114 protein-coding genes (2 of these 114 only partly in view) are annotated in these 110417 nt (G+C 64.0%); 60 read left to right on the top strand and 54 right to left on the bottom strand.

What is annotated here, in order from left to right; all coding sequences use genetic code 11:
* From AB2B41_RS03365 to AB2B41_RS03345, 5 genes are all read right to left on the bottom strand, one after another.
* Positions 1-343 carry the 5' portion of a TRAP transporter large permease gene (locus AB2B41_RS03365; RefSeq protein ID WP_367876332.1) on the bottom strand. Its footprint begins 1034 nt before the window's first position, so 343 of the gene's 1377 nt are visible here — the first part of the coding sequence; the start codon lies at positions 341-343; its stop codon lies off the left edge, out of view.
* A 4-nt stretch (positions 344-347) separates the two neighbouring features.
* Entirely contained in the window at positions 348-1025 is a 678-nt protein-coding gene (locus AB2B41_RS03360) for a TRAP transporter small permease (protein WP_367876331.1), read from the bottom strand.
* Positions 1026-1109: 84 nt separating this feature from the next.
* Positions 1110-2105 (bottom strand): DctP family TRAP transporter solute-binding subunit, encoded by a 996-nt coding sequence (locus tag AB2B41_RS03355; RefSeq protein WP_367876330.1) that lies wholly within the window; start codon positions 2103-2105, stop codon positions 1110-1112.
* Between the two features lie 240 nt (positions 2106-2345).
* On the bottom strand, positions 2346-3575 hold the full coding sequence (locus AB2B41_RS03350; RefSeq protein ID WP_367876329.1) for a sigma-54-dependent transcriptional regulator: 1230 nt from the start codon (positions 3573-3575) through the stop codon (positions 2346-2348).
* A complete protein-coding gene (locus AB2B41_RS03345) occupies positions 3572-5326 on the bottom strand; it encodes an ATP-binding protein (RefSeq protein WP_367876328.1) in 1755 nt (584 codons plus the stop codon). The genes AB2B41_RS03350 and AB2B41_RS03345 overlap by 4 nt, the downstream gene beginning before the upstream one ends.
* 59 nt (positions 5327-5385) lie before the next feature.
* Here AB2B41_RS03345 and AB2B41_RS03340 point away from each other — a divergent pair, with 59 nt between their 5' ends.
* A complete protein-coding gene (locus tag AB2B41_RS03340; protein ID WP_367876327.1) occupies positions 5386-6570 on the top strand; it encodes a cytochrome P450 in 1185 nt (394 codons plus the stop codon).
* Between the two features lie 241 nt (positions 6571-6811).
* On the opposite strand, the gene AB2B41_RS03335 is transcribed toward AB2B41_RS03340, so the two are convergent.
* Complete coding sequence (locus AB2B41_RS03335) at positions 6812-7273, bottom strand: Lrp/AsnC family transcriptional regulator (protein ID WP_367876326.1); 462 nt, start codon at positions 7271-7273, stop codon at positions 6812-6814.
* 144 nt (positions 7274-7417) lie between these two features.
* Between AB2B41_RS03335 and cysG the strand changes: the two genes are divergently transcribed.
* The 6 genes from cysG (at position 7418) to AB2B41_RS03305 (ending at position 12879) form a co-directional block, all read left to right on the top strand.
* Positions 7418-8812 carry a siroheme synthase CysG gene (cysG, locus tag AB2B41_RS03330; protein WP_367876325.1) on the top strand — a complete coding sequence of 465 codons (1395 nt, stop codon included), beginning with the start codon at positions 7418-7420 and terminating at the stop codon, positions 8810-8812.
* The gene (locus AB2B41_RS03325; protein WP_367876324.1) at positions 8812-9111 is read left to right on the top strand and encodes a DUF2849 domain-containing protein; all 300 of its coding nucleotides are present in this window, start codon (positions 8812-8814) and stop codon (positions 9109-9111) included. Before cysG ends, AB2B41_RS03325 begins: the two co-directional genes overlap by 1 nt.
* Complete coding sequence (locus AB2B41_RS03320; RefSeq protein WP_367876323.1) at positions 9111-10775, top strand: nitrite/sulfite reductase; 1665 nt, start codon at positions 9111-9113, stop codon at positions 10773-10775. Before AB2B41_RS03325 ends, AB2B41_RS03320 begins: the two co-directional genes overlap by 1 nt.
* Positions 10765-11550: a phosphoadenylyl-sulfate reductase gene (locus AB2B41_RS03315; protein WP_367876322.1), complete on the top strand. Its 786-nt coding sequence runs from the start codon at positions 10765-10767 to the stop codon at positions 11548-11550. Before AB2B41_RS03320 ends, AB2B41_RS03315 begins: the two co-directional genes overlap by 11 nt.
* Entirely contained in the window at positions 11547-11960 is a 414-nt protein-coding gene (locus tag AB2B41_RS03310; RefSeq protein WP_367876321.1) for a DUF934 domain-containing protein, read from the top strand. Before AB2B41_RS03315 ends, AB2B41_RS03310 begins: the two co-directional genes overlap by 4 nt.
* A gap of 70 nt (positions 11961-12030) precedes the next feature.
* Positions 12031-12879 carry a ferredoxin--NADP reductase gene (locus AB2B41_RS03305; protein ID WP_367876320.1) on the top strand — a complete coding sequence of 283 codons (849 nt, stop codon included), beginning with the start codon at positions 12031-12033 and terminating at the stop codon, positions 12877-12879.
* Between the two features lie 74 nt (positions 12880-12953).
* Here AB2B41_RS03305 and AB2B41_RS03300 read toward each other — a convergent pair whose 3' ends face one another.
* Positions 12954-13973: a translation initiation factor 3 gene (locus tag AB2B41_RS03300; protein WP_367876319.1), complete on the bottom strand. Its 1020-nt coding sequence runs from the start codon at positions 13971-13973 to the stop codon at positions 12954-12956.
* Positions 13974-14031: 58 nt separating this feature from the next.
* Here AB2B41_RS03300 and infC point away from each other — a divergent pair, with 58 nt between their 5' ends.
* Positions 14032-14724: a translation initiation factor IF-3 gene (gene infC / locus AB2B41_RS03295; RefSeq protein ID WP_474104439.1), complete on the top strand. Its 693-nt coding sequence runs from the start codon at positions 14032-14034 to the stop codon at positions 14722-14724.
* Positions 14725-14844: 120 nt separating this feature from the next.
* Positions 14845-15153 carry a hypothetical protein gene (locus tag AB2B41_RS03290; protein ID WP_367876318.1) on the top strand — a complete coding sequence of 103 codons (309 nt, stop codon included), beginning with the start codon at positions 14845-14847 and terminating at the stop codon, positions 15151-15153.
* A gap of 57 nt (positions 15154-15210) precedes the next feature.
* Here the strand turns inward: AB2B41_RS03290 and AB2B41_RS03285 are convergent, their stop codons facing one another.
* The 6 genes from AB2B41_RS03285 to AB2B41_RS03260 all read right to left on the bottom strand — a co-directional run bounded on the left by AB2B41_RS03285 (position 15211) and on the right by AB2B41_RS03260 (position 23019).
* A complete protein-coding gene (locus AB2B41_RS03285; RefSeq protein WP_367876317.1) occupies positions 15211-16890 on the bottom strand; it encodes an OmpA family protein in 1680 nt (559 codons plus the stop codon).
* A 150-nt stretch (positions 16891-17040) separates the two neighbouring features.
* Positions 17041-17832, bottom strand: coding sequence for an FAD binding domain-containing protein (locus AB2B41_RS03280; protein ID WP_367876316.1), 792 nt, complete (start codon positions 17830-17832; stop codon positions 17041-17043).
* A gap of 124 nt (positions 17833-17956) precedes the next feature.
* A complete protein-coding gene (locus AB2B41_RS03275; RefSeq protein WP_367876315.1) occupies positions 17957-20326 on the bottom strand; it encodes a xanthine dehydrogenase family protein molybdopterin-binding subunit in 2370 nt (789 codons plus the stop codon).
* Positions 20327-20420: 94 nt separating this feature from the next.
* Entirely contained in the window at positions 20421-20906 is a 486-nt protein-coding gene (locus AB2B41_RS03270) for a (2Fe-2S)-binding protein (RefSeq protein ID WP_367876314.1), read from the bottom strand.
* 149 nt (positions 20907-21055) lie between these two features.
* Positions 21056-22054 carry a molybdopterin-binding protein gene (locus AB2B41_RS03265; protein WP_367876313.1) on the bottom strand — a complete coding sequence of 333 codons (999 nt, stop codon included), beginning with the start codon at positions 22052-22054 and terminating at the stop codon, positions 21056-21058.
* The gene (locus tag AB2B41_RS03260) at positions 22051-23019 is read right to left on the bottom strand and encodes an XdhC family protein (RefSeq protein WP_367876312.1); all 969 of its coding nucleotides are present in this window, start codon (positions 23017-23019) and stop codon (positions 22051-22053) included. Before AB2B41_RS03260 ends, AB2B41_RS03265 begins: the two co-directional genes overlap by 4 nt.
* A 347-nt stretch (positions 23020-23366) precedes the next feature.
* On the opposite strand from AB2B41_RS03260, the gene AB2B41_RS03255 reads away from it, so the two are divergent.
* From AB2B41_RS03255 to AB2B41_RS03235, 5 genes are all read left to right on the top strand, one after another.
* Positions 23367-23603 (top strand): BolA family protein, encoded by a 237-nt coding sequence (locus AB2B41_RS03255; protein WP_367876311.1) that lies wholly within the window; start codon positions 23367-23369, stop codon positions 23601-23603.
* A gap of 4 nt (positions 23604-23607) precedes the next feature.
* Positions 23608-23946 carry a hypothetical protein gene (locus AB2B41_RS03250; protein WP_367876310.1) on the top strand — a complete coding sequence of 113 codons (339 nt, stop codon included), beginning with the start codon at positions 23608-23610 and terminating at the stop codon, positions 23944-23946.
* A 1-nt stretch (position 23947) separates the two neighbouring features.
* Positions 23948-24310 carry a Grx4 family monothiol glutaredoxin gene (gene grxD, locus AB2B41_RS03245; protein WP_367876309.1) on the top strand — a complete coding sequence of 121 codons (363 nt, stop codon included), beginning with the start codon at positions 23948-23950 and terminating at the stop codon, positions 24308-24310.
* An 88-nt stretch (positions 24311-24398) separates the two neighbouring features.
* The gene (locus AB2B41_RS03240) at positions 24399-25100 is read left to right on the top strand and encodes a hypothetical protein (protein ID WP_367876308.1); all 702 of its coding nucleotides are present in this window, start codon (positions 24399-24401) and stop codon (positions 25098-25100) included.
* Positions 25101-25177: 77 nt separating this feature from the next.
* Positions 25178-26452: a tetratricopeptide repeat protein gene (locus AB2B41_RS03235; RefSeq protein WP_367876307.1), complete on the top strand. Its 1275-nt coding sequence runs from the start codon at positions 25178-25180 to the stop codon at positions 26450-26452.
* Positions 26453-26460: 8 nt separating this feature from the next.
* Here AB2B41_RS03235 and AB2B41_RS03230 read toward each other — a convergent pair whose 3' ends face one another.
* Positions 26461-26850, bottom strand: a complete 390-nt coding sequence (locus AB2B41_RS03230; RefSeq protein ID WP_367876306.1) for a cell division protein ZapA — start codon at positions 26848-26850, stop codon at positions 26461-26463.
* Positions 26850-27344, bottom strand: a complete 495-nt coding sequence (locus AB2B41_RS03225) for a hypothetical protein (protein WP_367876305.1) — start codon at positions 27342-27344, stop codon at positions 26850-26852. Before AB2B41_RS03225 ends, AB2B41_RS03230 begins: the two co-directional genes overlap by 1 nt.
* A gap of 267 nt (positions 27345-27611) precedes the next feature.
* On the opposite strand from AB2B41_RS03225, the gene tkt reads away from it, so the two are divergent.
* Together tkt and AB2B41_RS03215 are read left to right on the top strand one after the other, a co-directional pair.
* Positions 27612-29627, top strand: coding sequence for a transketolase (tkt, locus tag AB2B41_RS03220; protein WP_367876304.1), 2016 nt, complete (start codon positions 27612-27614; stop codon positions 29625-29627).
* 214 nt (positions 29628-29841) lie between these two features.
* Positions 29842-30066 (top strand): hypothetical protein, encoded by a 225-nt coding sequence (locus tag AB2B41_RS03215; RefSeq protein WP_367876303.1) that lies wholly within the window; start codon positions 29842-29844, stop codon positions 30064-30066.
* Here the strand turns inward: AB2B41_RS03215 and AB2B41_RS03210 are convergent.
* Together AB2B41_RS03210 and AB2B41_RS03205 are read right to left on the bottom strand one after the other, a co-directional pair.
* Positions 30045-31277: a cytochrome P450 gene (locus AB2B41_RS03210; protein WP_367876302.1), complete on the bottom strand. Its 1233-nt coding sequence runs from the start codon at positions 31275-31277 to the stop codon at positions 30045-30047. The genes AB2B41_RS03215 and AB2B41_RS03210 overlap by 22 nt on opposite strands.
* Before the next feature lie 54 nt (positions 31278-31331).
* Positions 31332-32300 carry a DUF808 domain-containing protein gene (locus AB2B41_RS03205; RefSeq protein ID WP_367876301.1) on the bottom strand — a complete coding sequence of 323 codons (969 nt, stop codon included), beginning with the start codon at positions 32298-32300 and terminating at the stop codon, positions 31332-31334.
* Between the two features lie 205 nt (positions 32301-32505).
* On the opposite strand from AB2B41_RS03205, the gene gap reads away from it, so the two are divergent.
* From gap to AB2B41_RS03190, 3 genes are all read left to right on the top strand, one after another.
* Positions 32506-33507, top strand: a complete 1002-nt coding sequence (gene gap, locus AB2B41_RS03200) for a type I glyceraldehyde-3-phosphate dehydrogenase (protein ID WP_367876300.1) — start codon at positions 32506-32508, stop codon at positions 33505-33507.
* Between the two features lie 72 nt (positions 33508-33579).
* Entirely contained in the window at positions 33580-33723 is a 144-nt protein-coding gene (locus AB2B41_RS03195; RefSeq protein WP_367876299.1) for a hypothetical protein, read from the top strand.
* Between the two features lie 114 nt (positions 33724-33837).
* A complete protein-coding gene (locus tag AB2B41_RS03190) occupies positions 33838-34839 on the top strand; it encodes a type I glyceraldehyde-3-phosphate dehydrogenase (RefSeq protein ID WP_367876298.1) in 1002 nt (333 codons plus the stop codon).
* Between the two features lie 2 nt (positions 34840-34841).
* On the opposite strand, the gene coaD is transcribed toward AB2B41_RS03190, so the two are convergent.
* From coaD to AB2B41_RS03175, 3 genes are all read right to left on the bottom strand, one after another.
* Positions 34842-35339 carry a pantetheine-phosphate adenylyltransferase gene (gene coaD / locus AB2B41_RS03185; RefSeq protein WP_367876297.1) on the bottom strand — a complete coding sequence of 166 codons (498 nt, stop codon included), beginning with the start codon at positions 35337-35339 and terminating at the stop codon, positions 34842-34844.
* A 66-nt stretch (positions 35340-35405) separates the two neighbouring features.
* The gene (locus tag AB2B41_RS03180; RefSeq protein ID WP_367876296.1) at positions 35406-35840 is read right to left on the bottom strand and encodes a CBS domain-containing protein; all 435 of its coding nucleotides are present in this window, start codon (positions 35838-35840) and stop codon (positions 35406-35408) included.
* Positions 35841-35900: 60 nt separating this feature from the next.
* Positions 35901-36797, bottom strand: coding sequence for a LysR family transcriptional regulator (locus AB2B41_RS03175; protein WP_367876295.1), 897 nt, complete (start codon positions 36795-36797; stop codon positions 35901-35903).
* A gap of 147 nt (positions 36798-36944) precedes the next feature.
* Between AB2B41_RS03175 and AB2B41_RS03170 the strand changes: the two genes are divergently transcribed.
* On the top strand, positions 36945-38444 hold the full coding sequence (locus AB2B41_RS03170) for a CoA-acylating methylmalonate-semialdehyde dehydrogenase (RefSeq protein WP_367876294.1): 1500 nt from the start codon (positions 36945-36947) through the stop codon (positions 38442-38444).
* 24 nt (positions 38445-38468) lie between these two features.
* On the opposite strand, the gene AB2B41_RS03165 is transcribed toward AB2B41_RS03170, so the two are convergent.
* Positions 38469-38876 carry a hypothetical protein gene (locus AB2B41_RS03165; RefSeq protein ID WP_367876293.1) on the bottom strand — a complete coding sequence of 136 codons (408 nt, stop codon included), beginning with the start codon at positions 38874-38876 and terminating at the stop codon, positions 38469-38471.
* Positions 38877-39037: 161 nt separating this feature from the next.
* Between AB2B41_RS03165 and AB2B41_RS03160 the strand changes: the two genes are divergently transcribed.
* The 4 genes from AB2B41_RS03160 to mmsB all read left to right on the top strand — a co-directional run bounded on the left by AB2B41_RS03160 (position 39038) and on the right by mmsB (position 43289).
* Positions 39038-40144, top strand: a complete 1107-nt coding sequence (locus tag AB2B41_RS03160) for a carboxylate-amine ligase (protein ID WP_367876292.1) — start codon at positions 39038-39040, stop codon at positions 40142-40144.
* Positions 40145-40228: 84 nt separating this feature from the next.
* Entirely contained in the window at positions 40229-41371 is a 1143-nt protein-coding gene (locus tag AB2B41_RS03155) for an acyl-CoA dehydrogenase family protein (RefSeq protein ID WP_367876291.1), read from the top strand.
* A complete protein-coding gene (locus AB2B41_RS03150) occupies positions 41368-42411 on the top strand; it encodes an enoyl-CoA hydratase/isomerase family protein (RefSeq protein ID WP_367876290.1) in 1044 nt (347 codons plus the stop codon). Before AB2B41_RS03155 ends, AB2B41_RS03150 begins: the two co-directional genes overlap by 4 nt.
* Positions 42408-43289: a 3-hydroxyisobutyrate dehydrogenase gene (mmsB, locus tag AB2B41_RS03145; RefSeq protein ID WP_367876289.1), complete on the top strand. Its 882-nt coding sequence runs from the start codon at positions 42408-42410 to the stop codon at positions 43287-43289. Before AB2B41_RS03150 ends, mmsB begins: the two co-directional genes overlap by 4 nt.
* A gap of 3 nt (positions 43290-43292) precedes the next feature.
* On the opposite strand, the gene AB2B41_RS03140 is transcribed toward mmsB, so the two are convergent.
* Positions 43293-43547 carry a hypothetical protein gene (locus AB2B41_RS03140; protein WP_367876288.1) on the bottom strand — a complete coding sequence of 85 codons (255 nt, stop codon included), beginning with the start codon at positions 43545-43547 and terminating at the stop codon, positions 43293-43295.
* 172 nt (positions 43548-43719) lie between these two features.
* Between AB2B41_RS03140 and AB2B41_RS03135 the strand changes: the two genes are divergently transcribed.
* A complete protein-coding gene (locus AB2B41_RS03135) occupies positions 43720-45057 on the top strand; it encodes an MmgE/PrpD family protein (protein ID WP_367876287.1) in 1338 nt (445 codons plus the stop codon).
* A 173-nt stretch (positions 45058-45230) separates the two neighbouring features.
* On the opposite strand, the gene uvrA is transcribed toward AB2B41_RS03135, so the two are convergent.
* Positions 45231-48113 carry an excinuclease ABC subunit UvrA gene (gene uvrA, locus AB2B41_RS03130; protein WP_367876286.1) on the bottom strand — a complete coding sequence of 961 codons (2883 nt, stop codon included), beginning with the start codon at positions 48111-48113 and terminating at the stop codon, positions 45231-45233.
* A gap of 230 nt (positions 48114-48343) precedes the next feature.
* On the opposite strand from uvrA, the gene AB2B41_RS03125 reads away from it, so the two are divergent.
* Positions 48344-50581 (top strand): vWA domain-containing protein, encoded by a 2238-nt coding sequence (locus AB2B41_RS03125; protein ID WP_367876285.1) that lies wholly within the window; start codon positions 48344-48346, stop codon positions 50579-50581.
* Here AB2B41_RS03125 and AB2B41_RS03120 read toward each other — a convergent pair.
* The 8 genes from AB2B41_RS03120 to AB2B41_RS03085 form a co-directional block, all read right to left on the bottom strand.
* Positions 50578-51738: an MFS transporter gene (locus AB2B41_RS03120; RefSeq protein ID WP_367876284.1), complete on the bottom strand. Its 1161-nt coding sequence runs from the start codon at positions 51736-51738 to the stop codon at positions 50578-50580. The two genes, AB2B41_RS03125 and AB2B41_RS03120, sit on opposite strands and share 4 nt — an antisense overlap.
* Positions 51739-52302, bottom strand: coding sequence for a methyltransferase domain-containing protein (locus AB2B41_RS03115; protein WP_367876283.1), 564 nt, complete (start codon positions 52300-52302; stop codon positions 51739-51741).
* Between the two features lie 288 nt (positions 52303-52590).
* Positions 52591-53985 carry a dihydrolipoyl dehydrogenase gene (gene lpdA, locus AB2B41_RS03110; protein ID WP_367876282.1) on the bottom strand — a complete coding sequence of 465 codons (1395 nt, stop codon included), beginning with the start codon at positions 53983-53985 and terminating at the stop codon, positions 52591-52593.
* A 92-nt stretch (positions 53986-54077) separates the two neighbouring features.
* Positions 54078-54278, bottom strand: coding sequence for a hypothetical protein (locus tag AB2B41_RS03105; RefSeq protein WP_367876281.1), 201 nt, complete (start codon positions 54276-54278; stop codon positions 54078-54080).
* A 57-nt stretch (positions 54279-54335) separates the two neighbouring features.
* Positions 54336-54923: a DUF924 family protein gene (locus AB2B41_RS03100; RefSeq protein WP_367876280.1), complete on the bottom strand. Its 588-nt coding sequence runs from the start codon at positions 54921-54923 to the stop codon at positions 54336-54338.
* Between the two features lie 104 nt (positions 54924-55027).
* Positions 55028-56287 (bottom strand): MFS transporter, encoded by a 1260-nt coding sequence (locus tag AB2B41_RS03095; RefSeq protein ID WP_367876279.1) that lies wholly within the window; start codon positions 56285-56287, stop codon positions 55028-55030.
* An 88-nt stretch (positions 56288-56375) separates the two neighbouring features.
* Positions 56376-57434: a tRNA preQ1(34) S-adenosylmethionine ribosyltransferase-isomerase QueA gene (gene queA, locus AB2B41_RS03090; RefSeq protein ID WP_367876278.1), complete on the bottom strand. Its 1059-nt coding sequence runs from the start codon at positions 57432-57434 to the stop codon at positions 56376-56378.
* A gap of 10 nt (positions 57435-57444) precedes the next feature.
* Positions 57445-60837 (bottom strand): YhdP family protein, encoded by a 3393-nt coding sequence (locus AB2B41_RS03085; protein ID WP_367876277.1) that lies wholly within the window; start codon positions 60835-60837, stop codon positions 57445-57447.
* 96 nt (positions 60838-60933) lie between these two features.
* Here AB2B41_RS03085 and AB2B41_RS03080 point away from each other — a divergent pair, with 96 nt between their 5' ends.
* The 9 genes from AB2B41_RS03080 (at position 60934) to AB2B41_RS03040 (ending at position 67657) form a co-directional block, all read left to right on the top strand.
* A complete protein-coding gene (locus AB2B41_RS03080; protein WP_367876276.1) occupies positions 60934-61395 on the top strand; it encodes a peroxiredoxin in 462 nt (153 codons plus the stop codon).
* Complete coding sequence (locus AB2B41_RS03075; RefSeq protein ID WP_367876275.1) at positions 61392-62198, top strand: ferritin-like domain-containing protein; 807 nt, start codon at positions 61392-61394, stop codon at positions 62196-62198. The genes AB2B41_RS03080 and AB2B41_RS03075 overlap by 4 nt, the downstream gene beginning before the upstream one ends.
* 90 nt (positions 62199-62288) lie before the next feature.
* Positions 62289-62669 carry a hypothetical protein gene (locus tag AB2B41_RS03070; protein WP_367876274.1) on the top strand — a complete coding sequence of 127 codons (381 nt, stop codon included), beginning with the start codon at positions 62289-62291 and terminating at the stop codon, positions 62667-62669.
* Positions 62666-63208, top strand: a complete 543-nt coding sequence (locus AB2B41_RS03065; protein ID WP_367876273.1) for a hypothetical protein — start codon at positions 62666-62668, stop codon at positions 63206-63208. The genes AB2B41_RS03070 and AB2B41_RS03065 overlap by 4 nt, the downstream gene beginning before the upstream one ends.
* The gene (gene sigJ, locus AB2B41_RS03060) at positions 63205-64092 is read left to right on the top strand and encodes an RNA polymerase sigma factor SigJ (RefSeq protein ID WP_367876272.1); all 888 of its coding nucleotides are present in this window, start codon (positions 63205-63207) and stop codon (positions 64090-64092) included. The genes AB2B41_RS03065 and sigJ overlap by 4 nt, the downstream gene beginning before the upstream one ends.
* A 252-nt stretch (positions 64093-64344) precedes the next feature.
* Positions 64345-65673, top strand: a complete 1329-nt coding sequence (locus AB2B41_RS03055; protein ID WP_367876271.1) for a DUF5930 domain-containing protein — start codon at positions 64345-64347, stop codon at positions 65671-65673.
* Positions 65663-66178: a bactofilin family protein gene (locus tag AB2B41_RS03050; protein ID WP_367876270.1), complete on the top strand. Its 516-nt coding sequence runs from the start codon at positions 65663-65665 to the stop codon at positions 66176-66178. Before AB2B41_RS03055 ends, AB2B41_RS03050 begins: the two co-directional genes overlap by 11 nt.
* 11 nt (positions 66179-66189) lie before the next feature.
* Positions 66190-66981 carry an MFS transporter gene (locus AB2B41_RS03045; RefSeq protein ID WP_367876269.1) on the top strand — a complete coding sequence of 264 codons (792 nt, stop codon included), beginning with the start codon at positions 66190-66192 and terminating at the stop codon, positions 66979-66981.
* Positions 66982-67000: 19 nt separating this feature from the next.
* Positions 67001-67657, top strand: a complete 657-nt coding sequence (locus AB2B41_RS03040; protein WP_367876268.1) for an MFS transporter — start codon at positions 67001-67003, stop codon at positions 67655-67657.
* Between the two features lie 156 nt (positions 67658-67813).
* On the opposite strand, the gene AB2B41_RS03035 is transcribed toward AB2B41_RS03040, so the two are convergent.
* Both AB2B41_RS03035 and AB2B41_RS03030 read right to left on the bottom strand, forming a co-directional pair.
* Positions 67814-68368: a peptidylprolyl isomerase gene (locus tag AB2B41_RS03035; RefSeq protein ID WP_367876267.1), complete on the bottom strand. Its 555-nt coding sequence runs from the start codon at positions 68366-68368 to the stop codon at positions 67814-67816.
* Positions 68361-68867 carry a peptidylprolyl isomerase gene (locus tag AB2B41_RS03030; protein ID WP_367876266.1) on the bottom strand — a complete coding sequence of 169 codons (507 nt, stop codon included), beginning with the start codon at positions 68865-68867 and terminating at the stop codon, positions 68361-68363. Before AB2B41_RS03030 ends, AB2B41_RS03035 begins: the two co-directional genes overlap by 8 nt.
* 123 nt (positions 68868-68990) lie before the next feature.
* On the opposite strand from AB2B41_RS03030, the gene AB2B41_RS03025 reads away from it, so the two are divergent.
* The 5 genes from AB2B41_RS03025 to AB2B41_RS03005 all read left to right on the top strand — a co-directional run bounded on the left by AB2B41_RS03025 (position 68991) and on the right by AB2B41_RS03005 (position 74510).
* Positions 68991-70193, top strand: coding sequence for a phosphoglycerate kinase (locus tag AB2B41_RS03025; protein ID WP_367876265.1), 1203 nt, complete (start codon positions 68991-68993; stop codon positions 70191-70193).
* Positions 70194-70327: 134 nt separating this feature from the next.
* Positions 70328-70627, top strand: a complete 300-nt coding sequence (locus tag AB2B41_RS03020) for an FtsB family cell division protein (protein WP_367876264.1) — start codon at positions 70328-70330, stop codon at positions 70625-70627.
* A 139-nt stretch (positions 70628-70766) separates the two neighbouring features.
* Entirely contained in the window at positions 70767-71777 is a 1011-nt protein-coding gene (gene pdhA / locus AB2B41_RS03015; protein ID WP_367876263.1) for a pyruvate dehydrogenase (acetyl-transferring) E1 component subunit alpha, read from the top strand.
* Positions 71778-71780: 3 nt separating this feature from the next.
* Positions 71781-73160 (top strand): pyruvate dehydrogenase complex E1 component subunit beta, encoded by a 1380-nt coding sequence (locus AB2B41_RS03010; protein WP_367876262.1) that lies wholly within the window; start codon positions 71781-71783, stop codon positions 73158-73160.
* Positions 73161-73172: 12 nt separating this feature from the next.
* Positions 73173-74510 (top strand): pyruvate dehydrogenase complex dihydrolipoamide acetyltransferase, encoded by a 1338-nt coding sequence (locus tag AB2B41_RS03005; RefSeq protein ID WP_367876261.1) that lies wholly within the window; start codon positions 73173-73175, stop codon positions 74508-74510.
* Positions 74511-74612: 102 nt separating this feature from the next.
* Here AB2B41_RS03005 and cysE read toward each other — a convergent pair whose 3' ends face one another.
* The 6 genes from cysE to fabF form a co-directional block, all read right to left on the bottom strand.
* Positions 74613-75431, bottom strand: a complete 819-nt coding sequence (gene cysE, locus AB2B41_RS03000) for a serine O-acetyltransferase (RefSeq protein ID WP_367876260.1) — start codon at positions 75429-75431, stop codon at positions 74613-74615.
* A 102-nt stretch (positions 75432-75533) separates the two neighbouring features.
* Positions 75534-75827, bottom strand: a complete 294-nt coding sequence (locus AB2B41_RS02995; protein ID WP_367876259.1) for a DUF7742 family protein — start codon at positions 75825-75827, stop codon at positions 75534-75536.
* On the bottom strand, positions 75827-78109 hold the full coding sequence (locus tag AB2B41_RS02990; RefSeq protein WP_420014278.1) for a baseplate megatron protein TIM-barrel domain-containing protein: 2283 nt from the start codon (positions 78107-78109) through the stop codon (positions 75827-75829). The genes AB2B41_RS02995 and AB2B41_RS02990 overlap by 1 nt, the downstream gene beginning before the upstream one ends.
* Positions 78110-78209: 100 nt before the next feature.
* Entirely contained in the window at positions 78210-78551 is a 342-nt protein-coding gene (locus AB2B41_RS02980) for a hypothetical protein (RefSeq protein ID WP_367876258.1), read from the bottom strand.
* A 228-nt stretch (positions 78552-78779) separates the two neighbouring features.
* A complete protein-coding gene (mltG, locus tag AB2B41_RS02975; protein ID WP_367876257.1) occupies positions 78780-79964 on the bottom strand; it encodes an endolytic transglycosylase MltG in 1185 nt (394 codons plus the stop codon).
* Between the two features lie 3 nt (positions 79965-79967).
* Entirely contained in the window at positions 79968-81224 is a 1257-nt protein-coding gene (gene fabF, locus AB2B41_RS02970) for a beta-ketoacyl-ACP synthase II (RefSeq protein ID WP_367876256.1), read from the bottom strand.
* A 148-nt stretch (positions 81225-81372) separates the two neighbouring features.
* Between fabF and AB2B41_RS02965 the strand changes: the two genes are divergently transcribed.
* Entirely contained in the window at positions 81373-81720 is a 348-nt protein-coding gene (locus AB2B41_RS02965) for a DUF421 domain-containing protein (protein WP_367876255.1), read from the top strand.
* On the top strand, positions 81662-81874 hold the full coding sequence (locus tag AB2B41_RS02960; RefSeq protein ID WP_367876254.1) for a YetF domain-containing protein: 213 nt from the start codon (positions 81662-81664) through the stop codon (positions 81872-81874). Before AB2B41_RS02965 ends, AB2B41_RS02960 begins: the two co-directional genes overlap by 59 nt.
* Here AB2B41_RS02960 and AB2B41_RS02955 read toward each other — a convergent pair whose 3' ends face one another.
* The 5 genes from AB2B41_RS02955 to fabD form a co-directional block, all read right to left on the bottom strand.
* A complete protein-coding gene (locus AB2B41_RS02955; protein ID WP_367876253.1) occupies positions 81875-82408 on the bottom strand; it encodes a GNAT family N-acetyltransferase in 534 nt (177 codons plus the stop codon). It abuts the gene before it with no gap.
* A gap of 164 nt (positions 82409-82572) precedes the next feature.
* On the bottom strand, positions 82573-82806 hold the full coding sequence (locus AB2B41_RS02950; RefSeq protein WP_367876252.1) for an acyl carrier protein: 234 nt from the start codon (positions 82804-82806) through the stop codon (positions 82573-82575).
* 200 nt (positions 82807-83006) lie between these two features.
* The gene (gene fabG, locus AB2B41_RS02945) at positions 83007-83744 is read right to left on the bottom strand and encodes a 3-oxoacyl-[acyl-carrier-protein] reductase (protein WP_367876251.1); all 738 of its coding nucleotides are present in this window, start codon (positions 83742-83744) and stop codon (positions 83007-83009) included.
* Positions 83745-83762: 18 nt separating this feature from the next.
* Complete coding sequence (locus tag AB2B41_RS02940; RefSeq protein ID WP_367876250.1) at positions 83763-84338, bottom strand: COG3904 family protein; 576 nt, start codon at positions 84336-84338, stop codon at positions 83763-83765.
* A complete protein-coding gene (gene fabD / locus AB2B41_RS02935; RefSeq protein ID WP_367876249.1) occupies positions 84338-85270 on the bottom strand; it encodes an ACP S-malonyltransferase in 933 nt (310 codons plus the stop codon). Before fabD ends, AB2B41_RS02940 begins: the two co-directional genes overlap by 1 nt.
* A gap of 142 nt (positions 85271-85412) precedes the next feature.
* Here fabD and AB2B41_RS02930 point away from each other — a divergent pair, with 142 nt between their 5' ends.
* A complete protein-coding gene (locus tag AB2B41_RS02930; protein WP_367876248.1) occupies positions 85413-86612 on the top strand; it encodes a cytochrome b/b6 domain-containing protein in 1200 nt (399 codons plus the stop codon).
* 57 nt (positions 86613-86669) lie between these two features.
* Here the strand turns inward: AB2B41_RS02930 and AB2B41_RS02925 are convergent, their stop codons facing one another.
* Together AB2B41_RS02925 and AB2B41_RS02920 are read right to left on the bottom strand one after the other, a co-directional pair.
* On the bottom strand, positions 86670-87251 hold the full coding sequence (locus tag AB2B41_RS02925) for a YceI family protein (protein WP_367876247.1): 582 nt from the start codon (positions 87249-87251) through the stop codon (positions 86670-86672).
* A gap of 177 nt (positions 87252-87428) precedes the next feature.
* Positions 87429-87923: a hypothetical protein gene (locus AB2B41_RS02920; RefSeq protein WP_367876246.1), complete on the bottom strand. Its 495-nt coding sequence runs from the start codon at positions 87921-87923 to the stop codon at positions 87429-87431.
* Positions 87924-88240: 317 nt separating this feature from the next.
* Between AB2B41_RS02920 and AB2B41_RS02915 the strand changes: the two genes are divergently transcribed.
* The 4 genes from AB2B41_RS02915 to rplI all read left to right on the top strand — a co-directional run bounded on the left by AB2B41_RS02915 (position 88241) and on the right by rplI (position 91064).
* Positions 88241-89614, top strand: coding sequence for an MATE family efflux transporter (locus AB2B41_RS02915; protein WP_367876245.1), 1374 nt, complete (start codon positions 88241-88243; stop codon positions 89612-89614).
* Positions 89615-89769: 155 nt separating this feature from the next.
* The gene (rpsF, locus tag AB2B41_RS02910; protein ID WP_367876244.1) at positions 89770-90123 is read left to right on the top strand and encodes a 30S ribosomal protein S6; all 354 of its coding nucleotides are present in this window, start codon (positions 89770-89772) and stop codon (positions 90121-90123) included.
* A 29-nt stretch (positions 90124-90152) separates the two neighbouring features.
* Entirely contained in the window at positions 90153-90380 is a 228-nt protein-coding gene (gene rpsR / locus AB2B41_RS02905) for a 30S ribosomal protein S18 (protein ID WP_367876243.1), read from the top strand.
* Positions 90381-90392: 12 nt separating this feature from the next.
* A complete protein-coding gene (gene rplI / locus AB2B41_RS02900; RefSeq protein WP_367876242.1) occupies positions 90393-91064 on the top strand; it encodes a 50S ribosomal protein L9 in 672 nt (223 codons plus the stop codon).
* A 23-nt stretch (positions 91065-91087) separates the two neighbouring features.
* On the opposite strand, the gene AB2B41_RS02895 is transcribed toward rplI, so the two are convergent.
* Complete coding sequence (locus AB2B41_RS02895; protein WP_367876241.1) at positions 91088-91213, bottom strand: hypothetical protein; 126 nt, start codon at positions 91211-91213, stop codon at positions 91088-91090.
* Between the two features lie 54 nt (positions 91214-91267).
* Between AB2B41_RS02895 and AB2B41_RS02890 the strand changes: the two genes are divergently transcribed.
* The 3 genes from AB2B41_RS02890 (at position 91268) to AB2B41_RS02880 (ending at position 93672) form a co-directional block, all read left to right on the top strand.
* Positions 91268-91699 (top strand): transglycosylase SLT domain-containing protein, encoded by a 432-nt coding sequence (locus AB2B41_RS02890; protein WP_367876240.1) that lies wholly within the window; start codon positions 91268-91270, stop codon positions 91697-91699.
* 293 nt (positions 91700-91992) lie between these two features.
* Positions 91993-92625, top strand: coding sequence for an alternative oxidase (locus AB2B41_RS02885; RefSeq protein ID WP_367876239.1), 633 nt, complete (start codon positions 91993-91995; stop codon positions 92623-92625).
* A 114-nt stretch (positions 92626-92739) separates the two neighbouring features.
* Complete coding sequence (locus AB2B41_RS02880) at positions 92740-93672, top strand: calcium/sodium antiporter (RefSeq protein WP_367876238.1); 933 nt, start codon at positions 92740-92742, stop codon at positions 93670-93672.
* 52 nt (positions 93673-93724) lie between these two features.
* Here AB2B41_RS02880 and tig read toward each other — a convergent pair whose 3' ends face one another.
* Positions 93725-95059 carry a trigger factor gene (gene tig / locus AB2B41_RS02875; protein ID WP_367876237.1) on the bottom strand — a complete coding sequence of 445 codons (1335 nt, stop codon included), beginning with the start codon at positions 95057-95059 and terminating at the stop codon, positions 93725-93727.
* Positions 95060-95215: 156 nt separating this feature from the next.
* The gene (locus tag AB2B41_RS02870; RefSeq protein WP_367876236.1) at positions 95216-95500 is read right to left on the bottom strand and encodes a DUF2312 domain-containing protein; all 285 of its coding nucleotides are present in this window, start codon (positions 95498-95500) and stop codon (positions 95216-95218) included.
* 111 nt (positions 95501-95611) lie between these two features.
* Between AB2B41_RS02870 and AB2B41_RS02865 the strand changes: the two genes are divergently transcribed.
* From AB2B41_RS02865 to AB2B41_RS02855, 3 genes are all read left to right on the top strand, one after another.
* On the top strand, positions 95612-95851 hold the full coding sequence (locus AB2B41_RS02865; protein ID WP_367876235.1) for a hypothetical protein: 240 nt from the start codon (positions 95612-95614) through the stop codon (positions 95849-95851).
* A gap of 80 nt (positions 95852-95931) precedes the next feature.
* Positions 95932-96816 carry an MBL fold metallo-hydrolase gene (locus tag AB2B41_RS02860; protein WP_367876234.1) on the top strand — a complete coding sequence of 295 codons (885 nt, stop codon included), beginning with the start codon at positions 95932-95934 and terminating at the stop codon, positions 96814-96816.
* 49 nt (positions 96817-96865) lie between these two features.
* On the top strand, positions 96866-97288 hold the full coding sequence (locus AB2B41_RS02855) for a protein tyrosine phosphatase family protein (protein WP_367876233.1): 423 nt from the start codon (positions 96866-96868) through the stop codon (positions 97286-97288).
* A gap of 5 nt (positions 97289-97293) precedes the next feature.
* Here AB2B41_RS02855 and AB2B41_RS02850 read toward each other — a convergent pair whose 3' ends face one another.
* From AB2B41_RS02850 to AB2B41_RS02830, 5 genes are all read right to left on the bottom strand, one after another.
* On the bottom strand, positions 97294-98505 hold the full coding sequence (locus AB2B41_RS02850) for a FliM/FliN family flagellar motor switch protein (protein WP_367876540.1): 1212 nt from the start codon (positions 98503-98505) through the stop codon (positions 97294-97296).
* A gap of 81 nt (positions 98506-98586) precedes the next feature.
* On the bottom strand, positions 98587-101310 hold the full coding sequence (locus AB2B41_RS02845; RefSeq protein ID WP_367876232.1) for an ATP-binding protein: 2724 nt from the start codon (positions 101308-101310) through the stop codon (positions 98587-98589).
* Positions 101310-101597 carry a hypothetical protein gene (locus AB2B41_RS02840; RefSeq protein WP_367876231.1) on the bottom strand — a complete coding sequence of 96 codons (288 nt, stop codon included), beginning with the start codon at positions 101595-101597 and terminating at the stop codon, positions 101310-101312. Before AB2B41_RS02840 ends, AB2B41_RS02845 begins: the two co-directional genes overlap by 1 nt.
* Positions 101598-101613: 16 nt before the next feature.
* Complete coding sequence (locus tag AB2B41_RS02835; protein WP_367876230.1) at positions 101614-101979, bottom strand: response regulator transcription factor; 366 nt, start codon at positions 101977-101979, stop codon at positions 101614-101616.
* A gap of 112 nt (positions 101980-102091) precedes the next feature.
* Positions 102092-103387, bottom strand: coding sequence for a short-chain fatty acyl-CoA regulator family protein (locus AB2B41_RS02830; protein WP_367876229.1), 1296 nt, complete (start codon positions 103385-103387; stop codon positions 102092-102094).
* A 225-nt stretch (positions 103388-103612) separates the two neighbouring features.
* Between AB2B41_RS02830 and AB2B41_RS02825 the strand changes: the two genes are divergently transcribed.
* The 7 genes from AB2B41_RS02825 to accC all read left to right on the top strand — a co-directional run.
* The gene (locus tag AB2B41_RS02825) at positions 103613-104983 is read left to right on the top strand and encodes a substrate-binding protein (protein WP_367876228.1); all 1371 of its coding nucleotides are present in this window, start codon (positions 103613-103615) and stop codon (positions 104981-104983) included.
* Between the two features lie 93 nt (positions 104984-105076).
* The gene (locus AB2B41_RS02820) at positions 105077-106108 is read left to right on the top strand and encodes a branched-chain amino acid ABC transporter permease (RefSeq protein WP_367876227.1); all 1032 of its coding nucleotides are present in this window, start codon (positions 105077-105079) and stop codon (positions 106106-106108) included.
* Between the two features lie 3 nt (positions 106109-106111).
* On the top strand, positions 106112-107326 hold the full coding sequence (locus AB2B41_RS02815; protein WP_367876226.1) for a branched-chain amino acid ABC transporter permease: 1215 nt from the start codon (positions 106112-106114) through the stop codon (positions 107324-107326).
* A gap of 12 nt (positions 107327-107338) precedes the next feature.
* Complete coding sequence (locus AB2B41_RS02810; RefSeq protein WP_367876225.1) at positions 107339-108103, top strand: ABC transporter ATP-binding protein; 765 nt, start codon at positions 107339-107341, stop codon at positions 108101-108103.
* Positions 108104-108144: 41 nt separating this feature from the next.
* Positions 108145-108906 (top strand): ABC transporter ATP-binding protein, encoded by a 762-nt coding sequence (locus AB2B41_RS02805; protein WP_367876224.1) that lies wholly within the window; start codon positions 108145-108147, stop codon positions 108904-108906.
* Between the two features lie 256 nt (positions 108907-109162).
* Positions 109163-109669: an acetyl-CoA carboxylase biotin carboxyl carrier protein gene (gene accB / locus AB2B41_RS02800; RefSeq protein WP_367876223.1), complete on the top strand. Its 507-nt coding sequence runs from the start codon at positions 109163-109165 to the stop codon at positions 109667-109669.
* 12 nt (positions 109670-109681) lie between these two features.
* Positions 109682-110417 carry the 5' portion of an acetyl-CoA carboxylase biotin carboxylase subunit gene (accC, locus tag AB2B41_RS02795; protein WP_367876222.1) on the top strand. 617 nt of this gene lie beyond the right edge of the window, so the window shows 736 of its 1353 coding nt (coding positions 1-736); it begins with the start codon at positions 109682-109684; its stop codon lies off the right edge, out of view.

Here is a 110417-nt window from a genome sequence, read left to right as displayed (position 1 = left end):
TTGCGGGCGAGGAGCCGCTGAGCGCGGCGAAGAGCATGCAGGCAAAGACCCCCGCAATCGCCAGACCGCCCGGCAGATGCCCCACCAGCGCGATGGAAAACCGGATGATCCGCCGCGCCACGCCGCCCGTCGACATGAAGGACGAAGCGAGGATGAAGAAGGGAATGGCCAGGAGCGTGTAATGCCCTGCCATCGCCTGGAACAGCGTCTGCGCGATGGAGGCCATCGAGGTATCCGACAGCACCAGCAGGAACATGATGGAGGACATGCCAAGGGCCACCGCGATCGGCACCCCGATCAGCATCAGGCCGATCACCATGGCAAAAAGGACAACGACTTCCATGGTCTCAGTTCCCCGCGTTCATATGTTTGACGTCTTCGATCTGCTCTTCGACCTCGTGGCTGACGATCAGACTGTCCTTCTGGCCCTTCACGACGGCGATAAAGACCTGGATGAAGCGAAACAGAAGCAAGGCCATGCCGAAGGGCAGCATCGCGTAAGGAATGAAGCGCGGCAGTTTCTCGTATTCCTCGCCCTCGTTCATGATGGGCTCGATGAACCGCAGCCACTCGGGCATGGGCATGTCGATGGTCTCGTACCAGGCCTGATCCCGCGTCGGCGTGAAGCCGGTGGGGAACCAGCGCCCCGATGTGACGTCCATCCCGGCAAAGGGCGCCCAGTAGTCCCAGGCGCCTTTCAGCAGCATCATCGCGTAGATCACGCAGATCGCCGCCGCGATCACCGTCAGCACCTTGCGCGCGCCGCCGGAAAAGAGGTTGATCACCGCATCCACCCCGAGATGCGCGGTGACCTTGACCGCGTAGGAGACGCCGAAGAGCACCAGCCAGGCAAAGAGGAAGGTTACCGCCTCCAGCCCCCAGATGATCCCGGTGTTGAAGCCGTAGCGCAGCACCACGTTGATGAAGGTCAGGATCGTCATCAGTCCGAGAATGATGGCAATCGCCGTCTCCTCGAACTCGTGCACGAACCGGCCCAGGGCACCTTTCGGTTCATAAGTCGACATCGGCTCCCCCCGTCTGTCAGTCAGCCTGCGCGAAGGCCCGGCCCCGATCCGGAGCCGGGCCTTCGCCAGTGTCTTGTTCAGCTATCAGAAGCCGGCGTTGATCGCCTGTGCGGCGTCCACGTTCTCCTGGCCCACGTCATCGATGAACTGGTCCCAGACGGGTTTCATCGCATCGACCCAGGCCTGGCGCTGATCCGGTGTCAGTTCCACGATCTTGGAACCTGCGTCCAGCACCGCCTGGCGCGCCTCGGCATCGACCTGGCCCACCGCCGCGTTACGCTCGACCGTCACTTCCTCGAGGATCGTGGCAAGCTGGTCGCGCACGTCGGCATCCAGGCTTTCCCACCAGTCCACGGAAGTCACGACCATGTAGTCGATGATGCCGTGGTTGGTCTCGGTGATGCCGTCCTGCACTTCAAAGAACTTCTGGCCGTAGATGTTGGACCAGGTGTTCTCCTGCCCGTCCACAACCCCGGTCTGCAGCGCGCCGTAGACTTCGGAGAAGGCCATGGGCTGCGGGCTCACGCCGATGGCTTCCATCTGCGCCTTGATCACCTCGGAGGGCTGCACGCGGAACTTCAGCCCGGCGGCATCCGACGGCAGGACCAGCGGCTTGTTCGCAGACATCTGCTTCATACCGTTGTGCCAGAACTGCAGGCCCAGCAGGCCGCGACGCTCCATCGAGGCTTTCATGGCCTGGCCGGTCTCGGAGTTCTGGAAGGCATCGACGGCTTCGATGTTCTTGAACATGAAGGGCAGGTCGAAGATGCGGAACACCTTGGTGAACTGCTCGAACTTCGACAGCGAGGGCGCGGCCATCTGCACGTCGCCCTGCAGCATCGCTTCGAGCACCTTGTCGTCATCGTAGAGCGTGGAGTTCGGGAAGACTTCCATGCAGGCCTTGCCGTTCATCTCCTCGTTCACCCGCTCCATCAGGAGAGAGGCGGCGATGCCCTTGGGGTGTTTGTCGGTGTTGGTCACGTGGCTGAACTTGATGACGATCTCGCCATCGTCGCAGGCCGCAGCAACAGCGCCTGCGGATACGGAAAGTGCCAGTGCGGCAGCAGTCAGAAATTTCATTGAGGTCTCCTCCCAGAGATTTCGAATCAGGTTTTGGCAGGGATACACCTGCGCTGATCTCATAAGACGCGCCCTGGGACCGGCTCACAAGTCCGCTGGATCGGGTGATCCCTGTTCAAACTTTTGGACGATAAATCAGATGCTTGAAAAGCATCCGGTGGATGGTAGCGCTAGCGCGGGAAATACCTTGTGCGAATTTCCGCACAGCCAAAATCCGACCTGTGCGGAAATCCGCACAGGCTATTGGCGGAAATCCTCCGCGCGCAGACCGTAGCGAGCGAGTTTGTCGTAGAATGTCTTGCGCGGCAGCTTGAGCGCCTCTGCGGCGGCGCTGGCCTGACCCTTGGCCCGGCGCAAGGCGGTCTCGAGCAGGGATTGCTCGATCATTGACATCTGTTCGGTAAGCCCCATGGTCGCATCGGGCGTGATCCCCTCGGGAAGGCCCATGACGAAACGCATCGCTGCCGACATCAGCGCCCGCGCATTGCCCGGCCAATCCCGCGCCATCAACCCCGCGATCACTCCGGGCGTCACCTCGGGGGCCTGCAGCCCCGCCTGTTCGGCAGCCTGCGCCACGTAGCGGCGGAACATCACCGGGATGTCCTCGGGCCGTTCGGCAAGCGAGGGAATGCGGACACTGAGCGCCTCGAGGCGGTAATAGAGATCGGCGTTGAAGCGCCCGGCCTGCATTTCAGCCGCTAGGTCGCGGGTATTCCCGGCAATCAGGCAGACGCCGTTGAGCGCGCTGTCCGCCTCGCTCAGCGCCAGCTGCGCCTGAGGCGGCAGGTGAGAAACCTCGTCGATGAAGAGGCTGCCGCTTTCCGCTTCCCTCAAAGCGGCGTTCAGCTCATCCGGGGTGAGTGCCGCCGCGGCGCGCTTGACGAAAGGCGCCTTTGACCGCACGGAGCTGAGGTGGATCACCTCCGCCACCTTTGAAATGCCGGAACCGGGGGCGCCGGTGACCAGCGCATCCCCCTCGGCCTGCGCAACGATGCGCACCTGCGCGCGCAACCGCTCGGCCAGTTCGGACGTCCCGAAAAGCATCCGGGCGGCCGGGTCGCCGGTCTCGACAAGATGGCGCAGGCGGCGGTTTTCCAGAACCAGCGCACGGGTTTTCAGCGCCCGCTCCAGCGTGCTGATCAGTTCGGCGGGGGCGCAGGGTTTCTCCAGAAAACCGAAAGCCCCCTTGCCCATGGCCGAGACCGCCATGGGAATATCGCCCTCGCCCGTCAGCAGGATCACGGGCAGATCGGGGTCCTGCCCCTGGGCGTAGTCCAGCAGGTGAAACCCGTCGCGCCCCGGCATGCGGATGTCCGAGAGGATCACCCCTTCGAAGGCCGGCGTGATCCGGTCCTTGGCGGCAACGAAGGAGCCTGCGGCGATCGGGTGCAGGTCGGCCAGTTCCAGTGTCTGCGCAAGCGCCTCGCGCACCGCCGCATCGTCATCGACCAGAAGGACCTGTCCGCTCATGCCGCCGCCGCCGCGTCAGAGGCAGGGTCAAGCGTGACGGTAAAGACCGCACCGCCGTCCTGCAGGTTGCTGCCCTTGATCTGGCCACCGAAGCTCTGGACAATGCCGTAGCTTATCGACAGGCCCAGACCCATGCCCCCGGTCTCTCCCACCTGTTTTGTCGTGTAGAACGGATCGAAGACCTTGTCGGGCATTTCGATCCCCGGTCCGGTGTCGCGGAACTGCACGGTCACCGCCTCGCCCGAGGTGACCTCGATGGTGAGCGTCTTGTCGGGCTGGCCTTCCATGGCATCGACCGCATTGGTGATGAGATTGACAAAGACCTGTCCCAGCCGCACCTCGCCGCCGCGCACCCAGATCTCGCCCTCTGCGGGGCGATGAATGATCTCGACACCCGCCCCTTCCCGGTGTCCGCGCGTCAGCTCGAGCGCGGATTCAAGCACCGCGTTCACGTCGACCCGGCCCTGAGACAGGTTCTCCTGCCGCGCGAAGGCGCGCAGGTTCTGAATGATGCGCCCCATCCGCCCAGTCATGTCGGAGATACGGCGCAGATTGTCCTGGGCGCGCTCGGGCTTGCCGCGGGACAGGAACTGCACCGCGTTGTCGGCGAAGGACCGGATCGCCATCAGCGGCTGGTTCAGCTCATGGCTGATGCCGGCGGACATCTGCCCCAGCGCGCTGAGCTTGCCCGCCTGCACCAGATCGTCCTGCGCCTGGCGCAGCGCGGCCTGTGCCTCCTCCCGCTCCGCCGCCTCGGCCAGCAGCATCTCGTTCGTCTCGCGCAGCGCCGTCGTGCGCTCGGCCACCCGCGCCTCGAGCTGGCGGTTCGCGGCGGCAAGCGTGCGCCGCCGTTCCGACGCAAGAAAGAGCAGCGATCCGAAAGCAAGGCACAGCGCCGCCACCGCCGCCGCCTGCGCCAGCGCCAGCGCGCGGGTCTGGCCGACGTCGAGCAGCACCTCGCCCGTCATCCCGATCACCGGCAGCGCCTGCGTCAGGTGCAACGCCTCGCCCGGCAGGTAGGGGCCCCAGCCCAGCTGCCAGAGCTCGTGCGGCCCGAACATCCGCGCCGAGAAGGGTGGCGCATCGCCGGTGGGTGGAATCAGGCCCGGGCTCCCTTCGGGACGGGTCCAGAAGAGCAATTCGGAGCGGTTGGAGATATAGACCTCGCCCTGCGCATCGGTGAAGAAAGCGGCCGGGTTGGTGCCGCGCCAGTTGTAGTCGATCCCGTTCAGATCGGTGATGACGACAAGGGCGCCCTGCACCTTGCCGGCAGCGTCAAAGATCGGCGCGGCGTGAAAGAAGGCGCGCTGGGTCAGCGGTTCCGCCGGGCCGTGCCCCCAGCCAAGCGCGCCGCGCAGGGCACGCCGGACGTGGGCGTAGCGGCTTAGATCGACGGGCGGTCTCCCCGATGCGGAGATCACGACGCGGCCCTCCGGGCCGAGCACCAGCACGTCGAGGGCGGCGGATTTGTCCGCCACTTCCAGAAGCAGGTCGGTCGTATCCTCCGACGGTCCCGCGCGCAGGGCACGGTCGATGCCCGGGTGATCGGCCATCAGCACCGCGAGGTCGCGGTAGCGCTGCAGTTGCCCGACCAGCCGGTCGCCCGCGAGGGCAAGGTCCGCCTGCCCGCGCGCGGCAAGCTGGTCGAGCCCCTGCTGATAGGCATAGCGCCAGACCCCGCCTGCCAGCAGCAGAACGACACCGAGAAAGGCGAGCACGAAGAGGGCTCTCTGGCGCAATCCATCCGTCATTGCGCAAGATTGCCCCAGCCCCCTTGCAATGACCAGCCCTGCCCGGTTTCTCTGGGCTTATGAAAGTGTTGCACCAATCGCCGCTGGACCCCGATTTCGTCCAGAACCCCTATGCGTTCTACGACCGCGCCCACGCCGCGGGCCCCGTGGTGTTCTGGGAGGATTACGGCATGGCCGCCGCCTTCGACGCGGCAACAGTGCAGGCACTGCTGCGCGACCGGCGGCTGGGGCGCGCGCGGCCCGCACATCTGGTCGCCCCCGCGCCGGACCACCTGCGCGCCTGGCAGGCGCTCGAGGATGCCTCGCTGCTCGACATGGAGCCGCCACGCCATACGCGGCTGCGCGCGCTGGTTCTGCGGGCCTTCACCTCGCGCCGGATCGCCGGGCTGCGGCCCGAGATCGAAGCGATTGCCGATGACCTCTTGGCCGCGCTGCCCCGCGACGGGGCCTTCGATCTGATCCCGGCCTATTGCACGCAGCTGCCCGTGCGGGTGATCGCACGGCTGCTGGGTGTGCCGGAGGAGATGGCACCGGAGCTGCTGCGCTGGTCCACGGCGATGGTCGCGATGTACCAGGCGGGGCGCAGCCGCGCGACCGAGGACGCGGCGGAGCGCGCCAGCCGCGCATTCACGGAGTTTCTGACCGAATACATCGCCGCGCGCCGCAGCGACCCGCGCGACGACCTCATCACCAAATTGATCGCCGCCGAGGCGGACGGCGACCGGCTCTCGCCAGCAGAGCTGATCGGCACTTGCGTTTTGCTGTTGAACGCGGGCCACGAAGCCACGGTGCACAGCATCGGCAACGCGGTGAAGGCGTTGCTGGAGACAGGCACCCCGCCAGCGGCCCTGGCACCCGGTGCCATCGAGGGCACGGTCGAGGAACTGCTGCGCTTCGATCCGCCGCTGCACGTCTTCACCCGCTATGCCTACGCGGACATCGACCTGGGCGGGACCTGTCTCAGAAAGGATCAACAGGTTGCCCTGGTGCTTGGCGCGGCGGGCCGCGATCCCGCCGTCTGGCATGACCCGGCCCGCTTCGATCCGGCGCGTCCGTCCAAGGCCCACGCGGCCTTTGGCGGGGGACTGCATTTCTGCGTGGGCGCCCCGCTGGCACGGCTGGAACTGCAGATCGCCCTGCCCGCGCTTTTTGCCGCCCTGCCCGACATGCGCCTGTCCGAGCCGCCGCGCTATGCCGACAGCTACCATTTCCACAAGCTCGATCGCCTGATGATCACGCCCTGACACCCGCGATTCGGCGCGGGGTCAAGGATCGCGCAGCGACCACGCTTCGCGCGGCTTGTCCTTGAGGCCGCACCGAATCGTGAAGACCATGGAAAGAGGTCGTTCAGGACGCAAAGCGCCCTGAACACCTTCTCAGCACATTCAAAACACCTCACGGCAAGGGCAAGGCCGGGCTCCGGGGCTCACGGTGCAGCCGCCGCCAGGAATGTCGTCGCGCGCAAGCGCGTCCGCGGGATCACCCTTACAAGGGCAAAGCCACCGTCGACTTGATCTCTTCCATCGACAAAAGCGCCGTGACGTTGTGCACCCGCACCTCGGAAATCAGCGCCTGGTAGAAGGCGTCATAGGCCCGCGCGTTCCTGACCCGCACCTTCAGAATATAATCGATATCCCCCGCCAGGCGGTGCGCCTCCTGTACTTCCGGGCGGTCCTGCAGGGCCTTGAGGAACTTGCGCTGCCATTCCGCCTCGTGCTCTGAGGTGCGAATGAGGACAAAGAAACAGGCCTCGAACCCCAGCGCCTCGGCATCCAGCATCACGGTCTGCTGGCCGATCACCCCGGCCTCGCGCAGCTTGCGAATCCGGTTCCAGACCGGCGTCTTGGAAGAGCCCACCTGCCGCGCGATATCGTCAAGAGACTGGCTGGCGTCGCGCTGCAGCTCGGCCAGGATTTTCCGGTCTGTGTCGTCAATTCGGACGTTCATCTGCTTTATTCCCCTTCACGCGGTCGGTCCGTTTGTCTTTTCGCCAACCACGAAACAAATGTTCTTATTAACCACCCATACTGGCGGACTATCGGAACATTGTCCTAATCTCAAGGGAAATAACCGGTAGCAAGGGCATCTCCCATGGACCATTTCCCGATCTTCATCGCCACCCGCGGCCGCCATATCGTCCTGTCGGGTGGTGGCGATGCGGCGCTTGCGAAACTGCGGCTGCTCCTGAAGACAACCGCGCGCATTTCCGTTTTTGCCGCCGCACCGGCCCCCGAGATCATAGGCTGGGCCGAAGCAGGCAAGCTCGGACTGACGCACCGTGCCCTGCAGCGGGGCGATGCGCTTTGCGCGGCCCTCTTTTATGCGGCCAACGAGGATGCGGCGGAAGACCGCCGCACCGCAGGCATCGCGCGCGCCGAAGGGGCGCTCGTCAATATCGTGGACAACCTCGCCGACAGCGCCTTTATCACCCCCGCCATCGTGGACCGCGATCCGGTGACCGTCGCCATCGGGACCGAAGGTGCGGCACCGGTTCTGGCCCGCGCCATCAAGGCCGATCTCGAGGAGCGTCTGCCCGCAGCGCTTGGACCTCTGGCGCGGATCGGCAAGTCTTTCCGCACCCTCGCCGAGGCCCTGCCCTTCGGCCGCGCCAGGCGCGATTTCTGGCGGGACTTCTACTTCGGTGCCGGTCCCCGGGCGATCAGCGCTGGCGAAGAGCATCTGCGCCCTGCCCTCGACGCGCTGCTTGAGGATCATCTGACCCGTCCGAGCCGTGCAGGCCATGTGGCCTTTGTCGGTGGCGGGCCAGGCGATCCGGAACTGCTGACCCTCAAGGCGCGCCGCGCGCTCGACGAGGCGGACGTGGTGATCTACGACCGCCTGATCTCACCGGCGATCCTTGAACTCGCCCGCCGAGAGGCGGTGATGATCGACGTGGGCAAGGAGGGCTTCGGCCCCTCGACAGCGCAAGACGACATCAACGCGCTGCTGATCCAACATGCCGCAGGGGGCGCGCAGGTGGTGCGGCTCAAGTCCGGCGATGCCACCGTTTTCGGCAGGCTCGATGAAGAGATCGAGGCCGTCGAGGCCCATGGCATCGGCTGGCACATCGTACCGGGGATCACCTCGGCCTCCGCCGCCGTGGCGGCCATCGGGCAGAGCCTGACGCGCCGGGGCCGGAACGGATCGGTGCGCTTCCTGACGGGCCACGACATGAAGGGCTTTGCAGACCATGACTGGGCCACGCTCGCCCGTCCGGGCGAGGTTGCCGCGATCTACATGGGCAAGCGCGCCGCGCGCTTTGTGCAGGGCCGGTTGCTGATGCACGGGGCCGACCGCGCGACGCCGGTGACGGTGATCGAGAACGCCTCCCGCCCCGAGCAGCGCATTCTCTCGACCACTCTGCAGAGCATGGCCGAAGATATCGCCGCCGCCGACATGCGCGGCCCCGCCCTGACCTTCCTCGGCCTTGCGCCGCGCACAGCGGCGCTGGCCGCACAAAACTTCGCACTGGAGGAGACGGCCTGATGTCCCGCAAACCCTTCACGCCCAAGGTCATCACCGCCAACGCGCTTCTTGAGGGCGATGTCGTCTACCTCGCCCCGGACGGCTGGACCCGCGATCTGGCGCAGGCCGAAGTGCTGACCGACGAGGCCGACGCCGATTTGCGCCTCATCGAGGCTTCGGCCCAAAGCGACCGGGTGGTCGGCGTCTACCTGGCTGACGTCACCGTCGAGGACGGCGTACCCCATCCCACCCATTTCCGTGAGGATTTCCGCGCCACAGGCCCCTCGAACTATGCCCACGGCAAGCAGGAGCATCTGTGATGTACCACTACACCGACTTCGACCACGCCTTTCTGAAAGAGCGCAACGCCCAGTTCCGCACGCAGGTGGAACGCCGCCTCGACGGCAGCCTCACCGAGGATGAATTCAAGCCGCTGCGCCTGATGAACGGGCTTTACCTGCAACTCCACGCCTACATGCTGCGCGTGGCGATCCCCTATGGCACTTTGAACAGCCGCCAGATGACGCGGCTGGCCGATATCGCCGAGCGCTGGGACAAGGGGTACGGGCATTTCACGACCCGCCAGAACATCCAGTTCAACTGGCCTCAACTGCGCGATGTCCCCGACATGCTGGACGCGCTGGCCGAAGTGGGGATGCACGCCATCCAGACCTCGGGCAACACCATCCGCAACGTGACCGCCGACCATTTCGCCGGTGCCGCCGCCGATGAGGTCGCGGACCCGCGCCCGGTGGCCGAGCTGATCCGCCAATGGTCCACGGATCACCCCGAGTTCCAGTTCCTGCCACGCAAGTTCAAGGTGGCAGTGACGGGGTCGGAGGCCGACCGCGCCGTGATCATGGCCCATGACATCGGCCTGCGGATCGTGCTGCGCGGAGATGCGGTTGGCTATGAGGTCGTCGTGGGCGGCGGCCTTGGCCGCACGCCGATGATCGGCAAGGTGCTCTATGATTTCGTGACCGAGGACGACCTGTTGCCGACGCTCGAGGCCATCGTCAGCGTCTACAACCTGCTTGGACGGCGCGACAACAAGTACAAGGCGCGCATTAAGATCACCCTGCATGAGACTGGAATCGAAGCGTTTGGGGCGCAGGTGGACGCTAGGCTGGCGCAAATCAGGCCGCAGTTCGGCGGGATTGACCCCGCGCTGGTCGCCAGGATCAAGGGCGATTTCGCCCCGCCCGCCTTCTTCACCAAAGACCTTGCGCCCTACCACAGCGCCTACCAGTACGACCCGACCTTCCGCAGCTGGGCCAACACCAACCTCGCCGCCCACCGCAACCCCGATTACGCCATCGTCACCATCTCGCTAAAGGCGCACGGCAAGACACCCGGCGACGCCACCGCGCGGCAGATGCGGCTTATGGCGCAGCTGGCCGAGCGCTACGGCCACGACGAGCTGCGCATCAGCCACGAGCAGAACGTGATCCTGCCCCATGTCCACCGCGCCTTCCTGCCGTCGGTTTACCAGGCGCTCAAGGCCGAGGGGCTGGGCACCGCCAACATCGGGCTGATCTCGGACATCATCGCCTGCCCCGGCATGGACTACTGCGCGCTGGCGACCGCCCGCTCGATCCCGATCGCGCAGGAGATCACCATGCATTTCGATGCGCTCAAGCTTGAACACGATATCGGCCCGCTCAAGATCAAGATATCGGGCTGCATCAACGCCTGCGGACATCATCACGTGGGGCACATAGGTATCCTCGGCCTCGACCGGGCTGGTGTGGAGAACTACCAGATCACGCTCGGCGGCAGCGGGGCCGAGGATGCCACCCTGGGTGAACGCGCAGGGCCCGGATTCTCGGCGTCCGAGATCGTGCCGGCCATCGAACGGCTGGTGCTGACCTACCTCGACCTGCGCCGCGATCCCGGCGAGACCTTCTTGCAGACCTACCGCCGCCTCGGGCTCGCACCCTTCAAGGCCGCGCTTTACCCCGAGGCCCGCGCCGATGCCGCTTGACCTGCCCCACCCCCCCGGCGGCGGGGCCGGAACCGGCAGCCCAACGGCTGTTCCCGGCCCCGTCGCCACCGCGGCGCGGCTCAACGTTCAGATGCGCCACCATGAGGCCATTGACGTGATCCGCGCCGCGGTCGAGGCCGTGCCCCGGCTCGCGCTCGTGTCGAGCTTCGGGGCGGAATCGGGGGCGCTGCTGCACCTTGCGTCGAAGGTAAAGCGCGATCTGCCGGTGCTCTTCATCGACACCGAAATGCTTTTTCCCGAAACGCTCGCCTACCAGCGCGAGGTGGCGGTGAAGCTGGGTCTCACCCGGATCACGACGTTGCGCGCCGCCGATGCGGTGCTGCATGACCCTGACGGGCTGTTGCACCTGAGCGATCCCGACGCCTGCTGCGCCCTGCGCAAGACAGCGCCCTTGCAGAAGGCCTTGCGCGACTTCGACGGCTGGATCACGGGGCGCAAGCGGTTTCAGTCCGGCCAGCGCGCGGCGCTGCCGCATTTCGAAACCGAGATGCGCGACGGCGGGCCCGACCGGATCAAGATCAACCCGCTGGCCTTCTGGTCAGCCGAGGACGTCGCCGAATATATCGCCGAGAACAACCTTCCCCGGCACCCCTTGGTGGCGCGGGGCTATCCGTCCATCGGCTGCGCGCCCTGCACCTCGCCTGTCAAGGAAGGTGAAGACAGCCGCGCAGGCCGTTGGCGCGGCACGGCAAAAGACGAATGCGGCATCCACTTCGAGAACGGAAAAGTGGTCCGCCAGGGAGCATCCACATGACGCAACTCATCAATGACGCGGGTTTTGTCACCGACGACTGGGCCGGCGATTTCTGCGGCCCCGGTGCCGCCAATGACTGCCGCGCGCTGCATTTGCCCTCGGATACCCGGCCGGAGGACGTGGCCCTCACCCCGGCCCTGCAGATCATCCGCATCGACTTTCCCAGCTTTGCAGACGGGCGCGGCTTTACCATCGCCCGCGCGCTGCGCCTGCGGGGTTACACGGGACGCCTGCGCGCCCATGGCCATCTGATCGCCGATCAATACGCCATGGCCCGCCGTGCGGGCTTTGACGAGGTCGAGGTGACAGACGATATCGCCGTGCGCCAGCCCGAGGATCAGTGGCTCTTCCGCGCCAAATGGCAAGCCCACGACCACCGCGCGCGGCTGCGGGGCCAGCCTGCGGCGTGAGCGCCGATTGCCTTAACCCCTTCCATCCCCTAACAGTAAGGCCGCGAGCACGCCCTCGCGCGATATGAAGATGACCGAGCAGAGACCTGTGAACCAAGCCGCCGCCAAGCCCGTGCCGACCCTACCCGACGCGCAGACCGTTACTTCCGTTCAGCACTGGACCGACCGGCTGTTCTCTTTCCGTGTGACACGGCCCGCGTCCTTGCGCTTTCGCTCGGGCGAATTCGTGATGATCGGGCTGATGGGCGACCCGGACCCGGCAACGGGCAAGCAAAAGCCGCTTTTGCGCGCCTATTCCATCGCCTCGCCGTCGTGGGACGAAGAGCTTGAGTTCTACTCGATCAAGGTGCAGGACGGCCCCCTGACCTCGAAACTCCAGCATATTCAGCCGGGCGATCAGATCATACTGCGGCCCAAGCCCGTCGGCACGCTGGTCCATGACGCGCTGCTGCCGGGCAAGCGCATCTGGTTCTTCGCCACGGGCACCGGTTTTGCGCCCTTCGCCTCGCTTCTGCGCGATCCCGAAACTTACGAGAAGTTCGATGAGGTGATCATCACCCACACCTGTCGGGATGTGGCTGAGCTGGAATATGGGCGGCTTTTGATCGAGAAACTCAAAACGGATGAGCTGATGCAAGAGCTGATCGGTGCCGACCACCTTGCCAAGCTGCGTTACTACCCAACGACCACCCGCGAAGAGAGCCCGAAAATGGGGCGGATCACGACGCTGTTGCAGGATGGGACCGTGTTCCGCGACCTCGGGATCGACGGGATCACGCCAGAGACCGACCGTGCGATGGTCTGTGGGAGTCTTGGGTTCAACAAGGACATCATGGCCATCCTCGAAGGTTTCGGCCTTGAGGAAGGGGCGAACTCGGACCCCAAGCACTTCGTGGTGGAGAAAGCCTTCGTTGGTTAAGGCACCCTTCCCAACGAGACGAAAAAGCCGCGCCCGCTCCCGGACGCGGCTTTTGACTTTCAGATCGTTGGCCTTCAGAGGTTGAGTGCCTCGCGCAGACGCTCCAGCACCTCGCGGAGCGCGTCGGGATTGTCCTGCGCGGACCGCAACGCCTGCGTCAGAGTGGTCTTTTGCAGCGCGCCAAGCTCGGAGTTCTCGATCATCTCGCTGACCTTCTCGAAGTCGAAGCCATCGACGCTCAGCAGCTCTTCCATCATGGACGGGGATGCGAGATCGGTTGCCGGCACCGTCTCCTCTGTTGTCGCATCCACGGCTGCAGCGGCATTGTCGGTCGCGGTCTCTGCTGCATCCGTTGCCGTTTCGGCAGCCTCGGTTGCGGCCTCGGTGGTGGCTTCCGCGGCTTCGCTGGCTGCTTCGATCGTCGCTTCCGCGGCCTCGGTTGCGGTCTCGGCGGTGGCGCTTGCCGCCTCGCTCGCCGTCTCAGCGACGGTATCTGCCGTCTCGGTCACGGCTTCCTCGGTCGCCTCGGCGGCGTCGGTGGCGGTGCCGGTCACGGCATCGGCGGCGCTTTCTGCTGCGTCAGATGCGGCGGCAGCAGCATCCGTGGCAGTCTCCGTAACGGCATCCGCTGCATCGCTGGCCGCCTCTGTTGCGGCTTCGGTGGCCTCCTGCGCTGTCTCGGTCACGGCCGCAGCAGCATCGCTGGCGGCTTCGGCGGCCGTGTCGGCCGCTTCGGACGCGGTTTCAGCGGCGGTATCGACGAGGTTCTGTGCCGCTTCGCCTGCCTCGGCAGCGGCTTCGGACGCGGCCTCGGCTGCAGTCTCAGCGGCTTCTTCGACAGCCGCCGCAGCATCGCTGGCGGCCTCCTGCACGGCTTCAACCGCTTCTGTCACGGTCTCCTGCGTGGCCTCGACGGCATCTCCGGCGGCCTCGCTGGCCGCTTCGAGCGCTTCGGGCGCATTCACGGCATCGGCGGCATCTGACGCGGCCTGGGACGCATCGGTTGCGAGCTCGGTCGGTGACTTGCCCGAATAGAGCATGTACCCTCCGATCGCGACGATCCCGGCGACGATGATCCAAACCAGATTTCTCATGTATCTTTCCCCATTTTCCGGGCCCTGACAGCGTCATCCGACACAGGGCGCTTCATGGATGAAATGCGCAGCGCCCCCAAAAGGTTCAAGGGGAATTAAATTATTCCGGGCACCGCTGGCGGAATTTAGCGACTTGAAGAAGCCCCGCCGCGCGCGTAGTTTACGCACTCGATTAAACCTGAACAATCAAAGGATAACCACCATCGCTCGCAGACCGCATAACGCGCCGCCCACCCGTGACACGGGCCCGCGCGTCAATGAAAATATCCGTGCTCCCGAAATTCGACTGATTGGCGCCGACGGCGAGAATGTCGGCGTCGTGAGCCCCGCCCGCGCCATGGACATGGCCGAAGAAGCGGGCCTCGACCTGGTCGAGATTTCCCCGAACGCCAATCCGCCCGTCTGCAAGATCATGGATTTCGGCAAGTTCAAGTACGAACAGCAAAAGCGCGAATCCGAGGCGCGCAAGAAGCAGAAGATCATCGAGATCAAAGAGGTCAAGTTCCGCCCCAACACGGACAAGAACGACTATGATGTGAAGATGCGCAATGTCTTCAAGTTCCTCGACAACGGCGACAAGGTGAAGATCACCCTGCGCTTTCGTGGCCGCGAGATGGCGCACCAGAATCTCGGGCGCGAGCTGCTTGAACGGGTGGCCGAGGACACCAAGGAACATGGCCGGGTCGAGAACTTTCCCAAGATGGAAGGCCGCCAGATGGTCATGCTGATCGGGCCGCTGCCCAACAAATGATAGAAGCGCTTTCCGGGAATGCCCGGATGGTGTCTTTCAGGGCCGTGCCACCGGGCGCGGCCCTTTCTACATCTGCCGTTAAGGGCATCGTGCTAGCGCCTGATCAGGGGGACACGGCACATGGGCTTCAATTTCCGCATCTTCATCCTGGCGATGGCAGGGATCTCGGCTATCGTCTACGCGGTTTTCCTGCTTCCGCCACTGACCAGTGGCGGCAGCGCCCTGATGCCGGGGGTCAGCGAGGCCGAGCTGAGGGCTGCCATTCGCAGTGAGCATGCCTACTGCGAGACCAACAAGCAGGGGATGGATTGGGCCTGCTTTGCCGGCAAGTCCGGGATCGTGCTGGCCGCCGGTGCCCCGCGCATTCCGACGGCACAATACGCCGACCAGCGGCGATTGGCGCGGGAACAGGCGGCGGCAAGCTGCTAGTCCCATGCCCGCCGAAACGGAGCGGCCACGGCTCAGGCGGCCGTGGCCATCACGTTACTAGCGCAGCAGCGCCGTGATGTTACGCACCACGGCGCGGCGGTTTGCGGGTTCGGCATCAAGTGTCGGCACCTTCAGTGCGGATTCGCCGTATCCCTGCGTGATCATGTTCTCAGGCGGCACGCCGAAATATTCCGTCAGTGCCAGCGCCACAGTCTCGGCGCGGCGGTCTGAAAGCGCGAGATTGTAGGTGGCGCTGCCCACCGCATCGGTGTGACCCTCGACCAGGATCACGGTGCGCGGATCGCGTGCGATCAGCTCGCTCAGCGTGCGGCCGATCTTGGCAAGGCTGCGCGCCTGCTCGGGCCGGATCGCGGCGGAGCCCGTCTCGAAGCGCACCGCGTCAAGCTCAAGCTCCGGGGCAAGGGAGCGCACCTCGCGAATCTCGCGCACCTGGCGGAGCGAGAAACGCCCAAGCTCCTGCGCCGTCATCTCGGCCATGAGCGCCGCGCGCAGGGCGTCGTCGCTGGTGGCGCTGAGCTGTTGCGCGTTCTGCTCCACTCTGGGCAGGTCGGTCACGACGATCCGTTCCTCTTCCTGCAGATCGTCGAAAAGCACGTACTGGTTGCCCTGGGGGTCAACGCTGACCCGGCGCAGCACGCGGCCGTCGCGGCCACGGATGGTGATGATCTGCGATCCATCGGGCTTGTTCACGACCGTGCGGGACGACCCGTCGTTGAAAGTCTCAGTGCGGACCTCGTCGCCGGGCCTGCGCAGCAGCGCATCGTCGTCCTTGAGCACGCGCAGATCGCCACTGGGGTCCTCTACCACCACGCGGTCGCCGGAATTGCTGACCACGCGGTCGCCGTTCTTGAGCACGGAGCCCACGACAACGGCCCCAAGCCCCAGAAGCAGCGCCTTTTCGAACTTGCTGAGGCCACCGTCATCACGGGTTTCCGCCTGCTGGTCGCCGGTCACGGCGGTGGCGAATTCCTCGTTCGAGCTGCGCACCGCTTCTTCGGTCACCTCCTCGGTGACGACCTCCGCATCGCTCTGTCCTGCCTCGGCAGCGGCAGCGGCGGCTGCTGCGGCAGCCAGTTCCTCGGCCCGGGCGGCACGGCGCTGTTCTTCGAGCGCGGCGGCCTCGGCCTCTGCGCGTTCGGCGGCCTGGCGTTCAGCCACGGCCGCGTCGGTCTGGTTGAATTGCTGGCGCTCCGCAGCCGCGGCGGCCTGTTCTGCCGCCTGACGCTCGGCTTCAGCAGCGGCGGCCTGTTCTGCGGCCTGCCGTTCAGCTTCCGCGGCGGCGGCCTGTTCTGCGGCCTGCCGTTCGGCTTCAGCGGCGGCGACCTGTTCCGCGGCCTGACGCTCGGCTTCGGCAGCAGCGGCCTGTTCAGCCGCTTGACGCTCAGCTTCAGCGGCGGCGGCCTGCTCTGCGGCTTGGCGTTCCGCTTCGGCAGCCGCCGCCTGCTCTGCGGCCTGCCGTTCGGCCTCAGCGGCGGCGGCATCCCCGGCGATCTGGCGTTCTTCCTGCGCGGTCTCGGCAGGCGCGGCCGCGGCCCTCAGCGCTTCCTTCAGCGCGCCGGGCCCCGTGATCACCTGGCCGTCGAGGCTGCAGGGAAAGGTGATGACATCGGCCTCGGGGTTGCAGACCGGCGGCTCGCCCTGAGCGGCGAGGTTATGCGGCACCGCAAGCGCAAGGCTCAGCGTCAGCGCGGTGGTTGAATTGATCAGTTGTTTCATCCTGTACGTCCTTTGGGTGCGACTCCCCAATGGGGTCGCCTTTGCAGTCTAACGCACCTGTGCCCACCCCGTTCCGCTATGCAATAACATCAGCAAAAAACCGCGCCCCCTCGGGACGCGGTTTCGCAAGATACGGCGGTTTGACCGCTGTTATCCGATAGCGCTGACGGCGCGCCTGGTCATGACGGCGCAAAGGTGCGCGCGGTAGGCGCCGGTGCCGTGCAGATCGGAGATCATGTTCGAGCCGTCGAGGCTGAGACCGTCGAGCGCCGAGGCGGCGAAGTTACCGCCAAGCGCCGCTTCGGCCTCGGACCAGCGGAAGACGCCGTTGTTGGACGCACCGGTGATGGCCACGCGCACGCCGTCGTCGAACTTTGCGACAAAGCTCGCCACCAGCGGGAAGCGCGAGGCGGGCTGGAGGATCTTCTGGTAATGCGCGGCCTTCGGGACCGGGAACTTTACCTCGGTGACGATCTCGCCCTCTTCAAGCGCTGTTTCGAACATGCCCTTGAAATAGTCGTCCGCCGCGATCTCGCGGTTGTTCGTCACGATGGTCGCACCACTGCCCAGCACGCCCGCCGGATAGCAGGCCGAAGGGTCGTTGTTGGCGATGGAGCCGCCGATCGTGCCGCGGTTGCGCACCGCCGGGTCGCCGATATGACCCGCGAGCCACGCCAGCGCCGGGTAATGCGCCGCCGCCTCCCGCGCGACGGTTGCATGGGTGGTGCCGCCGCCGATGCAGAGCCGACCCGCGTCGTCCATGCAGACGCCCTTCATCTCGTCGATCCCCGTGAGCGAGACCAGAACCGAGGGGGCTGCCAGCCGCGCCTTCAGCGTCGGGATCAGGGTCTGCCCGCCGCTCAGGGTTTGCGCCTCTTCCCGACCCAGGGCCTTGACCGCATCTGCGATCGTGCTGGGCCGTTCCACGTCGAAATTATACATCGTCTTTCCTTTCTCTCAGAGGCCTCGGTGCATCCGTGCGACCCGTCCCCTGCTTCATCTTTCCACTACAATTCCGGGGGGTCCGGGGGGCTGCCCCCCCCGGTCTCCGGCAGACGGAAGCGCTTCAGCCGGCCTTCTGGATCGCCGCCCAGACATTGGACGGGCTCACGGGCATGTCCACGTGATCGACCTTGTGGCCACCCGACTGCAGCGCATCGACCACGGCGTTCACCACGGTGGGGGTTGAGCCGATGGCCCCCGCCTCACCACAGCCCTTCACGCCCAGGGGGTTGTGCGTGCAGGGCGTGCCGTTGGAGTGATCGACCGAGTAGAAGGGCACGTCCGAGGCGCGCGGCATCGCGTAATCCATGTAGGACGCGCTCAGAAGCTGGCCGTTCTCGTCGTAGGCGGTGTTTTCCAGCAGCGCCTGTCCGATGCCTTGGGTCAGGCCCCCGTGCACCTGCCCGTCCACGATCATCGGGTTCATCACGTTGCCGAAGTCGTCGGCGGTGGTGAACTTCTCGATCGTGACCTGGCCGGTGTCGGGATCGACCTCCACCTCGCAGGCATAGGCGCCCGCCGGATAGGTGAAGTTCGCGGGATCATAGAACGCCGTCTCCTCCAGACCCGGCTCGATGTCCTCCAGCGGGTAGTTGTGCGGCACATAGGCCGCCAGCGTCACGTCGCCCCAGGCCACGGACTTGTCCGTGCCCGCGACCGAGAACGCCCCGTCCTTCAGCTCGATGTCGCTGTCGGAGGCCTCCAGCAGGTGACCAGCGATCTTCTTCATCTTGGCGATGATCTTCTCGGTCGCGCGCACCATGGCCGGACCGCCCACCGCGATGGAGCGCGAACCGTAGGTTCCCATGCCCATGGGTGTCGAGGCAGTGTCGCCGTGCTGGATCTCGACCATGTTGGCATCAAGCCCGGTCATCTCGGCGATGACCTGCGGGAAGACGGTTTCATGCCCCTGCCCGTGGCTGTGCGATCCGGTCATGACCACCAGTCCCCCGGTGGCATTCACCCGCACCGTCGCACTTTCGTAGAGCCCCGCACGCGCGCCAAGCTGGCCCACGAGGTTCGAGGGCGCGATGCCGCAGGCCTCGATAAAGCAGTTGATGCCGAGGCCGCGCAGCTTGCCCTTCGCCTCGGACGCCTTGCGGCGCGCGGCAAAGCCGCCGAAGTCCGCGTTGGCCTCGAGCTTGTCCATCAGGCGGTGGAAGTCGCCGCTGTCGTATTCCACCGCGACCGGGGTCTGGTAGGGGAACTCGGTGACGAAGTTCTGCCGTCTGAGGGCGATGGGATCGACGCCCAGCTCCCGCGCCGCCTTGTCGATGACGCGCTCCAGCTGGTAGGTCGCCTCGGGCCGCCCGGCCCCGCGATAGGCGTCCACGGCCACGGTGTTGGTGAAGACCGCCTTGACGTTCACGTAGACGAGCGGGGTCTTGTAGTTCCCCGCCATCAGCGTGCCGTGCAGCCATGTGGGGATCGAGGGCGCGAAGGTCGAGAGGTACGCGCCCATGTTGGCATAGGTCTCGGTCCGGACAGCGGTGAAGTTGTTGTCCTTGTCGAGCGCCAGTTCGATCTTGGTCACATGGTCGCGCGCATGGGCATCGGTGATGAAGCTTTCCGTACGCGAACAGGTCCATTTGACCGGACGATTGAGTTCCTTGGCCGCGAAGGTACAGAAGGCCTCCTCGGCGTAGTGGTAGATCTTGGAGCCGAAGCCGCCGCCCACGTCGGGTGCCACCACCCTGAGCTTGTGCTCGGGGATGCCCAGCACGAAGGCCCCCATCAGGAGCCGGATCACATGCGGGTTCTGGGTGGTGGAATAAAGCGTGTAATCGCCGCTCGCGCGGTTGTAGTCCCCGATGGCCACCCGCGGCTCCATGGCGTTGGGTACCAGGCGGTTGTTGATCAGCTCCACCGTTGTGACATGGGCCGCGTCCTTGAAGGCCTGCGCCACCGCTTCCTTGTTCTCTTCGACAAAGCCCCAGTCATAGCAAAGGTTCGAGGTCAGATCGTCATGCACCTTGGTGGCGCCATCCTCGAGCGCTGCCTTCATGTCGATGACCGCCGGCAATTCCTCGATATCGAGTTCGATCGCTTCGGCCGCATCGCGCGCCTGTTCGTAGGTCTCGGCCACCACGGCGGCGATGGGATCGCCCACGTGGCGAACCTTGCCCTCGGCGAGGATCGGGTGCTTGGGCTCCTGCATGGGCTGGCCGTGCTTGTCGGTCACCTGCCAGCCGCAGGGCAGCCCGCCCGCCGCCTCGAAGTCCTTTGACGTGAAGATGCGCAGCACGCCCGGCATGCCTGCGGCAGCGGAGGTGTCGATCCCGTTGATCTTGCCGTGCGCCATGTCCGAGCGCAGAAAATGCACGTAGGCCTGTCCGCGCAGGTTGATGTCGTCGGTGTAATTGCCGGTTCCCGTCAGAAACCGGATGTCCTCGCGCCGCTTCGTGCTGGCGCCGATGCCGCCGTCCTTTGGCATGTCATTCCTCCCTGTTTTCCCTGACGCTCATCCGACCCTGCCGGGCCGTCATTGCGAAGAGGCCCCCGAAGGGCCCGATGAGCGGTGCTGTTTGTTATTCCGCCGCGATGGCCGACACGTCCTGTCCGGACGCCGCCATGATCGCCTTGACGATGTTGTGGTAGCCGGTGCAGCGGCAGATGTTGCCGTCAAGATAGTGACGCACCTCGGCCTCCGTCGGCTTGGGGTTCTCCTTCAGCAGCGCCGCCGCCGACATCACCATCCCCGGCGTGCAGAAACCGCACTGCAGCCCGTGGTGATCCTGGAAAGCCTGCTGGATCACGTTGAGCGAGCCATCGGCATTCGCCTGCCCCTCGATCGTGGCAACCTCGGCCCCCTCGGCCTCGACCGCCAGCATCGTGCAGGCCTTCACGGCCTCGCCGTTCACATGCACGACACAGGCGCCGCACTGGCTTGTGTCGCAGCCGACATGCGTGCCGGTAAGTTCCAGATTTTCCCTCAGAAATTGTGAGAGCAATGTGCGGCCTTCAACCTCTCCGGACGCAGCTTTGCCGTTCACGGTCATTTTGACCTGTGTCATTCGATCCTCCCTGACGTGTTCTTCTTTGGGGGGAGTTAAGCACGGGTCAGCGCAGTTGAGAACAGATAAAATGAATGTTTTTCGTCTCGACCGCCGGATCGGCCAGAGGGCGCGAGGAGCGCCTTGGCCTGCTGGCCCCCGTCTCCGGCCTAGCCCTTGGCGCGGCCCTGCCGGGGCTGCGGACGCGTCGGAATTTCCTTCAGCAATCCGCCAACGCCCATCCCGGCGATATCCGCCGAGCTGACCGGCACGCCGCAGATCACGCGGCTCAGCACCCAGTCCGCGCCGTTAAGCGCGGGCGCGCGCGCGCATCCCGGCAGGCCGATCACCGGTTTTCCCTGCACGTCCCCGATGAAAAGGAGGTTGCCGGGGTCAACCGGCATGCCGAAGCGCTCCACCCTGCCGCCCGCCGAGCGGACCGCCGAGGGTGCGACGTCATCCGGATCCGAGGTGGCCGAACCGGTCAGGATCAGCACGAGGTCCTCCGTCACCCCCGCGATGGCGTCGCGCAAGGGGGCTTCTGCATGGGGTACCATCACGATCTGGCCCAGCGACACGTCCAGCGCGCGCAGGCGGTCCTCGATGGCCCTGGCCCCCTTGTCGCCCACACCGCCCGGTATCTCGGTGATGATCAGCGTCGCGCTGCGCAGCTTCGGCGTCTCGAGGCTGACCGCCCCGCCACCCGCCGCCGCGATGGCGCGGTCCAGAGCAGTTTTCCCCACGGCATAGGAGATGATCTTGATCGTGGCCACCATGCCGCCCGCAGCCATCTGCTGCCAGGGCGGCACGGTGGCGATGGTGATCATCGGATCAACCGCGTTCACCGCGTCGAGGGCGGCCACGTCCAGCGCTGCGACGCCGGGGGCCTCCGCGATCAGGTTCACGCGGCCCGTGAAGGGGGCCGTCGTCTTGAGCCCCGTGCCGTTCCCCAGCACCGCCGCCGCCAGCGCCTCGGCCGCCGCGTTCTCGCCCACGTCCCCGGGATCAAGCCGGGCGACGATGACTTCCTCCAGCCCGGCCTCGGCCAGGGCGGCCAGATCCGCCGCAGTAAGCACCCGGCCCTTGCGCAGACGGCCCCTGGCAAGACCCACTGAATGGGCCAGCACCGCGCCCTCGGCCGCGCTCAGGGGGACGGGGCCGAACTTCACGGCTTCCTCAGGGTCTGGATCATCTGCGCGAGGATCGACACGGCGATCTCCGCCGGCCCCGCCGCCCCGATGTCGAGCCCGACGGGCCCGTTGATCCGCGCGATCTCGGCCTCGGTGAACCCCGCCTCCGAGAGCCGCCCGACCCTTGCCGCATGGGTCCGCGTGCTGCCAAGCGCCCCGATGTAGAAGGCGCCCGAGCGCAGCGCCACGTGCAGCGCCGGATCGTCGAGCTTGGGGTCATGGGTAAGCAGCACCAGCGCGCAGCGGGCATCCACCCCGATCTCGGCAAGTGCATCGTCGGGCCAGTCGTTGACCACGCGGGCACCGGGAAAGCGCGCCTGCGAACCGAAGGCCTCGCGCGGGTCCACGACCACCGGATCGAAGCCCACCTCCTGCGCCATGCGCACAAGGCTCTGGGCGATATGCACGCCGCCCACAACGATCAGCCGCAGCGGCGGGTTGTGGATCGCGACAAAGGTCGCCCCGTCCTCGCTGAGACCCGAGCGATCCATCCGGAAACGGGCCTCGTGCCCCTCGCGGACCAGCCTGCGGGTGGCGCCGTTCAGGGCCACCTCATAGGCCACCGGCTGCCGCGCCGCGCGTGCCGCGACCAGCTCGCGCAGCATCGCCTCGGGCATCCCGCCCTCGCCCACCGGCTCAACAAGAATGCGGATATTGCCGCCGCAGGCGAGCCCCACGGCAAAGGCATCGCCGTCGCTGACACCGTATTCCAGCACCCTTGTGCTGCCCGACCCGATCAGCTCCAGCGCCTCGACGACCACCGCGCCCTCGACGCAACCGCCCGAGACGGAGCCCTCCATCTGGCCGCCCTCGGCAATGACCAGCTGCGCGCCGACGCGCCGCGGGGCCGAACCCCAGATCTCGATCACCGTGGCCAGCGCCACGCGCCGCCCCTCCTCGATCCAGGCCAGCGCCTGTTCCGGTGCGCTCTCGCGGTGCTGCATGTGATCCTCCATCGTTCCTATCGGGCCGGAGCCGCCGTCGCGTGGGTGGGGCGTGCCGGAGGGATGGCCGGGGTTCAAGAGAAATTGCCGAGGGGCCCCTTCAGGGGATGCGGCTATTACTCTTGAACCCAGGACAGCGCTCTGGCAGGCACGTCCCATGCGAGGGCGGTTCCGGCCCTATCGGGACGGTGAGCCCGAAGCGCCCCTGCGAAAAATGTAATGCGCGGCTTGCCCGCGCTCAATCAGATTACGCCACGCGCGGGGAATACGCCACGGTCGCTTGCACAGTGTCCACGCGGGGATTACATCTGGCCCAAGTCGACACACCACCATGCCGGAGCCCTGCCATGCCCATGCAAGCACATGAGATCGAAGAGCTGATCCGCGCGGCCTTCCCCGATGCCAAGATCACGGTCGAGGGGGACGACGGTGTGCATATGGCCGCCATGGTAATCGATCCCTCCTTCAAGGGGATGAACCGCGTTCAGCAACAGCGCGCGGTCTATGCCGCGCTCAAGGGCAAGATGGACGGCCCCAACGGCGAATTGCACGCGCTGGCGCTGACCACCCGAGCCCCGGACTGACACCATGGGATGGCTGGCCCTTCTTGCGCTCGTGATTGCCGGAGGCGGCGTGATCGCCTTCCTGCAATACCGCGCGCAGTCGGGCACCTACCGCACCCTCGCCTCGCGCCAGCCGCCGCGCGCCGCGCGCGACGTACCGCTGGGGATGGAGGCGATGGACCTCGACAGCATCGGCCGCACCAACCGGCGCAACGACAGCCTCGAGCGGGGCACAACAAACTGGCTTGGCAGGGCGGGCTTCTTCGGCCGCACCGATTTCGATCCGCCGCCCCTCGCCGACGACGAAACCTATGCCGCGCGTTACCACGACGCGTTTCACAAGGAAAAGACAAAGGACAGCTGACATGAGCGACGCCGCAACACGCATCAAGGAAACCATCACCGCCAACGACGTGGTGCTTTACATGAAGGGCACCAAGGAAATGCCGCAATGCGGGTTTTCCTCCCGCGTGGCGGGCGTGCTGAACTACATGGGGGTTCAGTACCAGGACGTGAACGTCCTGGCGGACGAGGACATCCGCCAGGGGATCAAGGATTTCTCCGACTGGCCCACCATCCCGCAGCTCTACGTCAAGGGCGAATTCGTCGGCGGGTGCGACATCATCACCGAGATGACGCTCTCGGGGGAACTCGACACGATGTTCGACGAAAACGGCGTTGCCTATGACAAGGAAGCCGCCGACAAGATTCGCGAAGCCAACGGCTAGACCACAGGCGGCGGTCGGAACCGTCCGCCCCCTTGCATTCGCAAAGTGAACCCCTACCGTCCCATGAGATTTCACGGGACGGTTTTTCATGCAGGCGATTCTTCAATATGCCTCTTCGGCAGAGGCCTTCGTTCATCTTGCGACGGTCTGCTACGTTCTTGGGCTTCTGACCCGGAAAGAGCTGGTCTTGCGGGTGTTCCTGCTGCTGGGCACCACCTTCTACATTCTCTATTATTTTCACATCACCGACACGCCGCTCTGGGATGCCATCGTGGCAAGCCTGCTGATCGGAACCGCGAACCTGATCGTCATCTTTCGGATCTTCCGCGAACGCTCGACCTGGGGCATGTCGGAAGAGATGCTGGGCCTCTACAGGTCCTTTCCCAATTTCAACCCCGGACAGTTCCGCCGCATGATGGCACGGGCAGAGATCATCCGGGATTGCCCGGAAACCACACTGCTCGAAGAAGGCGTGGCGCCAGGCAAGCTCTACCTCACGATCACCGACGGTTTTGTCGTCTCGCGCGGTACACAGCACGCGGGCATCGGGCCCGGCACCTTTCTGGGCGAAGTCTCCTTCCTGCTGGGCGGCCCGGCCACGGCCCATGTCGCCGCCCGCAGGGGCAACAGCTATGTCGTCTGGGACACCGCCCGGCTTGCCCGGCTCATGGACAAGTCACCCGCCATGGCCAACGCGATCACCGTTTTGCTCAGCAAGGACGTGGCGCGCAAGCTGGCGGGCAGCTTCCCGGTTCGGGCCAGGTCGGTCCTGCCCAGCAGCCTGACCTGAGGGTCTCGGCACGGAACACAGCAGAAAGGCAGACAGGTTGCCCTGCTTGGTTTAGGCTCGGCACAGGGGGACAGCACATGGGACAGACAGATAGCTACGGCAACGCGATTTCCACGGGGTCAGCCGCCGCCTGCGCGGCCTATGACCGGGGCGTGCATCTGTTCCTCGGGGCGAATTTAGGCGCGGTCGGAGCTTTCGAAGAAGCGGTCGGACACGATCCCGCCTTTGCCCTCGGGCACGCAGCACTTGCCCGGGCACGGATGATGGGCGGCGACATGGCCGGGGCAAAGGCCGCCATCGGACGCGCTCGCGCGCTGGATGCAGACACCCGCGAAGGTAGCCACATCGCGGCCATCGGCCTTCTGCTTGACGGCAAAGCCTTCGAAGCACGCACCGCCGTCAAGGCCCACGTGCGGGACCACCCGCTCGACGCGCTGGTTGCCCAGCTTTGCTCGAACGTTTTCGGCCTGATCGGCTTTTCCGGCGAAGTGGGACGGGAGGCCGAGCTTCTGGCCTATACCGGATCGCTCCTGCCGCACTACGGCGACGACTGGTGGATGATGTCGATGCACGCGCTGTCGCTTTGCGAGACCGGGCAGATCGACGCCTCAATGGCGCTGATGGAAAAATCCCTTGCTCTGAACCCTCGCAACGCGAACGCCTCCCATTTCAAGGCCCACGCCCAGTACGAGGCAGGCGAGACCGGGGCCGGGCGCGCCTATCTTGCGGATTGGCTGAAGGAATACGACGACCGGGGCGTTATGCACGGCCATCTCAGCTGGCACGTCGCGTTATGGGCGCTGCATGCGGGCGATGAGGCAGCGATGTGGGACGCGCTCGACAGCCGCATCGGTCCCGGCGCGGCAAGGGGCCTGCCGATCAACGTTCTGACCGATACCGCCGCCCTGCTCTACCGCGCGGAACTTGCGGGCTTTTCTGTCGCCCCGGAACGCTGGCAGCAGTTGAGCGACTACGCGGCACAATATTTCCCCCAGACCGGCCAGAGCTTTGCCGACATGCACGCCGCCCTCAGCCACGCCATGGCGGGCCAGACCGACCGTCTGGCGCGGATCGCCGAAGAGGCCAAGGGCTTTGCCGGTGACCTTGTCCGCCCCGTTGCACAGGCCTGGGGAGCCATCGCGCGCCATGACTGGACGGGCGCACTTGAGGAACTGACACAGGTGATGGGCAGCACCGAACGGCTTGGCGGCAGCCGCGCGCAGCGCGATCTGCTGGAGCTTACCTACGCCAATGTGCTGATGAAACTGGGCCACCCCAACGAGGCCTGCCGCAGCCTGCAGACCCGCAGGCAGGTGCTTGCCGCGTCACCGCCCCTTGCCGGGTTCGCCTGAGAGCGCCTTCAGCCTGCCTTTTCCTCGACCGCCGCCGCCAGCGCCTCGGCCTGCGCCGCCAGTTCGGCCAGCGTCTCGGTCACCTGCTGGGGGACGACCGGCACCTCGATGCGTTCGGGCTCTGCAGTCGCGTTGCGCAGACCGGCGAGCTCCGCCTCGCGCTCGGCGAGTTCCGCGCGCACCTCGGCGATCCGGTCCTCGACGCTTGCCGTCTTGTCGGCCAGCATCAGCCCCGCCATCAGCAGCATCCGCGCCTCGGGCATCCGGCCCACCTGGTCGCTCAGCACCTGCGCCTCGTCATCCAGCATCTTGGCGGCTGCATGCAGGTATCCCTCTTCGCCGTCCTGGCAGGCAACCTCGAACTCGCGGCCGCCGATGGTGATCCGTACCTCTGGCATCAGGCGTTCTCCTCTTTGCTGGGGGCGGCGTCGCTGGCCCCGTCCAAGAGCGGCGTCAGGGCCGACAGGATGGCGGTGCTCTCGGCCACGTCGGCGGCGCGCGCGGCACGCAAGCCGTCAAGCTCCGTCAGCATCGCCTTGTTAATCAGATGCGCATCGCCGACGCCTTCGGCATTGGCTTTGCGCAGCGCCGCGCAAGCATCCGTCAACTGCTCGTTCGCACGCCGCAGACGCTGAAGTTCGAGGTCGAGCTGCGCCATATGCGCCTCACCCTCCTCGATCTTTGCCTGCAGAATGCCGATCTCGGCGTCCGTCTTGGTCCGCAGCGCGCGCACCCTCTCCTTGAGTTGCGCATTTGCGGTGCGCTCATCCTCGAGCGCCTGAAGGGTCTCTTCGTCCGGGCCAGCCGGTGCGCTGCCGATCTTGTCGAGCCCCTGTGCCACGCGGTCCATGGCCGTCGCGATGCGGCGCTGCAATTCCTCGATGTCGCTCATTGGCCGGTGTTCTCCCTCGTTGTCCGCCTTGCTTGTACGGTTTCACCTTCCACGGGCGCAACCGAATCGCCCCCGCCTGGACTTTTCCCGATCCTAAACAAAGAACGAACCGATTGCGCCCCCCGTTTGAGATCAGCCACTTGAACGGCAAAGCTGAACCGATGCCTCAGGTGGGCAGCGGCGGCCTGCCGCCTTTGGCTTGAACTTTGCGGGGGCGCTGGTATGCACGGGCGCGACCGGCCCATTGCTTCGATAAGGATACATCCCTTGGATCTCAACGCCCTGCGTACCGCCAATCCGGACCACTGGTCCAAAGCCACCGCCATCCGGGCGCTGACCCTCGACGCCGTCGCCGCCGCGAATTCCGGCCATTCCGGCATGCCCATGGGCATGGCCGATGTCGCCACGGTGCTTTTTGAGAAACACCTCAAGTTCGACGCCGCCGATCCCCGCTGGCCCGACCGCGACCGTTTCATCCTGTCGGCGGGCCACGGCTCGATGCTCCTTTACTCCCTGCTGCACCTTGTCGGTGATGCGCAATTCCCGATCGAAGAGCTGAAGAATTTCCGCCAGATGGGCGCGCGCACCGCAGGCCACCCCGAGAATTTCCTTGCCGACGGAGTCGAAACGACCACTGGACCTCTGGGTCAGGGCATCGCCAACTCGGTCGGTTTCGCCATGGCCGAGGAAATCCTGCGCGCCCGCTACGGGAAGAAGATCGTTGACCATTACACCTATGTCATCGCAGGCGATGGTTGCCTGATGGAGGGTGTGAGCCAGGAGGCAATCACCCTGGCGGGCCGTCACAAGCTGTCGAAGCTGATCGTGATGTGGGACAACAACAACATCACCATCGACGGCCCCGTGAGCCTCTCGGACAGCACCGACCAGATCGAACGGTTCCGCTCCGCCCAGTGGCACGTGATCGAGGCGGACGGCCACAACCCCGCCGACATTGACGCGGCCCTCACCGAGGCACGCGCATCCGACCTGCCCACGATGATCGCCTGCAAGACGCACATCGCGCTGGGGCATGCGGCGCAGGACACCTCGAAAGGCCACGGCGCGCTGACCGACGCCGAACAAATGGCCGCGGCCAAGGCCGCCTACGGCTGGACGGCAGGCCCCTTCGAAATTCCGGCGGATGTCAAAGCCGCCTGGGAAGCCATCGGCAAGCGTGGCGCGGACGAACGCCGCGCCTGGGAGGAGCGCTTCGACAGCATGCCCCGCTCCAAGCGCGAGACCTTCAACCGGGCCCTCAACCTCGATGCCCCAAAGAAACTCAGCGCCACCATCAAGGCCTTCAAGAAGCAGATGTCCGAAAGCGCGCCGAAACTGGCCACCCGCGCCTCGTCGGAAAAAACGCTCGAAGTGCTGAACCCGGTGATGACCGAAACCGTTGGCGGCTCAGCCGATCTTACAGGGTCCAACAACACCAAGACCGGCGATCTTGGCGTCTTTGACACGGACAACCGCGCGGGCCGCTACATCTACTGGGGCGTGCGCGAACACGGCATGGCGGCTGCCATGAACGGCATGGCGCTGCATGGCGGCATCCGCCCCTACGGCGGCACCTTCATGTGCTTCACCGATTACGCCCGCCCCGCGATGCGTCTCTCGGCCCTGATGAAGATCCCGGTCGTCTACGTGATGACCCACGATTCCATCGGTCTGGGCGAGGACGGCCCGACGCACCAGCCGGTCGAACATCTGGCGATCAGCCGGGCAACGCCGAACACGCTGGTCTTCCGCCCCGCCGACACGATCGAGACGGCGGAGGCCTGGGAAATCGCGGTGACGCAGAAATCCACACCATCGGTCATTTCCCTGACCCGTCAGGGCGTGCCCACGGTGCGCACCGAGCACAAGAATAACAACATGGTGGAACGAGGCGCCTATGTGCTCGCCGACGCCGAAGGAAAGCGTCAGGTCATCCTGATCGCCACCGGCTCCGAAGTGCATCTGGCCATGCAGGCCCGCGAGATGCTGCAGGCCGAGGGCATCGGGACACGCGTCGTCTCCATGCCCTGCATGGAGCTTTTTGCCCAGCAGGACGAGAAGTACCGCAAGCGCGTCCTGCCGGGCGGTGCGGTGCGCGTTGGTATCGAGGCCGGTGTGCGGCAGGGCTGGGACCAGTGGCTTTTCGGCGAGCGAGGGAAATACGGCAAGGCCGCCTTCGTCGGCATGGATCGCTTTGGTGCCTCCGCCCCCGCGGAAGAGCTTTTCGAGAAGTTCGGGATCACCGCCAAGGGTATCGCCGCGGCGGCCAAAGGCCTTCTCTGACCGAAATCGGCGATTTTTTGCCTTCCGCCCCGCCCCACCCTGGGCGGGGCTTTTTCATGTGTGATGCCCCTGATTCTAGGCGAAAAATCGCGTCCGACCGGCAAGCGCTTGCCTGAAAAACCCTGTTGCACCGCTGCCGCTGTTCTTCGTCAACCGTCACACCTAGAGTTGAAAACGAATACGTTAACCTAATCTTTGTGATTGAGGAGCTAGTTTGGAACAGCAGGAACAGAAGAAAGGACGCCCGATGCCCATCGCCATCCTTTTGGCCGCCATCTGCGCGGGCCTCTTCTTCGCCCTGATCTGGATCGGGATCGGGGGAACAGTTCTTTCCGCTCTGGTGATATACACGCTCTCGGGCAATCTGCTGATTGCCGCCATCCTGGCTCAGGTCGCCCTGCGAAACCCCCGTCCCGCCTATCCCTCTCGGGCCGCGTGAAACCGTAGCGGCAGACTGTCCAGCGCCCGCATCGCGTTGCCCGGCCGCCAGACCGCGCTTCCCACCAGTTCAATCCGCGCGACCTTGCGCGCCAGCGCGCCAAGAACCGCCTCAAGCTCTGCCCGCGCGATGTTCTGCCCGACGCAACCGTGAATGCCGACGCCGAAGGCGAGATGCCCCTTGGGCCTGCGATCCAAGCGGAATACCTCCGGGTCTCCCCATTCCTCGGGATCGAGGTTCGCCGCCCCCAGCACACAGAGCATCTTGGCCCCTTCCGGTACGGGCAGACCCGACACCTCCGTATCCAGATCCGCAGTACGGCAGAAGGTATGCACCGGCGAGGTAAAGCGCAGCACCTCCTCGAAACAGGGTTTGGCAAGCGCGGGATCGGCGCGGAGTCTGTCATACTCACCGGGGTTCATGGCCAGGCACCACAACGCGTTCCCGATCGCTGTCACCGTCGTGTCCACCCCTGCCGACAGGAATGACCGCACCAGCATCCCCGCCTCGTCATGGGTGATTTCACGCGCGTCGGCGGCGGCATAAAGCGTCTCACCCATGCCGCCGGGCAACAGCCTGTCGCGCGCGCAGGCGCTGTTGATCCAGCCCGCGATCTGTGGCGCGTTGCGCAAGGCGGCCCTGCGCAGTTCATTGTCCGGTCCTACGCTGTTGAAAACCATCGCGCCGTAATCGACCAGATGGCGCGGGTTGGCGTCCTTCATGCCAACGGCCTTGGGAAACACCGTAGTCGGGAAAGCTTCGGCAAAGTCGGTGACGGCCTCGAAAGCCCCCCGTGCGATCAGATCGTCCACCATCGCCTCGGCAGTCTCGGTGAACATCTCCCGCTGAGCGGCGGCAACGCGGGGGGACATGGCCCGGATCATCACCCGCCGTGTATGCGTATGGGCAGGCGGATCGGCCTCCAGAATGATGGATGGTGGCCGCCAGGCTTCGGTGTGCTTGAAATCATCCAGTCCCACGCCCCGCGAGGATACGAAGCGTGTGTAATCGGAGAAAACCTCGCGCGTTTCGGCATAGCGGCCCACGGCCAGAACGGCGTATTTCGGGATGTATACCAGCGGCCCCTTTGACCGCAGTTCGGCGTAATAGGGCTCCGGATCGCGCAGAATATCCGGCGCATAAGGGTCGATGTCCCAGACCGGCACCCCTTTGGGCGGTTCAATGGCCTTGTGACCCGCGATCATCTGCATCCGGAACTCCCCTTCTCAAGGGGAGTGTGCCGCAAATGCGCCGTTCCCCAAAGCCTAATTCGAGAAAACCGCCCGCCAGGCCGGGGTGACCAGTTTCTCACCGATGGGGATCAGCACGAGGCCGAGGGCAAGACCCAGAACGCCGTCCATCACGGCCTTGGCGAACCATTCCGTTGCCCCTTCCAGCGCGGGCGGCACCGCATGGCCAATCGCATAGGCCCAGTCGTGAATCAGATGGCCCAGCGTACCGAACCCCATCTGCTCGAGCCCGTGTACGATGATCGACCCGCCAACCCAGAGCATCGCCGCCGTGCCCACGACGGTGAGCAGCTTCAGGAAACCCGGCATGCCCCTGACCAAGCCCCGACCGATGGTCCGGGTCAGGCCCAGCCGGCCCTTGTTGGCCATCGCCAGGCCGATATCGTCCATCTTCACGATCACCGCGACCGAGCCGTAGACCGCGACGGTGATCATCACTGCGACCGCCGCCAGCGTGGCCGCCTCCATCCAGAAATTCGTGGGCGGGATGGCGGCGAGGGCGATGGTCATGATCTCGGCCGAGAGGATGAAATCCGTCTTGATCGCACCCTGCGCCTTCTGTTCCTCCAGATGGGCCGGGTCCTCGATCACCTCGTCCTTGTGAGGATAGTCCTCGTGGCCATGGCCACCGACACCGAGTGCATGGGCCACCTTCTCGGCCCCCTCGAAACAGAGGTAGGCTCCCCCCAGCATCAGGAGCGGCGGGATTGCCCAGGGCGCGAAATTCGCCAGGAGCAGGCCAATGGGCAGAAGGAAGACCAGCTTGTTCCGGAGCGAGCCCTTGGTGATCCGCCAGATCACGGGCAGCTCCCGGCTCGCATCGAAGCCGTGGACGTATTTCGGCGTCACCGCCGCGTCGTCGATCACGGCCCCCGCCGCCTTAGAACCCGCCTTGGCGGCCTGCCCGATCACGTCATCGACAGAGGATGCCGCCACCTTGGCAATCGAAGCCACATCGTCCAGCAGCGCAATCAATCCGCTCATCGTCTTTCCCTTCAGCCGGGGCGGCCTGCCCCATCCAAGACACCTAGCCTTTTCGGTCGGCCGAGCAAATCCCATGGCCCGGCGCCTTTAACGCTAACACGAATATTTAGCGCTAACAGCAGCTTAGCTTGCGGATTTCCCCCTTTAATCTTTCCGAGACTCCCCGCTATAGAGCCCGCGAAGACCCTCCCCGGAAGGAAACGACATGCCTGTCAAAGTCGGTATCAACGGATTCGGCCGCATCGGTCGCTGCACGCTCAGTCACATCGCCGCCTCGGGCCGCGATGACATCGAGGTGGTCAAGATCAACGCCACCGGCCCCATCAAGACGGCGGCGCACCTGCTGAAATACGATTCCGTCCATGGCCGATTTCCCGGAGAGATCACCGTCGACGAGGGCTACATGAACCTCGGCCGGAACGACATCGAGGTGATGTCGTCCTACAATCTGGAAGAGCTGGACTGGACGGGCTGCGATGTCGTGCTGGAATGTACGGGCAAGTTCAACGACGGCAACAAGGCGGGCGTGCACCTTGAGAACGGCGCCAAGCGGGTGCTGCTTTCTGCCCCGGGCAAGAACGTGGACCGCACCGTGGTCTACGGCGTCAACCACGACACGATGAAAAAGTCCGACCGGATGATCTCAAACGGCTCCTGCACCACCAACTGCCTTGCGCCCCTGGCCAAGGTCATGCACGAGGCCATCGGGATCGAAAGCGGCCTGATGACCACCATCCACAGCTACACCGGCGACCAGCCCACGCTCGACCGCCGCCACAACGATCTCTACCGCGCCCGCGCCGCCGCCATGGCGCTGATCCCCACCTCCACCGGCGCCGCCAAGGCGCTGGGCGAGGTGCTGCCCGCGCTCAAGGGCAAGCTCGACGGCACCGCGATGCGCGTGCCTACTCCGAATGTCTCCGCAGTCGATCTGACCTTCACCGCGTCCCGCGACGTGACGGTCGAAGAGGTCAACGCCGCCGCCAAGGCCGCCGCCAAGGGGCCGATGAAGGGCGTCTTCGGCTACGACCCCGAGCAGAAGGTCTCCATCGACTTCAACCACACCGAGGAAAGCTGCATCTTCGCGCCTGACCAGACCATCGTCGTCGCGGGCCGCACGGTGCGCGTGCTGGGCTGGTACGACAACGAATGGGCCTTTTCCGTGCGGATGGCCGATGTGGCCGTCGCCATGGGCAACCTCGGCTGATCCACCTTCGCGCCCCGCTTGCACGCCGCCTCCGCCCCTGTCATATCGGGGCGGACGCAACGGAGTCCTGTCGTGACCAACCGCATCGCCATCATTCTCGGCCTCCTGATCGTGGGCGCGATCGTGGTGGACGCGATGTTCTTTGGGACGGAGCACCTCATCTTCCTTGCCAAGAAGATGCTCGAGCTGATGGAATGGATCGCATTCTGGCGCTGAGAGCAGCCCCCGTTCGCTAAATTGTATCGGTACTTGATTTTGCCGGGCCAGCCGTTGACAGGCGGCGAAGTCTGATCAAATTCGAAGCGTGAAATTTGATCAAAAGGCAGAGCAATGGCCGTGAAACTGGGCATCAACGGGTTTGGCCGCATCGGGCGCTCCATCCTGCGCGCGCTCATGGAACGTCCGCCCGAGGGGCTTGAGGTCGTCGCGATCAACGACCCCGCGCCGCTCGAAACCATCGCCCATCTCTTTGAATTCGACAGCATCCACGGCAGATACCGCCACCCGGTCACAACCGGTCCGGACTGGATCGACGTCGGTGCAGGCCCGATCCGCGTAACTTCCGAGCCTGCCCCCGAGAACCTGCCGTGGCGCGACGTGGACATCGCACTTGAATGCACAGGTCAGTTCCGCACCACTGACCAAGCGGCCCGTCACCTGCAAGACGGCGCCTCCCGCGTCCTGCTCTCCTCGCCCGCAAGGGACGACATGAAGACGGTGATCTACGGCATGAATCACGACAGCCTCGCGCCCGGGGATCGCCTCGTCTCCAACGGTTCGTGCACCACGAACTGTCTTGTGCCCGTCGCCCATGTCCTCGACGAGGCGTTCGGCATTCTGCGTGGTCACATGACGACCGTGCACTGCTACACGGGCAACCAGTACCTGCATGACCGCGCGCACGAGGACATCTACCGCGCCCGCGCCGGTGCGCTTTCCATGGTGCCCACGGTCTCGGGGTCGGCAGGCACCCTCGGCCGGGTGCTGCCCCACCTCGCCGGCAAGATCGCCAGCACCGCGATCCGCGTACCGACACCCAATGTCTCCTGCTGCGATCTGGTGGTCGAGACCCGCAAGGCCGCGACCCCGTCCGAGATCACCGCCGCCATGCAGGCCGCCGCCGACGGTCCCCTCGCCGGTATCCTGAGCGTCGAGCGGCGCAAGCTGGTGTCTGTCGACTACCGCCAGGACGTCCATTCAGCGATCTACGCGGCCGATCAGACCGAGGTGCAAGAGGGCACGCTGCTGCGCGTTCTGGCCTGGTACGACAATGAATGGGCGTTCTCGCACCGGATGCTGGACGTGGCGCGGGTGATGGGCGGCCTTGACTGACCTCAGGTCTTGCCCAGCCGCTTGAGCAGCGCGGCCTTGACCCGTGGTGTGACGAACTTGCTCACGTCCCCGTCAAGCCGTGCGATCTCTTTCACCAGCTTGCTCGCAATCGCCTGATGCTCGGCCTCGGCCATCAGAAAGACCGTCTCGATCGAATTGTCGAGCTGCCGGTTCATGCCGACCATCTGGTATTCGTACTCGAAATCCGCCACCGCCCGCAGGCCGCGCACGATGATCTGCGCGCCAACGTCGCGCGCGCAGTCAATGAGAAGGTTTTCGAAGGGATGCGCGACGATCTCGACGCCCGTCGCCCTGGTCAGGCTGGCGCATTCCGCTTCCAAGAGTTCGACCCGCTCCTCAAGCGAGAAGAGCGGCCCCTTGTCCCGGTTGATCGCCACTCCGATGACCAGCTTGTCGACCAGCGTCGTGGCCCGCCGGATGATGTCCATATGTCCCAGCGTGATCGGATCGAAGGTTCCGGGATAAAGGCCAATGCGCATGAGACTTCCAGACTGGGTTCAACTTGGCGCGCAAGCAAACATGGCTTGCCCCCGGGTGCAAGCCGGTTAATGGCCCATGATCATGCCTTCGAGGGCATTCTTCTCCATCGCCAGCTCCGTCAGCCGTGCCTTGACCACGTCGCCCAGGGTCACGATCCCCACAAGCTCGCCGTCCTCGATCACCGGCATGTGGCGGAAACGACCATCGGTCATGGTCTGCAGGATTTCATCGGCGCGGTCATTGCGCGTGCAGGTGACCAGCTTCGACGTCATCAGCTTGTCGACCGAAAGGCTCAGGATACCGCCCCCCTGGTTGCCAAGCTCGCGCACGATGTCGCGCTCCGACAGGATGCCAAGCGCGGTCTTGCCGTCGGACGAGATCACCAGCGTCCCGATCCGCTTGTCGGCGAGGATCTTGGCGGCCTCGGAAACCAGCATGCCCGGTGCTGCCGTGACGACCGTATCCTCCGCCTTCGACTTCAGAATTTGTGAAACCAGCATCGCAGCCCTCCTGTTGCGCATTCCCCTGACCCTCAGCGTCGGCCAGAAAGGGCATTTGTGTCAAGCCTTTGCCTCCAGCCGCGCCACCTCGCTGCGCAGCGCGCCGCTCAGCAGTTCGGCGAACTGGCGCAGCCGTGCGTTACGCCGGTCGTCCGCATGGCGGATGAGGTAGAAGGCGCGCCTGAGATGCACCTCCTCCGCAAGGACCCGCCGCACCCCCGGCAGAAACGGCAGAGCGAAGTCATGCACCACCCCCACGCCGCCCCCCTGCTGGATGATGTGCCCCTGCACCGACACGGAGTTCGAGGCAAGGTTCACCCGCGCAAGGCCAAGGTCGGCCAGATAGTCCAGTTCCCGGTCAAAGATCATGTCAGGGATGTAACCGACGATCCGGTGCGCCTTCAGGTCCGCCACCGTCTCGATGGGATCATGCTGCGCCAGGTACGTGTCCGCCGCCGCGAGATGCAGGTGATAATCGGTGATTTTCTGCACCATCAGCCTTCCTGTATCCGGCGCGCTCACCGCAATCGCCATATCCGCCTCGCGCCGCGACAGGTTGAAGACCCGCGGCAAGGCGACGATCTGGATGTCGAGCCCCGGATGCTCCGCCCCGATCCGCGCACAAACCTGCGGCAACAGAAAGTTAGCACTCCCGTCCGGCGCCCCGATCCTGATCTGCCCCGTCAGCCGGTCGCTCGGCGCCGCGACCCCGGCGGTGGCCAGCCGCATTGCCTGCTCCGCCGCCTCCGCCCGTTCCATCAGCCGCGCGCCAGCCTCGGTCAGCGCATAGCCCTGCGGCGACTTCACGAAAAGCGACACCTCCAAGGCCTTCTCCAGCCGCGCCACCCGCCGCCCCAGCGTCGCCGGGTCCAGCCGCAGCTGCTTGCCCGCCCCCGACAGGCTCTGCTCCCGCGCCACCGCCAGAAACAGGCGCAGGTCATCCCAGTTATGCGCCATCCCCTCGCTTCATCTTTCCACTACAACTCATCCGACATTTCCACGCGCGTCACGTTTTGCATTTCTGCAAGACTGTTTTGCCCAACTGCCTCTGTTCCTCGCCTTTTTGCAAGACTAAACTGCGCGCAAATCGGAATGGAGGATCACATGCAAGAACTCACCCACTACCTGAACGGCGAACACGTCAAAGGCACCTCGGGCCGCTTTGCCGACGTGATGAACCCCGCCACCGGCGAGGTGCAGGCCAAGGTGCCGCTCGCGGGCAAGGAAGAGCTGGAAAAGGCCGTCGCATACGCCGCCGCCGCCCAGCCCGCATGGGCCGCCACCAACCCCCAGCGCCGCGCCCGCGTGCTGATGAAATTCGTGGACCTTCTGAACCGCGACATGGACAAGCTGGCCGAGGCGCTCTCGCGCGAGCACGGCAAGACCCTGCCCGATGCCGCAGGCGACGTGCAGCGCGGTCTGGAAGTGGTCGAATACTGCATCGGCGCGCCGCAGATGCTGAAAGGCGAATACACCGACAGCGCGGGCCCCGGCATCGACATGTACTCCATGCGCCAGCCGCTCGGTGTGACGGCGGGCATCACCCCCTTCAACTTCCCCGCCATGATCCCGATGTGGATGTTCGCCCCCGCCATCGCCTGCGGCAACGCCTTCATCCTCAAACCGTCCGAGCGTGACCCCTCCGTCCCGCTGATGCTCGCCGAACTGATGGAAGAGGCTGGCCTGCCCAAGGGCATCCTGCAGGTCGTCAACGGCGACAAGGAAGCGGTGGACGCGATCCTCTACAATCCGGTGATCCAGTCCATCGGCTTCGTCGGCTCCACACCCATCGCCGAATACATCTACGGCACCGGCTGCGCGCAGGGCAAACGCGTCCAGTGCTTCGGCGGCGCGAAAAACCACATGATCATCATGCCCGACGCCGACATGGACCAGGCCGCCGACGCCCTCGTGGGCGCAGGCTACGGCGCTGCCGGGGAGCGCTGCATGGCGATCTCCGTCGCCGTCCCCGTGGGCGACGAAACCGCCGACCGCCTGATCGAGAAACTGGTGCCCCGCATCGAAAAGCTCAAGGTCGGCCCCTACACGGCAGGCAATGACGTGGACTACGGCCCCGTCGTCACCGCCGCCGCCAAGGCCAACATCGAACGCCTCGTGCAATCCGGCGTCGATCAGGGGGCCAAGCTCGTCGTCGACGGCCGCGATTTCAAACTGCAGGGCTACGAGGACGGCTTCTTCGTCGGCCCGCACCTCTTCGACCACGTGACCAAGGACATGGACATCTACAAGACCGAGATCTTCGGCCCTGTCCTCTCCACCGTCCGCGCGAAGACCTACGAAGAGGCCCTCGGCCTTGCCATGGACCACGAATACGGCAACGGCACCGCGATCTTCACCCGCGACGGCGACGCCGCGCGTGACTTCGCCAACCGTATCAACATCGGCATGGTGGGCATCAACGTCCCGATCCCGGTGCCGCTGGCCTATCACACCTTCGGCGGCTGGAAGAAATCCGTCTTCGGCGATCTCAACCAGCACGGCCCCGATGCGTTCAAGTTCTATACGCGGACCAAGACCGTCACGGCGCGCTGGCCCTCCGGCATCAAGGAAGGCGGCGAGTTCAATTTCCGCCCGATGGAATAAGTAGGCCGTGATACCGCGGCGGGCCTAGCCCGCCGCGGACTTGCCCTTTTCGTCCAAAGAGTAGTAGTGGAAACGGATGCCCGCCGTTCCGCTGAAGCTGGGTTCTAATCTTGGCCCGCCTTTTGATTGCATTGATTTTGCGCCGTTATTTAGCACACCTTGGATTTTTTTCTCCACGTCCGGGGGCGGCGTCTCTCCCTTAGCCTTTTTCCATGCTGCAGCTACTTTGGAATTAAATGCATCCACGTCTTTGCGCACGTCCTTGTCGATGGGAAGCATCAATTCACCGATCATAGCCTTCGCCTCCTTGGTCTTGCAGGTGGCCCGGGCTGTGTTGAGATCACCAAGCAGCGCCATCTTGGCACTGGTTCGCTTGTTGAGTTTCACCAATTCGGCACCGGTCGTCTTCAATAGATCAAGAAAAACCTTCATTTCTCGCCCTTCCGCAAAAGATCAACGCATGTCACGCGGCAAAATCCGGGGCCGCGACCCAGCGCAATTTAGCATCCACCATGAGTCGCACCAAACATCCCGGCGTTGCGGGTAGCGGAGTCCACGGCTAATCTGCCCGAGAGGCGGCGCAGGAGGAGGGTATGCAGGACAAATTCACCATCGGCATCGAGGAGGAATACCTCCTCGTCGACCTCGACAGCCACAAGCTCGCCGCCGCCCCCGACGCCCTCATGGACGCGTGCAAGAAGGAACTGCAGGACCAGGTCAGCCCCGAATTCCTGCAATGCCAGATCGAGATCGGCACCAAGGTCTGCGAAACTGTGGCCGAGGCCCGTGAAGACCTCAAACGCTTGCGCGCCTGCATCGCCGCAGAGGCGAAGAAACACAACCTCGCCCCCATCGCCGTCTCCTGCCACCCCTTTTCGGACTGGAAGGACCAGCATTTCACCGAGAAGGACCGCTATTCCCAGCTTGAGCGCGAGCTGATGGGCGTCGCCCGCCGCATGCTGATCTGCGGCATGCACGTGCACGTCGGCATCGACGACAACCCATCACGCATCGACCTCATGCCGCAGCTGGCGTACTTCCTGCCGCACCTGCTCGCGCTTTCCACCTCCTCCCCCTTCTGGCAGGGCGACGACACCGGCCTCGCCTCCTACCGTCTCAGCGTCTTCGACAACCTGCCACGCACCGGCCTGCCGCCGATCTTTGCCAGCTGGGACGAATACACGCGCACCACCGGCGCCCTCATCGACCTTGGCGTGATCGAGGACACGACGAAAATCTGGTGGGACCTGCGCCCCTCCGACCATTTCCCGACGCTCGAATCCCGCATCTGCGACGTGCAACCCCGGCTGGAGCACGCGCTGGCCCTTGCTGCGCTCACCCAGTCACTGGTGCGCATGCTCGTCCGCCTGCGCGACCGCAACCTGCGCTGGCGGCAATACGACCGCTTCCTCATCTCCGAAAACCGCTGGCGCGCGCAGCGCTACGGCGTGACCGAAGGACTGATCGACTTCGGCGAGCGGCGCATCCGCCCCTTTGACGAGCTGATGGACGAAATGATCACGATCCTTGCCGAAGACGCCGAGGCCCTCCAATGCCTCGACGAAATTGCCAGCCTGCGCGACGTGGTGGCAAACGGCACCAGCAGCACGCGGCAACGGGCCGTCTATGAAAAGACCGGGGAAAACGGCGGTGCCGCCGTCGTCAAACACCTGATCGAGGAGTTCAACGCCGATCTCTGAGCGCTTCTTTGCCCCTTGCAAAACTCTTGCAAAGATTGGAATTTAACAGCCGTTCAATAACGCTGCTTTCTTGAAGGACAACCCATGGATTTTGCGCTCAGCGAAGAGCAGACGGCCATCTTCGACATGGCGTATGCCTTCGGGCAGGAACATATCGCACCCCACGCCCGCGACTGGGAAAAGGCCGGCACGATCCCCAAGGATTTCTGGCCCAAGGTGGCCGAACTGGGCTTCGGCGGCCTCTATGTCTCGGAAGAGTCGGGCGGCACCGGCCTCAGCCGCCTCGACGCAACGCTGGTGTTCGAGGCCCTCTCCATGGCCTGCCCCTCCGTCGCCTCGTTCCTGTCGATCCACAACATGTGCGCCCGGATGATCGACAGCTTCGGCAGTGACGAATTGAAGGCCCGCGTCATGGACGGGATCGTCTCCATGGAAACCGTCCTGAGCTACTGCCTGACCGAACCCGGTTCAGGCTCTGACGCGGCAGCCCTGAAAACCCGTGCCGAACGCACCAACGAGGGCTACAGCCTGACCGGTTCCAAGGCCTTCATCTCGGGCGGCGGCTATTCCGACGCCTATGTCGCCATGGTCCGCACGTCCGACGACGGCGCAAACGGCGTCTCCTGCGTCTATGTCGAGAACGGTACCGAAGGGCTCTCCTTTGGCGGCATGGAAGACAAGATGGGCTGGCGCAGCCAACCCACGGCACAGGTGCAATTCGACAATTGCAACATTCCGAGCGGAAATCTGGTCGGAGAAGAGGGAAAAGGCTTCAAATATGCGATGATCGGCCTCGATGGTGGCCGCCTGAACATCGCCGCCTGCTCGCTGGGGGCAGCCCAGATCGCACTGACCCAGACGCTGAATTACATGGGCGAACGCAAGGCATTCGGCCATACCATCGACCAGTTCCAGGGTCTGCAATGGCGGCTTGCCGACATGGAGATCGAGCTTCAGGCCGCCCGCACCTTCCTGCGGCAAGCCGCCTGGAAGCTCGACAACAAGGCCCACGACGCCACCAAGTTCTGCGCCATGGCCAAGAAATTCGTGACCGAGACCGGCAGCAAGGTCGTCGATCAATGCCTGCAACTCCACGGCGGCTACGGCTACCTTGCCGACTACGGGATCGAGAAACTGGTCCGCGATCTGCGCGTCCACCAAATCCTCGAAGGCACCAACGAGGTCATGCGCGTGATCGTCGCCCGCGACATGCTGAAGAACCGATGAGCGATATCCACATCCGCATCACCGGCCGCGCAGGCCGCATCACCCTGACCCGGCCACAGGCCCTCAACGCCATGACCTACGAGATGTGCCTCGCCATCGAAGCGGCCTTCGATGCCTGGCGCGTGAACGATGCCGTCGATCTGATCGTGATCGACGCCGAGGGCGACCGCGCCTTCTGCTCGGGCGGCGACATCGCCGAGCTTTACGCCACCGGCACCAAGGGCGATTACGCCTACGGCCGCAAATTCTGGGCCGACGAATACCGTCTAAACCACAAGATATTCAGCTACCCCAAACCCGTCGTCTCCTTCCTGCAAGGCTTCACCATGGGCGGCGGCGTGGGCATCGGGTGCCACGGCTCGCACCGCGTGGTGGGTGAGACCAGCCAGATCGCCATGCCCGAATGCGGTATCGGCCTTGTCCCGGACGTGGGCGGCACGCTGATGCTGGCGCTCGCCCCCGGACGGCTTGGGGAATACCTGGGGATAACCGGCACGCGGATGAACGCGGCGGACGCGATATTCGCTGGTTTTGCAGACCACTACGTCCCGCAGTCAATGTGGAAATCTCTCACCCTGGAAATCGAGGAAACCGGCACCACCGAAGCCCTTGGCAAGGCCGAGGAAAAAGCACCAGACGCCACCCTCGAACCGAACCTCGACCAGATCAACGCGCTTTTCGCAGGCGAACGCTTCGGTGACATCCTCACCGTTCTGAACAACGACGACAGCACCTTCGCCGCCGAGGCGCTCAAGAAAACGTCGCGCAACTCCCCCCTGTCCATGGCCTGCACGGTCGAGATCATGCACCGCCTGCGCGGCCCCTCACTCACACTCGAAAAGGCGCTCGACCTCGAATACCGCTTCACCTACCGCGCGATGGAGCACGGCGACTTTCTCGAAGGCATCCGCGCCGCGATCATCGACAAGGACCGCAACCCGCAATGGCAATACGCGGGCCAAGACGTGCCACTGGCCGCCGTTTCGAAAATGCTGCAACCTCTCGGCCCCGATGCCCTCAACCTAGGAGACACCCCATGAGCACCCTCACCATCGGCTTCATCGGACTGGGCAACATGGGCGCGCCCATGGCCGCGAACCTCGCCAAGGCGGGCCACAATGTCACCGGCTACGACGTCGCGGGCACCACCGCCGAAGGTGTGTCGCAGGCCGCCGACATCGCAACCTGCGTCTCGGGCGCCGACGTGGTGATCACCATGCTCCCCAACGGCTCCATCCTGCGCCAGGTCGCGGCCGAGGCGATCCCCCACATGAAACCCGGCGCGCTTCTGATCGACTGTTCCACTGTCGACGTCGAAAGCGCCCGCAATACCGCCGAAGCTGCTGAAAACGCGGGCCTTCTCGCTGTCGACGCCCCGGTCTCCGGCGGCATCGGAGGCGCTGCAGCTGGCACGCTTACCTTCATGGCCGGCGGCTCCCCCGCCGCCTTCGCCAAGGCCGCGCCGCTTTTCGACATCATGGGCCAAAAGGCCGTCCACTGCGGTGACGCCGGTGCCGGACAGGCCGCCAAGATTTGCAACAACATGATCCTTGGTGCCACGATGATCGCCACCTGCGAGGCCTTCGCGCTCGCCGACAAGCTGGGCCTCGACCGGCAAAAGATGTTCGACGTGGTCTCCACCTCCTCCGGCTATTCCTGGTCGATGAACGCCTATTGCCCCGCCCCCGGCGTCGGCCCGCAATCGCCCGCCGACAACGGCTACAAGCCCGGCTTTGCCGCCGAGCTGATGCTCAAGGACCTGGGCCTCAGCCAGCAGGCCGCCGAATTCGTGGACGCAGACACGCCGATGGGTGCCAAAGCGCTCGAGCTTTACCGCCAGTTCGTCGAGGAAGAAGACGGGCGCGGACGCGACTTCTCGGCCATGCTGCCCCGCTTCGAAAAGCGGGGCCGAAGCTGAGACCTATTTGCCGACCGTGATCAGCAACAGCACCACGAACATGACCGGCACGAAGGCCAGCATCGGCAGGATCAGCGCCGCATAGCCAAAGGTCGCGATCGCGGTCGCCCAAAGAGCAAGGACGAGCGCAAGCACGCCCAGCACGCGGAATTCCAGCGAGCCGGTCACCTGCCGCGCCTTCTCGGCTGCCTGCTGGCTCAACGCCTCCCGCTTGCGGGTCAGGCTGGACGGGATGGAATTCGTGGTGACGGTGGTCATCGGGCGCTCCTCTCTGTTCGCTCACATGGAGATAGGCGCTCCGCGCTTCCGTTGAATGCGACATTCTGACCGATGACCCGCTCCGAAAATTCGCGACCTGCCGCGTCGCAATCCGGCAATCCACCGCCCCGAAGGCGGCTAGGCTGACAACAGACCAGCCGGAGCCACGCCGATGCCCCCCACCTTCGACACCTTCGCCCATGACCTGCGCTACGACGATCTGCCCCAGGACCTGCTCTGGGTCCTGCGCCGGTCGTTCCTCGACACGATGGGCGTCGCCGCCGTGGCCTCCACGACCGACATGGCCAACCGGGCCCGCCGGGCGGCGCGGCTGATGTTCGGCGCGACGGAGGCGGGCACCGCCCGCATCCTGATGGACGGCACACCCCTGTCCCCCGCCGGGGCCGCTATGGCAGGCGCCTTCACCATCGACGCCGTCGATGCCCATGACACCACCTCCCCTTGCAAGGGTCACGCAGGTGCAGCCGTCTTCCCCGCGCTCATGGCCATGGCCGAAGTCACCGGCCCGATGACCGGCGCGGACTTCGCGGCGCATCTTGCGGTCGGCTACGAGGTTTCCTGCCGCGCAGGGCTCGCGCAGCACGCCACCTGCCCCGACTACCACACCTCGGGCGCCTGGACCGCCGTGGGCGTCGCCACCGCCGCGGCCCGGATGCTGGGGGCCGACCCCGAGACCATCCGCCACGCAGCGGGCATCAGCGAATACCACGGCCCCCGCAGCCAGATGATGCGCTGCATCGATCACCCCACGAACCTGCGCGACGGCGTGGGCTGGGGCGCGCCTTCGGGAATCGTCGCGGCCTATCTGGCGCGCGAAGGCTTCACCGGTGCCCCTGCCCTGACCTGCGAAGAGGCCCCGGACTTCTGGGCCGACCTCGGCACGCACTGGCGCACGGTCAAGGACACCAGCTACAAAGCCTACCCCTGCTGCCGCTGGGCCCATCCCAGCATCGACGCGGTCAAACACCTCATGGCCGAACATGGCCTGACCCATACCGACATCGCCTCCATCGACATCCGCACCTTTCACAACGCCACCCGCCTTGCCGGACACCGTCCTGCCACGCCGGACGAATTCGCCTATGGCATCGCTTTCCCCGTCGCCACCATGGCCGTGCGGGGTCAAATCGGCGTGCCTGACCTTGCGCCGGAGACCCTGCAAGACCCCGACATCCTGCGCGTCAGCGACAGCATCCGCCTGATCGACGACGCCCATTTCACGAAGATTTCCCAAGGCAAACGCTGGGCGCAGGTCACCATACACACGACCGACGGCCACAGCTTTGAGGACCAGCCGCGCACGCCGAAGGGGGACAACGACCTGCCGCTGTCGGATGCCGAGATTTCCGAGAAATTTCATCTTTTCACCGATCCCGTTCTTGGCCGCGACAGAGCAGATGAGATCGAGGGGCTTTCCACACGCTTCGACAGCCTGAGTGCCGATGACTTCGCCCGCCTCATCGACGTTTGCCTGACCGCACCCACCTGAACCTGGTTTTGGTGAGCCAGCAGTGGCTTTTTCAGCCGTCATCGCAGAGACAACACACCGCCGCAGTGCCCTAGAGCGGACAAACATATGCAAAAAACAAACGCCCCTCGTATGTACGCCCGGTGTACAGAAGGTGTACGGGGGGTGACGTTTGAGATCGGGTTAAGATCGCCCTATTCCGCCGCCACCGCCCGGCGCTTTTCCAGCATCGGTTTGAGGTACTTGCCGGTGTAGCTCTCGGCCACCTCGGCCACCTCCTCCGGCGTGCCCGTCGCCACCACGCGCCCGCCACCGTCACCACCCTCTGGACCGATGTCGATGATGTGATCGGCGGTTTTCACCACGTCGAGGTTGTGTTCGATCACGACAACCGAATTGCCCTGATCGACCAATTCATGCAGCACTTCCAACAACTTGCGGACGTCCTCGAAATGCAGACCGGTGGTCGGCTCGTCCAGGATGTAGAGCGTGCGGCCCGTTGAGCGCTTGCTCAGTTCCTTCGACAGTTTCACCCGCTGCGCCTCGCCGCCCGAAAGGGTCGTCGCCTGTTGGCCCACCTTGATATAGCCAAGGCCGACCCGCATCAGCGCATCCATCTTCTCACGGATCGACGGCACCGCGGCGAAAAATTCCTGCGCATCTTCTACAGTCATATCAAGGACATCCGCGATGCTCTTGCCCTTGAATTTGATCTCCAGCGTCTCGCGGTTATAGCGCGCTCCCTTGCAGGTCTCGCATTCGACGTAAACATCCGGCAGGAAGTGCATTTCGATCTTGATCACCCCGTCGCCCTGGCAGGCCTCGCAGCGCCCGCCCTTGACGTTGAAGCTGAAGCGCCCGGGCTTATAACCCCTTGCTTTTGCTTCGGGAAGTCCGGTGAACCAGTCACGGATAGGGGTGAAGGCACCGGTGTATGTCGCAGGGTTTGAACGCGGTGTGCGCCCAATGGGGCGCTGGTCGATGTCGATGACCTTGTCGAGATGCTCCAACCCCTTGATCGTCTCGCAGGGGGCCGGCGTCTGCCGCGCGCCATTTAGGTTCATGGAGGCCGTCTTGAACAGCGTCTCGATGGTCAGCGTGGACTTGCCGCCGCCGCTAACCCCCGTCACACAAACGAATTTTCCAAGCGGGAAGTCGACGGTGACGTCCTGCAGGTTATTGCCCGAGGCCTTGACCACCTGCACTTTCTTCTTGTTCCCCTTGCGCCGGGTCGCGGGCACGGAAATCTCACGCGCGCCTGTCAGGTATTGGCCGGTGATCGAATTCGCATCCGCCGCGATCTGGGCGGGCTTGCCGTGGCTGACCACCTGCCCGCCATGCACCCCTGCGCCCGGTCCGATATCGAAAACATAATCCGCCTCGCGGATCGCTTCCTCGTCGTGTTCGACCACGATCACCGTGTTGCCCTGGTCGCGCAGGTTTTTCAAGGTTTGCAACAGCCGGTCGTTATCGCGCTGGTGCAGGCCGATGGAAGGCTCGTCTAGGACGTAGAGCACGCCCGTCAGGCCCGAACCGATCTGGCTGGCCAGGCGGATACGCTGGCTCTCGCCGCCGCTTAATGTGCCACTTGAACGTGAGAGTGTAAGATATTCCAAACCAACGTTATTCAGGAAGCCGAGGCGCTCGCGGATTTCCTTCAGGATTGCCCGAGCGATTTCGTTCTTCTGGACCGTCAGATGCTCCGGCACGGTCTTGCACCAGTCGTAGGCCTCGCGGATCGACATCTCGACCACCTGACCCACGTGCAGCAGGTGCTCCGGGTCATTGGATGGCCCGATCTTGACCGCCAGCGCCTCGTCCCGCAGGCGGTAGCCGCCACAGGCACCGCAGGGGCGATTGTTCTGGTAGCGTTCGAATTCCTCGCGGATCCAGCTGCTGTCGGTCTCGCGGTAGCGGCGCTCCATGTTGGGGATCACGCCCTCGAAGACGCGGGAGACCTCGTAGACGCGCCCGCCCTCGTCGTAGCGGAACTTGATCTCTTCCTCGCCGGAGCCGTAGAGGAAGACCTGCTGCACCGCCGGGTCGAGGTCTTTCCACTTGGCGTTCTGGTTGAAGCCGTAGTGCTTGGCGATCGCCTCGATGGTCTGCTTGAAGTACGGGCTCTTGCCCTTGCGCCAGGGGGCCAGCGCGCCGTCGTAGACCTTGAGGTTCTGGTCCGGCACCACGAGGCGTTCGTCGAAGAACAGCTCGCGACCCAGACCGTCACACTCCGGGCAGGCGCCGAAGGGCGCGTTGAAGGAGAAGAGACGCGGTTCGATCTCGGGGATGGTGAAGCCGCTGACGGGGCAGGCAAATTTCTCGGAGAACGTGGTACGCTCCGGGTCGCCTTCGGTCGGGGCGGTTTCCAGAATCGCGATGCCGTCGGCAAGGTCCAGCGCAGTGCGCAGGCTGTCCGCCAGCCGCGTTTCCAGACCTTCGCGCACGACGATCCGGTCGACGACGACGTCGATGTCGTGGCGGAATTTCTTGTCCAGCGTTGGTGGCTCGTCCAGCTCGTAAAAGGCACCATCGACCTTGACCCGCTGGAAGCCTTGCTTGCGCAGCTCGATGAATTCCTTGCGGTATTCGCCCTTGCGGTCGCGGATGATCGGGGCAAGGAGGTAGGCGCGCGTGCCTTCCTCCATATCCATGATCCGGTCTACCATGTCCTGCACCTGCTGCGCCTCGATGGGTTTGCCGGTCGCGGGGCTGTAGGGCGTGCCGACGCGGGCAAAGAGCAGGCGCATGTAGTCGTAGATCTCGGTGACGGTGCCGACTGTCGAGCGCGGGTTCTTGGACGTGGTCTTCTGTTCGATGGAAATCGCGGGGGAAAGGCCGGAGATGTGATCCACATCCGGTTTCTGCATCATGTCGAGGAACTGGCGCGCATAAGCGGAGAGGGACTCCACATAGCGGCGCTGCCCCTCGGCATAGATCGTGTCGAATGCGAGCGAGGATTTGCCCGAGCCCGACAGCCCGGTAATCACGACCAGCTGGTCGCGCGGGATATCCACGTCGATGCTCTTGAGGTTGTGCTCGCGCGCGCCGCGCACCTCGATGTGTTTCAGCTCAGCCATTCTGTCCCCCGGACCACTCACGCATGACATAAGACTGGCATGCGCCACCGCCACCCCGCGTTTAGAACATTACCGGAACATAAGCAAATTTTTTGCGCGCGGAGCCTGCTGGCATTGTCACATGACGTATCAACGGGAAGGATGCCTTGCCTGCGGGGGGCAGTCGTGGTTTTCTGCCCGACATAATTGCAATTCCCTTATTCCATACACGCTTTGTCAAAGGATGTTTCATGCGCCTTTTCGCCACCTCCGCCCTGATCGCTTCCCTTGCAACCGCTGCCTTCGCCCAGCAGCAGTCCAACACGATCCTCGTGCTCGACGGATCGGGCTCCATGTGGGGGCAGATCGACGGGACGGCCAAGATCGGCATCGCGCAGGAGGTGGTGAGCGGGCTTCTGGCGGATTTCCCGGCGGATCAGGGGCTGGGCCTGACGGTTTATGGACACCGTGAGCGTGGCAATTGCACGGATATCGAGACCATCGTGGCCCCTGCCCCCGGCACGGCGGCGGCCATCGAGACCGCCGTACGGGGCATCAAGCCGCTGGGCAAGACACCGATGACCGACGCCGTGATCGCCGCCGCTGAGGCGCTGCGCTATACTGAGGAAGCGGCAACCGTGATCCTCGTGTCGGACGGGGTCGAGACCTGCAACCCCGACCCCTGCGCCGCCGCGCGGCTGCTGGAAGAGGCGGGCATCGACTTTACCGCCCATGTGATCGGCTTTGACGTGAGCGACCCCGAGGCGCTGGCGCAGATGCAGTGCCTTGCCGATGAGACGGGGGGCCAGTTCCTGACCGCAGCGAACGCCGATGAGCTGAACCTCGCCATGACCGCCGTGGTGCAGACCCCGCCGCCCGAGCCCGAGCCGATCCTGATCGAAATGACCTTCACCGCCGTGATGGGCGACGCGAAGGCCACCATCGACACGCCTGTGCTCTGGAGCATCTCCGGCAACGACGGACCGATTGTGCAGGACGCGCCGGGCAATCCTCTCCTCTACGAGATGCAGGAAGGGGCCTATACGGCAACGGCCTATTCCGTTGCCGATGAGACCAGCGCCGAGGCGGGCTTCATCGCCATCGAGGGCGGTGCGACAACCGTCGAAGTGGTCTTTGAAGAGCGTCTGCCCAGTGCCACCATCGCCGCGCCCGCCACCGCGTCAGCCGGGGCGACGATCGAGGTGGGCTGGAAGGGGCCCGCCGAGGAGAACGACTTTGTCGCCATCCGCAGCCCCGATGCCGAGGGCTATCACCGCTTTGCCAATCAGACCCGCGTCGGCGACACCGCGACGGTCGATCTGCTCATGCCCAACGTGCCCGGGGACTATGTGATCGAATATATCCTCAACAGGGACCGTATCCCCCTTGCCGAAGCTGCGATCACGGTCATACCGGTCGAAGCTGCGCTGGTGGCACCCGCCACCGCACCGGCTGGAGCCACCATCGACGTCGGCTGGAAGGGACCGGCCTACGCCAACGATTTCATCGCCGTGCGGAGCCCCGACGCCGACGGCTACCACCGGTTCATCAATTCGACCGGGGTAAGCAAGGGCAATCCAGTCAAACTGGAAATGCCAAGCGAGCCAGGCACTTACGTCATCGAATACATCGAGAATCAGGGGCGTTCGCCGCTGGCCGCCGCCGAGATCACGGTCGCCGCCGTCAGCGCCACGATCATCGCCCCGGCCGAAGCGCCCGCAGGGGCCACCATCGACGTGGGATGGAAAGGTCCGGACTATGCCAACGACTTCATCGCCGTCCGCAGCCCGGACGCGGAAGGATATCACCGGTTCATCAACACCGTGGCCACCAAGCGCGGCAATCCCGCCAAGCTTGCCATGCCGACGGACCCCGGCACCTACCTGATCGAATATATCGAGAACCAGGACCGGACACCGATGGCGGTGGTGGAAATCACGATCACGGCGGTCGAGGCCTCGCTGATCGCCCCGGCGACGGCGGCGGCGGGTGCAACAATCGACGTTGGCTGGAAAGGTCCCGATTATCCTAACGATTTCCTCGCCGTGCGCAGCCCCGAGGCGGAAGGCTATCACCGGTTCATCGACACCGTCGCGACGAAGCGCGGCAATCCGGGAAAGCTGGAAATGCCCGCCGAACCAGGGACGTACCTGATCGAGTATATCGAGAACCAGGACCGGTCGCCGCTGGCGGTGCACCAGATCACCCTGTCGCCAGTGACGGCCTCCTTGATCGTCCCTCCAAGTGCGGCCGCTGGCGCGCAGATCGACGTCGGCTGGAAGGGACCCGGCTATCCCAACGATTTCGTCGCGATCCGCAAACCGGAGGCAGAGGGCTACCATCGCTTCAGCGCGACCAAGGGTCTGAAAGGCGGACCGACGGTCAAGCTCAAGGTCCCCGACAAACCCGGCAGTTACGTGGTGGAATACATCATCGGTCAGAGCCGCGCGCCGCTTGCCGCGCAAACGATCGAGGTGACATCGCCCTAGGTTCTGCGGCGCAGCGCACCCAGCAGAAGGTGCACGGCGAACCCCGCGACAAAGGCGGCACCGGCCAGCACCGGCAGTGCCGCGTAACCGGCCTGTGCCAGCGCGAAAGCCATCATGGGCGTGCCTAGCGTGTTGCCGAGGTTGCCCATCTGCGCCATCGTGCCGTTGGCCTGCGCCTGCGTGGCAGCCGTCTGATTGAGCTGCGGCACGGCGGCAAAACTCGCCCCCTGGATCAGCCCCAGCGCCCCCGCGAGCGCAAGGCAGGCCAGCGGTGCGCCGGGCATAAGCCATAGCCAGACCATGCAAAGGGCCGAGAGCGCGAAACCCGCCATCACCACCTGCACGCCCGAGAGCCGCCGCAGCAGCAGGACACCCAGTGTCATCGACACGAGAATGCTCAGCAACGGCATCGCAGTCATCACAGGCGCGCGCAGGCCTGGGTCGAGGTATGGCGGAAGGACGGTGAGGATCGAGACGAAACTGAAGGTGTAGAACAGCCACCCCGCCGCCGGTGCGACCAGATGGGGGGAGCGATAGATGCGGCCATGATCTTTCACCACCTGCGGGACAGAAAAGTCAGGCTGCGCGCCCTCTTCCGGCAAGGCGCGCAGCCGGTTTGTGAGGATGAGGGCGGAAAGCGCCATATAGAGACCGTGGGCAAGAAAGAGCGCCGGCAGGCCGAAGCTCAGCGCCAGCGGCCGTCCGGCAAAGGCGAGAACCGCGAAGGCCACGCCAAAGAACGTTCCCCAGAGCGTCAGCGTCAGCCCCCGGTCGCGCGGGGCGCTCAACTGCGCGATCAGCGTGGGCGCGGCCACCACGATGGCCAGATGCGACGCCCCCTCGGCCACCCGCAACAGCAACATCACCGGCAGCGGCGGCAGCGCCGCCTGCAGGGCGGAGACGGCAGCCCCCATCCAGAGCGCCCAGAGCAGCGCGCGCCGGTAGCGGATGCGCGCCACCACAAGCCCCGCCACGACGCCGAAGAGGATGCCCACGAAGCCCACCAGCGACACGATCCACCCCACCGCCGCCCCCGCATCCGGATAGGCGCCGGGCAGCAGATCGAAGATCACCGACACCTTGCCGTATTGCGCCGCAGCGCCCAACCCCGCACCCCAAAGCAAAAGGATCAGCCCGAAGGGCGTGCGCACGGTCATTCAGAGCTTCTGCGCCAAGGCCCAGGCACAGATGGGCATGTCGGGATCATTTCGGATGTCGTCCGTTTCCGGTTCGTAGACCGGCGGCCAGACGTCTTCGAGGTTGCGCCGCGCGACATGCCGGTTACCCCATTGCTCGGCATGGATCGCATCCTCGCCAAAGCCGCCCTCGATCAGCAGGTTCGTTAGCCCCCGCGCGCTCCAGCGCGAGCAGTCGTTGGGGGCCGCGTGGAACGGGGCGAAGAAGGGCACGGCGAGCCAGAAATAGCCGCCGTGCCGCAGCATCTGGTGGACGTGGCGGGTGGCGGCATAGGGACGGTCGAGATGTTCCCAGACCTGGTTGGCGAGAATGAGGTCGAATTGCAGGGGCGCGTCCGTGTCGGGGTCCGTGAAGGGCCCCGCACAGATATCATGGGCGGGGTAGCGGAATTGCGTGTAGCTCCTGAAGGCGAAACGCTCCCCCCATTTTCCGGAAATCTCCGCGCAATCAAGCTCTTCCGGCCCGAGGGCCTTGATCATTCGGCGGCTCGAGGGCTGCATGACGACGCGGTTGAGACTGACCATGACCCCTCTATGCCAGCGCCCCCCTGCCCCGTCCAGAGCACCCGGCGATTCGGAGCGGGGTCAAGGATGCGCAGCACCGGGCTTGCCCGGCTTGTCCTTGAGGCCGATCCGAATCGTGAGAACCATGGAAAGAGGTCGTTCAGGACGCACCGCGCCCTGAACACCTTCTCAGCAGATACGAAAACCTCTGAACACGAACAACGATAGGCACCGGGGCTCACGCCGCAGCCCGCGCCAGGGATGTCGTCGCGCGTCAGCGCGTCCTATGGATCACGTCCGGGCCAGAGATCACATGTGGATGACGCGCCCGTAGGCATCCAGCACCGCCTCATGCATCATCTCGCTGAGCGTCGGATGCGGGAAGACGGTGTTCATCAGGTCCTCTTCGGTGGTCTCCAGCTGGCGGCCCACCACATAGCCCTGAATGAGTTCCGTCACCTCGGCCCCGACCATATGCGCCCCGAGCAATTCGCCCGTTTTGGCGTCGAAGATCGTCTTGATCATCCCGTTCTCTTCGCCAAGTGCAATGGCCTTGCCGTTGCCGATGAAGGGGAAGCGGCCGACCTTGATATCGTAGCCAAGCTCTTTCGCCTTGGCCTCGGTATACCCGACCGACGCCACCTGCGGATGGCAGTAGGTGCAGCCCGCGATGGTCTCTGGCTTGACGGGATGCGCGTGTTTGCCGGCGATGATATCTGCGACCATCACCCCCTCGTGGCTTGCCTTGTGCGCAAGCCAAGGCGCGCCCGCGATATCCCCGATGGCATAGAGCCCCTCGACGCCGGTGCGGCAGAACTCGTCCGTGACGACATGGGTCCGGTCGATCTTGAGGCCGATCTCCTCGAGCCCGAGGTTCTCCACGTTGCCGACGATGCCCACGGCGGAAATCACGGTATCGAAGTCGTGCTTTTCGACCTTGCCGCCTGTCTCGATATGGGCCGTTACCTTGTCCTTGCCTCGATCCAGCTGCTTGACCATGGCTTTCTGCATGATCTTCATGCCCTGCTTTTCAAAGGACTTCTTGGCGAAGGCGCTGATCTCGGCGTCCTCGACCGGCAGAACGCGGTCCATCACCTCGACGACGGTCGTATCGGCACCAAGGGTGTTGTAGAAACTGGCGAATTCGATGCCGATGGCGCCAGAGCCAATGACAAGGAGTTTCTTGGGCATATGCGCGGGCTGCAGCGCGTGCTTGTAGGTCCAGACCTGTTTGCCGTCGGCCTCCAGCCCCGGCAGTTCGCGGGCACGCGCGCCGGTGGCCAGGATAATGTTCTTGGCTGTCAGTTCTTCGCTGCCCTTGTCGGTCTTGACGCTGACCTTGCCCTTACCGGCAAGCTTGGCCTCGCCCATGACGACGGTGATCTTGTTCTTCTTCATCAGGTGGCCGATGCCGCCTGACAGTTGCCCGGCGACCTTGCGCGAGCGTTTGACCACCGCGTCGAGATCGTAGCCGATACCATCCGCCTTGAGGCCGAATTCCTTGGCCCGGTGCATCAGGTGGAACACCTCGGACGAGCGCAGCATCGCCTTGGTCGGGATACAGCCCCAGTTGAGGCAGATCCCGCCCAGATGCTCGCGTTCCACGATGGCGACGCTCAACCCATGCTGTGCGCCCCTGATGGCCGCGACATAACCTCCCGGCCCTGCGCCGATAACGACCAGATCAAAGGATTTTGCAGCCATGGAAAGCACCTCGCGGATGGGCGTTGGAAAGATAGTTTACCATTAAACTACTTATCCAGACGCCACAACCGCGTGATTGCCGCAGTCGGCCCCTATTGGCGGTGCTTCTTCACGAGCCCCCAGGCAAGGCCCCCCGCGCCGGCCAGCATCAGGAAATAGGCCAACGGGGTCAGCCAGAGCAGCCCCTGTGCAGGCTGCACCTCGGGTGCCGGCCAAAGCTGTGTCAGGCTCAGCATGAGGGTGCCGGCCAGAATGATGGTCAGCGATGCGATTGCGATGATTGCGCTTTTCATGTCGTGTTTCTCCTGTCTGTTTGCAGGAGAAACGCGGGACTCTGGCCTTCGTTCCCGTCAGGCGGCCTTGGCATCCTGCTGCAAAGCGCGGACGGTCTCACCGTAGCCGCCGCCCGACATGAACGCCTTCTCACCTGGCGTATCGTTCCGCCCCAGCGCCGCGTTGCGATAGGGGAAACGGCCGAAGCGGCGGATCACCTCGCGGTGTGCGCGCGCGTGCAAAAGGTTGCTTTCACCGGTTTCGGGCATGCGCTCGCAGATCAGGCGCACGCTGCGGTCCTGATCGCAGAGGTTTTCGGAATGCATCAGCGGCAGGTAGAAGAATTGGCGCGCCGGTTCGTCGATGCGCAGGTCCCAGCTGCGTTCGACGGCAGATTTGGCCGCCGCGAGGGCCGCGCGGTCGGACACGAAGGCCTTCGCCTCGCCCCGGAACATGTTGCGCGGGAACTGGTCCATCAGGATGATGTAGGCCAGCGCACCTGAGGGATAGGTCAGCCAGAGCGAGAACTTGCCTTCGCTGGCCGCTTCCCATGTTCCCAAGAATGTGTCGCGGATCGTGGCGTCAAGCGTGTCGCTTGCCTCGTACCATCCCTTCGGACCGATCTCGTCGAGCCAGAATTCCAGTATCTCTTGCGGGCCTACCATGCTGCGTTCCTTTGGCCTGTCGTGGTCAACCTGTTTTGATCTAAGGGCAATTTCGCCAAACTGCCCATTCACGATTTGTATCAAAAGCGTCATGGTTGCGCAGATCACACACCCTTTGACGATTCCTGATCGGCTTCTATGGCGACTTCCTGGGCATATTCAACCGCCGTTGCGGTCGCCGTCGGGTAGATCGGCACATAGCTGCTCGTTTCATCGGCAGACCGGGCGGGACGCTGGGTTGCGCGGTAGATCGCGTAGACCATCAGCGCCCCGAAAAGGATCGCCGTATAGAGGTAGAAGGCCGGCGGCCCCATCTCGGTGCCCATCATCCAACCCACGACCACGGGTCCCATGACAGCGCCCAGCCCGTTGATGAAGATCAGGCCGCTGGAGGCCGCAGCCATGTCCTCATGCTCCAGAAAGTCGTTGGTGTGTGCGATAAGCAGTGAATAGAGCGGGTTCAGCATCCCGCCAAGGACGAAGGCCGCAATCAGCAAGACGGTGAAATCCGACCCGAGCAGGAAACCAAGAATGGAAGCCAGCACGCCGACAAAGCAGACCCCGATAACGAGTTGGCGTCTGTCCATGCGGTCCGACAGCCAGCCAATCGGGTATTGCAGTACGATGGCGCCGACAAAGAAGGCCGAAACAAAGATCGAAATCTGCGCCACGCTCAGCCCCGCTTCGGCGCCATAGACCGAGGACATGCCGAATTGCGCGGCAAAGATGCCGCCGACGATGGCCATCCCCACCGCACCAAGGGGCGAGAAATTGACAAGCTCCTTGAGGCTCATGGGCTTGGTGGTGTCGAAAGCGGGTGTGGGCGTGATGGACAGCAGAATGGGCGTGATGGCGACGCTCACCAGCACGGAGGGGATCACGAAGAGCACGAAACCCGACGGGTCCGCCGTCAGAAGAAGCGCCTGCGCAATCACGATGCCCAGCGTCTGCACGATCATGTAAAGCGACAGCGCCTGCCCCCGGTTGGAATTGTCGGCGGCGTTGTTGAGCCAGCTTTCCGCGACCACGTAGACCGCCGAGAAACAAAACCCGATGAGAACCCGGCCCAGCGACCAGACAATCGTGTTGGGAAACGTCGGGTACAGGATCATCACGGCCGAGATCAGCGAGGCAAGTGCCGCAAAGACCCGCACGTGGCCCACCCGCCGGATCATGCCGGGGGCGAGCCGCGAGCCGCCGAGGAAACCGACGAAGTAGGCCGACATGACAATGGACATCTCGAAGGTCGAGAAATCTTCGATGGCGCCACGGATACCCAGCAGCGTGCCCTGCATGCCGTTGCCGACCATCAGCAGGCCCATGCCCAGCAGGAGCGCCCATGCGCTTGAAAGGACTTGAATCATTGCGGCTGCTCCTTGGCCCGTCGCCTCTTCCCTGAACCTCTCTGGCCGGGACGTCAGGCTTCAAAACGACATTTATTGTCTCTGAAAGTCAGTTTTCGCCATCGGGTATCAGCAGCGACGCATCCCCGTAGGAAAAGAACCGGTATTCCTGCGCTATGGCATGCGCATAGACCTTCCTGATCCGCTCGGCCCCCATCAGGGCGGAGACCAGCATCATCAGCGTGGACCTGGGCAGGTGGAAATTGGTCATCAGGGCATCAGTGATCCGAAACTCGAAGCCCGGGGTGATAAAGATGTCCGTATCCCCCTCCCACGCCTTGATCCGGCCATCCCGGCCAGCCGTCTCGATCAGACGTAGGGCGGTTGTGCCGACAGGTATGACACGTCCACCCGCTGCCTTGGTTTCGGCGATCTCACGGGCGGCTGTCTCGCTCACCAGCCCCCACTCGGCGTGCATCTTGTGTTCCGTGATGTCGTCGACCTTGACCGGCAGGAAGGTGCCCGCCCCGACGTGCAGGGTCACATAGGTGAAGTTCACGCCCCTTTCAGCCAATGCCTTGAGCAGGGGTTCGTCGAAATGCAGCGAGGCCGTCGGAGCCGCGACCGCGCCTGCGTTCTTGGCCCAGACCGTCTGGTAGTCGGTCTTGTCGCGCGCATCCGCCTGCCGCTTGGCCGCGATGTAGGGGGGCAGCGGCATGGCGCCAACGGCATTGAGCGCCGCGTCGAAATCGTCGCCCGCGCAGTTGAAGCGCAGATGGCCCTGCCCGGCGTCAGCGCCTTCGAGCACCGCCATCAGGTCATCGCTGAAAACGATGGTCTCGCCTGTCTTGACCTTGCGGAGCGGTTTGATCAGCGCCGACCATGTCCCGTCGGGACGTGGTTCCAGCAGGGTGACCTCGATCTTCGCCTCGACCGGTCCCTGGGCGCTGTCGCGTCGGCGCAGGCCAAAAAGCCGCGCGGGGATCACGCGGGTGTCGTTCAGCACCAGCCGGTCTCCGGGGCGGAGCCAGTGCACCAGGTCTGTCACGTGCTGATCGTGGATCGCATCGCCCTCGGCCACCAATAGGCGCGCGGAAGAGCGCGGCACAGCGGGGCGGGTCGCGATCAGCCGCTCGGGCAGGTCGAAATCGAAATCGGACAGCTTCATGCGGCGCGCTTTAGCGCCCCTCGAAGGTGCGGGCAACGGGTCTTTGCGGTTCCGGCGTCGTGGGCGGCAGGGCACTTTCGGTCACGCCGTCGACCTCAGGCAATTCCGGCGGTGGAGCGCGGAAGATCTCGCGGAACATTGCCGGTGTCAGCGCGGAAAGCGGATTGACCGACACGTTCGGCGCACGCGCCGGACCGGTCAGGGAATAATTGAAACCGATGAGCCCCTCGCCCTTGCGGGTGAAAAGCGCACCGATGGCATTGAGCAGGTACACAGGGCTGATCACCCCCTGCATGCGCATCTCCTGCGTATCCAGCCGGTAGGTACCGTCCATCGAGAGCCCCATCGAGGCCCCCACGGCGCTCGCCTCGGTCAGGGTGAGCAGATTGGGGGTGAGGCGGAAGGTGGCTTCGACATCGTTGAAATAGATGCCGTCGCCGTTGAGTTCATTGATGAGCCCCACGACGGAGATCGCATTGAGAAGCGCCGCGATGCCCGGTGCGTCGCGGATCGTGACACCGGTGACATTGAGCCGCCCGTCAAATGCCCCGCCGGTTCCAACCGGCAGCAGCACCAGAGACATGTCGCCGCCCGCCACCTGCCGCAGGAGCCCCGCCGCCCGCAAGATCGCCCCCGCATCGCCCGAGACAAGGCGCACCGCGCTGCGTCCGTCCTGCGGCACCACCCGCCCCTGCACGGGTGCGGCACCATTGAGCTGCGCCTCGAAAGCGCCGTCAAGGCCACCCGCCGTTGCGAAGCGACCCCGCATCCCGGTGAGCGCGATGGTATCCGTGATCAGCAGCCGGTCGAGGGCCACTTCCATGGGCGGCGCGCCGGGTGTCGGCGCGCTTCGCCCGAATTCCGCGCGTCGCAAATCGAGCTGCCCACCTCTGAGCACGACCTGCGCCGGACGCCCTGCCCCGCGACCCACAAGGTCGACCGCTCCGTCGAGCCAGTTGCCGACCTGCAAACTGTCAAAACGCAGCCTTTCGAGCGAGCGATCGGGATTGAGGCTGACGGTGCCGGCGGCGCTGAGGCCCGGCCCGGAAACCTCCAGCGCGTCGATCCGTGGCACCTCCCCGAGCACCCCTGCGATCCGCAGGCTTCCCGCGCGGTTCGCGGGCTTCGTCCAGCTCACCTGTGGAACGGTCAGGCGGATGCCGGTGAGATCGGAAGTGAGCTCGAAATCGGGTGGGCTTCCGCGCGCCAGTGTCACGTCGATTTCGCCCTGTCCCGCCCCCGAGACGGTTCCGGGCGGCAGCGCCACGCCGAAGGTGTCGAGCGTCTCTTCACTGAGCGCGAAGGTGCCGGTCAACCTGCCGGGGTCGGCCCCCGGACCGATCGGCTGGTCGAAACGGATATCGAATGGCACCCCGTCAATGCGTCCCGCCCCCGAGATGGAAAGCGCCGTGTTCTCGGCAGCAAGGGTCAGGCGGTCGGAAGTGATTGTGCGGTTCCTAACCAGGACATCGGATTGCACCGAGGTCAACATGCCCTGCGCGTGATATTGCACCTTCGGTGGCGTGCGCGGCTTCATCAGGAAGGCAAGTGTCGCGCTGACTGCTGCGCGGCCGTCGGCGAGGGCCACCGGCAGCGTTGCCTTGTCCATGGCCGAAAGCGGCGGCAGGTTCAGGAGCGACAGGGTCGCGGTGATGCTGGAATGCGCCTCCAACCGAACGACGGCGGGGGTGCCGTCGTCGCCCCTGGCGGTGACATCGGGGATGATGAAGGAGGTGCCCGCCATGGCGATGGTCCCGCCCTCCGGCGGTGTCATCCGCCCCGCGTCGAGCGACACGACGAGCCGATCCTCGGCCAGGCTGAAATGACCTTTGCCCTCGGTGACCGGCGGCAGGCTCCGGGCCACCTTGACCGTCGCCCGGTCGTAGTCGAAGGCGAGATAGTTCTGCGGCGCCTCGCCTGGCGCACGGCGCAGTGCCACATCTATGTTGCTGATCTCCCCCTCGCGCAGATTGGCGGCCAGCCAGCGGCGCGTGTTTTGCGCAAAGGCCTCGGGCCAGAGCGTGAGCAAACGATCGGGAGCCAGCGCGTCCATCCGTCCGTCGAGGGACAGCCGCCACCCCTCCGGATCGGCAACAACGCCCCCGCTGAGCTGAAGGTTCTGGCCCTGGTCCCGGACCAGCGCGCGACCGAGGGTGATGCGGAAGGGATCGAGTTGCATCCGGACATCGGCGTCCACGGCAGCGATCTGAACGGGTGCGTCGTAGAGGTCGGCGGGATTGGCGGAGAGGTTCTCGAGCCTGATCTGGGCCACGAGATCGCGCAGCCTGCCCGTCGCGTCGTCGATGCCGAGCACGGCTGTACCTGTGGCAAGCCCGGTGATCCACTTGCTGCGCACCGACAGTTCGTCGAACCGCAACAGCCGTTCTTCCGGGGTATAGGTGAAATAGCTGCGCGCACCGTCGAAGGGTATCGGCCTGGTGCCGGGATTGGGCTGCACCGCGCCCGCGCCGATCTGAAGCGTCGCCGCAAGCGGCTCGAACCGCCCTTCCTCGGTCAATCCCGAGCGGACCGAGCCCGAGATCGGCGCCTGCAGCACCCCGAGCCAGGCGAATGCAGGCCCCTGTGCGGCGATATCACCGGCCGCGACATCGTTGAAGCTGACCCCGAAGGTGGCCGCGGTCTCCCCGATGCGGCTGTTGTAGTTGGCTGAAAGCGTTGTTGCCTCCGCGCCGCCGCTGAGCACCGCGAGATCGGCACCGATTGTCAGGTCCTGCCCCTCCCGGTTCAGCCGCAGCCTGCCGCCGTCCACAGTCCAGGCGCGGGCCGAGGCGGCGTCTTCGAAACGCAGCGTGAGTGCACGCAGATCGACGTTTCGCAGCGACCGGAGGGCTGGCGTCTCGAGCAGCTCGTCCACCTGGCCGATCAATTGGGGCAGCGTGGCCGCCTGCCGCTGGGGGGCTACCCCGCCAATTCCCGCCTGCAGCGCGACACTGCCGTCCGCCGCGCGGCTGAGTTTCGCGAAAATGCCCGAGAGCGCGATTTCGCGCGGCTGGATTTGGCCGTCGAGCAGGGGTTTCGCCGCAAAAAGCGCCTCGACGGCGTTGAACCTCGCGATCTCGGCGCCATCCGCCGCGCTCAGGGCGACGTTGCGCAACTGGATGCGCGGGCGCCAGTTCTCGTCCATGACAAAGCTCATGTCGCCGAAGTCGACGCGCGATTCTGGCATAACCTCGGCCAGACGTCGCGAGATCATCTCTTGCGCCCAGTCAGGCGCTGTCAGCGGGTAACGCTTGAGATAGAATACCGTGCCCCCCACAAACAGCACCGTAACCGTCGTCAGCGCCAGCGCCGCATTGAGCATCCATGCAACGCCCTTGCCCAGGGCGCGTCCATGCTTCTTTCGTCGCGATATCTTGGGTTTCTCTGCCGGGGCTTTGCTCATTATCCGTCCGGGTGCGATTGCGGGCTTGGCGCGGGCCCTTGCCGGGCTAATATGACAGCCCGTAACGGACCTTCCAAGTGAAAGACATCTCGAACCATGCCTGATATCTCAGATACCGCACCAGACTTTACCCTCCCCGTGACAGGCGGTGGCGACATTACGCTGAGCGCGCTGAAGGGGACGCCGGTTGTGCTTTTCTTCTATCCGCGCGACGACACGCCCGGCTGCACCAAGGAAAGCATCGGTTTCTCCGAAAGCCTGAAGGATTTCGAGGCGGCGGGGGCCAAAGTCTTTGGCATCTCGCGCGATACGATGGCCAAGCATGACAAGTTCATCGCCAAGCATGATCTGACCGTGCCGCTCTTGTCGGACGAAGGCGGCGAGGTGACGGAAGCCTACGGCGTCTGGGTTGAGAAAAGCATGTACGGCAAGAAATCGATGGGCATCGAACGTTCGACTTTTATGATCGGTGCCGATGGCAAGATCGCGCAGGTCTGGCGCAAGGTGAAGGTGCCCGGCCACGTCGAGGAGGTGCTCGAGGCCGTCCGCGCGCTGTGAAACCGCTTGCCGAAATGGCCGAGGCGGTTCTGCGCTGCGCGGACGGGCGGCAGAAAACGGCGCTGTCGCGCGGCTTTGCCGCCGACTGGCAGGCAGCGCGGGCGCGCGGTGAGACGCCCGAAATTGGCCGCGCCGAACCGCCGCTCCACCCCGCCCGTCCAGAGAAGCCGGAGTTGCTGAGCCCGCGCGACGTCCCGCGGCGCAGGCCCGGCACGGTCGAGGGACGCATCGCGCTTTTGCACGCGGTCGCGCATATCGAGCTGAACGCGGTCGACCTGCATTGGGACGTGATCGCACGCTACACCGACACGCCGATGCCGATGGGTTTCTACGACGACTGGGTGAAAGCTGCTGACGAGGAATCAAAGCACTTTAACTTGATGTGCGATTGCCTGGAGGAGATGGGCAGCCACTATGGCGCGCTTCCGGCCCACGCAGGCATGTGGCGCGCAGCCGAGGATACCGTGGATGACCTGATGGGCCGTCTTGCCGTGGTGCCCATGGTGCTGGAGGCGCGCGGGCTCGACGTGACGCCGGGCATGATCGAGATATTCCGCAAGGCCAAGGCCGACAGCGCCGTCGCAGCACTGGAGATCATATATGCCGAGGAAGTCGCCCATGTCGCCTATGGCAGCAAGTGGTTTCATTTCCTTTGTGGCCGGCATGAGCTGGACCCAAAGGACGAATTCCATCGACTGGTGCGAATGTATTTCCACGGCGATCTGAAACCGCCTTTCAACGAGGAAAAACGGGCCGAGGCAGGTATTCCGCCCGATTTCTACTGGCCCCTCACCGCGCAGTAGCGCACCTGGCGCATATTTTCTCCGCGCCAGATGTCACAAACCGCCGTGCCGATCCGTCACTCCTTCATGACAACACTCATGGAGGCGAAAATGAACCGGATCATCCTTGTAGGCGTCGGCGGATACGCCCTATTCAACGCTGCATTCATGCTCTTGGCACCGCAGCTTTGGTACGCGGAAGTCCCGGGTGTCGCGGCGACCGGTCCGCTGAATCTGCATTTTGCAACGGACGTCGCGCTGGCCTTTTTGTCGAGCGGCTTGGCCCTTGTCTGGGCAGGCGTGAAGGTGGATTTCTCCGCTGCTGTTTTCGGCTCGTGCTGGCTGATGCTGCACGCGCTCTTTCACGTCTCAATCTGGGTGCAGCGCGGCTTTCCGGCCGACTTTGTGGCTGTCGCCAACCTTCTCGGCATCCAGTTGCCCGCCATGTTGGCAGCCGGAGCCACCCTGCGGACACGGGAGGACAAGCGATGATCGCCAGACTTCTTCGCCGCAGCGTGCGGCGCTTTGCGGCGCGCCATGATTATGATGCCAGCTACATGCTTCACGTCGTCGACACATCGACCTCCGCCGGGGTGCGGCTGGCGGCGCTTCCGTTCTTCACGCAATTCACCGGCCCCCGTGGGTCGGGCGGAGTCTGGGCCGGCGCCGTGCTGGCCTCGACGCTTGAGGGCGATTGCGGACCTTGCGTTCAACTTGTGCTGGACATGGCAATCGAGAAAGGCGTGCCTGCAGACCTCCTGGCGCTCTGCATCGAAGGCCGCGCCAAAGAGGCGGGCGAGGTTGGCCTTGGCTTTCGCTTTGCAGAGGCCGCGATTGCGGATGCCCCGGAACTCGACACGCTCAGGGCCGAGATCGAGGCACGGCACGGAGCCGAGGCCGTCGTCGCCGCTTCTTTTGCCTCGGCTGGCGGGCGCATCTATCCGGTGATGAAACGGGGCTTGGGTTTCGGCAAGAGCTGCCGCAGGCTGCGCATCGGGGAGCGGGAAATCGGCGTGGTTCGGCAGGCATGAACGCGATGACGGATATCTTCGAGGCAGAGCGCGGTAGCCTTGCCGCGCTTTGCTACCGGATGCTGGGCGAGCGGGCGGCGGCGGAGGATGCCGTGCAGGATACCTGGCTGAAATGGGCCGAGGCCGATCGTACGGCGATCCGAACGCCCGCCGCATGGCTCCGCCGGGTCGCCACCAACATCGCCATTGACACGCTGCGCAGCGCGCGGGCGCGGCGCGAGCACTACGTGGGGCCCTGGCTGCCCGAACCGCTGATGCGGCTCGAGGACGAAGAAGTGGCTCCCCATTTCGAGCTTGCCCAGGAGTGCGAGCTGGCCTTGCTTTGGGCCATGGAACGGCTGAGCCCACGCGAGCGCGCGGCTTTCATCCTGCGCGAGGCCTTCGACGCGGGCTATGCCGAGATTGCGGAAGCGCTCTCCACGACCGAGGCCGCCTGCCGCCAGATGGTCAGCCGTTCCCAGAAAAAGCTGCAGGACTCTGGCCCGAGGTTCGACGCCAGCGCCGAGGAAGTCGCAGCGCTGACAGCGCGCTTTTTCGAGGCCGCCATGGCCGATGATTTCGACACCGCGCTCAGCCTGCTGACGCCGCACAGCATCGCCATATCCGATGGCGGGGCGAACCGGCGCGCCGCGCGGCGTCCCCTCGTCGGCGGGGCGGAGATCGTACAGGTATTCCGAGCGCTGCATGAGAAGGCCAAGGTCCAGGGCGGCTGGCAGTTGCGCAGGGTGGTGGCCAACGGCAAACCCGCCCTTGCCCGGTACCGCGAGGGGCTGCTCGATTCCCTTGTATCGCTTGCCCCGGACAACGAGGGCCGGATCGGCTGGTTCTACGTCATGACGAACCCCGAGAAACTGGGCAATCGCGCCCCGGCCGCGCACAGCTGACCGCCTGAACACCAAAGTCTTGAGCGGCATTTCGCCGGCTCGGCGGGCCATCGCCTATTGGGTGTAGCGTGACCTACGCTACCCAACCCACTGGTATCGGCGGATTTTCGCCCATCTGCACCAATCCGCCCATCTGACGTAGGGGCAGAGCCCAACTTGCTTGCCCCACTGGGTCCCGTTGGGTAAGGAAACCTAACCAAAATGTGCCGATGCACAGGGCACAGGTAACGGGACGGTAAAGAGGTAGACGACGTGCGTACAAGGCTCGCCATCAAGATTCACTCGACTCTCGAGCATTATTTTCCCGAACGCCGCGTCTTTCTGAAATCCGACAACGACACTCGTTTCATCCGACTGCGCCCCGGCACGCAGATCCTTGCCTTCACCGGCAGCGCGCTGGTCGTGGCCTGGGCCATCGTGGCCACGGCGATCATCCTCATGGACAGCATCGGCTCGGGCAATTTCCGTGAGCAGGCCAAGCGCGACCAGCGGACCTATCAGGCACGGCTGAACGATCTTTCCGCGCAACGCGACCAGCGCGCCGAAGAAGCACTTGCCGCGCAGGAGCGTTTCAACGCGGCACTGGCGCAGATCTCCGTGATGCAGTCTGAATTGCTGCAGTCCGAAACACGCCGCCGCGAGCTTGAGACAGGCATCGACGTTGTCCAGAACACGCTTCGCTCGACCATGAAAGAGCGCGAGCAGGCCCGCCAGCGTCTTGCCGCGCTGGAAGGCGAGATCGAGAACGGCAGTGGCGGCCTGGCGCAGACCGCGGCCAATTCCGCGCCCATCGACTTTCTTGCCGAGGCGCTTGAGCGTACCGCCGAGGAGCGCGACAAGGTGGTTGCCGATGCGCAGGATGCGCTTCTTGAAGCGGATCGTCTGAGCCATGAAATCGCGCTGATGCGCGACCAGAACGACGCGATCTTCCGCCAGCTCGAAGAGGCGATGACCGTGTCGGTCGCGCCGCTCGACAAGATGTTCCGCAGCGCGGGGATGCCGACAGACCGCATCCTGGAGACCGTGCGCCGCGGCTACTCCGGCCAGGGCGGGCCGCTGACGCCGCTCAGCTTCTCCACCCGCGGGGAAGAGCTTAGCCCAGACACGCTGCGCGCCAATCGTCTGCTGAACCAGATGGACCGGTTGAACCTGTACCGCATCGCCGCCGAGAAGGCGCCCTTCGCGAATCCGGTCAAAAGCGCCTTCCGCTTTACCAGCCAGTTCGGCTATCGCCGCGACCCCAAGACAGGCGGTCGTCGGATGCATTCGGGTGTCGATTTCGCGGCCGGATTGGGCACGCCGCTCTACGCCACCGCAGACGGTGTTGTGACCCATGCGGGCTGGCAATCAGGATATGGTAGGCTGGTCAAAATCCAGCATGAATTCGGGATCGAAACCCGCTATGCGCACCTTTCAAAACTTCGCGTGAAAGTGGGTCAAAGGGTCTCGCGCGGGCAGAGAATAGGTGATATGGGAGCCTCTGGACGAGTAACCGGCGTGCATCTGCACTACGAAGTGCGTGTAGGTGGCAGAGCTGTGAACCCGATGATCTATATCAAGGCAGCAAACGATGTTTTCTAAAAGCAAAATCAACGATCCCGCCCCTTCCAAGGACAGCGACAGCGCGTCCAAGCCTGCGCTTTCCGGCACTTCTGCGCCTCAGACGTCTTCCCAGAGCAGCCCCAGCGAATTCAAGGCCAGCGCGCCCAAGGCCAAGCCGCCCGCCTCGCTGCTTTCCGCCGATCTGCACGTGACCGGCAACATGAAGACCACCGGCGACATCCAGGTCGAAGGCACGGTCGAGGGTGACATTCGTGCCCACCTGCTGACCATCGGCGAAAGCGCCACGATCAAGGGAGAAGTCGTCGCCGATGACGTGGTGATCAACGGCCGTATCGTGGGCCGCGTGCGTGGCCTCAAGGTGCGCCTGACCTCGACCGCAAGGGTTGAGGGCGACATTATCCACAAGACCATCGCAATCGAAAGCGGTGCGCACTTCGAAGGCTCCGTTCAGCGTCAGGATGACCCGCTGAACCCCGGTGCGAAATCCGCCCCCGCCGCAAAGGCGAATCCTGCGGCTGAGTAAAGGGATCCGACATGACGGACGTACAGGCGTCGCAGGCCCCTGCGGCGCCTGTTTTCGTTGAAGGCTTCTGCCGTCCGGAGGCGCGCAAATACGTCCTGATCGCGGCCATCCTCGCCTCTGCCATGGGGTTTATCGATGGATTCATCATTTCGCTGGCGCTGCCCGCGATGCGTCAGTCGCTGGACGCAACGCTGATCGAGGCACAGTGGTTTCACAATGCCTACATGCTGACCCTTTCGGCGCTGATCCTTGTGGGCGGGGCGGTCGGCGACCGCTTCGGTCTGGCCCGGGCGTTCAGCGCCGGCATTGCCGCTTTCGTGGCGGCCTCGCTTCTCTGCGCGATTGCGCCTGATCCGACATTCATGATCGCTGCCCGCGCCCTTCAGGGTGTCGGGGCGGCACTGATGATACCGGGATCGCTTGCCATCATCACCCGGGCCTATCCGCGTGAAGAGCGCGGCTGGGCCATCGGGTTCTGGGCGGCGGCGTCGTCCGTGACGACGGCGCTTGGCCCGGTTGTGGGCGGGCTCGCGCTGACCCTTGGCGGTCCGGAGGCCTGGCGCTGGGTTTTTGCCATCAACCTGCCCCTTGGCGCGGTGACGATCTGGATAATCTGGGCGAAAGTGGGGGCTGATCCCGTTCGCGGCGGCGCGCGGCTGGACTGGCCCGGCGCGCTTCTTGCCACGCTGGGGCTTTTCGCCCTGGCCTGGGGGGCTGACGACGGCAGGTCATGGCGGGGGTTGGGCCACCGCCCTGTGGCTATCGGCAGCGCTGGTGCTGATTTGCCTTTTCATCTGGGCTGAAAGCAACAGCCCCGCGCCGATGATGCCACTGAACCTGTTCACCAGCGCGACCTTCTCGGGCGCGAACCTCCTGGCCTTCTTCATATACGGGGCGATGGGGATTATGTTCTTCTTCATGCCGATCATCTTTATCGCCGGGTGGGACAGGCACGAGATTTCCGTCAGTGTCGTCTTTGCCCCGATGGCTTTGTTCATGACCGTGTTTTCCACCCGCGCAGGTGCGCTTGCCGACCGGATTGGACCGGCACCGCTGCTGGCGGCGGGCAGCCTGATCACCGGGGCGGGATATCTGCTGATCGGTTTTTTCGCCGAAGCGCAACTGCTCTGTGCCCATATCCTGCCGAGCATGTGTTTGGTGGCATTCGGGATGTCGCTGGTCGTGGCGCCCCTGTCGACAGCCTTGATGGGGGCCGCCCCGGACGGTCTGTCCGGGATCGCTTCGGGGGTGAACAACGCGGTCAGCCGCACGGCGAGCCTGTTGGGCGTAGCCGCCGTGGGTGGCGTGGCGGCGACGGTCTACCTGCGCGCCGGTGGGGCTGCAAGCTTTGGCATTCCGAGCGATACGGAAGGCCATGCGGCGGCGATGAGCCAGTCCCTGACCGCGCTGGCCTATATCTCGGCCGGGCTCTGCCTGCTGAGTGCGGTGATCTCGCTGAACTTATTCAGACGAGGCTGAAGGCCAGGCATGCACGCTGGTTCCTGCGCGATGGCGGGATTTGAGCCCATGCCAAGTGTGGTCAGCGGAAGATGTGTCGGCCAGGTCGTGCTCGGAGAATGAAAAGGGCGCGCCTTTTGGCACGCCCTTTCTTGCCTAGTTGGTTTCGGCCCTGGCCTACTCCGTGACCGTCACGGTTTTCATCATATCCGGTTGCCCGATAACGGCGCCGTTTGGCCCCGTCCCGAGCTTGATGCTGTCCACAATGTCCTGCCCTTCGGTGACCCGTCCCACGACAGTGTATTGACCGTTCAGAAAATGGCCCGCGTCGAACATGATGAAGAACTGGCTGTTGGCGGAATTCGGGTTCTGAGCCCGTGCCATGCCAACCACGCCCTTGTCGAAGGGAATGTCAGAAAACTCGGCCGGAACGTCCGGCATGTCCGATCCGCCCATGCCCGCGCGGCGCATGTCGGCACCCTCCTTGCCGAACTCCACGTCGCCGGTCTGGGCCATGAAGCCTTCGATCACGCGATGAAACACCACGCCGTCATAGGCGCCCTGCCCGGCCAGCGTGGTGATACGCTCCACGTGCTGGGGCGCGACATCCTCGAAGAGGTCGATCTTGACGGTGCCGTTGGCCTCGCCCGCAACTTCGATCTCAAGCCCCGTGGCCAGAGCGGTCGTCCCGATGAGCGCAGCGCAAAGGCCCGCCGTGACTGCCTTATACATCTGCGGCCACCTTGACGCTGATCATCCGGTCCGGCTGGGCGGGCGGCTCACCGCGGGTGATCGCGTCCACATGTTCCATCCCCTCGATCACCTGACCGTAAACCGTGTACTGGCCGTTGAGGAAATCGTTGTCCTTGAAGTTGATGAAGAACTGGCTGTTGGCGCTGTCCGGGTTGGCCGAGCGCGCAGCCCCCAATGAGCCGCGCGCGTGCGGCACCTTGGAGAATTCGGCAGGAACGTTCCCCAGATCGGAGCCACCGGTCCCTGCCATGCGCAGGTTGAAGTCGTTCTCCATGTTGCCGTGCTCCACATCACCCGTCTGGGCCATGAAGCCGTCGATCACCCGGTGAAAGGCCACGTTGTCGTATTTGCCCGCGCGTGCCAGCTCCTTCATGCGCGCCACATGCTTGGGCGCCACGTCGGGCAGCAGCTGGATGGTGACGGTGCCGCCTTTGAGCTCCATCAGGATCGTGTTTTCGGGGTCTTTGATCTCGGCCATGCCGTGCTCCTCTGAACTTGTTTGCCTCTACCTAGGGGGGATGACCGCAATTGCCAAGCGCGCGGATTGACCATTCGCGCGAGATTCGCAAAACACTCAGCATCAAACGGGAAAGGATGCGGCATGGGCTGGAAATCGCTGGATGAGATGGAGCTGACTGGCAAGCGGGTACTGGTCCGCGTCGACATCAACGTCCCTGTCGAGAACGGCAAGGTCACCGACGCGACCCGGATCGAGCGGATCGTGCCCACGGTGCGCGACATTATCGCAAAGGGTGGCAAGCCTGTGCTGCTGGCGCATTTCGGACGGCCCAAGGGCAAGGTGAACCTCGACATGAGCCTCGATCAGGTTCTGCCTGCCCTGCGAACCGCCCTCGGTCTCAGGGTGGTGCTGGTCGAGACGCTGGAAGGGGCCGAGAACCTGACGGCAGAGGCACAATCGGCTGACGTGATCCTGCTCGAGAACATCCGCTTTTACCCCGGAGAGGAAGCAAATGATCCCGTCTTTGCCGCACGGCTTGCGGCGCTGGGGGATGTCTATTGCAACGACGCCTTTTCCGCAGCGCACCGCGCTCACGCCTCTACCGAAGGCGTTGCGCGACTGATGCCCTCATGTGCCGGACGGCTCATGCAGGCTGAGCTGAGTGCGCTCGAAGCGGCCTTGTCCAAGCCCGAAAGGCCAGTTGGGGCGGTGGTCGGCGGCGCCAAGGTATCGACCAAGATCGCACTGCTGGAGAACCTTGTGAACCGCCTCGATGTGCTGATCATCGGGGGTGGCATGGCGAACACCTTCCTTGGCGCGCAGGGCGCACAACTGGGCGCATCGCTCTCGGAACCCGATTTCTTTGAGACCGCCCGCGACATTCTTGCGCAAGCCGAAAAGGCCGGCTGCCGCGTCATCCTTCCGAAGGACGGTCTTGTCGCCAGGGAATTCGCGGCGGGGGCCGCACATGAAGTCGTCGCGCTGTCCTCCACCACGGTGCTGGAGAAGGATCAGATGGTGCTCGACGCCGGTCCCGAAACGATCACTGAAGTGCGCAGCGCCTTCGAGACGCTGAAAACACTGATCTGGAACGGCCCGATGGGCGCCTTCGAAATCGAACCCTTCGACACCGCAACGGTCGCTGCGGCCACGGACGCGGCGGCACGCACGCGGGCTGGCAAGCTGATCTCGGTCGCCGGTGGCGGCGACACGGTGGCAGCGCTGAACAGGGCCGGTGTGGCGGAGGATTTCTCCTATATCTCCACGGCGGGCGGCGCATTCCTGGAGTGGATGGAAGGCAAGGTGCTGCCGGGGGTTGCGGCGCTTGAAGGCAAGGCGGCCTGAGCTGTTGCGAAACTGCGCAAATGCAGGAAATCCCTGAGATTTTCTGAACCTCAGTGCTGAAAAGGGATTCACAGGGCGAATCGCCTGTGTCATAGTCCTGTTACGTCCAGCAAGAGACGATCTGAGGCAGAGACATGACCCGCACCGCACGCCCCGCTTTCGGCACGCTGTTCTTCTTCGCGATTGCCTTCGCGCTCAGTCTCTATTTTACCTTCGCCGCCGTTCAGGGCGACTTTGGCCTGTTCCGCCGGGCGGAGATCGTCGCGGAAAGCCAGGAGCTGCGCCGCCAGCTTGCCGCCGTGCGCGCCGATGTGGTGCGGATGGAGAACCTGACCAAGCGGATGTCGGACGACTACCTCGACCTCGATCTGCTGGACGAACAGGCCCGCCGGGTTCTGGGGATGGTCCGTACGGACGAGATTGTCATCCGCTAGTCCCGGGCACCTGCCTGACCACGGCCTGCTTCCCCTACGTACGGTTTGCCCCTACCCTTCCGTGACCGAATCCGGTAAGGGATAGTTTAACGCTAAACTATCTTGGCAAGAGATGACGCGCTGACGGAGGACAAGCCCCATGGCGGCAAGGAGAACCACCAAGAAACCCAATGTCTCGGCCGATGAGCTGAAGGCATATTACCGTGACATGCTGCTGATCCGGCGGTTCGAGGAGAAGGCCGGTCAGCTTTACGGCATGGGCCTGATCGGCGGCTTTTGCCACCTCTACATTGGGCAGGAAGCCGTCGTCGTCGGGCTTGAGGCCGCCGCCGAGGAAGGCGACAAGCGCATCACCTCCTACCGCGACCACGGTCACATGCTGGCCTGTGGCATGGACCCCAACGGCGTGATGGCCGAGCTGACGGGCCGCGAGGGCGGTTATTCCAAGGGCAAAGGCGGCTCCATGCACATGTTCTCGAAAGAGAAGCATTTTTACGGCGGCCACGGGATCGTGGCGGCTCAGGTGCCGCTGGGCGCGGGCCTCGCCTTTGCCGACAAGTATCAGGAAAACGGGCGCGTTACCTTCACCTATTTCGGGGATGGTGCCGCCAACCAGGGCCAGGTCTACGAGACGTTCAACATGGCCGCTCTCTGGAAACTGCCCTGTATCTTCGTGATCGAGAACAACCAGTATGCCATGGGCACCTCGCAGCAGCGGTCGACCTCATCGGCCGAGATATGGGAGCGCGGCAAGGCCTTCGGCATTCCGGGCGAAGCGGTCGACGGGATGGACGTGCTGGCGGTGAAGGCCGCTGGGGAAACCGCCGTGGCGCACTGCCGTTCGGGGAAAGGTCCTTACATCCTCGAGATCAAGACCTACCGCTACCGCGGCCATTCCATGTCCGACCCGGCTAAGTACCGCACCCGCGAGGAAGTGCAGAAGATGCGCGATGAGCGCGATCCCATCGAGGCGGTGCGCAACATGCTGCTGCAGGGCAAGCATGCGACCGAGGATGACCTCAAGGCCATCGACAAGGACATCAAGAAAATCGTCAACGAAAGCGCCGATTTCGCGAAAGACAGCCCCGAGCCGCCGCTCGAAGAGCTCTGGACCGATATCTACGCAACCGAAGTACCGCAGGAGGCCTGATCGATGGCAACCGAAATTCTCATGCCCGCCCTCTCGCCCACCATGGAAGAAGGCACGCTCGCCAAATGGCTGGTCAAGGAAGGCGACACCGTCAGTTCCGGCGACATCATGGCCGAGATCGAGACCGACAAGGCGACGATGGAATTCGAAGCCGTCGATGAAGGCGTTGTCGGCAAAATTCTGGTCGAGGCAGGTACCGAGGGCGTGAAGGTGAACACGCCCATCGCGATCCTGCTGGAAGAGGGGGAAAGCGCAGACGACATCGACACGGCGAAATCCGAACCTGCCTCCGCCCCCGTCCCCGCCGACAAGGAGCAGTCCTCCGAGACCGCTCCTGCCGCCGCGATGGCGCATCCCGAGCCCAAGGTGGACACGACGCCCGACTGGCCCGAGGGCACCAAGCTGAAGAAGCAGACGGTGCGCGAGGCCCTGCGCGACGGTATGGCCGAGGAAATGCGCCGCGACGAGAAGGTCTTTGTCATGGGTGAAGAGGTCGCCGAGTATCAGGGCGCCTACAAGATCACCCAAGGCATGCTGGACGAATTCGGCCCCAAGCGCGTGATCGACACGCCCATCACCGAACACGGCTTTGCCGGGATCGGGGTCGGTGCCGCCTTTGGCGGTCTGCGCCCCATTGTGGAGTTCATGACGTTCAACTTCGCCATGCAGGCCATCGACCATATCATCAACTCGGCGGCCAAGACGCTTTACATGTCCGGCGGCCAGATGGGCGCGCCCATGGTCTTCCGCGGCCCCAACGGGGCTGCCGCCCGCGTCGCCGCGCAGCACTCGCAGGATTACGCCGCCTGGTACATGCAGATACCGGGCCTCAAGGTGGCGATGCCCTACTCCGCCTCTGACTATAAGGGCCTGATCAAGACCGCGATCCGCGACCCGAACCCGGTCATCTTCCTCGAGAATGAAATCCTCTATGGCCGTTCCTTCGACGTGCCGGAACTCGACGATTACACCGTGCCCTTCGGCAAGGCCCGCATCTGGCGCGAGGGGGACGATGTGACCATCGTCAGCTTCGGCATCGGGATGAGCTACGCGCTGGAAGCCGCTGAAAAGCTGGCAGAAGAAGGCATCAACGCCGAGGTCATCGACCTGCGCACCCTGCGCCCGATGGACACGGGTGCGATCATCAAGTCGGTGATGAAAACCAACCGCTGCGTCACGGTCGAGGAAGGCTGGCCGCAACCTTCGGTCGGCAGCTACATCTCGAGCGTGATCATGCAGGAGGCCTTCGATTACCTCGATGCCCCGGTGATCAACCTGACCGGCAAGGACGTGCCGATGCCCTACGCCGCGAACCTTGAAAAACACGCGCTGGTGACCACCGACGAGGTGATCGAGGCCGTGAAAAAAGTGACCTACAAGTAAGGAGCGGACACGATGCCCACAGAAATCCTCATGCCCGCCCTCTCGCCCACCATGGAAGAAGGCACGCTGGCCAAATGGCTGGTCAAGGAAGGTGACACCGTCAATTCCGGCGACGTGCTCTGCGAGATCGAGACCGACAAGGCGACGATGGAATTTGAAGCCGTCGACGAAGGTGTGATCGGCAAGATCCTGATCGAGGAAGGCACCGAAGGCGTCAAGGTGAACGCCCCTATCGCGGTGCTGCTCGAAGACGGCGAAAGTGCCGAAGACATCGGCGAAGTCAGCAAGCCCTCCGCGCCCGCGTCATCGGATGCGGCTCCTCCGGAAGCCTCGGACAAAACCGCGCCCGCCGGTGGCTATGGTCGAGGTGAGACCGAAGCGACCCCCGCTCCCGCGGCCCCGACGGGCGGTGACGGCAAGCGCATCTTCGCCTCTCCCCTTGCCCGGCGCATGGCGGCAGACAAGGGCCTCGACCTCGCGCAGATCAAGGGCTCCGGCCCCCATGGCCGGATCGTGAAGGCCGATGTCGAAGGGCTGAGCAAATCCGACATGCCCGCCAAATCCGCCGAGAGCCCCAAGGCCGCCACCGAAGCGCCCAAGGCGGCAGCAGCACCTGCAGGACCTTCCACGGATGCCGTTCTCAAGATGTACGAGGGCCGCGACTACGAGGAAATCAAGCTCGACGGGATGCGCAAGACAATCGCCGCACGCCTCACCGAGGCCAAGCAGACGATCCCGCATTTCTACCTGCGCCGCGACATCCAGCTCGATGCGCTCATGGCGTTCCGTTCGGAACTGAACAAGCAGCTCGAGCCGCGCGGGGTGAAGCTGTCGGTCAACGATTTCATCATCAAGGCCTGCGCCCTCGCGTTGCAAGAGGTGCCGGATGCCAATGCCGTCTGGGCGGGCGACCGGATGCTCAAGCTGAAGCCCTCCGACGTGGCCGTCGCCGTCGCCATCGAAGGTGGTCTCTTCACGCCCGTGCTCAAGGACGCCCATCACAAGAGCCTCTCGGCGCTGTCAGCGGAGATGAAAGACCTGGCCGCCCGCGCGCGCGACCGCAAGCTTGCGCCGCATGAGTATCAGGGCGGCAGCTTCGCGATCTCAAACCTCGGCATGTTCGGCATCGACAACTTCGACGCGGTCATCAACCCGCCCCATGGCGCGATCCTCGCCGTGGGTGCAGGGGTCAAGAAACCGGTCGTCAATGACGCGGGCGAGATCGAGGTGGCGACAGTCATGTCCGTGACCCTCTCGGTCGATCACCGTGTCATTGACGGTGCCCTTGGCGCTCAATTGCTTGAGGCGATCAAGAACAACCTTGAAGCGCCGATGACGATGCTTGCCTGAACGGCTTCATCTTTCCACTACAATTCTCGGGAGTGTGAGGGCAGACAGCCCTCACCCGCCGCCCTCCGGGGCGGCGGTCCGGGTCGCGCGGCACGCGGGAAATTACGCGTCGTCGTCCCAGGGCCCCAGCATGTGGTCCATGGAAATTGCCGGCTGCTCGCACCCGGCCTCGCCCACGATCTTTGCGGGAATACCCGCCACCGTCTTGCAGGGCGGCACGTCTTTCAGCACGACCGAGCCTGCGGCAATCCGGCTGCAATGGCCGACGCGGATATTGCCCAAGACCTTCGCCCCGGCACCGATCAGGACACCATCCTCGATCTTCGGATGACGGTCCTCTTCTTCCTTGCCGGTGCCTCCAAGCGTGACGGAATGCAGCATGGAGACGTTGTCACCGACAACGGCTGTCTCACCGATGACGATGGAATGCGCGTGATCGATCATGATCCCCTTGCCGATCCTGGCACCTGGGTGAATGTCCACGCCGAAAATCTCGCTCACCCGCATCTGCACGAAATATGCCAGGTCCTTGCGGCCCTTCATCCAGAGATGATGCGCCACGCGATAGGCCTGCACCGCCTGATATCCCTTGAAATAAAGGATCGGCTGCAAGAACCGGTGGCAGGCAGGATCGCGTTCATAGATCGCCACGAGATCTGCGCGCGCAGCCTCGATCAGCTTGGGATCGTCCGCATAGGCCTCCTCGACCATCTCGCGCACGACAACCATCGACATCTCGTTTGACGCAAGCTTGGCCGCAATACGATAGGAAAGCGCTTTTTCGATGGACCTGTGATGCAGGATACAGGCGTGTACGAAACCGCCGATCAGCGGTTCATCGTGTATGGCCTGTTCCGCCTCTCTCTGAATGCGGTCCCAGACGGGATCGATTGCGGAAATCTGTCTGCGCGGTTCAGCCATCATCACTTCCTCCGTGGCGCCAGTCCTAGCCTATCTAGGGCCAGTCTGCCAAACGCAAAGCCGTGATGCAGGTCAAAAGTTCAAATTCGATGTTAGGATTTCTTACAGATGTGCGCTGCGGGGCCTTATGCCAAGCCCGTGCATGACTGCCGCCATGCAGCGGCAGGACTGTGGATCATCAAAGCAAAGCGCATCGCCCATCGGCCTGCGCCGCGCCGTATCTCTTAGCGTCCCGTTGCCCCAGTGAGGATGCGGTTTGCCGAGCCTGCGCATGTATCTGTCCGCAAGCTCGGCTTCCCGGATCATCTCTGCGCATAGCCCCTGTCTCTGCGCCTCGGGCACGGCGCGCAGGGCGCGCGCCACTGCAAGGACATCGGAGACATGCACCGACCGCATCAGGTGGTCACGGTGATCTTTCGCGCCAGGCCGGGACCGTAGGCGGCCGAAACCTGCGCGACAGACACGTCGAAGGGTGCAGTCACGCCGTCTGCGACCTGCATCCCCGCCGAATAGCTCCACGCGGGGGTCGAGACCACCTGCTCGCGCACCACGGCGCTTCCCTGGTGAACACGCACCACATAGTTCTCGCTCTCTTCGCCAAGCGGCACATCGGGGGTGTCCCATCCATCCCCCTCGATCCTTGTGCGCCTGATCCAGCTCAGTTCGTAGGTGCCGCCCGACGTCCTGGCGCTGCGCAGATGCGCCGGCGCAAAGGGCCTTAGACCATTGCCGTCAAAGGCCTGCACCGTCTCGCGATAGGACGGATCGTCCACCGCCCTCTTTGCAGGTCCGACGCGGAACGTCTGGGCGACGCGCCTCAGGTTCGGGCTCAACTCGATCTGAGATGGCGTCCCATCAAGCAGGACGAAGTTCGAGCCGCTTGGCCAGCCGCTGGGCATCAGTCCGTCCGATCCCGCCTGCCCCCGCAATCGGGTGTGCAGCCAATAGGTCCGTGGCGCCACCAGTTCCGCCTCGGCGAACTGGAAAACCTCCCACTTGTCGAAACTGCCATCCCCGATTGCGGCGAGATTTGCACCGCTCAGCAGCGCCTGTTCGTTCACCGATGACAGGCTTCCGCTGACCAACTCGACCTCCAGTACTCCGCCCCGGTCGAAAACGCCCGCGCGCGCGGCGGGCAGATCGGTGCGCGTGATACCAACCGTGGACCTTGCGTTGATCACCTTGTTCAGTGTGAAATTCGACTCCGTGCCGGACTGGTAGACCGCTACGGGCCCGGGCCACGGCTGCGCCGTCGCCGCCACATGCGGCGCATGGGGCACTTCGTCGCCCCGCAAAAGCGGCAGGTCCATGAAATGTGCCAGCACAGGCACCGGCGCCACGAAGGGTTTTGCCTGCACCAATTCGTCGTAGATATCGGCCAGGTCATAGACCTGCGGCTCGATCCGGACGCCCTCGATGAGCTGGACGTCGGATTGTTCCACCCGGTCAATCCGGTAGAGCGCGGGGCCCTCATCGCCCTCACCGGGAAGCTCCATGACATCGCCCGCGCCCAGCGCGAGACGCGACGGCGGCAGTGCCAGCCGCACCGTATCCCGCGCGACACGCGCCTCGGTCAGCCAACGCTCGACGATCTGGCGGCCTTCCCCACGCGTGAGCGCCATGTTGATCTCCGAGTCGGAGACCGCGTGGGTCGCCTCGTCGGCCAGCACCGCTTCCTCGGCGATCACCTCAAAATCCGCGTCCGCCTGTACGAACCGCAGTCGCATCCGCCCGGAAATCTCCGCCTCGGCCTCACGTGTCTGCTCGGTCGTTCCCTCGAGCTCCGACGTCACTGCCAGCCGCTCGGGGTCAATCGGTACCGCTTTCAGCCCATCTCGCATCCGGAATTGCAGCACGCCGTCGCGTTCGATTGCGTCGAACCCATAGCGGATCATCAGTGGCTGCAGCGCCGCACGCGCGTCTGTGACCTGCTCGACCGAAAAGCCGCGCACGTAGCCATAAAGTCCTTCGGTACTGAAACTCACCAACCCGGCGCGCCTGCATATCTCGGCAACAACCGAAGCCAGCGACCGCGCCGCCGTCCGTCCGTTGATCCAGTGCCCCCGCGTGTAGTTCTCCCCGTCGCTCCACTTGGCGAAATTGTTGGGAAAGAACGGATAGGGTCGCGTGTCATAGGCCCAGACAAAGGCTCTGCTCATATCGAGCATTCGACCGTCGTACTCCGTCGAGGCGGGGTTGTTGGCCGGATCCTTCCAGTGCTCGGACATCGCCCGCAGATATTGCATCTGTATCAATTCGTCCCGCGCGCCAGTCGAATAGAACGGCAGGTGGCTTTCCGAGCTTTTTCGGTCCAGGAATTTATTGGGCTGGTTCGTGCCTTTGTCGACCGCTGCGCAGCCGTATTCGTCGACCCAAGCGGCATCGAATTGGGGCCCGCGCAGACCCTCGGGATCATGCGCGGTGTGCACCGTGGCGACCGCGCCGTTCGGCCAGACCAGCCGCTTGCGCCCCGCCTCCCAGACCGGACACCGATCGGGCGGCGAACAGGCAATGACCCCGCTGTCGCCAAAGATCATCACCTCGCGCACCTGATCCACGGTCTCCCCCACCAGGGCCACCCGCCGGCACGCGCCTGGATCAAGGGGGCGAGGCCCCTCGACCACCGAACGCACCCATTCCGCGCCTGCCCGGGTCTTGCCAGCATCGCGTCCCCCCATTACCACTCAGCTTCGCCATGCCCCCTCCGGCGGTAACTGGTGGTCCATGGCCCAGAACTCGAAAAGAAAGGGAAGCGCCAGCAGCTCCTCCGCGTCGAGCTCATTCAGGAACTGCTCTTGGACGTCCGCATCGGCGGAGGCGATCCAACTTGCACCCGATCTCAACCCGCGCCCTGTCCAGATCGAGGGCATAGCCCCCGGTTGCGATACCAGCCTGCTTGCTTCTGCAGTCATTGAGAAAGACCTCCATCTTGGCGCAATAGCCCATCATCTCCCTGAGCTTGTTCAGGGTGATCTTCACTTCGGTTACGTTTGTTTCCCCCGACTGTACGCGGTCAGTCTGTTCTTCGATGTCCCGCCTGAGTGCGGTCACCGCATCGCGCAGCGTGTCGAGCAATTCTTCCCCGCGCGCGATCTCTTGGTCTTGGGTTACGGTTGTCATTCTGGACCAAACCTTTCCGTACAACCCCCAACCGACCAGGCACAAAAAACGGCTTTCGGGATCATTCCCGAAGCCGCTCACCCATGTCCTCTAGCTTGGGAGGACGATAACCCCGAATTCGCGCAAAGTCAAGAAAATTAAGGTTAAGAAAGCCTTACAACACCTCACGATCATTGATGAATTTGTTGCGATGACTCCCTTTGATCCGAAGCCTTCTCTCTCGGTGGATCAATTCCCACCGGTCGACGCGTTGCCCGCCGCTTCCGATCCACGCTCCGCCTCGATCTCGCGCCAACGTGCCACGTTACGGTTATGCTCCTCCAGCGTCTCGGCAAAGGCATGACCACCCGTGCCATCAGCCACGAAGAAGATATAATCTGTCTCCTCCGGCTGCGCCGCCGCCATCAGGCTTGCACGCCCCGGGTTCGCGATAGGCGTCGGCGGCAGACCTTCGATCACATAGGTATTCCACGGCGTCTCCCCCCGCAGTTCCGACCGCCGCAGGCCCCGGCCCAGCACACCCTGCCCCTTGGTGATCCCGTAGATCACCGTCGGGTCCGTCTGCAGACGCATCCCCTGGTTCAGACGATTAACGAAGACACTGGCCACCTGCCCGCGTTCCTCGGCCACACCGGTTTCTTTCTCGATGATCGACGCCAGCGTCAGCAACTCCTCAGGGCTTTCAATCGGCAGATCGGGGTCCCGCGCCTCCCAGGCTTCCGCAACCAGCCGCTCCTGCGCGGACTGCATCCGCGCCAGCACCACGCGCCGTTCATCACCGGGGCGCACCTCGTAGCTGTCAGGGGCCAGCGCCCCCTCGGGAGGCAGGTCACCTGCGTTACCCTCAAGCAAGTCTACCGCTTTCAGCGCCTCGACCACCTGCCAGCTCGTTACGCCCTCGGCAAGCGCGATCCGGAACCGCGTGTCCGCCTGCTCTTTCATCTCGGTATAGACCTCGGGGGTCTCGTCGACTCCGGGTTCGAACTCCGCCCGCTCCACGAAACGGCTCGTGACAGGGTCAAGCTCGCGCACCTGAACCGACACCCGGTTCACCCCGATCCGATAAACAACCTCCGTCCCGCAGGTACTCGCGCCGCCGCGCGTGATGATATCCACGATCTCGGACATCGAGGTGCCCGGCTGAACAAGGAAACTCCCCGCCTTGAGAGCCTGCGTCTTGTCCTCGTAATCCGCCCCGATCCGGAAAATGGCGGCCGAACTCACTGCCCCCTGCTCTGCTAGGTCGTTCGACACCCGCCGCATGTTCGACCCGGATTGCACCTGCAGACAGATCGCCTGATCAAGCGGCCCTTCGGCGGTGTACTGGTTCTGACCCCAAAGAATGACGCCGCCCAACATGAACAGCGCAACGACAAGGAAAGTCACCGCGTTCGAGGCAATATTGCGCCACATGGACTAGACCTTCCCGAACAGAACGCTCGCGTTGGTCCCGCCAAAGCCGAAGGAATTGCTGAGCGCCACGTTGATCTCGCGCTTCACCGCTTTGTTGGGCGCCAGATCAATCGCGGTCTCCACCGCCGGGTTGTCGAGGTTGATCGTCGGCGGTGCCACCTGATCCCGGATCGCGAGGATCGAGAAGATCGCCTCGATCGCCCCGGCAGCCCCCAACAGGTGGCCGGTGGCCGACTTGGTCGACGACATCGTCACCTTGCCCGCATGCTCGCCCATCATCCGCTCAACGGCACCCAATTCAATCACATCCGCCATGGTCGAGGTGCCATGCGCGTTGATATAGTCGATGTCCTTCGGCTCCTTGCCCGCACTGCGCAACGCTGCCCGCATGGATCGCTCGCCACCCTCACCGTCCTCGGACGGTGCCGTGATGTGATAAGCGTCACCCGACAGCCCGTAACCGATGACCTCGGCATAAATCTTCGCCCCGCGCGCCTTGGCATGCTCGTATTCCTCAAGCACGACGATCCCCGCACCCTCGCCCATGACGAACCCGTCCCGGTCCGCGTCATAAGGACGGCTGGCCTTCTCAGGCTCATCCCCGCGTTTGGTGCTCAGCGCCTTACAGGCGTTGAAGCCCGCAATTCCCAACTCGCAAATTGCCGCCTCGGCACCCCCCGCAATCATCACATCCGCATCGCCATACTTGATCAGGCGGCTCGCATCGCCAATTGCATGCGCGCCCGTCGAACAGGCCGTCACTACCGAATGGTTCGGCCCCTTGAACCCGTAGCGGATCGACACCTGACCCGAGATCAGGTTGATCAGCGCGCCGGGCACGAAGAACGGGCTCACCCGGCGCGGCCCCTTTTCGGCCATCATCAGCGTCGTGTTCGCGATGGAGTTCAGACCCCCGATCCCCGACCCGATCAGCACACCGGTCCGCTCAAGGCTTTCGCGGTCCTCGGGCATCCAGCCTGCGTCCTCAACCGCCTGCTGTGCGGCTGCCATCCCGAACAGGATAAAGGTATCGACCTTCCGCTGCTCCTTGGGCTCCATGTAGGCGTCGGGATTGAACGTCCCGTCGCTGCCGTCGCCAAAGGGCACTTCGCAGGCGTATTGCGTCACCAGGTTGCTGGGATCGAACCGCGTGATCGGCCCCGCACCGGACTTACCGGCAAGGATACGGCCCCAGCTTTCCTCAACACCGTCCGCAAGGGGTGTCACCAACCCCAAACCCGTCACGACCACTCTGCGCATGATGATGCCTCTCAATTCTGCTTGTTCGCCTATACATTGGCCATGCCCCCGTGTTCAAGAGCGGAGCCCCCCTGCAGCCCCTGTGCCCGCCGGCGTGCGGAGGGAACCAAAAGCCCCCCGGGACGTTGCCCTACCAAAGGGGCAATCCATGACAATCTTGCTCGAGATATTTCTGCACGCAGCCCTCGTAATTGCGGTCATCATCCTGCTGACCCGCCTGCACGGATTGCGCAGCTTCTCCAAGATGTCCGGCTTTGACTTTGCCATCACCGTTTCGGTCGGGTCGGTCCTCGCCGGGGTCATCACAACGCTCTCCACGCCGCTGTGGCATTTCGTGACCGCACTCGTCGCGCTCTTCGCGGTGCAGATCGTCCTCTCCCAATCGCGCGCGCTGGCCCAAGGTCAGCAAGACCCTCGACAACGCGCCGCTGCTTATCATGGAAAAAGGAAAACCAATTGCCGAAAATCTGGCGAAGGGCGGTATGACGCTGGATGATCTCTGGGCCAAACTGCGCGAAGCGAATGCCTTTGATATCAAGCAGGTGCATGCGGTCGTTCTGGAAAGCACCGGCGACGTCAGCGTCCTGCACGGGCCCCAGGACGGGCCGACGCCCAGCAGGCAGGTCCTGGACGGCGTGCGCCGCGACTGATCAGACCGGCGGTCCCTTGCGGGTCATCAGGCGAACTGTGTCACCGTCCATCTCGGCCTCGCGCATCGCCACGTATCCCAGCGCCTTGGCGATCCGCAGAGATGGCTTGTTCGCTGGCGTGATCATGCACACCGTCCGCCCCGCGATCACCCGGTCGAACCAGTCGTGGGCCGCCTGCACGGCATCTAGGCCCAGTCCCCTTCCCTGCGCTTCGGGGGCCAACACCCAACCTGCCTCCGGAAAGGGGTCAAAATCCTCACCCAACCCACGGGACCCGAAAAAGAACCCGACCTGACCGGCCATCGCCTTCTCTCCATGCGCCTGTATCGCCCATTGGCCGAATCCGCAGATTTGCCAATGGCCCGCATTGCGCAGGAACGCGTCCCATGACCGGGCCTTGCTGCGCGGCCCGCCCGAGATGAAACTCACCACCTCGGGCGTGGCCCAGATCTCGGCAAAGCGGCGGAAATCCTCCGCGCGCATCGCGCGCAAGGTAAGACGCGAGGTGTTGATCGTTGGAACGGTTCGGGACATGCTCGAAAGGCCTTCACGCTTATCGCTGCGTTTGCTCCAAAGTGCGAAGAGCGCCGGCGATGAGCAACCCCCGACACGCACTTCGCAAAAGAAAACGGCGTCATTCCGCTGGGAATAACGCCGCTACCAGAATTTTTCTGCTGACGGGCCGAAGCCCTGCTGGCTCAGGATGCGTCCTTGATGAACTTCACCGCGTCGCCGAAGGTCTGGATGTTCTCGGCCGCGTCATCGGGGATCTCGATCCCGAATTCTTCCTCGAACGCCATGACCAGCTCCACGGTGTCGAGGCTGTCTGCACCCAGATCGTCGATGAACGACGCATTCTCGGTCACTTTGTCCTCTTCCACACCCAGGTGCTCCACAACGATCTTCTTAACGCGGTCTGCGACGTCGCTCATATTCAGTCCTCACTCTGCGGGCGCTTGCGCCCCTATTTCTGTCCGCACGCCCAATCCCAGGCAGTTGGAGATTGCCCCGGTTTGGGGCGGCTCTTACCCTGATGACACAGGGACGAGGGTCCAATCAAGCACCCCCCGATTTGATTCCTCGCCCCCTTTAGCACATGCGCGGCATTGCGCAAACGGGTATGCATAACGCTCTACAGCATCGCCATTCCGCCGTTTACATGCAGTGTCGCGCCGGTGACATAAGCCGCTTCAGGGCTTGCCAGATAAACCACCGCGCCGGCGATTTCAGCCGCCTCGCCCATACGGCCCGCAGGAATTTGTCCCATGATTCCCGCCTTCTGATCATCGGTCAGCTTGTCGGTCATGGCCGTCGCGATGAACCCGGGGGCCACCACATTCACCGTGATGCCCCGACTCGCAACCTCGTAGGCCAGCGATTTCGACATGCCGACCATGCCCGCCTTGGACGCTGCGTAATTCGCCTGCCCGGCGTTGCCGGTCGCTCCCACCACGGACGAGATATTCACGATCCGCCCCCAGCGCGCCTTCATCATGCCCCGCATGACCCCTTTGCAAAGTTTGAAAGCCGCCGTGAGGTTCACGTTCAGCACCGATTGCCACTCGTCGTCGGACATCCGCATGAACAGGTTATCCCGCGTGATGCCCGCGTTGTTGACCAGGATATCGACCGACCCCATCGCTTCCGCAGCCTCCTTGGGCAGCGCATCCACCGCATCGAGATCGCTCAGGTTGCAGGGCAGCACATGCGCCCGGTCGCCCAGTTCGCCTTTCAGCGCCTCCAGCGGCTCTGTCCGCGTGCCCGACAGCCCCACGACGGCCCCCTGCGCATGCAGCTGCCGCGCGATATCTGCACCGATCCCCCCGGATGCACCGGTGATCAGCGCATTCTTCCCCGTCAGATCAAACATGTTGTCCCCTCCGTTTCTTCAATTCGTCCGGACCAAGGTCAGCACGCCGAAACGCATCATCTCTGCCCGTGTCAGGACATGTATCCCGTCTGGCGGCGCCGCCTGCAAGGTAAACCAGTAGAAGGCATCGCTTCCCAGCATGTACCGCACGTATGCGACATTGGCCGCATGCTCCCTTGCGTCCCTAGGATAGCTGCTGCCGCGCCCAAAGCCGTCCTCCCAGTCGTGCACCCCCAGAACCGCCCCCGGCGCCACGATGCGCGGATCGCCCGCAAGGAACAGCGTCACCGCACCCGAGAATATCTCGCCCCCCGCCGGAACCCGCGTAGTCAACCCCCGGTCCCTGATGCGGTACCCCATCCCAAGCACCGCACCATCGTCCGTCGCCCCGGACATATCCTCCAGCACGACCTCGCGTAGCTGCGGATTCGCTGCGAGCAGCGCATCAAAGCGCGCAGGCGTCCGGCTGGTCACTTCACCTCTGATGAACAGACGCGCCCCCTCGACCCGCATCTCCTTCCGGTCGGTGGCGTTCTCGACGACAGCGCAGGCGGCGGCAAAAAGCAGAACCGCCCCCACCAGCGCCTGCCGCATCAGCCCTCTTTCGCAGCGGCGATGTCCTCGGGCGCACCCACCGCCCGGCAGGACGCATCCTTGGCAATCCGCCGGATCATCCCCGACAGCGCTTTGCCCGCCCCGATCTCCCAAAATTCCGTCACACCCTGCGCAGCCATCCATTCCACCGACGACCGCCAGCGCACGCGCCCCGTCACCTGCTCGACCAGCAGGTCGCGGATCCGTCCGGCGTCCGTGACACTGTCGGCAAGCACATTCGCCACCAGCGGCACCGCGGGGTCCTTCATCTCCACCGCCGCAAGCGCGCGGGCCATCTCATCCGCCGCAGGCTGCATCAGCGCGCAATGGAAGGGTGCCGACACCGGCAGCGGCAGCGCCCGCTTGGCCCCCGCTTCCTTGGCCAGCACAACCGCCCGGTCGATCGCCGCCTTGCTGCCCGACAAAACGTTCTGGCTTGGATCGTTCTCATTCGCCAACTGGCACACATCCCCCTGCGCCGCCTCCTGCGCAACCTTGTCCACCGCCTCGGCATCGAGTCCCAGCACAGCCGCCATCGCACCCTCGCCCACCGGCACCGCCGCCTGCATCGCCTTGCCCCGGATGCGCAGCAAACGGGCCGTATCGGCCAGGCTCAGCGTCCCTGCCGCACAAAGCGCCGAATATTCCCCCAGCGAATGCCCCGCGACAAAGGACGCCCGGTCCATCCCCAGACCTTCCGCCTCAAGTGCTGCCAGCGCCGCCATCGACGTCGCCATCAGCGCGGGCTGCGCGTTCTCGGTCAGCGTCAGGGTCTCCGCATCTCCGTTCCAGATCAGCTCCGACAGCTTCTCGCCCAAGGCCTCGTCCACCTCGTCAAAGACAGCCCGCGCCGCCGGATAGGCGTCGGCCAAAGCCTGCCCCATGCCGATGGTCTGTGCGCCCTGTCCGGGAAATACGAATGCGATGCTCATTTTGGCCCCCTCTGAAAGTCTTTCCGCTGGTCTAGCCCGCGCATGATAGGCAAACAACCCTGCACGGGCTTTGTGCAACAGCGAAGATTGCCACCGCCAGCGGGAAACATATCTTGCCCCCCAACGACACAAGGAGCAGGCAATGGCCCTTTCCAACACCTCGTCGCACTACGGCGGCGTTACCAAGACGTTCCACTGGCTGACGGCCCTTCTGATCCTCACGCTGATCCCGCTCGGATGGTACGCCGAAGAGCTTCCCTACCAGACCGACGCGGAACTTGCCCGCAAGGCCTGGCTTTTCTCGCTCCACAAGACGCTCGGTGTGACCGCCTTCTTCGTGGCAGTACTTCGCATCCTCTGGGCGCTCACCCAGCCCAAGCCCGGCCTGCTGAACGCCGAGCGGAAACTCGAAAGCCTCGCCGCCGAAGTCGTCCACTGGCTGCTCTACGCCGCCCTTGTGATCGTGCCGCTATCGGGCTGGATTTCCCACGCCGCCGCCGAAGGCTTCGCCCCGATCTGGTGGCCCCTTGGACAAGGCCTGCCGCTCGTCCCGAAATCCGTTGCGGTCGAGCATGTCTTTTCCGGCATCCACGGCATTGCCACGAAGGTGCTGATCGCCGCGATCTTGCTGCACATCGCCGGTGCCCTCAAACACCACCTCATCGATCGTGATCCCACGCTGCGCCGCATGCTGCCCGGACGCCCCACGGTCGCCCCGCTCCCCGCGCAACCCGCCCACACGAAACCCGCGCTTGCCGCTGCCGCGATCTGGGCCGCCGCCGTGGCCCTCGGCGCGGGCCTCGCCCTCGCCTCCGAAAAGGAGCCACTGGTCGACGTGGCGCTCGAAGAGGTCTCCTCCGAATGGACCGTGGAGGATGGCACAATCGAAATCACCGTTGTCCAGTTCGGCAACGAGGTCACGGGCAGCTTCGCCGAATGGACCTCGGCCATCACCTTCGACGAAACCATCGACATCGGCGAGGTCGGCACCGTGACCACCACCATCGCCATCCCGTCCCTCACGCTGGGTTCCGTCACACAACAGGCCATGGGGGCCGACTTCTTCGACGCCCAAAACCACGCAACGGCAGTTTTCGACGCGATCATCCGCCACACATCGGACGGCTACGAGGCCGTCGGCACCCTGCGCATCAAGGACATGACGGTCCCTCTGACCATGCCCTTCAACCTTGCCCTCAAGGACGGAAACTCCGAGATGCGCGCTGACCTCACACTGGACCGCCGCGACTTCAACATCGGCAACAACGTGGGCGACGAAGCCTCCCTCGCCTTCGATGTCCGCGTCGCCATCCGCCTGACCGCAACGCGCGGCGTGGAATGACGCAAACAAAAAGGCCCGCCACCACGGTGACGGGCCTTCTTTCTCAATCCGACCAGATCAGCTCTGGCTGTCGTCGGCCTTCATCGCCTCGATCGAGATCATCACGTTCACCTCGTCGCTCACCGCCGGGGCGAACATACCAAGGTTGAAATCCGAACGCTTCAGCGTGGTGGTGGCGTCAAAGCCCATCCAGGGCTTGCCCGCCATCGGGTGATCGCCGATCTTGTTCAGCGTGGTTTCCAGAACGACCGACTTTGTCACGTCGTTCATGGTCAGATCGCCGGTGATCAGCGCGGTACCGTCGCCCGTCACTTCGATCCCGGTCGAGGTAAAGGTGACCATATCGCCTTCCTCGGCCCCAAAGAAGTCACCCGACATGAAATGCGCCTCGCGCTGTTCCCAGCCGGTGAACATCGACATCACGGGCATGGACACATTTACGGTGGACGCAGCGGGGTTTTCCTCGTCGAACATGATCTCGCCTTCAAAGCCCGAGAACATGCCGTAGGTGGTGGAAAAACCGAGGTGGTTGTAGTTGAAGACAACCTGCGAATGGCTGGAGTCGAGCACGTACTTTTCAGCCGCGAAGGCACCAGTGGCACCAAGGGCAAGGGCGGCGGCGAGGATCGTCGTTTTCATCGGAAGTATCTCCTTTGGAGTTTCAAACATGGGTTGTATCTGGCCCGAACCTCCGCTTTGACAACTCGGCACCGATCAACAGGGTCTGCGCGTTTTTGAACATTATGGATTTGCTCAGAAAAAAAGCGCCCCGATAGCTGTCGGAGCGCCGCATCATCGCGAAATCGTGTTCTCGGTTTACGCGAGCTTCCCCTCTTCGCGCAAACCCGCGACCAGCTCGGACATCGTTTCCGGCTCGGTCAATGAAATCTCTGCCAGCAGGACCCCGGCGCTGTCCCAGAGGCGGACGATCGAGCCCTCCCGCTCCGCACTGGACAATTCGTTGAAATCACAGCGCTGGAGCAGAACGGGCGCCGCGCCCCGTGGCCGCCGCACGAGGCGGACTTGACGGCGCCGGATGTCGATTTCGATTTCGGGGGGCGCGGGCCTGCTGCTCGCACTCAACAATCCCACAGCCGCAAAGATGGCCGTCAGCGAAAGGATCAGCTTGAACAGCATCACGTCGCTTTCCCAGCTTGCACCCGGGGCGAACCAGAGACCCAGGGCAGCAAGCGCGAGGGACGCGCCAAGCAACCTCTGCACGCCCCGGACGATCATGCGGTAGCCATCCGCCATCCGTACCGGCGTGCGCGTCGGGGCGCCCCGACTTGCGTATGTCCCTGTCATACTCATCTCGTTGGTCCTCGGCTTCTCCGATTCTTAAGGATTGCTGTAGAAAGACGACCAAAAGGCGGCGAGCATCGGACAGTGCCGGGACGATGTCAGGGCTTTCCCGTGTCGGTAGTGGCTTCGGCGCTCCTTCTCCGATGGGGGTATTGCGCTCCGCTGCGTTTCCGCTTAGCCCTGCGATCATGGTCCGGCCACCAGCCGCTCGCAGGGTTTTCCCATGGTGAAGTGCCGAAACCTCTAATGACCCTCTCAAATGTCCCGCCAGACAGGTCAACGCGAGCCCCTTTCGAGAATGCGGAACATCTGAAACGAGGTTAGAGATGTCCCAACCCAATTCCTTCACCCAAGGCCCCCTTGGCCTGATATTTGCCCAAACGGCCCTGCCGATCATCTTCGTGATGAGCATGAACGGGCTTCTGACGGTCGTCGACGCGATCTTTCTGGGCCGCTACGTCGGTCCCGAGGCGCTCGGGGCCGTGACCCTGATCTTTCCGCTCTACATGCTGATCGTGGCCCTCGCGACGCTGGTGTCGAACGGCATGTCGAGCATCCTTGCCCGTCATCTCGGCGCGCGTGACATGCAGGCGGCCCGCGCGACCTTTGCGGGCGCGCATGGCATGGCGCTCTTCGTCAGCGCGCTCTTGATCCTGGGTTATCTGCTGGTCGGTGGCCCGCTGACGCTGGCACTCGCCTCCGGCTCGGTGCCGCTCGCGACCATGGCCCAGACTTACCTTGCGATCACCGCTTTCATGTCGCCCCTGGCCTTTGTGCTGGCGGTGAACTCGGACGCCTTGCGCAACGAAGGGCGCGTCGGCTTCATGGCCGCGATGAGCCTTCTGGTCTCGCTGTCCAACATCGGCTTCAACTACGTCCTGATCGCCCTTCTTGGCATGGGCGTCGCCGGGTCTGCCTACGGGACTGCACTGGCCCAGCTGCTCGCCCTGGCGATCATCGTCGGTTACCGTATGGCTGGCCGCGCGGAACTGCATCCTGGCGACCTGCGTCCGCAGTTCCTGGGCCACGGCTGGTCGCGCGTCTTGGCGCTCGGCGCGCCGCAAAGCCTGAATTTCATCGGCATCGCGCTCGGCACGACCGCCGTGATCGCCGCGCTTCAGATCATCGACGTGCCGGGGTACGAAACAACGGTCTCCGCCTATGGCATGGTGACGCGGGTTCTGACCTTCATGTTTCTGCCGCTGCTTGGCCTGACCCATGCGCTGCAATCCATCGTCGGCAACAACTACGGCGCCCAAGCCTGGCAGCGTTCCGATCAGAGCCTCCGCATCGGAATCGCCGTGTCGTTCCTCTATTGTGCAGCGGCGCAGATCCTTCTGACCGCCTTTCCGGGCGTGATCGGCAGGCAATTCGTGGACGACCCCGCCGTCGTCGCCGAACTCTCTCGCATCCTGCCGCTGATGGTGCTGATGCTCTGGCTTGCCGGGCCGATGATCATCATCGCGACCTACTTCCAGGCCATCGGTAACGCCTCGCGGGCGGCGATCCTTGGGTTGACGAAACCCTATGCCTTCGCCCTGCCGCTCACCTTTGTCCTGCCGGTTTTCTGGGGAGAGAAGGGCGTCTGGCTGGCCGGTCCCGTCGCTGAAGTGCTGATGGCCGCGCTCACCCTTCTGGTGCTGATGCAAAGTGCCAGGGCACTGAACCTGCGGCGCGGGCTCTTCACCGCACCTGCCTGAGACCCATTGGCGCGCGGCCCCTTGCCCCGCGCGCCAAACCGTGTATATCGGCGCTTCCTTTGCAAACACGTTGAACCGCGCAGTCTCTCGTGGTGGGGCCGCAAAGGCATATCGCCCTGCCTATGAAATGCGCCTTGATAGAAGTAGGAGTACGCATGCCACTCTACGAGCATGTCATGATTGCGCGTCAGGACCTGTCCAACACGCAAGCTGAAGGCCTTATCGAACACTTCGGAACCGTCCTCGCCGACAACGGCGGCAAGATGGTCGACCACGAGTACTGGGGTGTGAAGACCATGGCCTACAAGATCAACAAGAACCGCAAGGGGCACTATGCCTTCCTGCGTTCCGATGCACCGGCCCCCGCCGTGCAGGAGATGGAGCGCCTGATGCGTCTGCACGACGACGTCATGCGGGTTCTGACCATCAAGGTGGACGAGCACAAAGAGCTGCCCTCCGTCCAGATGCAAAAGCGCGACGAGCGGTCCGACCGCCGCGAGCGCCGTTGATCCAACGCTTGAAGAAAAGGATATAACCAATGGCCGCAAAACCATTTTTCCGTCGCCGCAAGGTCTGCCCCTTCTCGGGCGACAACGCACCCGCGATCGACTACAAGGACGTCCGTCTGCTCCAGCGCTACATCTCCGAGCGCGGCAAGATCGTCCCGTCCCGCATCACCGCCGTCTCGGCCAAGAAGCAGCGTGAACTCGCGCGCGCCATCAAACGCGCCCGCTTCCTCGCCCTGCTCCCCTACGCCGTCAAGTAAGGAGTAAGCATCATGCAAGTTATCCTTCTGGAACGTGTGGCCAAGCTGGGCCAGATGGGCGAAGTGGTCGATGTGAAACCCGGCTACGCCCGCAACTTCCTGCTGCCCCAGGGCAAGGCGCTGTCGGCCTCCAAGGCCAACGTCGAAGCCTTCGAGGCCCGCAAGGCACAGCTCGAGGCCGACAACCTCGAGACCAAGAAAGAGGCCGACAAACTGGCCGAGAAGCTGAACGGCCAGCAGTTCATTGTGATTCGCTCCGCCTCCGACGGCGGCGCGCTCTACGGTTCCGTCACCACCCGTGACGCGGCCGAGGCAGCGACCGAGGGCGGCTTCACCATCGACCGCAAGCAGGTCGTGTTGACCGCACCGATCAAGGAACTGGGCCTGCACAAGGTGCAGATCGTCCTGCACCCCGAGGTCGATGCCGAAATCGAGCTGAACGTCGCCCGTTCCCCCGAAGAGGCCGAACTGCAAGCCTCCGGCAAGTCCATCCAGGAACTCGCCGCCGAGGAGGAGGCAGCAGCCGAATTCGAGATTCAGGAACTCTTCGAAGACATCGGCGCAGCCCAGCTTGACGAGCTGGAAACCGAAGTCGAGCAAGCCACCGGCGCACCCGCCGTGCAGGAGAAAGCGGAGCTCGACGAGCAGCTTTCCGGCGATCAGGAAGACACGGCAGGCCGCTGAGCCTGCCGATCCGGCCACAGCATTTAGGACGCCGCGCGGAAATCCGCGCGGCGTTCCGCGTTTTCGGCGGCACGCCGCTCAACCGCATCCAAGCCATCTTGCTGACGTGGCAATCCCCGGTAGGGTCCCGACCAGTCAAAACGTTCCATGGCTTCCCAATGCTTCAGCAGCTTCGCCGTCTGGCCCTTCCCGCGCTTTGCGCAATGTCCATCAGTGCATGCAGTGCCGCCCCTGTCAGCCCTCCCACCCTCGCCTGGCCGCCACTTCATCCCAACGAAACGCCTGAGTTGCGCGCACAGATCAACTACTGGTCCGACCACTACGAGCTGCCCCCTGAACTAGTGCACCGCCTCGCAATCCGCGAAAGCACCCACAATCCGCAAGCCCGCAACGGCCCCTACTACGGCCTTCTGCAAATCCTGCCCGCCACCGCGCGCAGCATGGGATTTGACGGGCAGCCCGCCGATCTTCTTGACGCAGACACCAACCTGAAATACGCGCTGAAATACCTGCGCGGCGCCTGGCTGCTGTCCGATGGCGACCATGCAACGGCGATCAAATGGTACGCCCGCGGCTATTACTACGAAGCGAAGCGGCGCGGCATGCTGGTCGAGACGGGGTTGAGGAACCAGTGATGCGGCCTCCTCAATGAGGGTCGGATCATTTGCATAGTAGGCATTTGACCCATGCACCCCTTGATGGCGCCGCGTTCTTGCTTGAACACGGCAACCGTTCACAACACGAAGGGTGAATTCTATTCACCTTTGCGGTTTCCTTGTCGGCCAGCCGGATCGCCTGACATCGGCCGCAAGAATTCCTGCAATCACAGGCGGTGACAAAGAATGTGCACCTTCCGCACAAATTGTCGCATCGTCTTGCCAGTCCCGTCCCACACCCCATTTCCTGAGTAGTTTATTAGGGGATAGAAATGTTCGACATGGAATACCGCCACGACGGAGACCTCATCGTGCACCGCCCGCCCGCCGACATGCGGGACCGGATTGCCCTGCGCACCGTGAAGATCATGCGGTTCTTCGCCGACTCCTTCTTTGCAAAGCGCTATGGCCACCGCGCGGTCGTGCTCGAAACCGTTGCCGCCGTGCCGGGAATGGTCGGTGGTCTGCTGCAGCACCTCAAGGCCTTGCGTCATATTCGCGAGGACCAGGGCTGGATCAGGGAGCTTTTGGACGAGGCCGAGAACGAACGGATGCACCTGATGACCTTCATCAAGATCGCAGAGCCGTCGCGGCTCGAACGGCTGATCATCATGTTGGGTCAGGCGATCTTCTACAACTTCTACTTCTTCCTCTACCTTTTCGCCCCGCGCACCGCCCACCGCGTCGTGGCCTATCTCGAAGAAGAGGCGGTCATCAGCTACACCCAGTACCTCGCACAGGTGGACGCGGGCGAGGTCGAGAATGTGCCCGCGCCGCAATTGGCCATCGACTACTGGAAGCTTGCCCCGGATGCGCGCCTGCGCGACGTGATTATCCACGTCCGCGCGGATGAGGCAGGCCACCGCGACCGCAATCACGAGATGGCGGATGAACTTGCAGGCTGATCAGAATTAACTCCGGACGGGGCTTGAAGGCCCCGTCCGCGATACCGATCTCAGACCTGTCGCGCCTGACCCCGGATTTCCTGAGGGTCCGCAGCGACAAGACTGAGGTTCTTCGTGACATCAATCCTTTTCATTCTGGCCGGTTTCGTCGGCCTGATGCTTGGCGGCGAAACGCTGGTGCGTGGGGCCGTCTATATCGCGCAGCGGATGCGCGTCTCCCCGCTCGTGATCGGCCTGACATTGGTCGGCTTCGGCACCTCCACGCCTGAGCTGGTCACCAGCGTTCAGGCCGCCCTTCTCGGCGCACCGGGCATTGCGGTCGGGAACGTGATCGGCAGCAACATCGCTAACATCCTCCTGATCCTCGGCCTCACCGCGATCATCGCGCCGTTGGCGGTATCGCGGGAGAGCCTGCGCCGGGATGGCGCCGTGATGATCCTGGCCAGCCTCGCGCTGGTAGGCCTCGTGCAGGTGGGAGTGCTCTCCAGAAATACGGGCATCATCTTTTTGCTGGGACTAGCGGGCTATATCATCTTCGCTCTTCGGCCCGGCAGCGCAGAGCCAATGACGGACGGGCTGCCAGACAGCCCGCGTCGACCGCTCTGGGTTGCCTTGGCGCTCACGCTCGGCGGTCTTGCGCTGACCATCTTCGCGGCGCGTCTGCTGGTCATCGGAGCGACCGACCTTGCCCGCGCGCTCGAGGTCAGCGAGGCGGTGATCGGCCTCACGATCGTCGCCATCGGCACCTCTCTCCCGGAGCTTGTCACTTCCCTCATCGCGGCCCGTCGCGGTCAGAGCGATCTTGCCTTCGGGAACATCATCGGCAGCAATATCTTCAACATCCTGGGCATTCTCGGCGTCACGGCAATTGTCGCCCCGCTGGACATTCCCGCCCGATTTGCGGGCGTCGATATCTGGGTGATGATGGCGGCGGCGTTCGCCCTGATGGTCTTTGCGCGCACCGGTTGGCGGATCGGCCGTTCCGAAGGCGGCAGTCTGCTCTGCGCCTTTGCGGGCTACAGCCTCTACCTCGGCATGACCGCATGAAAAAGGGCCGCGCCGAGCGGCGCGGCCCCTTCCCTGTCCCCTGAGACAAGGTTCAGTCGGCGTCTTCCAGCGCCTCGACTGCTTTCTGCAGGTCGTCTTTGGAGACTTCCTTGTCCTTCACCTTCGTCTGCTCGGCGATGTGGTCGATCACCTTATCCTCGAACAGCGGTGCGCGCAGCTGCTGCTGCATCTGCTGGTTTTGCTGAACGAATTCAAAGAACTGACGCTCCTGACCCGGATACTGACGCGCCTGCGCCATGATCGCCTGCGTCATTTCGGCGTCAGACACCTCAACCTCGGCCTTCTGACCGATCTCGGCCAGCAGCAGCCCCAGGCGGACGCGGCGCGTGGCCAGCTTCTGATGTTCTTCGGTGGTTTCGATCTCGGGGTGATCGTGGCCCTGAACGTCGGGGTTGTCCTCGTGCCAGAGCTGGTGGGCGATCTGCTTGGCCTCGGCCTCGACCAGCGAGGGGGGCAGGTCGAAATCGACCATCTTGTCCAGCTCGTCGAGCAGCGCACGCTTCATCACCGCGCGGGCCGCACCGGCGTATTCGGCTTCCAGGTGCTCGGCGATCTGGGATTTCAGCGCGGCCAGGTCCTCGGCACCGAACTTGGTGGCGAGCTCGTCGTTGATCTCGGCGGCGACGGGCTCTTTCACTTCCTTGATCGTGCAATCAAAGGTCGCCTCCTTGCCCGCCAGATGCTCGGCCTGGTACTGCTCGGGGAAGGTCACGGTGACGGTCTTTTCCTCGCCTGCTTTCACGCCGACCAGCTGTTCCTCGAAACCCGGGATGAAGTTGCCGGAACCCAGCACCAGCGGGAAATCCTCGGCAGAGCCACCCTCGAAGGCTTCACCACCGACCTTGCCGACGAAGTCCATGACGACCTGATCGCCGTCCTTGGCCTTGGAGCCCTTCTTGCGCGCTTTGAAGTCCTGCGCATTTTCCGCAAGGTTTTCAAGCGCTTCCTGGATCGCCGCATCCTCGGCCTTGACGACCATCTTCTCCAACTTGATCTTCGAAAGGTCTAGCTCGGGGATCTCGGGCAGCTTCTCGTAGGTCATCTCGACCTCGACATCGTCGCCCTCTTTCCAGTCCTCGTTGGTCATCTTGACCTCGGGCTGCATCGCGGGGCGGTCGCCGCTGTCTTCGAAGTGCTTGTTCATCGCGCCGTCGATGCTTTCCTGCATCGCTTCGCCCATCACGCGCTGACCGAATTGCTTCTTCAACAGCGCCATCGGCACCTTGCCCTTGCGGAAGCCCTTCATCTCAACCTCGGGCTGGGCTTCGGCCAGTTTCTCGTTGACCTTGGCGTCCAGTTCGGCGGCGGTCAGGGTGATCGCGTAGCCGCGTTTCAGACCTTCGTTCAGCGTCTCGTTGACCTGCATGTGTGCTCCATAGAAATAAGCCGCGCGAGGGTGCGCGCGGGTGAAAATTTGCATCCTTCTATTGACGTGCGCCCCAAGGTGCAAGGGCCCTTCGGGCCCGGATTTTCGAATGTCACAAAGTGTACACCGGGCGTACACCGCCCGTACACCGGCCCGTTACATCCCGAGCGCTTCCTTGTACATTTCCAGTACCGCCTCTTCCTCGGCGATGTCGTCGGCGTCGCGCTTTCTGAGCGCGATCACCTTGCGCAAGACCTTGGTGTCATAGCCGCGCGCCTTGGCCTCGGCCATGACCTCTTTCTGCTGCTCGGCGAGGTCTTTCTTTTCGGCGTCCAGACGTTCGATCCGCTCGACGAACTGGCGCAACTCGTTGGCGGTCACGCGGTAGGTTGCATCGCCTGCGGTCTCAATCACTTCCGGGTTCGTGGCCTGATCGCTCATCTGATTTGTCCTGCTGCTGGGAATGGGTTTGCCTCGGGCCTGACTACCCGCGCCGTGCCCCACCTGCAAGGTGCCCTTGCCCCGCAATCGCGGATCGCGTAGCCCTGCGCCATGGAAAACGAAAGCCTCTCACTTGCTTCGATCGTGATCTGGTCCGGTGCGGCCATTGCCCTTCTGGGGCTTATCGGGCTGATCTGGGTGATCCTGCGCGTGAGCAAGGCAAAACGTGCCAAGCTGGACGATGCGGAGATGCGCAAGGTCCTGCAATCCGCCCTGCCCCTGAACCTGGGCGCGCTCTTCCTGTCGACCATCGGTCTGATGCTTGTAATTGTGGGTATTTTCATCGCCTGAGCGATACCAACGCGACATCCTGCGCTCTTGGCCAGGCGGCGCGCAGCCGCTAGTTTCAGCCTAAGCTCAAGGAGGCCCGCATGACACAGACCCTTTCCGTCCCCTCGCCCATCGTGACCGCGTTCTTCGACGACGCCACGAACACGGTGAGCTACGTGGTCCAGGACCCCGAAGGCTCGGCCTGCGCGATCATCGATTCCGTGTTGGACTTCGACCAGTTCGCCGGACGGACCGATACCGCCTCGGCCGACCGGATCATCGCCTTTGTCACCGATAAGGGGCTCAACACACAGTGGATACTGGAAAGCCATGTGCATGCGGACCATCTGTCCGCCGCGCCCTATCTTCAGGAAAAGCTGGGCGGCAAGATCGGGATCGGATCGCACATCACGACCGTGCAGGACACCTTTGGCAAGATCTTCAACGAGGGCACCGATTTCCAACGCGACGGCAGCCAGTTCGACGCGCTCTTCAAGGACGGTGACAGTTTCCACATCGGGCAGATGCGCGCGGATGTGATGCACACGCCGGGTCATACGCCCGCCTGCCTTACGTATGTGATCGGCGACGCAGCCTTCGTCGGGGATACGCTGTTCATGCCGGATTTCGGCACCGCGCGCTGCGATTTCCCCGGCGGCTCGGCCAACGACCTCTGGCGGTCGATCCAGCGCATCCTTTCCCTGCCCGATGACACGCGCATCTTCGTGGGTCACGACTACAAGGCGCCGGGCCGCGACCAATACGCCTGGGAGACGACCGTGGGCGCGCAGAAGGCCGCCAACGTCCACTTGGGCGGCGGCAAGGATGAGCAATCCTTCGTCGATCTGCGCCAGACCCGCGACGCGACCCTGGGCATGCCCAAGCTTATCTTGCCGTCGCTACAGGTCAACATGCGCGCGGGTCACATGCCGCCTGCCGACAAGGACGGCAAGGTGATGCTGAAAGTGCCGATCAACCGGCTCTGAGAGCCGTTCCGCGCTGGACAGGACCGAAGCGCTTTCGTAATCCTGCCGGATGGACCTTCGACAGCTCACCCCCCGCTATTTCGTCAGCCCGCAGATCGATCCGGGCGATATGGAAGCGCTGCGCGCCGCCGGGATCACCCGTATCCTGTGCAACCGCCCGGACCCGGAAGTGCCGCCAAGCCATTCGGCGGAGGCCATCCGCGCGGCGGCAGAGGCAGCAGGTATCAGCTTTGTTGAACAGCCGCTGACCCATCAGACCATGGTGCCGGAGGTGATCGCCAGAAACCGCGAATTGGGTGCCGATACCGAAGATACGGTTCTGGCCTATTGTGCGTCCGGCACACGCTCCACCATCGCCTGGGCGCTTGGGCAGGCAGGGAACATGGACGCGGACAAGATCGTCGCGGCAGCCCGCGAAGCTGGCTATGACATCGGGAATATCCGGCACGTGTTGAACCAGCCCTTCGGCTGACAGGGCTAGCCCGCGTTACGCTGACGTAAATCCATGTCGAGATCCGGCAGGTCCGACATGTCGGGCAAGTCCGGAAGATCATCCAGATCCGGCAGGTCAGCCATGTCAGGCATTGCCGTGTCCGCCTGATCCCCGTCTCCTTGCAGATCCGACAGGTCCGGCAGCGGCGCGGGCGCTTCTGCCGCGGTTTCGGGAGCCCTGTCGGAAAGAGGCATGCCCATCTCGCCCAGTTCCGGGGTATCCAGCGCGTCGCGGTCCGCGGCACGCCGGTCGAAGGGCGCCTCGGCTCTCGGTGCATGCTGCACCTGTACCGCGCGCTGCCCGTCGACCTGACCAAGCGTTCCGCGCCGCACTGTCTGGCCGGTGATGGTTTGCACCCGCACATCATCGAAACGCGCGTTTCCGATCTCCAGCACGCTCCCGACCTCGAGCGCGCCAAGCCGTTTCAGCGGCATTCGGATGCGCGCGAGACTGATCCGCAGTTCCGCATTGAGGTTTTGAATCGTCTCGACCAGTGCGTCGGACGGTGCAACCCGTGGCGCGAGGCTTTCGTTGTCCGGGGCCGCCGTGCCCTGCTGTTCCACCTGATCCACATGGTCGGGCTTCGGCAAGCAGAACAGGATACGGCCCTGGCGGACTCCGCCCGCGATATCGACGCTTAGGTCCACCAGTTCATAGCTCGGCAAATCGAGCGACATAGCGAGCATGCGCGCATCCTCGATCCAGGCACCGTACGCATAGCCTTCGATCAGCTTTCTGTCCCCCGGCTTTTCCGGAAGGGGCGCAGCGCGCGCGAGAAGCGCATCGAGAAATGGCGCACAAATGGCGGCATCGGTCTGGGTGAGGGTGCGCTCGCCCTCGCCCGTGTCCTTGAGAACCTTGCCCATGGTCTGCTGCTGAATGAGCGCCCCCACGAGCGCGGGATCGAGGATCGTGCCAGCCCGGGCCCGTGCGGGCCCGTCGAGCAGCATCAGGAGGCCCGGATCGGACAGGCGGTCGGCCAGATCGTCGCCCGAAACCGTTTCGGTGCGAATCGCGATCAATGCCATCGCCATGTCGAGCATTTCGTCCGCAACGCGGGCAAGTGTGAGCCGAAGCGCCTTGGCGAGCGACACCGCGCGCGACTGATGCTCGGCCCGGCCCGCTTTTGCCTTGCGGTGAATGATGGTGCCGCCAGATGCCACGTCCCCGTGGGCCGACGTGTCGGGCACTTCCATAGAATACACTGATCCCGTCTGTTGCACCCGCTTGTGCGGTTTCAGACCCGAGCCATAGCCCATTGCAGGTTACCATAGCCTTTATGACGCGGCGGCGACCTCGGTACCGGCAGGCGTCGCCAGCGCGCTCAGAGGCAGGTGGACGCGGAAAGCCGCGCCGCCCCGGTCCCTGAGATAGATGATCCTGCCGCCGAGCCGCGCCATGATTTCCTGGCAAATGGCAAGCCCAAGACCGGCCCCGTCACCCTGAGAGCCGCTTACGCGGTAGAATTTCTCGAAGATCACGGCCTGCTCGTCCGGGGCGACCCCCTCGCCATTGTCGACGAAGTCTATGTTCAGCCCGGCTGATTTCAGCTCCGGCGTGATCGTGAGCTTTGGTTGTTCCGAGCGGCAATATTTCTGAGCGTTGCTGATGAGGTTGATGAAAACCTGAACAAGCCGGTCGAGATCGGTATGCAGGACGACACCGCTGGCTGTACTGACCACCTCGACGTCGAGCGTGCTCGACGCACCGGTAAGAGCGGTCGTCACCGCCCTGTCGAGCACGTCGTGGAGAGGCTCGCGACCAAGGTGCAGGGTGACCTGACCGTTCTCGAGGACCGAGAGATCGAGCAGGTCGTCGAGCAGCCGCGTCAGGCGGATCGTCTCGGAATGGATGATCGAGGCATAGCGGCTCTTTTCCCCTTCCCCAAGGCTCCCGCCGTCTCTGAGGATCTCCGAGAACGACCGGATGGACGTCATGGGCGTGCGAAGCTCGTGGCTGATCTGGCTGAGAAAGGCGTCCTTCTGGTGCGACAACTGGGTCAGCTTTTCGTTCGCGGCGCGCAGCTGGGCCGCAGTTTCGGACAACTCGCGCGATTTCAGCTCGAGCTGGCTGGAGTATTCGAGCATCTGGGCGGATTCATCGGCGACCGCCAGCAGGTCCTGCACCGATACCGACGTGCCCCCGACGATCTGGCTGACCATGGCATGCGCCGTCGCAGCCCCCACCGAAGCAGCCAGTTCACGCTCAAGCGCCTGGACGAAGGCGGGCGTGGGTTCCGGCAGGTTGCCGGTGATCCCCTGCGCCCGCGCCTCGGCACGGAAGAACGCCTGCGCCTCGGTCGCCCCCAGAATGCGTTGCGCCATTATCATCAGGTCTTCGCTGCCCGCCACGGAAGCCGTCCAGCCCCGCGTCGCCCCCGCGTGGTCGAGCACGTTGACGAATTGCGCGCCCTGCAGCCGTTCGATGGGATCGGGAAAGGTAAAGAGCGATACGGCGAAGAAAATCAGTGCGTTCAGCGACAGGCTCCAGACCACGTCGTGCACCGTGGGGTCCAGCCCCTCGATCCCGAAAAGCGCGTTGGGCCGCAGCCAGGCGAGACCGAAAAGCCCCTGTTCGAAGACCTCGCGTGAAAGCGCGACATCCACGCCGAAGCTGGGCAGCAGCATTGTGAAGACCCAAAGCGCGAACCCTGTCGCCAGACCGCACAGCGCCCCCAGCCGCGTCGCTCCCCGCCAGAAGATTCCACCCAGCAGCGCGGGCAGGAATTGAGCGACCCCGCCAAAGCTGATCGTACCGATGGCGGCCAGCGCGCCGCTCCCTCCCGAGGCGCGGTAGTAGAAGAAGCCAAGCGAGATGATGATGAGGATGGAAACCCGCCGTGCACGGATGACCACCTTGCGGACGTCCCCCGATTGCGTGGCCCCGCCCTGCCGCATGGCAAGCCAGACGGGCATGACAATGTGGTTGGAAACCATAGTGCTGAGCGCCAGCGTGGCGACGATGACCATGGAGGTCGCCGAGGAAAAACCGCCGAGGAAGGACAGCATCGCCAGTCCGTTCTGGTTCTGGCTGAGTGGCAGGCTGAGAACGAAAAGATCGGGGTTCGATCCCGCGGGCATCAGGTCGAGCCCCACGACAGCAATGGGGACCACGAAAAGGCTGATCAGCATCAGGTAGGCCGGAAAGGCCCAGGAGGCGATCTGCAGATGACGGTCATCGTCGTTCTCGACCACCATGACTTGGAACATGCGTGGCAGGCAGAGGAAAGCGGCCGCCGAGAGCATCGTCAGCGCCGCCCAGCGGCTGCCCTGCACCTCCCAGGCCCCGATGGGCGAGGCGTCGATCCGGTCGAGCATCGGGCCGACACCGCCCGCCAGACCCCAGACCACGAAAATGCCCACGGCAAGCAGGGCGATCAGCTTGACCACCGCCTCGACGGCGACGGCGATGACGACGCCGTGATGCCGGTCGTTCACGTTGAGGTTCCGCGTGCCGAAGAGCACGGTAAAGACCGCCAGCCCTGCCGCCACCCAGAAAGCCGCCTGTGCGGCGTTGAAACCGCCGCTGGCGCCAGAGGCTTCGGCTTCGGGGGCGGCGAAAATCGACAACGACAGCACCACGGACTGAAGCTGCAGGGCGATGTACGGCGTCACCCCGATCACCGCCATCAGCGTGACCGCGATGGCCAGCACGTTGGACTTGCCGTAGCGCGAGGAAATGAGGTCGGCGATGGAGGTCACCCGCTGGCTGCGTCCGATCCGCACAAGCCGCCTGAGAACCCACCACCATCCGATGGTGACCAGCGACGGACCCAGATAGATCGTCAGATATTCCAGCCCGGACCGCGCGGCATATCCCACGGCGCCGTAAAAGGTCCATGCCGTACAATAGATCGAGAGCGACAGGGTATAGACCAGAGGTGAGCGCAGCAGCGCGGCCCCCTTCCCGCGCACAGCGGCCCGCTCGGCCAAGAAGGCCACACCAAAGAGAAAGACCACGTAGGCCAGGCAGACAAGGACGAGTTGGTTAAGGGCCACCATCACTCGGTCGCGTCGGAATTCGGCGATATCGTAGCGATGCCCGAGGCGGTCCTGCGCCACAGCAGAAAGCAGACAATCACGAGCGCCACCCAGACCCCGAACAGATAGCGGAGCGCCACGCTCATCGGGATGGGGTCGGCGGCAGAAGTCTCCGGTGCACCGGGCAAGGGCCAGAACAGAGGCACCATCCAGAGCAGCAGTCCGAGCACCGGGAGCATCCGGATCGCATCGAGCATACGGCGGGTGCGGTAGCTCTTGCGTTCGAGAAAGATCGGACCTTCGGTCATGTCAGCCCTCGTATTCTCAGCTGGTCAGGTCGCGCACCGCGTCCAGCATCTCGGCGTTCGAGAAGGGTTTGGTCATAAAGCGGCTCACGCCCGCCTTTTCGGCCATCTCGCGATCACGGCTCTGCCCCCGCGCGGTGAGCATCAGCACCGGCAGCGCCGCCAGATCGGGATCGGCGCGCAGGTCGTGCAAGATCTCAAAGCCGCTCTTGCCCGGCAGCATGACGTCCAGCATCACAAGATCGGGCTGCGCATTGCGGATCACATTGACCGCATTCGCCCCGTTGGCCAGCGTTTCCACCCGCCAGCCCTCGTTCGACAGCAGAAAGCGGATCGCTTCCGCGATGTTCAGCTCGTCCTCGACAAGCACAACATGTTTGCCCATGTATGGCGTGCCTCCCCCCTTACTGTTGCGCCTTTTCCGTCTGCTGCGGATTTAGGCACAGTGCGCGACAGGATGCACCGGAACGGGTGCCCTGTCAAAAACTGATCTCCATTCAGACGCCCGCCCGCAGGATCGAAGGCTCGCGGCGGGCGCGGCAGCTTTGCTGGGGGCAAACGCGGCAGGTCGAGCCCACTGGCGTTCCCGCAGCCGCGCCCGCATCGGTGGGCAGCAGCAGCATCACCGCCTGAACCAGTGGCAGCGTATTGTAGCCCGCGATGGCCATCGCCTCGCAGGTGGCGAAGGCCTCGAATTGCGCCTGCGCCGGGCCAAGCTGGCTTACCCGCTCGCGGATCACCGCGCCGGGCTGACCGAGCACCGCGAAAAGAGGCCAGAGCGGGCAGCAAGAGCCGTGGCGCGGCACGGTGAAGCCTTCGACGGACTTGCGGAAGATCACGGTCCCGGAGCGGTCGCAAACCACCAGACCGGCCTCGAGCTCGGGCAAGGCGGCAAGCCTGCGCAGGACACAGGCGACCGGCACGCGCAGCGTGGAGGAGAGCGCGAGAGGATCGCTTCCGTGATCCTCGATCGCCGCGCGCAAATCCGAGAGAGACAGGCGTGCGGCGTCCCCGGCGACCTGACGCAGGACCACCCGTGTGGTATGGCGCGCGGCCTGCGAAACCAGTTCGGGAGCGTCCTCCACCATGCTGGCGATCAGGGCGTCGTCCACCTCGCCGCCTTCAAGCTCAGCAAAGCTGAAGTCATGGGCGGCGAGAAAGGCCTCGACTTCTTCCTGGGGCGAGCTGGCCGCGTCGGCGGCGTTCTCGGTGGAATCGAGGTAGCTGACCAGCGCCTGTGCACTGTCGGAGAGCCGGCGGCTGTCCTCGTTGATATTGGCGTGGAAGCGGTCGCGCCACTCGGGTTGCAGGGTCTTGGTCTCGGCGAGGATCGCGGCCGTGGAGCGGATCGCGGCGGCCGTCGAGAGCAGCTCATGCATCGAGGCGGCGAGATGCGGGTCGTGGGCCAGCCGGTCTGTCAATGCCTCGACCGTCTGCTCCAGCGCGGTGACCCGCTTGCGTGTGCCCGCGAGGACGTCTGCCCAGCCGGGGAAACGGCCAGCAAATTCATCGGCGCGCTCGGCCTCGGGGCCCGAAAGGCCGGCCTCGTCGGCGGCCTCGCGCAGGGCCGCGATCAGCGCGGCCTCGGCCCCTTCGGTAAGCGCCTGCGGCTCGACCCCGAGGCTCGACGCGATGTTAAGCAGCAGCTTGCCGCCGATTCTGCGGCGGTTGTGTTCGATCAGATTGAGGTAGCTTGCGGATATGCCGATCTCTCGGGCAAGGTCGGCCTGTTTCATCCCGGCCATGACTCGCCGTTCGCGGATGCGGCTGCCGGTCAATGCTTCGCGTGCCATTGTATGCCATCCTCGCAATATCGCGTGTTTTCAACGTGTTTCTGCGATGCAACATCAGTTTATTTACAGAGAACACAGAACGCTTGCGAAGATATTTACAAAAAATTTCAGCTAATCAAAGGGCTTATTGAAGGATTTTCATGGAACGCGCCATAGTGCCTTTGCACAATTGTGTCGCTTCGCCCGGGAGGATGGGCAAGTGTCTAATCCAAACGGGAGGAATTCATGTCATTTTCGAAACTGACGCGGCGTGGTCTGATCAAGACGGGTGCTGTCGCCAGCGCCGGTCTTGCGCTGCCAACCTATCTGCGTGCCGATGCCCACACCGGCTTTACCAACGCGCCGACGGGGGACACCGTCACGCTGGGCTTCAACGTACCCCAGTCCGGCCCCTACGCCGACGAGGGCGCGGACGAGCTGCGCGCCTATGAGCTGGCTGTCGAGCATCTGAACGGCACCGGTGCCGACAACGGCATGATGGAGACTTTCAGCTCCAAGGCGCTGACCGGCCAGGGCATCCTTGGCAAGAAGGTCGAATTCGTCACCGGCGACACGCAGACCAAGTCGGACGCCGCACGTGCTTCTGCCAAGTCGATGATCGAGAAGGACGGCGCGGTGATGATCACCGGCGGCTCGTCCTCGGGCGTGGCCGTGGCCGTGCAGGCGCTTTGCCAGGAGGCGGGCGTGATCTTCATGGCGGGCCTCACGCATTCCAACGACACCACCGGCAAGGACCGCAAGGCCAATGGCTTCCGCCATTTCTTCAACTCCTACATGTCCGGTGCGGCCCTCGCGCCGATCCTGGCCAACGAATACGGCAAGGACCGCAAGGCCTATCACCTGACCGCCGACTACAACTGGGGCTACACGACCGAGGAAGCAATCCGCTCCTCGACCGAAGCCATGGGCTGGGAGACGGTGAACGCGGTGAAGACCCCGCTGACGCAGACCGACTTCAGCTCCTACATCGCGCCTGTCCTGCAGTCCGGCGCCGACGTGCTGGTGCTGAACCACTACGGCGGCAACATGGTGAACTCGCTGACCAACGCGGTGCAGTTCGGCCTGCGCGACGCGCAGGCGAACGGCAAGGACTTCCAGATCGTCGTGCCGCTCTACTCGGAACTGATGGCGCTGGGTGCCGGCGCCAACATCGCGGGCATCATCGGTTCGCAGAACTGGGACTGGAAACTGGAGAACCAGCTGGGCAGCCGCTACATCGGCACCAACGCCTTCACCCAGTCCTTCGGCAAGAAGTACGGCGTTCCGCCGAGCCAGGCCGCACACACCTGCTATGTGCAGACCCTGCTTTATGCGGACGCGGTGGAGCGTGCGGGATCGTTCAACCCCTGTGCCGTTGTCGAGGCGCTGGAAGGCTTCGAGTTCGACGGGATGGGCAACGGCCCGACCCTCTACCGCGCCGAAGACCACCAGTGCTTCAAGGACGTGGTCGTGGTGCGCGGCGCTGCCTCCCCCAACGCGCAGACGCGCGAACTGGTGGACATCATCGAGGCGACCCCGGTCGAGCAGGTCACCTATGCGCCCGATCACCCGCAGTTCGCGGGCGGCGCATTGGGCAGCTGCAACCCGGGCGCATAAAGCTCTCGTAACGACAAGATAAACAGCCAGGGCGGGAAGTTCCCGCCCTGACGCACAGCCCGACGGGCTTCCTGCGCTTGGAGGTGGGACACCATGGACGCAATTATCCTGCAAATTCTCAACGGTCTGGACAAAGGCTCCGCTTATGCGTTGATCGCCTTGGGCCTGACGTTGATTTTCGGCACGCTGGGGGTTGTGAACTTCGCCCATGGCGCGCTTTTCATGATCGGCGCCTTCTGCGCGGTCACATTCAGCAAGCTGCTGACGCTGAGCCACATTGTCGTCGATGAGACGCAGAAGGACTTTCTGGGCAACCCGCTGAAAGTGGAAGTGCCTTATCTCTATGACATCTTCGGTCAACAGACAGGGGATGCGATCATCGACTGGGCGGTGCCACTGTCGATCCTGTTCACGATCCCGGTGATGATCGCCATCGGCTTCATCATGGAGCGCGGGCTGATCAAGCATTTCTACAAGCGCCCCCACGCCGACCAGATCCTCGTGACCTTCGGTCTTGCCATCGTGCTGCAGGAGATCATCAAGTATTTCTACGGCGCCAACCCGATCCCGACCCCTGCCCCGGCGGCCTTTGCAGGCTCCTTCGATTTCGGCGCGATGCTGGGGTTTGACCCCAACACGATCATCTACCCCTACTGGCGCCTCGTCTATTTCGCTTTTGCCGCCGTGATCATCGGCGGGGTCTTTGCCTTTCTGCAATTCACCACCTTCGGGATGGTCGTGCGCGCGGGCATGGCGGACCGCGAGACCGTGGGCCTTCTGGGGATCAACATCGACAAGCGCTTTACCATCATGTTCGGCATCGCCGCCGCCGTGGCGGGGCTGGCGGGCGTGATGTATGCGCCCATCAACTCGCCCAACTATCACATGGGGATGGACTTCCTGGTCCTCAGCTTCGTCGTGGTCGTGGTGGGCGGCATGGGATCGCTGCCCGGTGCGGTGCTCGCGGGGTTCCTGCTGGGCGTGCTGGAGAGCTTCGCCTCGATGGCGGGCGTTCTCGAAGTGCTGCCGGGGATTAACCAGATCATCATCTACCTTGTGGCGATCATCATTCTGCTGACCCGTCCCCGTGGCCTCATGGGCCGCAAAGGCGTGATGGAGGAATAAGACATGCTTGGACTGAACAAGAAAGACGGCACACTGCTGCTTATCGTGGCGATCCTCGCCCTCTTTGCCCCCTTCATCCTCAATCCCTTCCCTGAAGGGTCGGCGCTGGCGCAGTTCAACGCGGGCTATCCGGACCTGATGCAGCGGCTGGTGATCTTTGGCATCTTCGCCATCGGGTTCAACATCCTCTTCGGGCTGACAGGTTATCTCAGCTTCGGGCATGCGGCCTTCCTCGGGGTCGGCTCCTACGCCGCGATCTGGATGATGAAGCTGCTGACCATGAATGTGATCCCGGCGATCATCGTGTCGGTCATCGTGGCGGGCATCTTCTCGCTGCTGGTGGGCTTCATCTCGCTGCGGCGCTCGGGCATCTACTTCTCGATCCTGACGCTGGCCTTCGCGCAGATGTCCTACGCGCTGGCCTATTCGGTGCTGACCCCGATCACCGGGGGCGAGACCGGGCTTCAGCCCAAGATCAATGATCCGCGAGTGCTCGACGGCGCGCTTGCCGCGGGCGAGACCCCGCGCGCGAACCTTTTCGGGCTGGAGATGGGTTCGGGGTTCGATCTGACCATGGGGGGATGGATATTCACATTCAACGCGGGCTACTACATCGCCGCGGTGGTGATGCTTCTGGCCTTCTACCTCTCGATCCGCATCTTCCGCTCCCCCTTCGGGATGATGCTGCGGGCCGTTAAGTCGAACCAGCAGCGGATGAACTACACCGGCCTCAACTCCAAGCCCTACACGCTGGCGGCCTTTGTGATTTCCGGCATGTACGCGGGGCTTGCGGGCGGCCTGCTTGTGGCGATGGACACCCAGGTGGGGCCGGAACGGATGTTCTGGACCGCCTCCGGCGAAGTGGTGCTGATGACCATCCTCGGCGGCGCGGGCACGCTGATTGGCCCGGTGCTGGGCGCGGGGTTCATCAAGTACATGGAAAACATCGTCTCCAAGATCAACAAGTCGGTTCTGGAACAATGGTTCGCCTTCATGCCCGACGGGATCGAAGACCTGATGATCACGCTGGTTTATCCCTTCATCGGCAAGGGCTGGCACCTGACGCTGGGCATCATGTTCATGCTCGTCGTGATCTTCCTGCCCGGTGGCCTCGTCGAGGGCGGACAGAGGCTGGGCAAGGTGTTCCGCCGCCGTGACGACAAGGCGACATCGGTGGAATCCGATGCGGCCGAGCAACGCAAACCCGCTGCCGAATAAGGAGCTTGGAGCATGGCTATTCTTGAAGTGAAGAACGTGGGCAAGCGGTTCGGCGGCCTGAAGGCGCTGAGCGACGTGAACCTCTCGGTGGCCGAGAACACGGTGCATGCCATCATCGGACCCAATGGCGCGGGCAAGTCCACGCTGCTCAACTGCCTCGTGGGCAAGCTGATCCCCGACACAGGGTCGGTCATGTTTGACGGCCAGTCGGTGTTGGGTCGCAAACCCTACGAGATCAACCAGATGGGGATTTCCCGTGTTTTCCAGACGCCTGAAATCTTCGGCGATCTCACGGTGATGGAAAACATGATGATCCCGTGCTTTGCCAAGCGCGACGGGGCGTTCCGGATGCATGCGCTGGAAGGCATGGCGCATGAAAAGGACATCATCGCCAAGGCCGAGCACATGCTTGAGGAGATGCGTCTGATCGAGAAGCGCGATATGCACGCCGCCTCCATGTCGCGCGGTGACAAGCGACGTCTGGAGATCGCCATGTGCCTTGCCCAGGACCCGCGCCTTTTGCTGCTGGACGAGCCGACGGCGGGCATGGCGCGCGCCGATACGAACAACACCATCGATCTGCTCAAGCAGATCAAGGAAGAGCGCGACATCACCATCGCCATCATCGAGCACGACATGCACGTCGTCTTCTCCCTTGCGGAGCGGATCACGGTGCTGGCGCAGGGCACGCCGCTGGTGGAGGACACGCCCGACAACATCAAGGGCCACCCGAAGGTGCGCGAAGCCTATCTGGGCGAAACCCAGGACGCCGCGTAAGGCGGGGTTTCCCCCCGCCATTCCGCAGAAGGATCAGAAACATGAACACCCAAACGCTCGACCGCAAGGACAAGAACGCCAATCACGCGGCAACCGCCCCCGCCTATCTGTCGGTCTGGGACCTCGAAGCCTATTACGGCGAGAGCTACATCGTGCAGGGCATCAGCTTTAACGTGCACGAGGGCGAGATCCTCGCGCTGCTGGGCCGTAACGGCGCGGGCAAGACCTCGACCTTGCGGGCCATCGCGCGGCTTGCCTCGCCCGAGCTGCACAAGGGCGAGATCTGGCTCGATCACCAGCCGCTGCACAAGATGACCAGCCACGAGGCGAGCCAGGCGGGTCTTGGACTGGTACCCGAAGACCGGCGGATCATTCCGGGCCTTACGGTGGAAGAAAACCTGAAGCTCGCGCAGATCGCCCCGCCAATCGGCTGGTCGATCGAGCGTCTTTACGATCTCTTTCCGCGGCTGGGCGAGCGCAAGAACCAGGAAGGCACGACGCTGTCCGGCGGAGAGCAGCAGATGCTGGCCATCGCGCGGGCGCTGGCGCGGGACATCAAGGTGCTGCTGCTCGATGAGCCTTACGAGGGCCTGGCTCCGGTCATCGTGGACGAGATCGAAAAGACGCTTGCCATCATCAAGGACCAAGGCATCACCACCATCCTGGTGGAGCAGAACGCCGTGCGCGCGTTGCAACTGGCGGACCGGGCCGTGATCCTTGACACCGGCGGGATCGTCTTTGACGGCAACGCGCGGGAAGTTCTGGAGAACGCAGAGCTGCGTGCGGAGTACCTCGCCATCTGAGGACCCTGCTGCATCGGTCCCTGCCTCATGAAACCTCGGAAGGCGGCGCAACTGAAGAGCGCCGCCTTTCTTTTTGAACCGGGGCCAATGCGCCCGGTTTTCGGGGCGTCCCTGGTACAGGGTGCGCATCCGCTCAACAGTCAAGCGCCCGGTTGCTTCTCAACTGGCGGCTTTTCATGGCATATCCCTTCGCCTATAAGCGTGGCTGACGTCGCGGCCCCGAGCAGGCGCGGCACAGGGACATGTCGAGGAATATATGACAAAAAACACCCATGACGGTGATGTTGCATTCATCCGCGCGCTGGCTGAACTGCTGAATGAAAACGACCTCACGGAGCTTCAGGTCAAACGGGAATACGGCGAAGACGACAGCCTGAATGTCCGTGTCAGCCGCATGCCCCCCCAGCAGATCGTGACGCAGGCGGCCCCGGTGCACAGCGTCTCGGCCCCTGCCCCTGCTCCTTCATCGGCACCCGCGCCCGCGGCGGCTCCTGCGGGTTCGGATGCCGGTGCCGATCCTGCCGATCACCCCGGCGCCGTCACCTCGCCCATGGTTGGTACCGTCTACATGCAGCCCGAACCGGGCGCGCCCGCTTTCATCACCGTGGGGGCAAGTGTCGCCGAGGGTGACACATTGCTGATCGTCGAGGCGATGAAGACCATGAACCACATCCCCGCGCCCCGTGCCGGGACCATCAAGCGCATCCTGGTCGGCGACGGCGATGCCGTGGAGTTCGGCGCGCCGCTTGTCATCCTCGAATAGGGCGGCGGGACCATGTTCAACAAGATCCTCGTCGCCAACCGCGGTGAAATCGCCCTCCGCGTGATCCGCGCCGCCCGCGAGATGGGCATAAGGTCGGTTGCCGTCCACTCCACTGCCGACAGCGATGCGATGCATGTGCGCATGGCCGACGAATCCGTTTGCGTCGGTCCCCCGCCCTCGGCGCGGTCGTATCTGTCGATCCCCTCGATCATCGCCGCCTGCGAGATCACCGGAGCAGAGGCCATTCACCCCGGCTACGGCTTTTTGTCCGAGAACGCGAATTTCGTGCAGGTGATCGAGGACCATGGTCTGACCTTCATCGGCCCTACCGCCGAACATATCCGTGTGATGGGCGACAAGATCACCGCAAAAGAGACGATGAAGAAATTGGGTGTGCCCTGCGTGCCCGGATCGGAAGGCGGCGTGCCAAGTCTTGACGATGCAAAGGAGATCGGCGAGGCAATCGGCTATCCGGTGATCATCAAGGCCACCGCCGGCGGCGGCGGCAAGGGGATGAAAGTCGCCCGCTCGGCCAAGGAGATGGAGCGCGCCTTCATGACCGCGCGGGCCGAGGGGCAGGCGAACTTTGGCAACGACGAGGTGTACATTGAGAAGTACCTCACCACGCCGCGCCACATCGAAATTCAGGTCTTTGGCGACGGCAGGGGCCGTGCGGTGCATCTGGGCGAGCGGGATTGTTCGCTCCAGCGGCGCCACCAGAAGGTGTTCGAGGAAGCCCCGGGCCCAA

The organism is Sulfitobacter sediminis (assembly GCF_040811725.1).
GTDB classification, from domain to species: domain Bacteria; phylum Pseudomonadota; class Alphaproteobacteria; order Rhodobacterales; family Rhodobacteraceae; genus Sulfitobacter; species Sulfitobacter sediminis.
Note: the sequence above shows the minus strand (reverse complement) of the source record. Positions and strands in the feature narration are given on the sequence as shown.

Excerpts from the sequence above, each read along its gene's own strand:
- AB2B41_RS03360 (WP_367876331.1), bottom strand. The coding sequence starts at position 1,025 with ATGTCGACTTATGAACCGAAAGGTGCCCTGGGCCGGTTCGTGCACGAG.
- AB2B41_RS03355 (WP_367876330.1), bottom strand. The coding sequence starts at position 2,105 with ATGAAATTTCTGACTGCTGCCGCACTGGCACTTTCCGTATCCGCAGGC.
- AB2B41_RS03350 (WP_367876329.1), bottom strand. The coding sequence starts at position 3,575 with ATGAGCGGACAGGTCCTTCTGGTCGATGACGATGCGGCGGTGCGCGAG.
- AB2B41_RS03345 (WP_367876328.1), bottom strand. The coding sequence starts at position 5,326 with ATGACGGATGGATTGCGCCAGAGAGCCCTCTTCGTGCTCGCCTTTCTC.
- AB2B41_RS03340 (WP_367876327.1), top strand. The coding sequence starts at position 5,386 with ATGAAAGTGTTGCACCAATCGCCGCTGGACCCCGATTTCGTCCAGAAC.
- AB2B41_RS03335 (WP_367876326.1), bottom strand. The coding sequence starts at position 7,273 with ATGAACGTCCGAATTGACGACACAGACCGGAAAATCCTGGCCGAGCTG.
- cysG (WP_367876325.1), top strand. The coding sequence starts at position 7,418 with ATGGACCATTTCCCGATCTTCATCGCCACCCGCGGCCGCCATATCGTC.
- AB2B41_RS03325 (WP_367876324.1), top strand. The coding sequence starts at position 8,812 with ATGTCCCGCAAACCCTTCACGCCCAAGGTCATCACCGCCAACGCGCTT.
- AB2B41_RS03320 (WP_367876323.1), top strand. The coding sequence starts at position 9,111 with ATGTACCACTACACCGACTTCGACCACGCCTTTCTGAAAGAGCGCAAC.
- AB2B41_RS03315 (WP_367876322.1), top strand. The coding sequence starts at position 10,765 with ATGCCGCTTGACCTGCCCCACCCCCCCGGCGGCGGGGCCGGAACCGGC.
- AB2B41_RS03310 (WP_367876321.1), top strand. The coding sequence starts at position 11,547 with ATGACGCAACTCATCAATGACGCGGGTTTTGTCACCGACGACTGGGCC.
- AB2B41_RS03305 (WP_367876320.1), top strand. The coding sequence starts at position 12,031 with ATGACCGAGCAGAGACCTGTGAACCAAGCCGCCGCCAAGCCCGTGCCG.
- AB2B41_RS03300 (WP_367876319.1), bottom strand. The coding sequence starts at position 13,973 with ATGAGAAATCTGGTTTGGATCATCGTCGCCGGGATCGTCGCGATCGGA.
- infC (WP_474104439.1), top strand. The coding sequence starts at position 14,032 with ATGAAATGCGCAGCGCCCCCAAAAGGTTCAAGGGGAATTAAATTATTC.
- AB2B41_RS03290 (WP_367876318.1), top strand. The coding sequence starts at position 14,845 with ATGGGCTTCAATTTCCGCATCTTCATCCTGGCGATGGCAGGGATCTCG.
- AB2B41_RS03285 (WP_367876317.1), bottom strand. The coding sequence starts at position 16,890 with ATGAAACAACTGATCAATTCAACCACCGCGCTGACGCTGAGCCTTGCG.
- AB2B41_RS03280 (WP_367876316.1), bottom strand. The coding sequence starts at position 17,832 with ATGTATAATTTCGACGTGGAACGGCCCAGCACGATCGCAGATGCGGTC.
- AB2B41_RS03275 (WP_367876315.1), bottom strand. The coding sequence starts at position 20,326 with ATGCCAAAGGACGGCGGCATCGGCGCCAGCACGAAGCGGCGCGAGGAC.
- AB2B41_RS03270 (WP_367876314.1), bottom strand. The coding sequence starts at position 20,906 with ATGACACAGGTCAAAATGACCGTGAACGGCAAAGCTGCGTCCGGAGAG.
- AB2B41_RS03260 (WP_367876312.1), bottom strand. The coding sequence starts at position 23,019 with ATGCAGCACCGCGAGAGCGCACCGGAACAGGCGCTGGCCTGGATCGAG.
- AB2B41_RS03255 (WP_367876311.1), top strand. The coding sequence starts at position 23,367 with ATGCCCATGCAAGCACATGAGATCGAAGAGCTGATCCGCGCGGCCTTC.
- AB2B41_RS03250 (WP_367876310.1), top strand. The coding sequence starts at position 23,608 with ATGGGATGGCTGGCCCTTCTTGCGCTCGTGATTGCCGGAGGCGGCGTG.
- grxD (WP_367876309.1), top strand. The coding sequence starts at position 23,948 with ATGAGCGACGCCGCAACACGCATCAAGGAAACCATCACCGCCAACGAC.
- AB2B41_RS03240 (WP_367876308.1), top strand. The coding sequence starts at position 24,399 with ATGCAGGCGATTCTTCAATATGCCTCTTCGGCAGAGGCCTTCGTTCAT.
- AB2B41_RS03235 (WP_367876307.1), top strand. The coding sequence starts at position 25,178 with ATGGGACAGACAGATAGCTACGGCAACGCGATTTCCACGGGGTCAGCC.
- AB2B41_RS03230 (WP_367876306.1), bottom strand. The coding sequence starts at position 26,850 with ATGCCAGAGGTACGGATCACCATCGGCGGCCGCGAGTTCGAGGTTGCC.
- AB2B41_RS03225 (WP_367876305.1), bottom strand. The coding sequence starts at position 27,344 with ATGAGCGACATCGAGGAATTGCAGCGCCGCATCGCGACGGCCATGGAC.
- AB2B41_RS03210 (WP_367876302.1), bottom strand. The coding sequence starts at position 31,277 with ATGCAGATGATCGCGGGTCACAAGGCCATTGAACCGCCCAAAGGGGTG.
- AB2B41_RS03205 (WP_367876301.1), bottom strand. The coding sequence starts at position 32,300 with ATGAGCGGATTGATTGCGCTGCTGGACGATGTGGCTTCGATTGCCAAG.
- gap (WP_367876300.1), top strand. The coding sequence starts at position 32,506 with ATGCCTGTCAAAGTCGGTATCAACGGATTCGGCCGCATCGGTCGCTGC.
- AB2B41_RS03190 (WP_367876298.1), top strand. The coding sequence starts at position 33,838 with ATGGCCGTGAAACTGGGCATCAACGGGTTTGGCCGCATCGGGCGCTCC.
- coaD (WP_367876297.1), bottom strand. The coding sequence starts at position 35,339 with ATGCGCATTGGCCTTTATCCCGGAACCTTCGATCCGATCACGCTGGGA.
- AB2B41_RS03180 (WP_367876296.1), bottom strand. The coding sequence starts at position 35,840 with ATGCTGGTTTCACAAATTCTGAAGTCGAAGGCGGAGGATACGGTCGTC.
- AB2B41_RS03175 (WP_367876295.1), bottom strand. The coding sequence starts at position 36,797 with ATGGCGCATAACTGGGATGACCTGCGCCTGTTTCTGGCGGTGGCGCGG.
- AB2B41_RS03170 (WP_367876294.1), top strand. The coding sequence starts at position 36,945 with ATGCAAGAACTCACCCACTACCTGAACGGCGAACACGTCAAAGGCACC.
- AB2B41_RS03165 (WP_367876293.1), bottom strand. The coding sequence starts at position 38,876 with ATGAAGGTTTTTCTTGATCTATTGAAGACGACCGGTGCCGAATTGGTG.
- AB2B41_RS03160 (WP_367876292.1), top strand. The coding sequence starts at position 39,038 with ATGCAGGACAAATTCACCATCGGCATCGAGGAGGAATACCTCCTCGTC.
- AB2B41_RS03155 (WP_367876291.1), top strand. The coding sequence starts at position 40,229 with ATGGATTTTGCGCTCAGCGAAGAGCAGACGGCCATCTTCGACATGGCG.
- AB2B41_RS03150 (WP_367876290.1), top strand. The coding sequence starts at position 41,368 with ATGAGCGATATCCACATCCGCATCACCGGCCGCGCAGGCCGCATCACC.
- mmsB (WP_367876289.1), top strand. The coding sequence starts at position 42,408 with ATGAGCACCCTCACCATCGGCTTCATCGGACTGGGCAACATGGGCGCG.
- AB2B41_RS03140 (WP_367876288.1), bottom strand. The coding sequence starts at position 43,547 with ATGACCACCGTCACCACGAATTCCATCCCGTCCAGCCTGACCCGCAAG.
- AB2B41_RS03135 (WP_367876287.1), top strand. The coding sequence starts at position 43,720 with ATGCCCCCCACCTTCGACACCTTCGCCCATGACCTGCGCTACGACGAT.
- uvrA (WP_367876286.1), bottom strand. The coding sequence starts at position 48,113 with ATGGCTGAGCTGAAACACATCGAGGTGCGCGGCGCGCGCGAGCACAAC.
- AB2B41_RS03125 (WP_367876285.1), top strand. The coding sequence starts at position 48,344 with ATGCGCCTTTTCGCCACCTCCGCCCTGATCGCTTCCCTTGCAACCGCT.
- AB2B41_RS03120 (WP_367876284.1), bottom strand. The coding sequence starts at position 51,738 with ATGACCGTGCGCACGCCCTTCGGGCTGATCCTTTTGCTTTGGGGTGCG.
- AB2B41_RS03115 (WP_367876283.1), bottom strand. The coding sequence starts at position 52,302 with ATGGTCAGTCTCAACCGCGTCGTCATGCAGCCCTCGAGCCGCCGAATG.
- lpdA (WP_367876282.1), bottom strand. The coding sequence starts at position 53,985 with ATGGCTGCAAAATCCTTTGATCTGGTCGTTATCGGCGCAGGGCCGGGA.
- AB2B41_RS03105 (WP_367876281.1), bottom strand. The coding sequence starts at position 54,278 with ATGAAAAGCGCAATCATCGCAATCGCATCGCTGACCATCATTCTGGCC.
- AB2B41_RS03100 (WP_367876280.1), bottom strand. The coding sequence starts at position 54,923 with ATGGTAGGCCCGCAAGAGATACTGGAATTCTGGCTCGACGAGATCGGT.
- AB2B41_RS03095 (WP_367876279.1), bottom strand. The coding sequence starts at position 56,287 with ATGATTCAAGTCCTTTCAAGCGCATGGGCGCTCCTGCTGGGCATGGGC.
- queA (WP_367876278.1), bottom strand. The coding sequence starts at position 57,434 with ATGAAGCTGTCCGATTTCGATTTCGACCTGCCCGAGCGGCTGATCGCG.
- AB2B41_RS03085 (WP_367876277.1), bottom strand. The coding sequence starts at position 60,837 with ATGAGCAAAGCCCCGGCAGAGAAACCCAAGATATCGCGACGAAAGAAG.
- AB2B41_RS03080 (WP_367876276.1), top strand. The coding sequence starts at position 60,934 with ATGCCTGATATCTCAGATACCGCACCAGACTTTACCCTCCCCGTGACA.
- AB2B41_RS03070 (WP_367876274.1), top strand. The coding sequence starts at position 62,289 with ATGAACCGGATCATCCTTGTAGGCGTCGGCGGATACGCCCTATTCAAC.
- AB2B41_RS03065 (WP_367876273.1), top strand. The coding sequence starts at position 62,666 with ATGATCGCCAGACTTCTTCGCCGCAGCGTGCGGCGCTTTGCGGCGCGC.
- sigJ (WP_367876272.1), top strand. The coding sequence starts at position 63,205 with ATGAACGCGATGACGGATATCTTCGAGGCAGAGCGCGGTAGCCTTGCC.
- AB2B41_RS03050 (WP_367876270.1), top strand. The coding sequence starts at position 65,663 with ATGTTTTCTAAAAGCAAAATCAACGATCCCGCCCCTTCCAAGGACAGC.
- AB2B41_RS03045 (WP_367876269.1), top strand. The coding sequence starts at position 66,190 with ATGACGGACGTACAGGCGTCGCAGGCCCCTGCGGCGCCTGTTTTCGTT.
- AB2B41_RS03040 (WP_367876268.1), top strand. The coding sequence starts at position 67,001 with ATGATGCCACTGAACCTGTTCACCAGCGCGACCTTCTCGGGCGCGAAC.
- AB2B41_RS03035 (WP_367876267.1), bottom strand. The coding sequence starts at position 68,368 with ATGTATAAGGCAGTCACGGCGGGCCTTTGCGCTGCGCTCATCGGGACG.
- AB2B41_RS03030 (WP_367876266.1), bottom strand. The coding sequence starts at position 68,867 with ATGGCCGAGATCAAAGACCCCGAAAACACGATCCTGATGGAGCTCAAA.
- AB2B41_RS03025 (WP_367876265.1), top strand. The coding sequence starts at position 68,991 with ATGGGCTGGAAATCGCTGGATGAGATGGAGCTGACTGGCAAGCGGGTA.
- AB2B41_RS03020 (WP_367876264.1), top strand. The coding sequence starts at position 70,328 with ATGACCCGCACCGCACGCCCCGCTTTCGGCACGCTGTTCTTCTTCGCG.
- pdhA (WP_367876263.1), top strand. The coding sequence starts at position 70,767 with ATGGCGGCAAGGAGAACCACCAAGAAACCCAATGTCTCGGCCGATGAG.
- AB2B41_RS03010 (WP_367876262.1), top strand. The coding sequence starts at position 71,781 with ATGGCAACCGAAATTCTCATGCCCGCCCTCTCGCCCACCATGGAAGAA.
- AB2B41_RS03005 (WP_367876261.1), top strand. The coding sequence starts at position 73,173 with ATGCCCACAGAAATCCTCATGCCCGCCCTCTCGCCCACCATGGAAGAA.
- cysE (WP_367876260.1), bottom strand. The coding sequence starts at position 75,431 with ATGGCTGAACCGCGCAGACAGATTTCCGCAATCGATCCCGTCTGGGAC.
- AB2B41_RS02995 (WP_367876259.1), bottom strand. The coding sequence starts at position 75,827 with ATGCGGTCGGTGCATGTCTCCGATGTCCTTGCAGTGGCGCGCGCCCTG.
- AB2B41_RS02990 (WP_420014278.1), bottom strand. The coding sequence starts at position 78,109 with ATGGGGGGACGCGATGCTGGCAAGACCCGGGCAGGCGCGGAATGGGTG.
- AB2B41_RS02980 (WP_367876258.1), bottom strand. The coding sequence starts at position 78,551 with ATGACAACCGTAACCCAAGACCAAGAGATCGCGCGCGGGGAAGAATTG.
- mltG (WP_367876257.1), bottom strand. The coding sequence starts at position 79,964 with ATGTGGCGCAATATTGCCTCGAACGCGGTGACTTTCCTTGTCGTTGCG.
- fabF (WP_367876256.1), bottom strand. The coding sequence starts at position 81,224 with ATGCGCAGAGTGGTCGTGACGGGTTTGGGGTTGGTGACACCCCTTGCG.
- AB2B41_RS02965 (WP_367876255.1), top strand. The coding sequence starts at position 81,373 with ATGACAATCTTGCTCGAGATATTTCTGCACGCAGCCCTCGTAATTGCG.
- AB2B41_RS02960 (WP_367876254.1), top strand. The coding sequence starts at position 81,662 with ATGGAAAAAGGAAAACCAATTGCCGAAAATCTGGCGAAGGGCGGTATG.
- AB2B41_RS02955 (WP_367876253.1), bottom strand. The coding sequence starts at position 82,408 with ATGTCCCGAACCGTTCCAACGATCAACACCTCGCGTCTTACCTTGCGC.
- AB2B41_RS02950 (WP_367876252.1), bottom strand. The coding sequence starts at position 82,806 with ATGAGCGACGTCGCAGACCGCGTTAAGAAGATCGTTGTGGAGCACCTG.
- fabG (WP_367876251.1), bottom strand. The coding sequence starts at position 83,744 with ATGTTTGATCTGACGGGGAAGAATGCGCTGATCACCGGTGCATCCGGG.
- AB2B41_RS02940 (WP_367876250.1), bottom strand. The coding sequence starts at position 84,338 with ATGCGGCAGGCGCTGGTGGGGGCGGTTCTGCTTTTTGCCGCCGCCTGC.
- fabD (WP_367876249.1), bottom strand. The coding sequence starts at position 85,270 with ATGAGCATCGCATTCGTATTTCCCGGACAGGGCGCACAGACCATCGGC.
- AB2B41_RS02930 (WP_367876248.1), top strand. The coding sequence starts at position 85,413 with ATGGCCCTTTCCAACACCTCGTCGCACTACGGCGGCGTTACCAAGACG.
- AB2B41_RS02925 (WP_367876247.1), bottom strand. The coding sequence starts at position 87,251 with ATGAAAACGACGATCCTCGCCGCCGCCCTTGCCCTTGGTGCCACTGGT.
- AB2B41_RS02920 (WP_367876246.1), bottom strand. The coding sequence starts at position 87,923 with ATGAGTATGACAGGGACATACGCAAGTCGGGGCGCCCCGACGCGCACG.
- AB2B41_RS02915 (WP_367876245.1), top strand. The coding sequence starts at position 88,241 with ATGTCCCAACCCAATTCCTTCACCCAAGGCCCCCTTGGCCTGATATTT.
- rpsF (WP_367876244.1), top strand. The coding sequence starts at position 89,770 with ATGCCACTCTACGAGCATGTCATGATTGCGCGTCAGGACCTGTCCAAC.
- rpsR (WP_367876243.1), top strand. The coding sequence starts at position 90,153 with ATGGCCGCAAAACCATTTTTCCGTCGCCGCAAGGTCTGCCCCTTCTCG.
- rplI (WP_367876242.1), top strand. The coding sequence starts at position 90,393 with ATGCAAGTTATCCTTCTGGAACGTGTGGCCAAGCTGGGCCAGATGGGC.
- AB2B41_RS02895 (WP_367876241.1), bottom strand. The coding sequence starts at position 91,213 with ATGGAACGTTTTGACTGGTCGGGACCCTACCGGGGATTGCCACGTCAG.
- AB2B41_RS02890 (WP_367876240.1), top strand. The coding sequence starts at position 91,268 with ATGTCCATCAGTGCATGCAGTGCCGCCCCTGTCAGCCCTCCCACCCTC.
- AB2B41_RS02885 (WP_367876239.1), top strand. The coding sequence starts at position 91,993 with ATGTTCGACATGGAATACCGCCACGACGGAGACCTCATCGTGCACCGC.
- tig (WP_367876237.1), bottom strand. The coding sequence starts at position 95,059 with ATGCAGGTCAACGAGACGCTGAACGAAGGTCTGAAACGCGGCTACGCG.
- AB2B41_RS02870 (WP_367876236.1), bottom strand. The coding sequence starts at position 95,500 with ATGAGCGATCAGGCCACGAACCCGGAAGTGATTGAGACCGCAGGCGAT.
- AB2B41_RS02865 (WP_367876235.1), top strand. The coding sequence starts at position 95,612 with ATGGAAAACGAAAGCCTCTCACTTGCTTCGATCGTGATCTGGTCCGGT.
- AB2B41_RS02860 (WP_367876234.1), top strand. The coding sequence starts at position 95,932 with ATGACACAGACCCTTTCCGTCCCCTCGCCCATCGTGACCGCGTTCTTC.
- AB2B41_RS02855 (WP_367876233.1), top strand. The coding sequence starts at position 96,866 with ATGGACCTTCGACAGCTCACCCCCCGCTATTTCGTCAGCCCGCAGATC.
- AB2B41_RS02850 (WP_367876540.1), bottom strand. The coding sequence starts at position 98,505 with ATGGAAGTGCCCGACACGTCGGCCCACGGGGACGTGGCATCTGGCGGC.
- AB2B41_RS02845 (WP_367876232.1), bottom strand. The coding sequence starts at position 101,310 with ATGGTGGCCCTTAACCAACTCGTCCTTGTCTGCCTGGCCTACGTGGTC.
- AB2B41_RS02840 (WP_367876231.1), bottom strand. The coding sequence starts at position 101,597 with ATGACCGAAGGTCCGATCTTTCTCGAACGCAAGAGCTACCGCACCCGC.
- AB2B41_RS02835 (WP_367876230.1), bottom strand. The coding sequence starts at position 101,979 with ATGGGCAAACATGTTGTGCTTGTCGAGGACGAGCTGAACATCGCGGAA.
- AB2B41_RS02830 (WP_367876229.1), bottom strand. The coding sequence starts at position 103,387 with ATGGCACGCGAAGCATTGACCGGCAGCCGCATCCGCGAACGGCGAGTC.
- AB2B41_RS02825 (WP_367876228.1), top strand. The coding sequence starts at position 103,613 with ATGTCATTTTCGAAACTGACGCGGCGTGGTCTGATCAAGACGGGTGCT.
- AB2B41_RS02820 (WP_367876227.1), top strand. The coding sequence starts at position 105,077 with ATGGACGCAATTATCCTGCAAATTCTCAACGGTCTGGACAAAGGCTCC.
- AB2B41_RS02815 (WP_367876226.1), top strand. The coding sequence starts at position 106,112 with ATGCTTGGACTGAACAAGAAAGACGGCACACTGCTGCTTATCGTGGCG.
- AB2B41_RS02810 (WP_367876225.1), top strand. The coding sequence starts at position 107,339 with ATGGCTATTCTTGAAGTGAAGAACGTGGGCAAGCGGTTCGGCGGCCTG.
- AB2B41_RS02805 (WP_367876224.1), top strand. The coding sequence starts at position 108,145 with ATGAACACCCAAACGCTCGACCGCAAGGACAAGAACGCCAATCACGCG.
- accB (WP_367876223.1), top strand. The coding sequence starts at position 109,163 with ATGACAAAAAACACCCATGACGGTGATGTTGCATTCATCCGCGCGCTG.